The organism is Streptosporangium sp. 'caverna' (assembly GCF_003203775.1).
GTDB classification, from domain to species: domain Bacteria; phylum Actinomycetota; class Actinomycetes; order Streptosporangiales; family Streptosporangiaceae; genus Streptosporangium; species Streptosporangium subroseum.
Map to the genome: position 1 here is coordinate 5,652,066 of NZ_CP029711.1, position 113,362 is coordinate 5,765,427.

A 113,362-nucleotide genomic window follows, 5' to 3' on the forward strand; every position below is an offset into this window, starting at 1 on the left:
ACATGGAGGTCACGCCCCTGCGGTCCACTCTCAAAACACTGGTCCACCCGCAGGCCGGGCGGTTGGACGTGCAGTGCGATTTTGTGCTCAGTTCCACCACCGGGCACCGCTTGGTGATCTTCCGCCCCCAGCCCGGGTCGACCACCGCGGAGAATTTCGAGTTTCTGGACGTTCTCGGCCGGCAGTCCTTCGAAGGCTGACCGCCATCGCATCGGTGCTCGCCACGACCCGCGTGGCGCGGCCGGTCGTTGCCGCGCCACGTTCGACCGATCGCGTCCAGGTCGGCCGGGAAGGGTTCTCGTCGAGGACCCTCGGGTTCGGCCGGGCTCTCAGGTGAAGCGTTCTATCGTGACGGGAATCAGTCCCTGCTCGCGGATCGTCTGCCGGTGGTGGTGGAGCAGCGCCCCGATGGCGGAGATCGGGCCGGCGCCCAGGTGCACGGTCACGTCGAGGCACCAGGCGATGCCCGGCCCGATCCGGCGCAGCTCCCAGGTGAGGGTGTGGCCGGCGGTGGTCGCCGTCGCCGTGCCGATCACGCGCGCCTCCGGATCCGCCGGGTCGCCGACCGGTTCCAGCCTCAGGACCGGCCACAGGTTCGCCAGGCCGCGCTCGCCGAACTCCCCGGCGAACAGGATGCGGTAGAGGCGCGTCCCGCCACCTGGTTCGCCGGATATGGAGCCCAGGTCCAGCGGGGCGGCGGCGGGCAGCGGCTGGCGGTCGCGGAAGAAGGTGCGGATGGCCGCCTCATGCGGCAGTTCGCCCCCGCCGAGCATCGTGTAGGCGGTTCCGGCGTCGCGGCGGCTCACCGCGGCCACCCGCTCCCGCAGCGTCGCATCGGTGCGGATGGCTCGGCTCGACGCCGGAGAACCGCGCCAGGCGCCGGTGGCCGGCGTCCACTCGACACCGTCGATACCGGCCGCGGTGTAGTCGTCGCACAGGAGGAACTCCTCGACCAGGATTCCCGACGGCGGTGCTCCACGGCCCCGGTCCCCTGCGGTGGCGAAGATCAGGTAGTAGTCCAGCGGCGGATCGGCCCTCAGCAGGGCGTCCGGTCGCGTCACCCCTGCCGGTCCAGGCGAATCGCCCCGGTGGGACAGACGCTCGCGGCCTCCCGGACGGCCGCGTGCAGCGGCTCGGCCGGGGCCGGGTCCAGCAGCAGGACGATGCCGTCGTCCTCCCCCTGGTCGAACACCTGCGGGACGAGCAGTACGCACTGACCCGCTCCGCAGCACAGGTCGCGGTCAACGGCCACATCCATAGTCGTTCTTTCCTTTTCGAGGTCGTCGGGCCGGCGTGAGGCCGAGACCCGGTGTGATCAAGGTGTGGAGGTGACCGGGGCCAGCCACAGCCCGACGATCGCGTCGATCAACCCGACCGCCGTCGCCTCCCAGGTGGCCCGCCCCGGCGCGGTGCCCTCGTGCAGGGCGCGCTCCCGCTCGGCCAGCATGTGCACGATCAGCAGCCGGCTCATGTCACCGCGTTCGCGTCTGATCTCCTCGGGCAGGTCCGGCACCAGCCGGAACAGCCCCTCGAGGTTCTGCCGCATCGAAGGGGTGGCGATCACCTCGGCGATGACGATCTGGCGGAACGCGGGCTCGGTGTCCGCCTGCGCGACGAATCTGGCATGCCAGGTGGGGCTCCCCAGGGACGCCAGGTGGTCGATGGTCGGGCGCACCAGGCAGGAGACCCATTCGCGCAGGTCGGACGAGCCCTTGATCTCGGCCAGCAGTTCCATGCGCCGCCGTTCCTTCGCCGCCGTGTGGCGGTGCGCGATCTCCCGCACGAGGTCTGCCTTGGTGCCGAAGTGGTAGCCCACCGCGTAGTTGTTGGACTGTCCGGCCGCCTCGCCGATCTGACGGTTGGAGACCATCGCGATGCCGTGCTCGGCGAACAGCCGCTCGGCGGTGGTGAGAATCGCCTCGCGGGTCTCCCGCCCGCGCTCGGGCCTGGTCTGGGAAGCGGCCACGGTCACCAGCTCACGGGGAGCCGCTGAAGCCCGCCGACCAGAAGCCCTTCGCGGCGGGCGAGGGTGTCGGCGGGTACGGCCAGATCCAGGGTGGGCACCCTGCGCAGCAGCACCTTCAGCACCGCCTGCAGCTCGGTCCGGGCCAGTGCCTGGCCCAGGCAGGAGTGCGGGCCGACGCCGAAGGCCAGGTGGGCGTTGGGCGTGCGGTGCAGGTCCATGGCATCGGCGTGCTCGAACGCGCTCTCGTCGCGATTGGCCGCGGCCATGCTGCAGACCACCGTCGTGCCGCGTGGCAGCGTCCGTCCGGCCACCTCGACGTCCTCGGTCAGATAGCGCGGTATCCCGAACCCCGGGTTGGCGTCAAACCGCAGCACCTCCTCCACCGCCGGGCGAACCAGCGTGGGGTCGGCGCGCAGGCGGTCCCAGCGCGACCGGTCGGCCAGGAGCATCGCCGCCATCTTACCGATCATGTTCGCCGTCGTCTCGTGCCCGGCGACCAGCAGTCCCTGGCCGGTGCCCAGCACCACCGACTCCGTCAGGCGCCCGTCGGCGGCGTCGACGATCGTGATGAGCTCGCTGAGCAGGTCTTCACCGGGATCGGCGCGCCTGGCGGCGATGTGGGCGACGAAGTATTCGGCGAACTCGGCCTGCGCGGCGTCGATCTGCGCCTGGCTGAACTTCGTCATGCTGAGCATTGTGTCCGACCAGTACGCGAACCTGTCGCGATCGGCGTCCGGCACACCGAGCAGATCGCAGATCACCCACACCGGCAGCGGGAAGCCCAGGCCGCGCACCAGGTCGGCGGGAGAGCCCCGCTCCAGCATCTCCTCGACGAGCTGCTCGGCCATCGCCTCGATCCGTGGCTGCATGGCCAGGACTCGCTTGGCGGTGAAGGCCCTGCCGACCAGGCGCCGCCACTGCTGATGGCCCTCCCCGCTCCCGCTCGCCATGCTCGAGCGGCGGCTGCCGAACACCCCGCCGGACTCGTTGGCGGTGACCCTGGCGGCGCCTTCGGCGTCGAGCTGCCGGGTGAACCGAGGGTCCGACAGCACCTGCTTGACGTCCTCGTAGCGGGTCAGCAGCAGTGCCTCGTCGCCGCTGGCCAGACGGATCGGGGCCACCGGGCAGCCCTGGCGCAACGCCGCCCACTCCTCGGGCGGCTCCAGCGCCGTCGGGTTGCGGAAGGGGTACTCCTGCGTGCCGGACTCACTCATCAGCATCTCCTACGCCGGGGGCACCTCCATTTAAGCCACGTGACTTATTCAAGTCAATGACCGGCGGGCCCCCCATGACCGGCCGAGCACGGTCCGGAAGCGGGAGGGCGTCCCCCGCGTGCGGTGGTTCAGCCGGCGGCGGTGTCGCGGATCCGGCCGTGGGCGTCGTGCGGGAGATCGGCGTAGTGCCACTGGTGGTCGCGGGCGTGCTTGCAGGCCGTCTCCAGGTCGCCGAGCTCGATCGCCTCCAGCAGCGCGGCATGGTCGCGGGCGATGTCGCCCAGGTCCACGTTGGTCGCGAGCATCGTGACCGACGTGCGCGCCTCGATCTGCAGGCCCTCCCACGAGAGCCTGAGCAGCTCGTTTCTGGCGGCCTCGACGATGTGACGGTGGAAGGACACGCTTGCCCGCGCCGAGGCCTCGCCGTCACCCTCGGCGGCCGCGGCGACCATCGCCTCCACCTCCGACCGGAGCGCCTCCACCGGAACGGTCCCGGCGAGCAGGGCCAGGCGGACGGCCGTCTCCTCCAGTGCGGCCCGTACGACGTAGCTCTCCCGGAGCGTCTCGTGGACGAAGGGGCGCACGAAGGTGCCCCGGCGCGGCTGGGTCTCCACCAGCCGCATGACCTCCAGCTCGCGCAGCGCCTCGCGGACGGGCGCCTGGCTCGTGCCGTACGTCGCCGCGAGCCGCGTCTCCACCAGCCGCTCGCCGGGCCTGAACTGGCCGGAGACGATCCGGCCGACCAGTGAGTCGCGGATCTGCCGCGACAGCGTCAGCCGCGGCAGCATGGAGGGCTCTTCGGTCATGGGGCGCATCCTACCGAGTGTCGATCCACGTTTATCGATCTCCCCCTTGACGCCGGAACAGGGCCCGAAATACGGTGCCGATAATCAATTATCGATAGTTAACCCCGCTGTAACGGAATGAGCCAGGGAGTCCCTGACGTGATGATCCAGGCGGTCCACCTGCCCGAGTCCGCCGAGGCCGTGGCCGTCCACTCCGCGAGGGGCGGCTGGATCATGGGCGGCGGCACCGTCGTGATGCCGCTGGTCAACAGCGGGGCCGCGACCCGGAGCGAGCTGGTCAGCCTGCGCAGGGCGGGGCTGGCGGGCATCGAGGTCCGCGACGGCGTGGCCCGGATCGGCGCGGCGGCTCCCCTGTCCTCCGTCGAGGAACACCCCGAGCTCGCCTTCCTCCGCCCGGCGCTGCGCACGATCGCCTCCCCCACGATCCGCAACCTGGCGACCGTGGGCGGCAACCTGTTCGTCGCGCAGCCGTACGGTGACCTGGCCGTCTGCCTGCTCGCCCTCGACGCGACGTGCGAGATCGCCGGGCCGGACGGGCGGCGCGACGCCCCGGTGGCCGAGGTGCTCGCCTCGGGGATCGCCGAGGGCGAGTTCGTCACGGCGGTGGTGACGGCACTGCCCGAACCGGAAACCTGGTACTACCACAAGGCCATGCGCCGCAAGCTGAACTCGGCGTCCATCGTGACCGTCGCCTCCGTGACCCGCACCGCGGACGGCGTGGTGACCTCGACCAGGATCGCCCTCGGCGGCGTCGCCCCCCGCCCGGTACGCGCGGTCTCGGCCGAGCGGCTGCTGCGAGACCGCCCGCTGAGCCCCGAGGTCCTGACCGAGGCCGGGCAGGCCGCCCGCGCCGACACCGCGCCCTTCGACGACGCCTACGCCAGCGCGTGGTACCGGGCGCGCGTCCTGCCCGTGCACCTGCGCCGGGCCTTCGTCGGCCGGTGACCCCGCACCCGTCCCCGAAACCACCCGGTCAAGGCCCGGAGACATCCACCGGTCGTTCACCGCACGCGCCCATCCACCAGAAAGGGCCGGACCATGCCGTCACAGATCGTCTCGCTCGTCGTCAACGGCGAGCCCAGGGAGTTCATCGCCAGGCCGGGAGTCACGCTCCTGGCGGTCCTGCGTGAGGCGCTGGGGCTCACCGCGGCCAAGCGCGGCTGCGCGCAGGGAAGCTGCGGCACCTGCACCGTGCTGGTCGACGACCGGCCCGCGCCCGCGTGCCTGATCGCCGTGGAGACGGTCGCGGACTGCTCGGTCCGCACGCTGGAGGGAGTGGCCGTCGGCGGGAACCTCGACGAGGTGCAGAGCTCCTTCGTCGACAACTTCGCCACCCAGTGCGGGTTCTGCACGGCAGGCATGATCATGGTCGCGGAGGCCCTGCTGGATCGCGATCCCGATCCGAGCGAGGAGGACGTGGCCGAGGCGATCTCGGGCAACGTCTGCCGGTGCACCGGCTACCGGCCCATCATGATCGCCATTCTGGACGCGGCCAGGCGCAGGCGCGGAGAGGGCGCCGAGGGCACCGCGCCGGTGGAAGAGGCGGTGTCGCGATGACCTACCGGCTCGCCCCCATCGACAAGAGTCCCTTCGCCGCGGAACGCGAGGACGACTTCACCGTCATCGGCTCCGTCGTCCAGCGCTCCGACGCGCGCGGGCACGTCACCGGACGGACCGAGTTCTTCGAGGACGTCGCCCCGCCCGGGCTGCTGCACCTGAAGATGCACCGCTCGGCCCGCCACCACGCCAGGATCCGGGGCGTCGATCTGACCGAGGCCCTCGCGGTGCCCGGCGTCACACGGATCCTCACCCACGCCGACATCCCGAACAACCTCTACACCCCGCTCAAGCTGATCGGCGTCGAACCTGACGACGAGCCCATCCTGGCCGTGGACAAGGTCCGCTACCTCGGCGAGCCGATCTGCGCCGTGGTCGCCGAGTCCGAGGCGGCGGCCCTGGAGGGCGCGGCCCGGGTCAAAATCGACTACGAGGACCTGCCGGCGGTCTTCGACGTCGAGGAGGCCCTGGCGGAGGGAGCGCCACTGGTCAACGAGTACCACGGCCGGAACTTCTTCACGTACGAGGGACACCACTGCCGGCGGATCCGCTTCGGCGACGTGGAGAAGGCGTTCGAGCAGGCCGCCCACGTCTTCGAATGGCGCTACGAATCCGCGCCGATCGAACAGGCCCCCACGGAGACCACCGGCTGCGTGGTGATCCCGCAGGCGGACGGCCGGCTGCGCATCCACTCCGACACCCAGGCGTGCTTCTTCACCCTCGACAACACCGCGCTGATCCTGGGGGTCCCGTTCAACAAGCTGCGCATCGTCGGCGGGACGGTCGGCGGCGGCTTCGGCGGCAAGGTCGACGTCATCGTCGAACCGGTCGCCTGCGTGGCCGCCATGATGACCGATCGCCCGGTCAAGTTCGTCTACAACCGGTACGAGGAGATGCAGGTCTCCTCGCCGCGCGCGGCCGAGCGCATCTACATCAAGGACGCCGTGATGGACGACGGCCGGATCATCGGCCGCAAGGTCACCCTGTACGTCGACTCCGGCGCCTACGCCCGGCACACCCCGTACGGCACCACCAAGGCCGCCGCCCACATGCCCGGGCCGTACTCGATCCCGAACGTGTGGGCCGACTGCCACTGCGTGTTCACCAACCGCACGCCGTCCAGCGCCATGCGCGGGTTCGGCGTGACCATCGGCGACTTCGCGCTGGAGTCGCAGATGGACCGGGTCGCCAGGGCGCTGTCCATGGATCCGCTCCAGCTACGCCTCCTCAACGCCTACCGCGACGGGGACCTCAAGGCCCACCGCAAGGTCGCCGAGGGAACGGCCCTGGTCGAAGTGGTCCAGAAGGCCGCGGAGATGGTCGGGCACGAGCTGCCCGAGGCCTACCGCCGCATGTCCTCCACAACGCGAGAAGGGTTGTAGGCCATGGCCAAGCTGCGCGGGCGCGGGTACGCCTCGGTGAACTATCCGACCGGCATGAACCTCGGCGGCGACCCCTCACAGGCGCTGATCCACTCCACCACCACGGGCACGTTCGTGATCACGCTGTCCTCGGTGGACCTCGGTCAGGGAATCAAGACGATCGCCGCGCAGTGCGCGGCCGAGACGCTCGGCCTGCCGATCGAGAACGTCCTGGTCGACACCGCCGACACCGACACCGGCCCGCACTGCATGGGAACCTTCGCCAGCCGGGGCACCCACCGCGTCGGCAACGCCGTCATCATGGCGGCGGCCGAGGCGCGCGGCGTGATGCTGGAGGTCGCCGCCGAGGAGCTGGAGGTCGACGCCGCGGACCTGGAGACCGACGGCACCGGCTTCATCAAGCTGAAGGGCTCGGACGAGAAGAGCATCCACATCACCGACCTGGCGCTCGCCGCGCACTTCAAACACGGCCGCACGATCTCCGGGCGCGGCATCTTCCTCAAGGAGCCGAGCACTCCGGTGCCCGAGACGGGAGAGATGGACCCCGACTCGTGCCAGGCGCACGCGTGCACGGCCGCCTTCGTCGAGGTGGACGACGAGACCGGGGTGGTCGAGGTGCTGGAGCTGTACAACGTCTACGAGATCGGCCGGGCGCTCAACCCGGCCATGGCGACCCAGCAGGTCGAGGGCGGAGCCTGGATGGGCCTGTCGCACGCCCTGTTCGAGACCACCGAGCCCTACTATCCGCGGCGCGACCACGGCCCCCGGGACTTCGCCGAATATCTCATGCCCGGCCCTGCCGACATTCCCGTGCAGCACAGCCTGTTCCTGGAACGCCCGGCGGGCAACGGCCCCTACGGTGCCAAGGGCATCGGCGAGATGACCGCCAACGCGCCGATTCCGGCCATCGCCAACGCCGTCTTCGACGCCTGCGGCGTACGTCTCACGGCGATGCCCTTCACCCCCGAACGTGTCCTGCGCGGGCTGGACGCCCTGCGCGGGACCGCCTGAAAACCCGCTGAAGACAAAGGAATCGGATCACCATGTTGAAAGTCGTGTCACTGCTCAAGCGCGCGGAGAACATATCCCACGAGGAGTTCGCGAAGTGGGTCGTGGAGGAGCACATCGAGTTCGCCAAGAAGCTTCCCGGACTGCGTAAGTACACGGTGAGCGTCAGCAACGGCGAGGACGCGCCGTACGACTCGGTGAACGAGCTCTACTTCGACGACGAGGACGCCCGGGTCGCCGCCTTCGGCTCCGAGCACGGCAAGGCCGCCGCGGCCGACGCCGCCGCGCACACCGCCCAGCGGGTCCACCTGCTCACGACCGAGCACGCGCAACTGTGACACCCGGCAGGCCCTTCGCGGCACCCGGCGACTCCTCCATGGCGCCCGGTGAATCCTCCGTGGCGTCTGCCGGCCCCCCCGTGACGCCCGGCGGATCCTTCGCGGCACCCGGGGGCTCCTCCGTGGCGTCCAGCGGGTCCTCCGTGGCACCCGGGAGCTCCTCCGTGGCGCCCGGCGGGTCCTCCGTGGCGCCGGCTCTCCTGGACGAGCGCGAGCTCGCCGCGACGCTCGAACGGGAGGGGTACTTCGCCGACGAAGGGCTCTGCACGGCCATCCACCTGGCGCTGCGGCTGAACCGGCCGCTGCTGCTGGAGGGAGAACCGGGCGTCGGGAAGACCGAGGTCGCCTCGGTGCTCTCGCGCGTCGTCGGCCGTGACCTCATCCGGCTCCAGTGCTTCGAGGGGCTGGACGCCGGGCAGACGCTGTACGAGTGGGACTATCCCAAGCAGCTCCTGCAGGTCCGGGTGGCGGAGAGCCGCGGCCAGGAGGTCGGCGACCTCTACCGCGAGGAGTTCCTGCTGAGGCGGCCTCTGCTCCGCGCCCTCGAGGCCGCCCAGGGCGCGGTCCTGCTGATCGACGAGATCGACCGCGCCGACAGCGAGTTCGAGGCGTTCCTCCTGGAGTTCCTGGGCGACTTCCAGATCACCGTCCCGGAGCTGGGCACCGTCCGGGCGCGTACCCCGCCGATCGTGGTGCTGACCTCCAACCGGACCCGCGAACTGCACGACGCGCTCAAGCGGCGGTGCCTCTACCACTGGATCGCCTTCCCCGAGGTCGATCGCGAGCGGGCGATCCTGCGCGCGGCCGTACCCGGCCTGGAGGAGCGGGCGGCGGAGGGGCTGGTGCGCGCCGTTCAGCGGGTACGCGGATTGCCGCTGCTCAAGCGGCCCGGCATCGCCGAGTCGGTGGAGTGGGCCCGGGGCGCGACGGCCCTGGCCGAGGGCGGCAGCCCGTGGCCCGTGGCGCTGCGCCGCGCTCTCGGCCTGCTCATCAAGGACGAGGAGGACACCCGGCTGCTCCTCGGGCACGCGGAGGAGCTGTTCGGCGATGCCTGAACCTGTTCTTGCCGCAGGCCACGCGGCGGCGAGGGCGATGCCTGAGCCCGTCCTCGCCGCAGGCCACGCGGGGGTGTCCGGCGATGCCTGAACCCATCGCCCTCGCCGCCGGCCACGTGTGGGGGTTCCTGTCCGCGCTGCGCGCCGCGGGCGTAACCACCGCGCTGCCGAAACAGGCCGACCTGCTGCGGGTCATCGGCGCCTCGCCGCCTCGCGACCTGACCGCCCTGTACTGGTACGCCCGGATCACCCTGCTGCACGACGTCGACGAACTCGCCGCGTTCGACCGGGTCTTCGACGCGTGGTTCCGGCATGACGGCCTCCAGGACACCGTCCCGCCGCCGGCCGGGGAGAGCGACGTGCCCTCCCCTCAAGGTCCGGACGAGGACGACCCCGCCCCGCAGGAGGTGCTGCCCGGCGACGGCACCGAGGCCAGTTCGCTCAGCACGTACGGCAGGCGGGACTTCGGTCCGGCCGACGAGCGGCGGCGCTCGGTCATGCGGGCGCTGGAGGCAGCCTGGCCCGCCGTACTGCCCCAGGCGCCCTCGCGGCGGCGGCGCTCCGCGCGGTCCGGGGACCGGCTGGACATGCGGCACATCTGGCGGCGGGCGCACCGCCACGACGGGGAGATCATCGAGCTGCGCCGGCGTGCCCGGCCTCCGCGCCCGCGTCGCCTGCTCATCCTGGTCGACGTCTCGGGCTCGCTGCGGCAGCACACCCCGGACCTGCTCCGCCTGGCGCACACGGCGCTGCGCGCGGCACCGGCCCGCACCGAGGTCTTCACCTTCGGCACCCGGCTCACCAGGATCACCTCCGCGCTGTCGCATCCGAACACCGGCCGGGCACTGCGGGCGGTATCCGGGCAGGTGACGGATGCCGACGGCGGCACGGCGATCGGGGCGGCCCTGCACGAGTTCCTGAGCGTTCCGCGCTTCGTGGCGCTCGCGAGGGGCGCGCTCGTGATCGTGCTCTCCGACGGGCTCGAACGCGGCGACCATACGCCCATGGTCCGCGCGACCGCCCGTCTGTCCCGCCTGGGCCACCGGCTCGTCTGGTGGTCACCGCTGGCGTGCTCCCCCACCTACAGCCCGGCCACCCGCGCCATGGCCGCCCAGCTCCCCAGCCTCGACCACCTCGGCGGTGTACGCGACCTGTCCACCGGCCTCGCGGAGGTCCGCCGCCTTCCGGCGGTCCTGTCCGGCCCCCGGCGCGCGGCGGCGAGGCGCTGGCCCACTCCACGACCCACGGGAACCCGTTCATGACCGACACCACCGCCCTTCCGTCCGCCGCTCCGTCCGCCGCTCCGTCCGCCGCTCCGTCCGCCGCTCCGTCCGCCGCCGGGATTGTCGACGCCCACCACCACATCTGGCGCGCCGCCGACCTGCCCTGGCTCCAGGGGGAGATGGTCCCGCGCATCTTCGGCCCCTACGAACCGATCCGCCGCGACTACCCGGTGTCGGAGTACGTCGAGGAGGCCACCGCCTGCGGTATCACCTCGGCGGTCTACGTCCAGGCCAACTGGCCGCTCGACCGCTCCCTGGACGAGGTGCGATGGCTGCACGAGGTGCACACCGAGACCGGCTGGCCCACGGCCGTGATCGGCTCCGCGGACCTCTTCGACGAGGGCGCGGCGGACGTGATGCGCCGCCAGGCCGCGCTCACCCCGCTCATGCGGGGCACCCGGCTGCAGCTGCACTGGCACGAGCGGCCGGAGTTCCGGTTCGCCTCCGCCCCCGACCGCATGAAGGATCCCGTCTTCCGCCGTAACATCGCCTCCCTCGCCGACCTCGGCTGGCTGTTCGAACTCCAGGTGTTCGCCGGCCAGATGGCCGACGCCGCGAGCTTCGTTGAGGACTTCCCCGACGTCACGTTCGTACTGGTCCACGCGGGAATGCTCGACGGCTCCGAGGCGTCCCGGGTCGCGGAATGGACCCGCGGCCTGAAGCTCCTGGCCGAACGGCCCAACGTCGTGGTGAAACTCACCGGCCAGGGCACGTTCGTTCACCGCGTGGACCGGTCACTGATCGAGACGGTCGCGGGCACCTGCCTGGAGCTCTTCGGCTCCCGCCGCTGCATGTGGGGAAGCAACTTCCCGATCGAGAAACTCTGGACCGACCTGCCCACCCTGGTCTCCACCTGGCAGGAGGTCCTCGCCGGCCGGCCCGCCCAGGTCGCCCACGACGTGTTCACCGCGACCGCCCGCCGGGTCTACCGTCTCTGAGGACCCGTCTCGCCTGCCGCCACCCCTCTGTCAAAGGCGCGGTCAGTGCTGCTCCGGGGACCGGTACCCTTGACCGCTATGCCCAAGCTGATATTGAACGGACGGGTTTCCGGACTGCTCGCAGGGGTCGTGCTGACCGTTGCCGCCTGTGGCGGCAACGGCGAGACGGTGTCCGCGTCACCTCCCACCGCTGCTCCCCCGTCCACGCGCTCTCCCGCACCCCAGACGGCGACCCACGAGGTCACCCTGGAGGTGAACGGCAAGGGCAAGCTCTACCAGCCGATCGCCTACTACGCCGGCGCCGACGGCACCGAGCCGGACGCCACCCTCCCGTGGAAGAAGACCGTGACGGTCGAACTGACCGGGGCCGAGCAGAAGGTCGGCTCCCTGATCTTCCTCATCCCTGGCTCGGTCCGCGACTCCAACGGCATGTTGAAACCGCCCAAGTGCCGCATCCTCGTCGACGGCAAGGAGGTCGCCACCAACGACGGCGGCAAGAACATGTGCAAGCACACCCTGAAGTGAGACCCCGCGCCGAGCGGGCCGTTCCCCGTGTCAAGTCGGTCGAATCAGGTGTGCACCGCCGGACCATCACCCTCGACGAGGCGCCCGGAACGCTCGGGATCGGGCCCGGAGGCACCGTGCGGGCAAGGACCTGACCCACGTCCGCATCTGGTCGCGATGTTTTGTGCGGCAGCCCGCAGCTGTGTCGACCGGGTCCTGATCTGCGGATTCGTTCAGCTGTTTCCGAGCGGTTGTCCGGGAGCCGACGGAATCCTTGCCGCCCCGCCAGCGCGCGTCCTAGATCGGTATTGTCGCCGTATGCCCGAATTGATCGCGCCCACCGCCCGCCTGCACACCGCCTGGCTCGAAGCGCGTGACGAGTGGGGTCCCGGCGTCCACGAGGACGGTTTCGGACTGCATCCTTCCGACGAGGTCGACTCGTCGGAAGGGTTCGCGGCCTGGGTGGCTCGGCTGGCCGACGAGTCGGATCCGGCGAAGGCGGGAGAGACCGGCCGGATGCGTTGCACCTACCGGTGGATCGTCGAGGGTGACCGGGTGCTCGGCGGGATCGCACTGCGGCACGAGCTCAACGACTTCGTGCGGCTCGTCGGCCACATCGGCTACGGCATCCGTCCGTCCTCACGCCGGCGCGGGCTGGCCACCTGGGCGCTGGGCCGGATGCTCGACGAGGCGCGGGCGCTCGGCCTGGACCGGGTGCTGATCGCCTGCGAGGTCGGCAACATCGCCTCGGTGAAGACGATCGAGCGCCACGGCGGCGTCCTCGAAGACGTCCGGGACACCGAACTCGGCACCGTACGGCGTTACTGGATCAAGATCCAGTAACCTGCCGGCCTGCACTCCCGGGCCCAAGCAGCATGGGGAGTGGCTCATACCGTGCGCCCGTCCGCCGCGGTTCGCCGGCTGGTCAGACGTCGACGGCCAGGCGGACCTTCACCATGTCGCCCAGCTCAAGTCCTTCGTCCTTCCGCACCCACGCCTTCACCGGCACGACGTACCGTCCGTCTTTCGGGAACAGCGACGTCTTCCACGTGGTTCCCGCGATCTGCGCCGTGACCGGAATCATGCCCCAGCCATAGGTCACCAGCCTGGAAGCCGTTTCCAGCTCACCGCACTCCTCGTCCGGAACGGTGATGAAGTGCCACGGCGCCGGGCCTTTCCAGAACCACATCTCGCCACTGAATTCCAGGTTCATTCGATCAGGATAGGAGCCAACCGGTTCCAGCGGACGCGCTCACGCGTCCAGTTGACGGCTCGCGGCCTTTGACCCGGGACCCTGGCCCTGCGGAGACGGCACCTTCCAGGGCAACCCGTAATTCTCCTGTAGCCATCGCCAGTGCACTTATCCGCCGCTGAACGGTCTGTATCATCGCGTGACGCGAGGCTCGCTCTGTGGCTGCCAGTAGCGACCGCTAGCATCCGGGCCAATGTCGCATTTCGAAGGGGTTACTCGTGGGCGCCAAGGATTGGATGCTGGTCTATTCCGATGGCGAGATCCGATCGATTCTGCAGGCGGCGCCTTCCCTCGACCGGGCGGCTACGAGGGCCCTGGTCAGACGACTCTACCCCGAATACCAAATTGTCGAGATCCAAGACGGCACTCTGTCTGGGCAGGCCAACCCGCCGGACCGCCATGTCTACGCGGGCTGTTTTCCAGGGCTCACTGTGGTGTGCACCGGTGACGTCGCGCTGGACAGGCCTTCCGAACTCGACCGGAAGTTCCTCGATGAAGCGGGGGGCCGGACCGTCCATCTGCACGCGATGCACAACGTGGTGGATTGGTTCGCCTACGCGATCTGGAACGGTGACGGCAGCCTATGGCGCGCGCTTAGCCTGGCTCCAGACCACGGTGTCATGGAGAACGTCGGCGTGCCCCTGGCTTTCGAAGCGCCATACTGGGCCGGCGAGCGACCGGTCGAAACCGACGATGAGGATGAGGATGAGGCACCCTACCCTTTGTCGTTTCATCCGCTAGAACTCGCCGAGGACGCATTACGCGCCCTCTTCGGCTTCAATTACGAAGGCCTCTACCTCGACGACGACCCGGATCTGGAAGACATCGTGCTCGCCGGCTTCGTCATACACCCCATGCTCGACCGCTGAAGTCATGGGCCTGCCACGCCACTGGAGAACGATCAGACAACGTACTCTTCTACCGAAGAGCGCGAGTATCGCCTGGTTCGGAACAGTCAAGCATGCCCGGGACGCGACACATCATCCAATCCCTCTTTGCATATCGACTTCCTCGTCATCAAGAGGGTCGAGCAGACCACAAGCTCCTTCGATGAATCTGGAGGAAACGAGGTCACGGATCGCAGCCGCCATACCTTCGAACCCGGCGTCCCTGATAATGATCAAGTCTGAGCACCAGAAGCACTGGCCGCCGAGGGCCTCACCGATACGCCTGCCATCGGCCCGGGACAGGCCGAACAAATCAAGGCACCGGGTCCAGACCGTTTGTCCGGTTGGGCGCTCCCCCCGAGAGCGCTGCCCTCAACGTATATTGACACCACTTCAAATTGGCTCAAATGGCAGGAGCAGGCGTGTGATCGAAGTGCTGTATCAGCCCTTACCCTTGGTTCTTGGTGGGTTCATTTTCGTAGCGCTCTTCCTGGCCCTACGCCGTACTCGGCTGCGCTCAGAGCACCTGCTTGCGCCGGCCGTTTCTTGGTTCCTGGCCGCCCTTGACGAGTGGTACATGCTCACCTACGAACCTCAAATTAATATTCGCATCGACGCACTGCTCTTTATGGCAGCAATAGTGATCGTGATACCGGTCGGAATCCTGCTGACAGTCCTGCATCGTCGGCCGTCACCACTGCCCTCGTGATCGCCTGTAGGTGGCTGGTCTCCGTACGGAGCTGGGGGCGATCGGCGGTCCGGACTTCTTTCCTCGGCTCCGACTCACCGCGGGGGCGCTCGGCTCCGGGATGATCGCCAAGAGCAGGAACCCGGCTCGTAGGTGGCTGGGGTGGAATCCGGATCTTCCCGTCTGTCACGTCCCAGGCGAGCCCAACATCTCGACTCCTCCGGATCAAGGCCGTCTGTGACCGTTGGCATCCCATGGCCGAGGAACGTCTACCGGTTGACCTACACACGAAGACGGCCTTGATCCTCCGTCCCCGAGCTGTTTCCTCTCCGGGGTGGGACGAGGCAGACGGGAAGATCGGGCGAGAGGGGGCGTGCGTACGCATGGCCTATCCCTTTGCTGGCCTCACAACCAATGGGATGCTCAGCCCATGAGTGAACAAGAAGATCCTGCCGCACATCAGGGGAAGGCAACTGACGGCACCCAACCAGTGGACGGGTGGGGGAACGCAACTCTTGCCCTGAGCGCAGCGGTTCCCGTCCTCGGCTTCATCATCGAAAAAGAGCTCACCACTAACGCCCTCCTTGGAGCGCTCATCCTCGCGACCGTCGGAATTGGACTACGTATCGAAGCAGCGATCAAGAGTCGCAGGTGACGTACCACCCCCGTGCCAGTAAAGCCGGGGAACAAGGGGGACTTACGGGGCCTCACATGGAGGGCAAGACTGTCTCTGACCAGGGCCGCAGCAGGCCAGAGGGCGCGTACCGAAATCTTCCAAACTGGCTATGAGTTCTCGTCTGAATAGCTCCATGACCCGATCACCCACGGTGCAAACCGTGACGACCTGTAGGCGGCGTAGCCACAAGGCAAGCTTGCGGTCTCCTCCACGGTCGGATCCAGCTCGACGACATGGCGGACATGGCTGACGATCGACGCCGTCGGATCGCTCGCATCCGTGATGCCATCGCCGATCATCCAGTCGTTCCCCTCGTCGTGGATCACGATGAGTGCAGGAAGCTCACCACTTACAACCGCGCGCTGAACAACTGCCCCAGCCCTGGAGGGAACCTGTCATCAGGAAACGGGAATGGCGTATCTCTGATGGCCTCACTCATGCTGGAGAGTCTTCCAGTCGTGCCCGTTGCGTGCCCGTCAGGAGGGTGAACAAGGGGGACTCACGGGTACTCGGCCCTCTCCCCCGCAGGTCAGCACTTCGCCAGCTCAGGGCCAAGTGCGTTAGAGACTTCCCAAGCTGACAGCGCGGGTTCGATTCCCGTCACCCGCTCCAAACGAAAAGGCCAAGGTCACGGATAACCTCCGGACTCGGGCCTTATCCTTTTCAGGGCTCACTTCGATTTTCCGCGTCCGTTACGCGCCCGATCCCCCCTTGATCTTGGGCCTTTCTCAGCGCCTCGTCGGCCAGTCTGCCCATGCCGTCAGCGATCATCTGGTCCCGTCCGTTCTCGGTGTGCAGATAGATCAGCGCGGCCCGCGATCATCAGCAACTGCCTTTCAGTGGTCGACGTCGCTCGATGGGCGCAGCGCGGTCAGGAGGCTTTCGAGCTGGCCCCATGCCCGTGCGCTGGCAATGTGATCGATGTAATCGCGAGACTCGACGATGAGCCCGTCGCGAATACGGAGAACGAAGACACAGGGCACGGTGAACGCCTCTCCTGTCTCGTCCACATGCCCCTGGTAAGCGAACTCGGCGACGATCACCTCCGGATCAGCGGTGTCGTGGATGATGATGTTGACCGGCTTACGGTTCAGCGTCCGGGCAAACGGCGGCGGCGCGGTGAAGTGCTCGTGCAGTTCGCCACGGCTCAACAGCGGCGGTGGGTTGAGCGGGTGAAACGGGTGGGTGACATGGGTCTGTTCGGCATAGAGGTCGGCCAAATTTTCGTACGGCCCTTCGCAGACCCCATTCACCAGGCGGAGAAACACGTCACGCGGGCTACTGTGGCCATCGCCGCCGCCCGGATCGGCTCGGGAATCCATGGACCTCACCTTATCGATTTCCACCTCGACGGCTACCCGCACCGGCGCTTCTTGCCCGTGCCCGTCGCGTGCCCGTCAGCACGATGACTCACGGCAAGCCATGAAAAGCCGTGAGCGAAACGATTAGGCGCGTGACCAGCGTCGCAGCGGGCTAGACGAGCGCCTCTACGAGGCGTGATCCATACACTTCCCAAGCTGGTACCGAGCTGGACTGATACGGACAGGCGGCTCTTGTGCGACCTGCGTGGTGAACGCGTCTGAACGCCTTTGGATCTCGTTTGGGGACCCACGGGTCAGAAGGTTAGGGTTTCGAGCACCTCCGGCCGCACAGTGCGAAGGCCCAGGTCATCACCACGATGACCGGATCGATGGGAGGCCCTCCCCTCCCATGGTTCGGGTAAGTCCATTGGCGGGCGATCAGACGCCGATGCCAGCGCAACAGCGTCCCTGGGGTCACCAACCGGTGGGCACGCAGCACCGCCGGCAGTTCCCGGGCCGGCGCGGACAGGACCGCCCGATCCACCCACGACAGCCGCGGGCGGCCGACCTGGAGCCGCAGCACGGCTACCTCGTGCCGCAGCACGAGGATCTCCATGGCCTTGGACGCGTCACTACGAGCAGCGTCAGCCGGCCGACAATCCGGCAGAAGATCATATAGATGAGACGGAGCGCCACGATCCCCGAGCATGCCCGATCCCGGCCACTGTTTCGGCCAAGGCAGTCGGGTCATCTTCGCAGCTCACAACCGTGAACGGAGTATTGACACCCTTCAGATTCATTTCCCCCCATCAGCGGTAGCCGAGTACGAACTTCCACCGCTTCGTCCGGCTGGACTCGGCCCGCAGCCGTGTCCTGGCCGTTGAACTCCAGCCCGTACGGCGGGTCGGTCGCCACCGCGTCCGCGAGCGCAGCGCACTGCCGGGGGCGCGCTCCGCGTCACAGATCTTTCCGGCCAGCTAGGTAAGACACCGACGTCTGGCGTCACTAAATGGGCGAGCTGAAGTGCCGCGTAGGTGAGCGACCGATACAGAGAGGCGTCCAAATGAAGGCGATTGTGGTGACGGACGAGGCTGCGGGAACGGCCGGGATGACGCTGGCGGAACGGCCAGAGCCGGAGGCGACCGGGAACGATGTCCTCGTTGAGGTACATGCGTCGGGATTCACCCCCGGCGAACTGACGTGGCCCGGAACCTGGACCGATCGCCTCGGCCGCGACCGCACGCCGTCGATCCCCGGCCACGAGGTGGCCGGAGTGGTCACCGCGCTCGGCTATGGCACAAGGGGGCTGTCAGTGGGACAGCGGGTGTTCGGCCTCACGGACTGGACTCGCGACGGCACCCTGGCCGAGTACGTAGCCATCGAGGCGCGCAACCTCGCGCCGCTGCCGGGCGACGTCGACTTCACGGTTGGGGCAAGCCTGCCAATCTCGGGCCTGACCGCGTGGCAGGGACTGTTCGTGCACGGCCGCTTCCAGATGGGGCAGAGCGTCCTCGTGCACGGCGCGGCCGGCGGAGTCGGCTCGATGGTGACTCAACTCGCCAAAGAGTCCGGCGCCTACGTCATCGGCACCGGACGCGCCGCTGACCGACAGATCGCCCTCGACTTCGGCGCGCAGGAGTTCGTCGACCTCGACAAGGACACCCTGGAAGAAGTCGGCGGAGTCGATCTGGTCTTCGACGTGATCGGCGCCGACATCGGGAAGCGGTCCACGAGCCTCGTTCGAGCCGGCGGAATGCTGGTGACGATCGCCGGCCCGCCCGAAGCGCAGCCGGCGGAGGGTCTGGCGATCGACTTCGTCGTCGAGGCCGATCGCGCGCAGCTGGGTGAGATCGCCCAGCGGGTCCGGGACGGTCGGTTGCGGACGAACATCGGCACCGTCGCGGCCCTCGACGACGCCGTCGCCGCCTTCAACCCGACCGAGCGGACCAAGGGAAAGACCATAATCCGCGTTCGTCCATAAGGACGCGGAGGCCACACCCGATTTTCTAAGGCCATCTATTGGCTCCCCGACAGAAAGCGCGACAATGACGATCAATCTCGAGGCCGAGGCCGCCGCCCGCGCAGAGAACAACGCAGCACTCATCGCTGCTCTGGACCAGGCAGGCCCCAGCGAGGTGGAATCCAGTTGGGAACTCGACGTCATCAACGACACCGAGCACGGCCGATGGATCGCCGCCCTCGGCGCCGAAGCGATCGCCGAGCTCACATACCGGTTCGTCGGTGGCCGCGTTGTGCTGCTGTACACCTGGGTCGACCCCGCATACCGCCGCAATCGGGTGGCCACGGAGCTCGTCGCTCGGGTGCTGGATGAGATTCGCGAGAGCGGGAAGAAGATCACCATCATCTGCCCAGTCGTGGGTGAGTTCATTGCCCGCAACCCGGAATACCTCGATCTCATCGACAAGGTCCATCCCGGCGCCGGCGCCTACCCCCGGCACGAACCCGCTGGAGGGCAGGACGACGAGCGGCTCACCGCGTTCGAGCACGACCTGACGTAGCCGTCCGGCGTTCAGACGTGGTTCGAGTCGTCCAGCGAGTCCGGGATGGGCGGCTGCGGACGAACATCGACACCGTCGCGGCTCTCAACGATGCCGTCGTCGCCGTCAACCCGACCGAGCCGGTCTAGGGCAAGGGCATCATCGGCGTTCGCCGATAAGGACGCGGAGACAACACCCGCACTCGTTACGACGTGACGGGTGTCTCTGAGCACTGTTACAGAGAGGTATTCAATGAAAGCGATCGTGGTGACGAACCGGTCCGCGGGAACGGCCGGGATGAAGCTGGTGGAGCGGCCTGATCCGGATGCGGCAAGGCTCGCCAGTCTTGAGGGCGCGAACTACGGCGATGTCGTCGTTGAAGTTCATGCGTCGGGATTCACCGGGAATGAGCTGGAGTGGCCCTCGACCTGGATCGATCGCCTCGGCCGTGACCGCACGCCGTCGATCCCGGGACACGAGGTGGCCGGTGTGGTCACCGCCCTCAGCTATGGCGCAACCGGCCTGTCGGTGGGACAGCGGGTGTTCGGCCTCACGGACTGGACTCGCGACGGCACCCTCGCAGAGTACGCAGTCGTCGAGGCACGCAATCTCGCGCCGCTGCCGGGCGATGTTGACTTCACGGTAGGCGCAGGCGTCGCGATGACGGGTCTGACCGCGTGGCAAGGTCTGTTCGAGCACGGCCACCTTCAGGCCGGCCAGAACGTCCTCGTGCACGGCGCGTCCGGCGCGGTCGGCTCGATGGCAACCCAGTTCGCACGTGAGGCCGGCGCCCACGTCATCGGCACCGGACGCGCCACCGGCCGGCAGACCGCGCTCGACTTCGGCGCGCACGAGTTCGTCGACCTCGACAGCGACACTCTGGAAGATGTCGGCGGAATTGATCTGGTTTTCGATGTCCTTGGCGGCGACATCCAGAGGCGGTCTACAGGTCTGATTCGAGCCGGGGGAACGCTGGTGACCGTCACCGGACCACCGGAAGCACGGCCTGCGGACGGCCTGGCGATCGACTTCGTCGTCGTGTCCGACCGCTCTCAACTGAATGAGATCACCCAGCGGGTCCGGGACGGGCGAGTGCGAACGAACATCGGCACCGTCGCGGCCCTCGACGACGCCGTCGCCGCCTTCAACCCGACCGAGCGGGTCAGGGGCAAGACGATCATCCGCGTTCGCCCCTAAAGGACTCGGCACACCTAAGAACAAGAACAAGCGGCCCTGGCCGGCGAACGAACAATCAAGGAAGGAACGCCCCCAATGATCGACGCGACTGAGGCCTTCGAGTACCCCGACGAGGCCGGATACTCCGACAGGAAAGGCACCCTCAGTCAGGATCAGATCGTCCTCATCGACGAACTACTTGACGATCCCCACGCCCCCGCGTTCGACTTCGAAGTCGTCAACGACGAGAAAACCGGCATCTACGAAGCCATCGTTGGCGACCGCGAGATCGCCGGCCTGCCATACAACGTCGCCGGCGACGACCGACTCGTGTTGCTGGCAACCTCAGTGTTCCCCGAGTTCCGCAAACAGGGCGTCGCCACCGAGCTGATCCGACGCGTCCTCGACGACGTGCGCGCGCAAGGCAAGACGGTCACCATCATGTGCCCGATCGTGCGCACCTTCATCGAGAACAACCCCGAGTACGCCGACCTCGTCGATTCCAAGCACCCAGGAGTGACCAAAGGCCACCGATGACCTTGGTTGCTCCCGGCTCGTTGGTGGCCGGCGGGAAGGCGTCGAGGCGCGAGCGAGATTGCGACGTTGTCGGTAAGACCGCGCGACGGATCTGACACTAATCAGACGGGACAACCTTGCACGCCGGCACTGCGTACACGACACCGAAACGACAACCCACCTGCAGCGAACGCCGAAACACACAGAGAAGGAACAAGAAAATGAACGGCACCAAGCAGTCCACCGAAGATCTGGCGATCCTCGAGCAACTTAACCTTGACTACAACCATGCGGATCAGGCCAGCGATGCCAAGCGCTTCAGTGAGTTTCTCGCTGACGATTTCATCGCGCAGACACCGGGTGTCACCCGCAACCGCGACGAGTACCTCGAGTACATCGCTAAGCCGCGCCCTTTCAAGGATCTCGCACTGCGCGAATTCAAGATCCGCATCCTCGGCGATGTCGCGCTGATCCACGGCCGCGCCACATACACCATGATCGCCGATGGAGTGGAGCAAAAAGCGCTGTACACGGACGTGTACCAGAAGCGTGAGGGCGCCTGGGTCTGCGTCTCCGCCTGCGCGATCGCCCCGGGCGCCTGACCCGCCGCCGCCATGCCTGACATTGCAGCCCAGGCGCGCTACGAACAGTTCGTCGAACTCCACCGTGGCCCCGATACGTTCATCATGCCCAACGCATGGGACGGCCCGTCGGCCCTGCTCTTCAAGGAGGCCGGGTTCAAGTCCATCGCGACCTCTTCAGCGGCTTTCGCGGCGACGCCGGGTCGGATCGATGGCATCCACGCCGTCAGCCGTGACACGCATCTTGACCATGCCGCCCTACTGACGTCCGTGAGTGGCCTGCCGATCAACGGCGACTTTGGGGACGGTTGCGGCGAGGCTCCCGAGGATGTCCGGGCCACTGTCGCCGCTGCCATTGCCCGCGGTCTCACTGGATCGGAGTCGAGGACACCACTGGTGACCATTCCAACCCGATTCGTGACTTCGATGACGCGGTTCGCCGCATCGAGGCTGCCGGAGAACACATGATCGAAAACGAAGGGGCGACGCCGACACACCACGCACCGCGGGTGCGCGTGGTCACGGCATCGTCGTGCACCGCGGCCGTCCCGACTCAGCCTGCAGCCGCCACTGCTGCGGAGCCCGGTAGCATGCGGGGCTGGGCGTCCGTCGGTGCGGTCGCGCTCGGCGCGTTCGTCATCGTCATGACCGAGACGCTGCCAGTGGGGCTGCTGCCGCAGATCGCCGACGGACTGCACGTCTCGCTCGGCCTCGCAGGGCTGATGGTGCTCGTGCCGGGTTTCAGCGCCGCGGTGTCGGCGCCGCTGTTCTTCCTCGCCTCCGGCCGCTTCAACCGGCGCCCGGTTATCCTCGTCCTGGGTCTGACGGTGCTGGTGTCGAACGCGGTCGTCGCGGTGGCGCCGAACTTCGTCCTGGTGCTGATCGCCCGTACGCTCTTCGGCGCCACCCTCGGAGCCTTCTGGACCGTGGTCTCACCGGTCGGACCCAAGCTGGTGGGTCGGGCCGGCGGAACTCGCGCCATCACTATCATCGCGGCGGGTATTTCGGGTGGGACGGTGGTGGGGCTGCCGGCGGGACAGTTCCTCGGCAACCTCGTCGGCTGGCGTATCACTTTCGCCATTGCGGCGGCGGCGACACTGCTTGTCGTGGTTGTGCAGACGGGCGTGCTGCCGGGTATCCCGCCGGATGGGCGTACTCACCTGCGTGATCTCGTGGGAGTCGTGACGCGGCGGGCCGCCCGGTTTGGGATGGCAGCGGGCGCGATGGTGTTCATCGGACAGTTCACGGCATGGACGTACATCACCCCGTTCCTGATGGACCACACGCATCTGTCCAGCGGCGCAATCTCCCTGCTGTACGTCATCTACGGCTGCGGTGGCGTCGTCGGCTCACTCATCGCCGGATCGCTGTTCAAGCGCGGAGTGATCGGCAGCTTCGCCGGGGCGGCGACGGTAGTGGCCGCATTGCTCATCGGGCTGGCGATCACGGGCACCTTACCCTGGCCGGCTGGCCTGCTGCTCGTGCTGTGGGGCTTGTTCTGGGGAATCGTGAACCCGGGAACGCTGGTCTGGATACTTGACGCGGCCCCGGAAACCCCGGAGGCCGCGTCGGCGGTGAATGTGACGAACCTTCAGATAGCCCTGGCGGCAGGGTCCGGCCTCGGCGCGATCCTTGTTTCGTCGACAACCTTGCAGACGGTGTTCCTCACGGCGGGCTTCATCGTCCTTGCCTCCGCCGTGCTCGCCACGGTGGCGACGCGGTTCGTGACACTCGCCCGGAGGGAATGAGGAGACCGGAGCGAGGCATGGGGTGGCCGGACGCTCAGAGTCCCGGGTGCACTCGGCGCTCTTGGGAGCCACAGTGACGATGCCGGCCAGGACCGCGCATGCGGCATTCCTTCGCATCGAATAGCTACAGACTCGGTCTCGTGCGCCGTGTCGGCGTTGGGCTTTCGATGGAGCACTCCCTCTCGCGACGGTCTCGGGCCGACGGAACACCTCCCGAGGACTTCGCCGAGGAAGCTCGGCAGGCATGGCGTAACGCCCAGGACGCGCTCAAGCAAGCCGGAGTGGCCATGACCGACATCGTCTCAGTGCGGACCTGGCTCACCGACACCTCCACGGTGCGCAGCTACGTCGACGTGCGCAATCCGAAGCCTCCAGAAACTCCGGGCGGTTCAGAACAATAGAAAGGTACGGCTCGATGCAAAACGTGGCACCAGCGCTCAACCAGGCTCGTCGGGGCAGAACGCTCCGGCTGGCATTCTTGTCTGCGGTGGTATCCCTGGTGGCCGCGTTTGCCGCGGTGGGCTCGACGATCCCGCTTTTCAACATCTACCGGGCCGAGGACGGGTTCACCAACGCCGGTATCTCGATGACCGTCGTCGCCTACTCCGCTGCCACTCTTACCACGCTGTTGATGATGGGACGGCTGTCAAGTCATCTGGGCCGCCGGCCCACCTCGATCGCGAGCCTCGGCCTTCTTGTGCTGGGCTGTCTGCTGCTGCTGAACGTGCACAACATCGGCATCCTGATCGCCGGTCGGCTCCTGATGGGCCTCGGTGCCGGGCTGGCCAGCAGCAGCCTCACCTCCTACATCGTCGATGCCGCACCGGCCAGGCCGGCCTGGTTGGCCTCCGTCGCCTCCAGCCAGACGGTCATGCTCGGCCTCGCCGTCGGCGCCATCGCGTCCGGAGCCCTGGTCCAGTTCGGCCCCTGGCCACGCGAGCTCATCTACCTGGTCGCCGTCGGCTTCCTCCTCCTGTCTGCCGCACTCGTCGCTGTCAGCCCGGAGACGGCAACTCCGTCGCCGGGCGCTTGGTTGTCACTGCGTCCCCAGATCCGCGTATCGGCCCGGGTCAGGCATCTGCTCCCCGTCGCGGCAGCGGTGTTCCTGGCAACCTGGGCGACCGGGGCCTTCTACCAGGCCTTCGTTCCAGCGCTAGTCGAAGATCAACTCCACACGCGCAGCCCACTCGTCCTCGGGTTGGTGTTCGCCGCCTACATGGGTCCCAGTGCTCTCGGTGCTCCCCTCGGCGGCCGGTTCACATCCGCTGCCGCCCAACGCCTCGGCATGATCATCTTCCTGGCCGGGTGGATCGGCATCATCACAGCGATCGCCACCGGCACACTGGTGCTGTTCATCGCCGCAACCATCGTCGCGGGCGCCAGTCAGGGAATCGCCATCAGCGCCGCCATCCGCGGCCTGCTGTACGGCAGCACCCTGGCCGACCGGGCACCGATCTTCAGCGCGATCTACCTCCTCTGCTACAGCGGCGCTGCTATCCCCGCCCTGGTCTCCAGTCAACTTTCCAGCACCTTCCCACTGCCGCAGATCGCCCTCGGATACGGCGCACTTGCCCTCGTCGCCACCGTGTTCACTGTCATCGCTGCACGCAACCCGCACCCCGGCACGAGCGGGAACAGCCAGCACGGGAGCAATCATGACGAACCTCACCGTCATACAGGCCTCACTCGACCCTGAGCAGGGCGCGGCCGGCGCTCGTCGATCGCCGCGCGGATCGGCGCAATGGGCCAGAACCGGATCGGCGCCCTGCTCCTCCTCGTCGCGAGTTTCGCGAAGGCCATCGGTGGCCTTCGGTCACTCCCGTAAGTCTGCGTTCGCCGGTCGCGATAAGCCGGGAGTACGTCGGGCTCGCCCGCGTCGGCGAGCTGCGGCCCGCAAACGCTGCGTCTTTCGCAGGTGCACCCGCTCCCCACCCGTTCAGGTTCAGCCGCGCTCGAAGGAGGTCGGCGATGCCTGCACACGCACCGTCCACGACCTCACGCGCCGGTGCTCGCCTTCACCCTGGGTCCAGTGGCCCGCATGTCCCTTCGGGGATCTCAGATGCGTCCGACGGCCCGGCGGCTCAGACCGTGCTGCTGGCCACTGGCGCCGACTCCGGGTCGTGGAGCCGGGATGATCCACCTCAAAGGGTGGACCCCGTTCAACAGACTCCGGCTGCCGATGGTCGTCCGTCAGGCCGCGCGATGCCCATCAGGTTCGGCTCCAACGCATGTGCCGCCGAACCGGCGATCCGGGCCAACGGCACCACCCGTGGCCCTGCAACCACGTCATCGCTCGCGATGACTGCGCGCTTGACCCATCGGACAACGGTGTCGAGTTGCGTGCGGTCATCTGCGGCGTAGCGGACTGAGCAATTTATGGACTACAAAGTCCATAAACGTTGCCAATTTCAATCTAAATGCCCTTTCTTTTAAGTCTATTGGATTTGGTCATTGGACTAAATGGTCCAATTTTGTGGTAGAATCCGTGAGCGATGTCGACTGGCGGGAGGGATTGATGAGGACACACTTCGCGGAAGTCTTGGCCCGCGAAAGCGCTTGTCTGGCTGGAGCCACCGACGGGGCGATGCTGGCCGGCTGGCGTCGCCGGGTCGTCAAGGAGCTCATGACCCCGCGATCGCCGTACGTGTTGGCGCTGCGACAAACAGGTGATGTGCCTGAGCGAGCCGACTTCCTCGATCGCTGGCGCGAGCTCATCGCCGAGACGGTGGACCGGTTGCTGCAGTCCGGCAGCACGGGGGACATACCCTGGCCTCCCGCGCAGGCCCCGAAGGCCGATGTCGACCCCCAGAAGACTGCGGTGCTGATTCTTGCTGCGCTTCATGGAGGAAGCACCCTGAGTCAGATCGCACAGGACCCTTGGCCACTCAACGCCGCGCTCGACATCGCGCTCGCGCCTTTTGCGGCAACCGAGGACGACAGCCCTGCAAGGACGGGAACGAGTAGCCCGATCAGTAATATGAACCCGTGATGACGACCGCTGACTCGCACAATGGCAGACGCCTGACGGCGCGCGGTGCAAAGACGCGGGCAAGGATCGTCACCGCAGCAGCCGACCTGATGTACATCCAGGGAGTCGGGGGTACCACGCTCGACGACGTGCTCGCGGCGAGCGGAGTGAGCAAGTCGCAGTTGTACCACCACTTTGACGGCAAGGACGCACTCGTACGGGCTGTCATCGACCACGTAGGAGAACGCGTCATCGAGCGTGAGCGCGACGCCCTCGGCCATGTCTCGACGATCCCGGGGCTGCGACGCTGGCGGGATGCGTTGGTACAGAACAACGCCCTTCGGCATGGCGCCTACGGCTGTGCGCTCGGCTCGCTGGCCTCCGAGGTTTCCGATCATGACGCTCTCGCGCGCCAGGCCCTGTCCCACCTGTTCACCGAATGGCAGGGACTGCTGACAGGCGTGTTGCGCAGGCTTCGAGACGGTGGTGCGCTTGCGCCCGAGGCGTCGGTCGACCAACTCGCGACTGGGCTTATGGCCGCCCTCCAGGGCGGGTACATGCTGGCCCAGACTGCGCGCGATGTCACACCGATGGCAACCTCAATTGACATGGCACTCGCGCACATCGAGAGCCTGTCTGCTGGTTGAGCCCACGTCGGCGGCATGCAATCCCGGGGCGGGGCACCCATCTCCAAGAGGTCCAGCCCGGGCGCAGACAGCGGTCCCGAAAATAGGAAATTTCATGCCGAGTGGACCTCGTCTGCCTCGGGCAGGTGGCCACTCGCCACCAGCGCAGCGCGGAGCTTCTTCCGGGCGTCAAAGAGCACCTTGTACAGCGCGTTGTGGGTCGATCCCAGCTCGTCAGCCAGAACATCCATCGGCATGCCGTTGAGGACCGTCGCGACGAACACAATGCGCTGACGCTCCGACAGATTCTCTTCGACCGCGGTCGAGACTGCCGCCGCGAACTCCCGGACTTGCGCCTCGTCGTCGGGGCCCACGTTGAACCTCGAGGCGATCCTGGACCAATCCTCTTGATCGTAGGGGACCTCGTGGCGACGCCAGAAGTGACGATTCATCGTGGTGGCCACGTTAAAGATCACGAATTTGCTCGCCCACGTGGTGAACCTTGCCTCGCCCCGGAACCTATCCAGACGCTCGCCGATGGCCATCAACGCGTCAGCGGCGGCCTGGTGAGCAATGTCCTCGAGCTCCGGGCCGTCCAATTCTAGGACCGGTGCACGCCGACGTGCCTCAGACTTCGCGATGCGAAGCAGCAACGGATACAGCTCCCTGCACGCCGCCTCTCTGACGGGGCCGGCAGCAGCGAGATCACGCACCCATCGGCGGTTCTCCCGATCAGTTGCTGGGTTGTCCACTGCCCCCTCTTTCGCCCGAGCATCACAAGCCACGCACACGCTGATCAGGTCACTCCCCACGCGACACCTGAGCAACCGTAGAGTGGACTATTAGGTCCATACAAGAGTGTATCTTCCAGCGAATCAACCTGTTATCTGGACTCCAGAGACCAATATAGGACTCGAAGCGGCACGGTGACACATCTCGGTCGCGGAGCCGGCTGAGACTCAGATAGTCGGCTTACCTGGCGCGCTGCCAACCCGCCCTCGTAGGCGACCTGCTTGTGCGCTATGGCGGGCTGGGTCGCGAAGAGGCCTCGCCCGTGAGTGCCGTGAGCAGACCGTTCAAATCTTGGGCGCATGGGCCGCATGCCATGAAATGAACGTGTAGGCCTGGGAACCGCTCGCTCGGGTCGCTGCCCGCAGCAAGCAACTCCGCGTAGACGTCCAGCATCTCCATGGTTGCGTCACAGCCGGCGTCGCGCGGATCGGTCCGCAGAAAGGCGTCGAGCCGAGCCCAATGATCACCCGCCTCGTTCTGTGCGTTGTTAACCACTTCTCCTCCTTGGTTGATCCGTGCCTTGAACGCCCAGCCTCGATCTTTCGCGATCTTCGATTGGTCGGTTGAGCGGTCGCGCCGCTGGACTTTGAACCGATCCAGGTTCGCGGGCTCAGGGAGCCGCCTGAGCGGACCGGCCTGCCGAAGCGTCCGATGGGGTCCATGCCGATTGTAATGATCTTCGTACTCGGCCAGGATAAGCCGCAGGCATGACTGGGTCCGGTCGAGGATCTCCCGGCGACACGAGCTGATCCACCGCTCCATGATCGTGCGGGGCAGGGAATCAGACGGGCGGGGTCGCGGCCAGCGGGGCGCCGATCTGGATGTCGAAGTACGCCGCAAAATCGGCTTTGCCGACGGAGCCCCGGCTCGCGTCGATGATCACAATCGTTCCGGCCACGATGCCGGCGAAACCGGTGCCGGACCGCCGGACCTCTTCGATGCGTTCGGTGACCGGCCCGCGAACCGCCTCGGTCAGGAAGGTGAGCCCGTTCGGGAACTCCTCGCCGAGCGGATGCCGTTGCCGCCCCGACTCGATCTGGCTGCCGATGCCGAACCGGGCCGAGATGATCTGATCACCGTGGAGCGTGACACGGAAGTAGCCGTTCGACCGGGGGCGGTTGCAGTTCTCCTGGGGCGGATAGGCGCAGTCGTAACCGCCGGCCCGAAGATCGTCCACGGCGGAGCTCATCGTGGTCGCGTAGTGCTCGGCTCCGAACGGCCAGCGCCGCACGGAGCTGTCCCGGGCGGTGACGATCAGTCCGTTGATCCCGGAATAGCTGTAGTCCGCATGCTTGTCCCGCCACGCGGTCCGGGGGATCTCGTCGCTCCGCCGCACCATCCCGTCTCGGAGGTCACGATCGAAATCGTTGATCTCCTCCCGCACGCGATCACCGGCATCGGACCAGATCGTGGCAAGCGCCGGTGCCGCGGCGCCGGCGACCTGGCCACCTCCCCCCTGGTCCGCCGGCTGCTCGGCGGGCGGGAACCACGCCCAGGCGAGCCGGTCGTCGTGATCGAGCAGAAACTGCGCGACCTGCGGATGGACCGTGTCCGTCTGGTCACGGTGACCGATCCGGCACCACAGGACACGGCCGTCCGCATTGGCCCGGACCTGCGCGCAGAACCAGCCGGCCTCCGTCAACGGCCGGGTGACAGCCCCGGCCGTACCGTCGGTCGGAGCGGGTTCGGCCCGTGAGTTCTCACCCGCCGCGTCGTGGTCGTACACGCCGGCGGGCGGCAGCGACGGCGGCTCGGACGATCGGGTGCAGCCGGTCAACACGAGCGGCCCGATGATCATGATCATCGAGACGATCATGATCGTGCGAATGGCCGGCCAACGTCGGCGTGCGGTCATGGAGAACGGATGGGACACGGAGTTCATCGAAGCCGCTGGACCACGGGTTCGGCAACTTCGGTCATCAGGCGGCGGTGAAGGCCAGGGACGCGTTGTGGCCGCCGAAGCCGAAGGAGTTGGTCATCGCCGCCGCCCACCGGCCATGGCGCGGCCGCCCGGTGACGATGTCGAGCTTGACCTGAGGGTCCAGGTCCTCCAGGTTCCGGACGGCGGGAATCACCCCGTCACGGATGGCGAGGATCGCGGCGATCGCGCCCAGCGACCCGGCGGCCCCGCACAGGTGACCGGTCATCGACTTGGTGGCGGTGATCACGGGATGCGTTCCCAGCGCCTCGGTGATCGAAAGGGCCTCCGTCAGATCGCCGCTCGGGGTTGAAGTGGCGTGGGCGTTCACGTGCCCGACGTCGAGAGCGTCCAGTCCCGCCGAGGCCAGGGCCAGCCGCATCGCGCGTATCTGCCCGCCCGCGTCGGCGGAGGTGATGTGATGGGCGTCGGAGGTGGTGCCCGCGCCGGCCAGCGTGGCGTGCACCCGGGCTCCACGAGCCGCGGCGAACCCCTCGCGCTCCAGGACCACCACGGCGGCCCCCTCGCCGAGAACGAACCCGTCGCGCCCGGTGTCGAAGGGCCGGGAGGCCTCCTGCGGGGCGTCATTGCGCTTGGACACGGCCCTGGCCTGGGCAAACCCGGCGAGGGTAAGGGGGTGGATGCACGCCTCGGCGCCGCCGGCGATCACCACGTCGGCGCGGCCCAGACGGATGAGGTCCAGGCCCATCGCGATCGCCTCCGAGCCGGAGGCACAGGCGCTCACCGGAGTGTGAGCGCCACCCTGTGCGCCGAACTCGATGCTGACCACGGCCGCGGGCCCGTTGGGCATCAGCATCGGGACCGTGTACGGCGAGACCTTCCGCGCCCCGGACGCCTCAAGGAGGTCGTCCTGAGCGAGCATCGTCAGCACCCCGCCGACACCCGTGCCGATGACCACCGCCAGGCGCTCGGGCTCGACCTCGGGAGCCCCGGCGTCGGCCCAGGCCTCCCTTGCCGCGATGAGCGCGGCCTGCTGGCAGCGGTCCAGCCGCCGGGCCTTCACCCGGCCCAGCACCTCGGCAGGCTCCACCCTCAACCGTCCGGCGATCCGCACGGGCAGACCTTCCGCCCACTCCTCCTCTATCACGGTGATGCCGGACCGCCCTTCCAGCATGCCGGTCCAGGTGGAGGCCACGTCCCCGCCCAGTGGCGTGGTGGCACCAAGCCCGGTGACCGAGGCGCCCGCCTTCATTCCATCCCCCATCAACAACTCCTTCGTCCCGCCCCGTCAACGATTCCTTCGCCCCTGGGAAAGTCCCCGTGAGCGATGCCGCCGAGTGGCTCGGTTACAGACCCTGCCAGGGCGCGGCCGCTCGGGCAGGTGGCCTGATCAACGAAAATGTCGTGGGAGATTTGTCTGCGCTGTCACGATCGCGGCTGGGCCGTACCGGGCAGGACGCGAGCGCACGCGCGAGGCAGTCGGCGTTCCGCTACCGGCCTCCCCTCCCCTGATCGTCGTGCCGGATGATCCGGTTGCCTGATCATGGGCTGATCACCGCCGGTATTCTCAACACAACGTGTCAGGGTGCCGGGCCGGCGTCGAGGCGCTACCCGTACCGGTCGACGTCGTCTGACGCACCGGATGTCATGGAAAGGTTGCCCGTGATTCTCGAGGTCCGCACATACCGGTTGAAGCCAGGAACCGGTGAAGAGTTCGTCCGTGTCATGCGGGAGGAGTCGGTGCCGCTGCTGGAGGAGTCCGGTATTCGGGTGGTGGACTACGGCACGTCACTGGTAGCCGAGGACGGGCACGAGGAGGCCTACCTGATCCGCGCGTTCACGTCCCTTGAGACGCACCGCGAGCAGGAGGACAGGTTCTACGGCAGCGATGCCTGGCGGCTCGGCCCCCGTGAGGCGATCGTTTCCCGGATCGACAGCTATCACACGATTGTCTTCGAGGCTTCGGAGCAGATCGCGCAGGCATTCCAACGGCAATGACACCCGTCGCCGGAACGACCGCGAAGGACATCCGGGAGGACAGAGCCGTCGGGCGGCTCCGCCTCCGTCGCGGTGCGGTGTTCGTCAAGGGAAGGTCGTTCAACGTGCGTGAACGTGACGAACACCGCACCGCAACGGAGGCGAGGGGTCAAAAGGTGTCACCAGGCGCGACGTCGCATCCCCGCCAGATGCGCCGAGGTTGGCGAAACCTCGCATCTTCGGCCCGGGCTGACCACACTCGAGACCCCGGGTCTGTGCCGGGTCGCGGTTAGTTCGCGCTCGGGCAGCCTCGGGCGGCGAAGGCCAGGAACTGGGTGGTCTCCCGGGTGTCGAAGTTGTCATCGCTGCCGATCACGAGGGTGCATTCGCCGCTGTCCAGGCGCGGTCCCCAGGCGAGACCTTCGAGGTTCTGCACCGGTGACGGCGCCAGCTGCGTGTTGAGATCGGCGACCAGGCGCTTGGTGACCGGGCGGTAGCGTCGGCCGTTTGCCAGGCTGTCCCTGTCGAGCACGTTCGTGGCACGGTCCAGATTGATCTCGTACAGCTTGACCCGGTAGTTGACGCCCTCGATCCAGGAGCGCTCAAGGGCGAGATAACGGTTGTCGTCGATCGCCAGGATCTCGGAGACCCCGCTGTCGGAGTGGCCTCCTGCCGGGATCGGCGCCGCGGGCAGCGGGTCGATTTCGTAGGCGTACTGCCCGCGCACCCGGCCGTCGCGCTTCCACACGGTGAGACGGGCCGGCGCGCCGTGTTCCACGGTCGGCGGCTCGCCGTCCTCATACCGTGGGCCTTCGGCGATGGCGGTGATGGCGTCCTTGGTGGAGGTCAGACCCTCGAACCCGAAGTTGCGCCGCGGCCCCTTGTCGGTGTCGGTCATCTTCAGGTTGCCGGGAACGGGCAGCTCCCCCAGATGGAGGCCCGTGGGGTCGGTCCAGCGGACGAACAGGTCGGAGACCGGAATGTTAGGGTTCGCGGCTTCGGGCCGATCGCCCTCGTGACCCCAGAGCAGCCGGCGGGTTGTCCGGTCGAAGCGGATCGTCTCCGGGTCCGCGGACCCGGACAGGCCGTAGCCCGGGTAGGGCTTGTCGTCGGGGCCCAGCAGGGCGGTGACCCCGGTGAGGTTGACCCCGGTGAACGCTCCGGTGGCCGGGTTGATGTCGAGGCGGCCGGTGTAGAAGCGGGCCGGGTTGTAGCGATTCCGGTCATCGGAGATGAAGTACCAGGTGCCGGTGCGCGGGTCCTGATCCAGGCCGGACAGGCCACCGACGGTGGTGCCGCCGAACTGCATCTTGTGCTGCAGCGTCTGCTCACCGAGAAAACGGGTGATCTTAAAATCCGGTGACACCTCCGGCGGCGCCGCCACGGTTGACGCTCGCGCGTCGAAGGTCCCGAAGCTGACCGCCGTCGCGAGCGCGACGGCAATTGTCGTTATTCTTCGCGAATTGACCACACGATTCTCCTTATTCCAAAAGAGTCCTCGAAGGGACCGGCCGGAATATGAGATCGTAGATCACGGGCGATGTCCACGAAGTTAGGTGCTCAACGAGGTATTGGCTGCTTAATGCCGTGTCGAATCAGCAATTTATCGCGTATTTTCATCCTCGACGCAGCGAAGGAGGACAAGGCGCGGAAAGGGGATCCAGCGCGACGCCATATGGGCAGCAGGGGCTCTAGGACCCGCACAAGCAGGCGTCAGCGGCCTCTGCGGTGACCCGCGCGGAGTGCCGAATTTTATGAATACGGTCGAGGGGTGCAATCTGCACGTATATCGCGTGAACGAATCTTGCGGCACTACATTGCCCATCATCAAACATCATCCATCATCGGACTTTCCCTCATGTCGCGACATGAGGGAAAGTCCGATGATGGGTGAAACGCAGTCATGGCACACAATTATTAAACGGTGGTGCTACTTCCCCGTATCGATCTGTGCGGGAGGCTTGGGCCAGCCCTTGCCGACAACGGTGAACCCGCCCTTCTTAACGGTGGCGAACGTCGCGGGAGCCATGCAGGGCTGCACCTTGCCGGTTGGCACCGACCAGCTCCAGCCGATCTGATCGCGACTGTTGTCGAACCTGTCCGTTCCGCCGTCATATACGCTGACCGCGATCCTCTCACCGACCGGGAACGAGGTGGAGGTGGTGACGACAGCAGTCACCGTCGCGACCGGGCCACCCGCTACGAGGCAGTCCACTTCCGCCTCAAATCCCCCGCCGTTGCCGTCGGCACGGTAGTGGCCGACCTTGATGATGCCCTTCGCCTCTGTGAAGACGCCGCGCGCGGCGATGGTGAAGGTGATGTCGTCGGTAGCCGACGGCTCGAAGTGGATCTTCGCCGTGCCGGACACGCGCCACTGGGCGTCTTTGCTCGCCGGGAACGATGTGGCCGAGGCCGATGTACCGATCGTTGCGATTACGGCCGACGACAGGGCGACGGCGGTGACCCTTGACCAGATTGCTGTGGATCTCAAGTCGATAGCTCCTTGGGTTGTACAGGTGAGGCTTGCTCCAGCGATCCCGGAAAGGGTGCTGTGCTGTCGTGCCTCAACCTTGCCGCCGGGCTTCATCGGCTCCCATATGCCGTTCGGCGGATCGGTCCCCCGCTCGCCGAGCTGAGCATTCCGGACGGATATGGCCCACGGGGCCGGGATGTGCTACGCCTATCCGAAAGCCCGGTCGTGATTGTTTTCGAATGGCGATCTTGAAGCAGGGGTGCCGCCGGGCCGGCGGAGGGTTCCGGCAGGGAGCGGTCTGGGACCGTGGCCGCGAATGCGTCCTTGCGGCGGATCTGCCCCGGATGCGGGCAGGAACTGCCGAACCGGGCATGACGGGATGCGATCTATTGCAGCTCGGTCTGCCGAGCTGCGGCATTGGCGACAGGTGCGGTGCACGCGCCGGAATGTGACGGCTGCGGGGTCTTCCCCACGGCGCTCGTGGCGCTGTCAGGCATGGGAACTCCCGGGGCATGGAGCGTTTTTCATCCTGAGCGGCGGTCCTCTTTTCAGGGGGTCGCCCGACCGTCGTGGCCGGCGGCATCCGAGCCGCGGTGGGATTCAGGCGTGGCGTACTCCGCCGGCGACCGGGTCAGGTTCAGTGCCCGGCGCTCTGGCCGCCGTCGATGTGCAGGATCTCGCCGGTCACGAACGGGGCGGACTCCAGGTAGAGAATCCCGGTGACGATGTCGCTGATCTCGCCCATGCGGCCGACGGGATGGAGCTTCGCGAGGGCCTCGTACGTTTCGGCCGGGTGCATGGAGGTCTTGATGTTTCCCAGCGAGACGGCGTTCACGCGGATTCCACGCGTGGCGTACTCGATGGCGAGAGACTTCGTGGCGGCGTTCAGGCCGCCCTTGGTCAGCGAGGCGAGCACGGACGGCACCTCGGCGTTGGGCTGCTCCACCAGGGTCGTGGTGACATTGACGATGTGACCGCCGGCCTGCTTCACCATGACGTCGACGGCCCGCTGGGTGATGCGGTAGAAGCCGGCGACGTTCACGTTGATGATCGCGGTGAAGTCCTCTTCGGTGTAGTCGGTGAAGGGCTTCGCGATGAAGATCCCCGCGTTGTTGATCAACGTGTCCACCCGGCCGAACCGCGACACGGCCGCGGAGATCACATTGTCGGCGGTGGCGGGGTCGATGATGTCACCCGACACGGTCACCACATCCGGATCGGTCGCCGGCTCGATCGAACGCGCCGTCGCGACAATCTGATAACCACGGTCGCGAAGTGCGGCCACCAGGCCCGCACCGATCCCCTGTGACGCGCCGGTGACGACGGCGACCCTGCGCCCGTTGCCCACAAAATCTCCTTCGGATCAGTCCGTTCCATGACCGGTGCGCGGATCTGGCCGCACCGGCGATGCCCGACGCGCCGCGTCCGGCACCGGACCGGCCGGATCCGCGAGTCCGGCCCCGGTCGACCGGTGATCGAGGCGAGCGCCGAACCACTCCGGGACCGCGTGCACGGTGGCCTTCGCGGGTGCCGGATCCCGCCCGGTGACGAGGTCGCCGTCCTCCACGACGTGCGATCCCCGGGCCCGGCCCACGTCAAACGGTGTTCCGGAAGTACTGGTCAAAAAACAACGAACACGCCGTGGGCACTTGGAATCTGACAGTCGGCGAAACTGGGCCTACCGGCGACTGTCAGGGCGTGGTACATCCAGCAGGACAGATTAATCTTCTGGTGGAGGCGCCCGATGAGGTCACTTCGGCTCGGAGTCGCGATCCTGATGGTCGCGGCGTTCTCGGTCGTCTGGTCACCGCCCGCCGTGGCGGCGGCCTGCGCCCCACCCGCGCCCAGCGAGACCCAACCCGGATACGCCGTGGCCGACCCATGGTGTGAGTACCCCTCCGGCACGCCCTTCACCGCGCTGCCGGGCGCCACCGTCCACGCGGGCATCGAGCGGGGCGCCGCCTACCGGATCGAGGTTCCCGCGAACTGGAACGGCGAGCTGGTGCTGCACGCCCACGGCTACCGGGGCACCGACACCACCGTCTATGTCGACAACTCCCCCCTGCGGGCCCACCTCATCGCGCGGGGATACGCCTGGGCCGCCTCCAGCTACCAGACCAACGGCTACGACGTCGGACAGGGTGTCAAGGACTCGCACGCGTTGATCGCGCTGGTACGCGGAGTCACCGGCAGGTCCGCGCGCCGCGTCTACATGACCGGCTTCTCGATGGGCGGGCACGTCACCGCGGTCGCCGTCGAGCACTACCGCAGGACGTTCGCCGGGGCGCTTCCCGCATGTGGCGTCCTGGGCGACACCGAACTGTTCGACTACTTCACCGATGCCAACGTGACGGCCGCCGCGCTCACCGGAACCAGGACCGACTTCCCGCTCTCCCCCACGCCCGAATACCAGCAGACCTACGCCGATCGGGTGCTCGGCCTGCTGCCCGAACTCGGCAGCGGTTTCACCCGGGGCATCCCCCCGACGCTCACCAAGCTGGGCAGGACCTGGAGCGACGCCGTCGAGCAGCGCAGCGGCGGCGACCGTCCCGGATTCGACTCCGCCTTCGCCTACTGGAACGCGATCGGCCGCGCGCCGCTCACCCAGATCCCGTTCCTGTTCGGTCTCTACCCGGGCCTGACCGGGGGCACCTCGAACATCGCCGAGGGCAACGTCGTGGACAACCGGCGGACGGTCTACCAGCTTGACGACCGGCCCAGCCTGACGAGAGCCGAGCGCGAGCTCAACCGTGACGTGCTGAGGATCGCCGCCACCGACCGTCCGAGCCGCGACCTCGGCGGTGTCCCCGCGGTGCAGGGCGACCCCCGCATCCCCGTTCTCTCCCTGCACGACATCGGCGACCTCTTCGTCCCGTACTCGATGGAGCAGATCTACGCGGACCGTACGGCACGCAACCGGCAGGCCGGCAACTTCGTCTCCCGCGCGATCAGGGGGGTCGGTCACTGCGACTTCACCCAGGGCGAGTTGACCCGAGCCTTCGACGACCTGGTCACCTGGGTCGAGAAGGGCAGGCGCGCGGCGGGCGACCAGGTCCACCACACGTCGAGGCCGGATTTCGGCTGCCGCTTCACCGAGGTGACCCGCCCGGCCTTCGTCGCCCCTGCCTGCCTCTGAACCGTCTCGGGGAGGCAGGCCCCGAGCGTGAGCACGGGCTTCCACTCAGCTGAGGCCGTACAAGATCCCCGGCCGTGAGAGAGCAGGTCTCTCTCACGGCCTGGCGGTTTCGATCGGCGCCGAAGGGTTACGGGCCGCGATCCAGGATCGCGGCCCGTGACCCTTCGGCGCGGACAGAAGGCGAAGCCGGCCTGAACCGCCCCTTCAGGAAAGACCGACTGGTCGGTATGGTGGCGGCAGTCGACGGAAGGAAGTGTTCATGGCCGCGATCCAGGGTGACTGCGACAGCCGCTTCGACGGTGTCCGGCAGGCTTTCGAGAATAACTTCGTCGAGGGCGCCGAGCTCGGGGCCGCCGTGTCCGTGATCCTCGACGGCCGGACCGTCGTCGACCTGTGGGGCGGCCACACCGCCCCGGACCGGGCCCGGCTCTGGGAGCGCGACACCCTGGTCAACGTGTGGTCGACGACCAAGGGCGTCACCGCGCTCTGCGCCCACATGCTGGCCGACCGCGGACTGCTCGACCTCGACGCCCCGGTCAGTGCCTACTGGCCGGAGTTCGCCGCCGGCGGCAAGCAGGACATTCCGGTCCGCCACCTGCTCTCGCACCGGGCGGGGCTCGCGGGACCGCGGGAGCCGACCGGCGTGGAGGAGCTGTTCGACTGGAAGCTGATGACGTCGCGCCTGGCCGCGATGGAGCCGTGGTGGGAGCCGGGCACCGTGTCGGGGTACCACGCGATGAGCTACGGCTTCCTGGTCGGTGAGGTGATCAGACGGATCGACGGCCGTAGCGTCGGCGCCTTCCTGCGCGAGGAGGTCACCGGGCCGCTCGGCGTCGACTTCTTCATCGGACTGCCCGAGTCCGAGGATCACCGGGTGGCCGAGCTCGTGCACCCGCCCGCCTCCGGATCGAGCGAGCAGGCCGCGGTCTTCGCCAAGATGCACCCTGCCGCGGTCGCCGCGCTCGCCAACCCGCCCGTGGGCGCGGCCGAGGCCAACAGCCTGCCGTGGCGCCGCGCCGAGCTGCCCGCGGCGGGCGGTCACGGCACCGCCGGAGCGGTCGCGCAGCTGTACGGCATCGCGGCCTCGAAAGGTCGCTTCGGCGACCGGAAGGTGCTCGGCGAGTCGGCGGTCGAGCGAATCCGCGAGGGGCAGGGGGCATGCGTGGACCTCGTGCTCGGCGCGGGCTTCGGCGGGGAGACGGAGATCGGGCTGGGCTGCTGGCTGAGCGGTCCCCGCGGTTCCTACGGCCCGAATCCTCGCGCGTTCGGGCACGACGGCTACGGCGGTTCCTTCGGCCTGGCCGACCCCGAGGCCCGGCTGAGCATCGGGTACGTGATGAACCGGATGGGCTCGCAGATCGCCGACGACCCGCGCAAGATGGCGCTGATCGACGCGGTGTACGCCGCGCTCTGAGCCGTGTTGAGCGCACGGGCGAATGGCAATAACGTGCGAATCGGCGGTGGGTGGATGTCCGGGATGGGCCGGTGGCTCCGACGTCTCCGGTGAGAGGCGCCGAGAGGGCGCCGGTCAGGAGGAGAGACCGTGAAGTACATGATCTTGACCTACGGGTCGCAGCAGGACTACGACGGCATGGCGGGCAAGGCCACCGGCGAGCAGGCCTGGTCCGGGGAGGACTTCGCGGCGATGGGCGCGTTCATGGAGTCGCTCAACAAGGAGCTGGAGGAGTCCGGCGAGCTCGTCGAGACGCGAGCCCTGGTCGCCCCGGTCCACACCAGGAGGCTCGAGTCGCGCGACGGTGTCTCGGTCGTGACGGACGGGCCGTACGCCGAGACCCAGGAGGTCCTGGCCGGTTACTGGATCGTGGAGTGTGAGAGCTTCGACCGGGCGACCGAGATCGCCGCCCGGCTGGGCGACTGCCCGGCTCCGGCCCACGTCGCCGCCAGGGCCTACGCGGACGTACGGCCGATCGCGGAGTCCCGGGACGAGCTGGAGATCTGACCGCCTCCGTGCCCGAGAGCGAGGTTGAGGACCTGCTGCGCCGGCTGGCGCCGCAGGTCCTCGGCGCGGTGGTGCGACGTTACGGGAATTTCGACCTCGCCGAGGACGCGGTGCAGGAGGCGCTCCTCGCGGCCGCCGTGCAGTGGCCGAAAGAGGGGATCCCGGACAGTCCGCGAGGCTGGCTGATCACGGTCGCCGCGCGCAGGCTGACCGACCTGCTCCGTGGCGAGCAGGCACGCCGGCGCCGTGAGGACACCGTCGCCGGGTGGACGCCGCCCGGCGAATGGACCGCGCCCGCCGCCGACAGGCCGGTGACGGAGTCCGACGACACGCTCATCCTGCTGTTCATGTGCTGTCATCCCTCGCTGTCGCCGGCGTCGCAGATCGCGCTCACCCTGCGAGCGGTCGGCGGCCTGACCACCGCGGAGATCGCCCGGGCGTTTCTCGTACCGGAGGCGACCATGACCCGGCGCATCAGCCGGGCCAAGCAGCGCGTCAAGGACAGCGGTGTCCCCTTCGGCATGCCCCCGGCCGCCGCGCGCGCCCAGCGGCTCGGCGTGGTTCTCCACGTGCTCTACCTGATCTTCAACGAGGGCTACGTCAGCACGTCGGGACCGAGCCTGCACCGCGGCGAGCTGTCGGCCGAGGCGATCCGCCTGGTCCGCCTGGTCCACCGCCTGCTGCCCGACGACGGTGAGGTGGCGGGACTGCTCGCGCTCATGCTGCTGACCGACGCCCGCCGTCCGGCGCGTGCCGGGCCGGACGGCGGCCTGATCCCGATGGCCGAGCAGGACCGGAGCCTCTGGAACGCCGGCCACATCGCCGAGGGCGTGGCACTCATCACCGCCGCGCTCCCCCGGAGCGTGCCCGGCCCCTACCAGCTCCAGGCGGCGATCGCCGCGATCCACGACGAGGCGCCGGACGCCGACGCGACCGACTGGCCGCAGATCGTGGCGCTCTACGAGCTGCTGATGCGCATCTCCGACAATCCCATGGTGGCCCTGAACCACGCCGTCGCGGTGGCCATGGCCCGAGGCGCGCGCGCCGGTCTCGACCTGCTCGGAAAGCTTCAGGCCGACGCGCGGATCGCCGAGGACCACCGGCTCCACGCGGTCCGCGCGCACCTGCTGGAGATGGCCGGTGATCACGCGGCGGCACGCGACTCCTACCGGGAGGCGGCCCGGCGAACGACCAACCTTCCGCAGCAGCGCTACCTCCACACCCGGGCCGCCCGCCTCACCGGCGACCGGTAGCCCTTCGCCGCGAGGTGCCGGCGGGCGACGCGATGAATGGCAGAGGACGGCGGAGGACGGACCGACGGAACTCAGCGCGGACGGAGGGCGCCGGGAGACGAAACGACGGAGCGCCACAACTCAGCGCGGAGGGCTCAGCCTCCCAGGCGCCGGACCTTGAGCGTGTTGTCCGTACGGGTGCCCGGCTGCCCGTCGGGGCCGATCTGGATCCGCTCGTGTTCCTCGCTGATCAGCACCTCCCACCGCTCCTTCACGAGCTCCAGGGCTTCGAGAACCTCCTGCGGCTTGGGAAGGACCACGTTGGGATGGTGATCGTGTTCCCAGGAGGGGTGTCCCGAGTGCCCGACGATGAGGAGCACCCCACCGGGCGCGACGGCCGAGGCCGCGGTCCGCAGGATCTTCTCTCGCGGCATGTCGCCGAGGGAGTGCAGGAAATGGGCGGAGACGAGGTCGAAGACGCCGTCGGGGAAGGACGCTCCCAGGTCGTGCCGTTGCCAGTCGACGCGATCGGCGACGCCCGCCTCGGCCGCGTGCCGGGCCGCACGGTCGAGGGCGACCTGGGAGATGTCGGTGGCGGTGACGTGCCACCCCCTCTGTGCGAGCCAGATCGCGTCGGCTCCCTCGCCGCAGCCCAGGTCCAGGGCCCTGCCCGGCTCCAGGTCGGTGATCTCACGGACCAGGACGGTGTTGGGGTTCCCGCTCCAGACCTGGTCGCTCTGGCTGTAACGGGCGTCCCAGAACTCCGCGTCCGAGATGTTGTCATCGGTCATCGGCGTACCTCTTTCATGTCTTCGTGGTTCATATCTTCGTGCCGGGCGGGGTCAGACCGTGCCGGCGGTCGCCGGGCACACGCTCGCGGACTTACGGTTCCATCGCCGGGCACACCGCGGGCTCACGGTTCCATCGCCGGGCACACGCTCGCGGGCTCACGGTTCCATCCGCGCGGAGAAAGAAGTGCGGCGGGCCGTGACGGCCCGGCGGGTGTCCTCGGCGACCAGGTCGGCGTTGATCGCCGCGGCGGCACGCAGGCCCGCACCGGCGGCGCCGATGACCTGCTCCATCAGGTTGGCCACGTTTCCGGCCACCCACACCCCGGGCAGCTCCGTCGCTCCGGACGGGTCGGAGGCGACATAGCTGCCGATCACCTGCCCGGCCATCTCCTGCTCGGTCGTCCCCAGGCCCAGGCTGGTGAGAACGTCCGCGCGGGCGGTGAAGCGCGGGCTCACCACGAGAGCCCGGCAGGGGATCACCCGGCCGTCGTCCACGGTCACACCGGTGAGCCGGTCGTCCGTCACCGCCAGCGCCGTCACCCGCCCGTCCACCACGGCGATGTCGCGGGCGGCCAGCTGCTCGTACTCCTCGTCGCCGAGCTTGGGCTCGGTGTGCAGGAGGAGGGTCACCTCCGTGCTCCACTGGCGCCACAGCAGGGCCTGGTGCACCGCGTTCGGCCCGGTGGCCAGGATGCCGACCGGCTGGTCGCGGACCTCCCATCCGTGGCAGTACGGGCAGTGCAGCACCTCGCGTCCCCATCGCTCGGCCACCCCCCGTACCTGCGGCAGCTCGTCGACCAGACCGGTGGTCACCAGCAGCCGTCTCGCCACGACCGCGGACCCGTCTTCGAGTGTGACGCGGAAACCACCGTCCTGGCGGCGCTCGGCCGCCACGACGTTGCCCTCCACGATCTCGCCGCCGTAACCGGTCACCTCCTCGCGACCCGTGGCCAGCAGCTGCGAGGGCGCCGTCCCCTCGCGTCCCAGGTAGTTGTGGATATGGGACGCCGGAGCGTTGCGCGGCCGTCCCGCGTCGATCACCAGCACCGAGCGGCGTGCCCGCGCCAGGGTCAGCGCCCCGCTCAGCCCGGCGGCTCCACCGCCGACGACCACCACGTCATAACCCCGCTCCCCCTCTTCGGGGGCGGCGGTTTCTCTCTCTACGTTCATGCGAAGCACCTCCAGTCGGGGAGATACTCCGCCCGGAGTCCATCGTCTGACAAACTTCGTTGCCAATACAGCAAACAGAGGCCGGCAGACAATGACCTCTCGACCGTCATGACCGCCGTGGGCCCACGCCTGCGTGCCCTGTGCCACGAACACGGCACCATCCTGACCCAGCGGGCGAGGGGCGACCTGGATCTCCCTCAGCACCCTCTCGCGTGAGGTAGGCGGTGCGACCGACGGTGGCCTCGCCGTACTTCGAGCCGCTCGCGTTGACCCGAGGCGGGCGGTTCGGCCTGGTGCTCCCGTAGGTACCCTGGAGCGACAAATAACTCTCTGTAATCGCTGGAGTGGCAACTAAATCCAGAAATTGCGGCCAAACGACATGTAGCCCCCGTGCGAACGACGGCAGAACCCGGTTGCGAATCGTGAATCTCCATGGCTCTGGCAGCCTTCAAAGGACCCATTCGCCGGCCGTTCCGACCCGCGACAAGCCGCGTTATCACGGATCAAAAAGGTCAGTTTTAAAGTCAGGCATCGGCCGCATGCCGTACTGCAAATAGCCACTTGCCACTTGGCCGAAGCCTCGGGAGCGCTGGGCCTACCGGACTGAATTTCCTGGCGGCTCCTTTTTCGAGGCCAAGACTCGGGCGTGCGAACCCCGAAAATGAGGCGCGTGCCCATCTGCTCCTGGATAACCGAACTCTCCATACGCCTGCTATGCGGCGTTTCCGGGCGGGATGACGCGGCGAATGTTCCGACGTTGGCAAAGCCGCTCGCGCCGGAGTCCATCGCCGCGGTACGGCCCAAATTCAGGCGGCCCTGCAACCGTGATCGGCCAGGGGGAAAGCGGCTCGGCGCTGAGCGGCGGCACGGGTACCGGCGGTTCGCCGGAGTGGTGCGGGCCCGGGGTCGACGCGCTCTGCCTGCACGCCTAGCGGCTGTGCGGAGATCAGCTCGAACACGATCCGCAGACCTCCATCACGACGGCCCAGGGTCTCGCCCGCCCGAACTGTCGTGCCACGCGGACCTTCTATTTGAATCGCAGTCGACTTTGCAACGTCATGCACTCGATTAGAGAGTCCGCAGGGCGAAGTGCCCAGTTCTTGACTTGCCTGAGGGGTGTAGGGTCCCGCGAAGCGAACGACTTCCGCTCTGAGGTCAACGTCCCCCTTCGCAGAATCATGTGGTTGGCATTTCCCACTGCCTGAGAAGGAATTTGAAAAAATGAGCGCGAGACACCGAATCTCAATTACAGCTCGGATAACTCTGTTCACTGCTGTAACGGCGGTCCTGCTGTGCGGTCTGGTGGCCACGGTGCTGATGATTGCCATTCACCGTTATGCCATGGGGTTTCTCAATCAGGAGGTCCTCGCGGACGGTGGCCGCGTGGCCATGCAGGTAGAACGGGGCCAGGTGGTCTACCCCCTTGCACGACGCAAGTCTCGATACATACAAGTCGTCGATCCACGGGGCCGGGTCGTCGCCTCGACCCCACCGCTGCTGGGCAAGCCGCGCATGGCGACGTTCACCCCCGACGGCAGCAGAGCCGCCACCTCCGTCGTGTGCGGCGGAGTCTTTCCCGATGGCGAATGCGACATGGTGATCGCGCAGTGGGCTCACCGGGCGGGCGGCAACTCGATCGTCTACTGCTCCTCCCCCGTAATCCCCCCGTGGGTCGATCCCCGACTGGCCGCAGTGGTGGGCATGGGCGCGCTGCTGTCCGCCGCGGCCATCACCTACCTCGGCCGGCGGATCTCCGCCGCGTCGCTGCGGCCCGTGACCGCCATCCGGGCGGAACTCGACGAGATCAACGCGACATGCCTCGGCCGCCGGGTGCCTGTACCGCCCAGCGATGACGAGATCCACGATCTGGCCGTCAGCGTCAACCACACGCTGGGCCGCCTGCAGGTCGCGGTGGAACAGCAGCGCCAGTTCGCCTCGGACGCCTCCCACGACCTGCGCAGCCCGATCGCCGCCATGTGTGCCGAGGTGGAGGACGCCCTGCTCGCGCCTCAGGAAACCAGTGTGACCAAACTGGGTCGCACCATTCTGGGCGGTCTGGAGCGGCTTCAGGCGATCGTCCATGACCTGCTGACCATCGCCCGGCTGGACGCGGGGTGTCCGGGCGCTCGCGAGCCGATCGACCTGGCCGGACTCGCCACCGCGGAGTGCCGGACGCGCCACCACATGAGAAACAGGTGTGAATTCTCGCTTAAGCCCGGTGTCGTGGTGATCGGTGACCGGTTGCGGCTGGGGCGCCTGCTGACCAACCTCATCGACAACGCCGAACGGCACGCCGACAGCACGATCACCATAACCGTACGGCGTGCGCCGGGCGACGAGTGCGACGGTCAGCGCTTCCCGCACGGCATGGCGGTGCTGGAGGTGATCGACGACGGGCAGGGTATCGATCCGGACAAGCGCGAGCTGGTGTTCCAGCGCTTCGCCCGGCTGGACGCCGCCCGCAGCAGGGACGCCGGGGGCACCGGCCTGGGCCTGCCGATCGCCCGGCAGATCGCCGAGACGAGCGGCGGCAGCCTCCAGATAGAGGACAGCCCCCGCGGCGCGCGTTTTGTCCTGCGCCTCCCGCTCCACGAAGGTGATGCGGCTTCTCTCGCCTCGGGACCTGGCATCCTTCACCCGGACGTGTCCCCGACCACCAAGTAGCGGCATTGTCACAGGTCGGAATGTCGGATCCGGAGATGGGGCATCGACTGCAGGCCAACCACAGAAAGTTACTTGTCACGTGAAGACGGCTTCGGAAGTACTGGGCCGGGAAACCCCAGAGTTCCCACGAACCCAAGGATCGGCATCGGGCTGTTGGGGTGGTCTGGAAGGGTATACGCCTTTGGGTTCGCGGGAACCCGAGGCCCGCATACAGCCGGTAGGTCGGCCGCAGCGACGGACAGCCGCCAGAACGCAGCGACAGCAGCCGGGGCAGCCTGGCGAGCCGATCGCTATCTGGGATTCTCGGCCTCTTCGCGCAGGTCGGAGCGAGGCGATCTTTTCGGGTACCTAAGGCAAGTAGATCGGCCGCCGCTGCCTCGCCGGTGAATCGTCGAGAGGGCTCACAACACGTGTGAGGTCGCCTGCCAAGACGCCTTACCTGAACGATGAGTCGATATTTGGGCATTCGTGGTGACCTGGCCTGTGACATGCGAAAACCGCTTCCCGACGTTTGCGTGTATCGGGAAGCGATCACCTGTCTTGGGATGGCACGGAGTTGGGCGGGCGGCCTGCGCGGAGACCGCGCCGGGGCGTTGGAAGCCGATGAGGTTGGTGGCGTTGGGAGCCTGGATGGAGTCGATGAATGACCAGTTGCCGGTGTCGCGCTTGGTCATGTCCTGGTTGTTGAGCTGCCGGTTGTCGCCGGGGCCGGAGCCGGGCGGCAGCACCGCGGCGGTGGGGCCGGAGATGATGGAGTTCTGCTCGCTCTTGTGGGTGTCGGCGGACGCGGCGCTGGCGGGGAGTGCCGGCGGACCCGTTGAGACGAGACGCCAGAGCCAGGGCGGCGGTCCGGTCGTGGCGGATTCGGTCTCGGCCATACGAACGGCGATGGTCCGGCCCGCGCCGTAAGGGCCGCGACGATCCTGGTCCTCATGCCGATCACTCCCCTCCCGCGTAATACTCGTGCCGATGATCGGTGATGCTGTACCGGTCGCTCTGCCGGACGTCGCCGGAGAGCAAGCCGTCGCCAAGCGGGTCGATGTCGAGCTCCCGCACCACCAGGGGCGTCCCCTCCTTGCCCGACACCGTCAGCACCTGAAGCGTCCCGTCGGGGGCGTACCGGAGAAGGTTCGGCACCTCGTTGCCCCGCAACGGCAGGTCCACGGCCGGCGAGATGTCGCCGCTGTCCAGGTCATACAGGCGCACCCGCGAAGGCAGCTTCTCCTCGGGGTCGCCCCTCGTGACCCAGGCGAGCGTCTTGCCGTCCGGGGCCAGGGCCTCGGCGTAGGCGTCCGCGACGACCCGGGGCAGCGTGCCGCCCGTCGGGGCGCTGCCATCGAGCGGGTACGCATACAGGGTCGTGATGCGGTCGGTCTCCCAGCGGGTGGCCAGCACCTCGTCGCCGTCGCCGCTGAACTCGAGCACGTCGGCGGCCCCGGGCAGCTCGGTGACCTTGCCGGTCGCGACGGTGACGACCTTGGTGGGCAAGCGGTCGGGCCGGTCAAAGTAGTCGATGAGCAGCTTGTCACCGGTGGGTGACAGCTCAATTTGCAGGCTGAGGGTGCCGAAACCCTTGGGGCGCAGCCCGGCGGGCAGCACCGTGGCCGGGCCGCCGACGCGGCGCACGACCAGGCGGTGGTCGCGGGCGCGCCAGTACGCGACCACTCGCCCGTCGGCGCTGACCTCGAACGTGCTGGTGTAGTCGATCGTGCGACCGTCGTCGTCCGTGACGCTGGTGGCGGCGTCACCGACGGTCAGATACCTGCCGTCGCGTAGCAGCAGCCGCCAGTGACCGCAGGGACCGGAGACGTCTGGGGCCTTCTTGTAAGGACAGGACGGAAGATAGGCGGCGCGCACGGACGCCGGCCCGGTGCGTGCCTGAGCGGTGGCGACCGGGACGGGGAGGAGAGCCGCCGCGCTGATGACCGCGGTGGCCAGGAGAGCGGCAGTCGCTGAAGGGTGCCTCATGATGAGTGATCTTGTCGCTCACGCGCTCACTTGGACAAGAGCGAGCGGCCGGTGGTTGATCACGGGTCGGCTACGGCCGGTTGGCCTCATGGCGCTGACGTGACCGATTCGCATCGCGCGCACCAGCCAGCTGGACAGGAGCTCTCGACGGCCCAATGGCGTGGTGGCCGCGAGCGGGTCAGAGCTCCTACGAAGGCTTGTTGCGCGCAATCTCGGAAGTCAGACCTGAGAGTTTCCTTCCGAGCGCATCCCGGAAGGAAACTCATCTGCTGGCCGTGGAGGCTTACAGCGAGTCAGCTTCCCTGGAGTGGTTTCGGTGCCGCTGCACGCCGAGGAAACGGACCACCATCACGCCGATGGTCACGGCAGCTGTCGTCCACACAACCCATTGCCCGATGGTCGTGATCACCTCATTCCTGCCGGGTGGCATCACGGCCATCTGGACGGCCGCGCCGACCGGCACGGTCACTTTGGCGAGCACGCCGATTGCTCCCGGCCGCCTGGCACATGACCCTATGGCACCCAAAATCGGGCCGAGCGTAACACTCGCCGCCCACCAGAAGATCGTGTCAAGCCCATAGGAGCCAAGCGGGACATCGTGGACGACCGTATCCAGGGCGTAGTACGCCGCCGTGGCGGCGAGCAGGGCCACCACACCGGCAACAGCGCCCCGGGCCAGAGCCCGGGCCCCAAGGCCGCCCTGCTTGGCGCGGGTGGCCAGAAACCCCGCCAGCACCGCCAGCCCGGCCCATGCCCAGCCAGAGTCCAGCAGCACGCTCACGATCTCAATGATCGACCACCCGTTGGTCGTCGCTTCCCGGCTTTCCAGATCCACAGAAAGATGGGCTACGGCGTTGGCCAGGGAGGTCGCCGCGCCAAACACCGCGCCGGTCGCCAGGACGCCCACCAGGCTTTTCCAGCCAGGTCGCAGATTGTCGATCATGGACGGCATTCTGCCGAACCAGGTCGTAACGGGCAATCGAAAGGGACCGGAGCAGGTTCCCCTCGGGACATTAGCCAGAGCGATGCTTGGTGCCCGGTTGAGCCATCCTCGGTCGGGCCTGCACGCGACTCCTCGGCTTCGCCATCGCCACAAGAACATCAGCGACGAGGGAGAGGCTTCACCGATCCCGAGACTTCCTCAATCGCCGGATCGGCGTGCTCCGCACGAAGAACGCCCTGATCCTGGGACGGAACAATCTGGAGAAGCCTACAGAAACTCAGGGGTTATTTCTTATTCAACGTGTCGCCGTGAAGCGTCTCACGATCCACAAATATGACCGATCGTTCCAGATAAGCCTGGAGTCCTGCCACGGCACGCACCCGGGAGTTCGGCACCGAAGCGGCGATCGAGGCGGCGATGTCCGCCTTCCGCCGCAAAGGTTACGAGGGAACCTCCATCCAGGACCTGGTCGACGCGATCGGAATGGGGCGCGGATCCCTGTACGCGGCGTTCAGCAGCAAGGACAACCTGTGCCTCGCGGCGATCGACCTCTACCGGGAGCGGTACGCCCTTTCGCTGGTCGAGCTGCTGCGTGGCCGACCGACTGCGGGCGACCACCCGGTCGATCGAGGGCGCGCTCTTCGACGTGATCGTTCAGGCACAGGCATCCGGCCGGCTGTCCGACGGACGCGGGGCGGCCGACCTCGCGCGGTTCCTGGTGACGATCATGCAGGGACTGCGCGTCATGGGAGCCATCGATCCCGATCGGAAGGCCCTGATGGCTTCGGTCGAGGTGGCCCTGACCTGCTTTGACCGAGCCCGCGTCCGCGGGCCGCCATGCCACAAGATCACGAAGGTCAGGTCCGGCGTACTAGGGTCGTCGGCGTGAGTGAGGTTGGGCGGGCGCTCGAAGACGACGCACTCGACGCACCAGGGGCACGGCTCCTGGATGCCGCGCGGGCGGGCGACTCCGACGCCTTCGGGCAGCTGGTCGATCCGTTCCGCGGTGAGCTGCAGGCGCACTGCTATCGGATGCTCGGGTCGATCCACGACGCCGAGGACGCGATGCAGGAGTCGCTGGTGCGGGCCTGGCGGGGTCTGGAGCGGTTCGAGGACCGCGGCTCGATCCGGCCCTGGCTGTACAGGATCGCGACCAACAGGTGCCTGACGCTCATCGAGCGCAGGGGTCGCCGGGAGCTTCCCACCGATCTCAGCCCGGGTGCCGTGCCCCTCGCCGAGACCTCGTGGCTCGAACCGTACCCCGACGAGGGACTGGGCGGGGCGGGTCTGGGCCCCGAGGCTCGCTACGTGGCGCGCGAGGGTGTGGAGCTGGCCTTCGTCGCCGCGCTCCAGCATCTGCCGGCGCGCCAGCGAGCCGTCCTGGTTCTGCGTGAGGTTCTCGGATTCTCGGCGCGCGAGGTCGCGGACCTGCTGGAGACCACGGTCGCGTCGGTCAACAGCGCACTGCAGCGAGCCCGCAGGGTCCTCGGCGATCGGCTTCCCGCCGTCAGCCAGCAGACGGAGCTGCGGTCCCTGGGGGACGAGGACCTTCGGAGGCTGGCCGACCGGTACGCGACCGCGTGGGAGATCGGGGACGTCGAGGCCATCGTGGCCATGCTCACCGACGACGCCAAGTACGCGATGCCGCCGTTGACCGAATGGTACGAGGGCCACGAGGGCATCAGAGCCTTCCTGGTCGAGAAGCCGCTGAGGTGGCGATGGCGCTTCCTGCCCGCGAACGCGAACGGGCAGCTCGCGTTCGGCACCTACATGTGGGACGAGGGCCGGTCCGCCTACGTCGCGTCGGGGCTCGACCTGCTCGCGCTGCGCGGCACGAAGATCGCCGAGGTCGTCTCGTTCCTGACGCCGGAGATCTTCGCCCTGTTCGGCCTCCCCGACGAGATCACGGAGTAATCCGGCCTCGGGCGATGAGTTCGGAGCCTCCCGCGGGTTGTACGCGGTGACGGAACCCGATCGACACGCAGGAGGCAGACCATGTTGCTCAAGGGCAAGAACGCGATCATCTACGGCGGAGGCGGCTCGGTCGGAGGTGCCGTCGCCCGTGCGTTCGGCCGCGAGGGGGCGCGGGTCTTTCTCGCCGGGCGGACCCGCGCGACGTTGGAGAAGGTCGCCGACCAGATCCGCGGTGCGGGAGGCGCGGCGGAGACCGCCGAGGTCGACGCGCTGAACGAAAGATCGGTCGACGAGCACGCGGCCGCCGTCGTGGCCGAGGCGGGAAGCATCGACGTGTCCTTCAACGTGATCTCCGACAGTGACGTGCAGGGAACGCCGATGATCGATATGTCGCTGGAGGACTACCTGAGCCCGGTCGTGACCGCCGTGAGCTCCAAGTTCCTCACCGCGCGCGCCGCCGCCCGGCACATGGCCGGGCAGCGGTCGGGCGTGATCATGGCCTTCGGCGGGCCGGGCGACCGAGGCTCGATGCGCCACTACAACCTGGGAGGGTTGCTGGTCGCGTTCGACGCGGTCGAGTCCATGCGGCGCCAGCTGGCCTCGGAGCTCGCGCCGTACGGGATCCGCGTCGTCACCCTGCAGACCGGCGGCCTGCCCGAGACGATCCCGGCGGGCACGGACCAGCGCAGGGCCATCGAGGACGACCTCGTCGGGCGGACCCTGACCGGGCGGGCGGCCTCGCTGGAGGACGTCGGCAACGTGGCCGTCTTCGCCGCCTCGGACTGGGCTCGAACCATGACGGGGTCGGTGATCAACATGACCTGCGGCGCGGTCCTGGACTGAGACACGACCGACCAGCCGAACGGTGCCGGACCGCCCGGCTGGTCGGCCGTGCCGCGCCCGACCGCCCGGCGGAGGCGTGTGCCGAACCCGATGTTGTCGGGTTTCCGCCGTGACAGGATGTGCGGAACATTGCTGATCTTGATGGGGGAAAGCCGATGACAGAGGCCACACCGCAGCTGGTCGTGGACGGCGCCGTTCCCCTGCGGCCGGTGATCTCCCCGGACGGCCGCTGGGTCGCCTATACCGTCACCCCGATCGGAATGCGGGAGAAGCACCCGGTCAGCGCGCTCTGGGTCGCCGCCGCCGACGGGAGCTCACCCCCCAGGAAGCTGACCGCGGGCACGGCGAACGACTCCGCCCCGCGCTGGACACCGGATTCGAGCTCGCTCCTCTTCACCTCGGACCGGACGGAGCCGGGCACCTCCCAGCTGCACCGCATATCGCTCGACGGCGGCGAGGCCGAGGCCCTGACCACCTGGAAGAGCGGGATCTCCGATCATCTCCCGCTCGGCGACTCCCACCGGATCGCCGTGATCGCCGCGGACGAGCCGACCGCGGAGGACGAACGCCGGAGGATCGAGCGCGACGACGCGATGGTATGGGGAGAGCGGGTGGCCTACGACCGGCTGCGGCTGCTCGACCTCGGCACCGGAGAGCTCCGGGTGGTGGACGGGCTCGGCGACAGGCACGTCGTCGAAGTGGCCCAGCGACCGGACGGCGGCCCGCTCGCGGTCATCAGCTGGGCCGCCCCGGACGGCGACCCCGTCAGCTTCGCCTCCGCGTTGCACGTGGTCGACCCGGGGACCGGGAAGGTCCAGGATCTCGGCCGGACCGAGTTGCAGGCGTTCTCGCCGACCTGGTGGAACACCGACGGCGCCTGGCACCTGGCCTACCTGGCGGTGACCCCGCCCGGCCCGGTCGGAGGCCTGGCCGTCTTCGACGTCACCGTTCCCGAGACGGGTGCCGCGGGGGAACACCGCAACCTGACCATCGGCATGACGGTCTGCCCGTCCGGCCTCGCGCAGGTCGCGGACGGCCCGCCGCTGGCGCTGTTCGCCGACGGGCTCGACACCGCGATCCACCGGCTCGACCCCGAGGCACGGCGGTTCCAGCAGGTGTCCTCCATGGATGGTTTCGCCGACTCGCTCACCGTGAGTCGCTCGGGTGAGGTCGTCGCCGCACTGGCGAGCACGGCCTACGAGCCGAAGAACGTTCACGCCGGACCGCTCACCGGGCCTCTCATCCGGCTCAGCGACACCAGGCCGGAGCTGCGCCAGGTCAGGTGGGGAGCTCAGGAACGCCTCTCCTACAAGGCATCCGACGGGCTCGTCCTCGACGGGCTGCTGATCCTGCCGGTCGGGCGGAGCCGCGATGACGGCCCCTTCCCGCTCATCACGCTGGTGCACGGCGGCCCCTACAGCAGGTACGCCGACCAGTTCATGCTCGGCCCGAACCCGTCGGGGCAGTGGCTGGCGACCGCGGGATACGCGGTCTTCCTGCCCAACCCGCGCGGCGGCGAGGGTCACGGGCACGACTTCGCGGCGACCGTCGCGGGCAAGGTCGGCATGGAGGAATGGACCGACATCGTCAGCGGGATCGACCTGCTGATCGCCGAGGGCGTCGCGGACCCGGACCGGCTCGGGATCGGCGGAGGAAGCCACGGCGGGTTCATGGCCGCGTGGGCGGTCGGGCAGACCGACCGGTTCAGGGCCGCGCTGGTGGGCGCCGGCATCAGCGACTGGGGAATGCTCGTCGCGACCGGCGAGGGGGGCATCCTGGAGGCGGGGCTCGGCGGCAGTGTCGGCTGGGAGGGGCCCGGACCGCACCGCCACGACCGGCTCAGCCCGATCTCGTTCGCCTCGAAGATCAACACCCCGGTGCTGATCCTGCACGGCGAGAACGACACGAACGTGCCGCTCGCCCAGGCGACGTTCTTCCACCGCGCGCTGCGTCATTTCGGCGTCGAGCACGAGTTCGTCGTCTACCCGCGAGAGGGACATTCGTTCAGGGAACGCAACCACCAGCTCGACGTGCTCCGGCGCACCCGCGCCTGGTTCGACCGATGGCTCGGCGACCCGGCATCGGATCGTACAGCGTGATTGCGGTCAATTGATATCCTCTCTGGGCTTGCCTGGCCTGCCCCCCATGTCGATCACGCCGGCCGGGGAAGAGCACGGCACCGCCGCGGAGAGAGCGGCGCCGGGCGAGCGGTGCGGGCCGGGGCCAGGGCACGGAATCGAAAATCACGGCCCGGGTCGTCGAACTTTCCCGGCCGCCGCCGCATCTCGTTGAGAGCGCTCAGTGCGCCCGAAAGGAGAACGGTGTGCCATCGAACCCGGAGTCGGACGTGGAGCTGGTCTTCGCCGCCCAGTCCGGAGACGCGACGTGCCTGGGGCTGCTGATGTCGCGGCACCTGGCCGGCATGCAGGCGGTCGCGCTGAGCATGCTCGGGTACGGGCCCGACGCCGAGGACGCCGTCCAGGACGCCATGCTGGTGGCGGTGCGGCGGATCGGCGAGCTGCGTGATCCGGCGGCCGTGGGCCCGTGGCTGCGGGCGATCGTGCGGAACGGTTGCCGGATGCGGCTGCGGGCGTCGCGCGCCGTACTGCTGGGCGACGTGGAGGCGCTGGCGCTGCCCTCCGGCGAACCGACGCCGGAGGAGCTGCTGGAGAGCCGGTCGCTGCGGGACTGGGTCTGGCACGCGCTGAGCGAGCTATCCGAACCGGTGCGTCTGACGGCCTTGCTGCGGTATTTCAGCGAGGTCTCATCGTATGAGCAGATCGCCGCGCTGTGCGGGGTGCCGGTCGGCACCGTCCGCAGCCGGCTGAGCCAGGCCAGGACCAAGCTCGCCACCGCGCTGGTGGACACGGCCGACCTGCTGCACGACGACGCCGCGTCGTTGAACGACGTTCGACGGCGGGAGGCCGAGGAGATGCTGGCGGCATCGCGCCGGGGCGCGTTCGCCGACGCCGTGAAGGAACGCTGGCGGCCCGACGCCGAGTTCATCGGGCCCGACGGCCGGCGGCTGGGCGACCAGGACTTCATGATCCGGGGAATGGAGTCCGACCTGGCGCACGGCGTACGGCAGCGCATCGTCAACGTGGTGTCGAGCGGGGACCTGATGATCTGGGAGGCCGAGCTGATCAACCCGCCGGATAATCCGGATCACTGCCCGCCCGGCGTGGTCTGGCTGCACCTCCTGCGCGACGAACGGGTCCGGCGGCTGCGGCTGTTCCACCCGCGGCCGGCGAGGCCCACGCCCTGAGATCCGGCCGCCGCGAGCAGGAAGGACCGGGTGTCCGCCGTCTGCGGCCCCCTGGGAATCCCGCGACCCCCGGGAGGCGTCGAGATCTCCCCTGGTGTCGAACCTCGTCAGCCGACGAGCAGCGTGCCGAACACGAGGTCGAAGAAGGGGTCGAAGGCGTCCGCCGAACGGTCGGCGCGGGCTGCGATGAGCGTGCCCTCCCAGGCGTTGAGGACGAAGCGTGCCGTCGTCTCGGGGTTGAGATCGGCGCGCACCGTCCCGGCGCCCTGGGCCTCGGTGAGCGCCTTCGTGATCAGGGCGGCCCACTGCCGGAGGCCGTCCTGCGCGGCCTCGCGGATCACCTCGCTGTGGTCGGCGATCTCGGTGCAGAAGTTGCCGATGAGACACCCTCGCGTGATCCCCCGGTGCAGGTTCTCGTCGCGGAGGAACTCGAAGTGCTCCCGCAGGCGCGTCAGGGGGTCGACGCCGCCGTCGGCGAGCTCTCGCAGGCGGAGCCCGTCGCCGTAGCGCTGTATGGCCACGACGGCCAGGGCTTCCTTGCTGGCGAAGTGGTTGTAGAACGACCCCTTCGGCACGCCGGCCGCGTCGGTGATGTCCTTCACCCCGGCCGCGCTGTAGCCATAGGTGTGGAACTGCTCCAACCCCGCTTCGACGATCTCCTCGCGCATGCTCTGCCTGGCCATGGTCACCACCTCCCGCTCTAATATGGTCGGTCGTCTTAGCGGTGTCAAGCCTGACCCCGACGACCAGGCGAGGGTGACTCGCCGCCTTCACGGTCATTCGTGACCGATGACCGCGAGGGGGCCCACAGCCCCTCACAGCCCCCCACGGCACTCATGGCCGACAACTGCGAAGGCGACTCACAGCCTCACGGCCGCTCGTGGCCTGCGACCTCCGGGCCCTGGAGACCTGGCTCGTCACCGGCGGCGGCCGGCGGCCGAACTCCTGCCGGAGCGCGGCGGCCACATCACCCCCGAGCTCTGACCTGTGAAAACATGTGAAATACAATGATCGGGCGCACGTTTCAGGCCTTTCTTGCGTTGCGCGGCCCAACCACCCGGACGGAAAACCCTGACGTGGGGAGGAGCCAATGGCCAAGCTGCTGGCGGTCAACGTCGGTCTGCCGCAGGACGTCCCCTGGCAGGGCAGGAACGTGCACACCGGTGTGTGGAAGCAGGCCGTCACCGGTCCCCGGATGGTGCGCCGGCTCAACATCGACGGGGACGGTCAGGGAGACCTCGCCGGGCACGGCGGTGAGCACCGCGCGGTGCTGGTCTACCAGATCGACTCCTACCGCCACTGGCAGGAGCAGCTCGGACGCGACGACTTCGTCTACGGGCAGTTCGGGGAGAACTTCACCGTCGACGGGCTGCCGGACGACGAGGTGTGCATCGGAGACCGATACCGGATCGGCGAGGCGGTGTTCGAGGTCACCCAGCCGCGCGTCACCTGCTACCGGGTGGGCCTGCGGATGGAGGAGCCCCGGATGCCCTCCCTGCTGGTGTCCCACCGGCGTCCCGGGTTCTACCTCCGGGTCCTCACCGAGGGACGCGTGGAGGCGGGAGAAGAGATCGTCAAGGTCGCCTCCGGCCCGGAGGGCGTGACCGTCGCGGAGATCGACGCCCTGCTGTACCTGCCCGGCCACCCCCGCGACCAGCTCGCCCGGGCGCTGCGCGTTCCCGCCCTCAGCCCGGGGTGGAAGGGCTCCCTGCAGGCACTGCTCGACCAGGCCGAAGGCGTCCCGGGGAAACCGGCGGGCAACGCGGGACTGGCCTCCGCCGGTCCGCCGCCCGCCTGGGACGGGTTCCGGCCGTTGAAGGTCGCCCGCATCGACGCGGAGAGCAGAACCGTGTTCTCGCTGACGCTGGCCGCCGTCGACGGAGCGCCGCTGCCGGCGGCGCTGCCGGGGCAGTTCCTCACCTTCCGGTTGCGCCCGGAGACCGCCGGTCCCCCGGTCATCCGCAGTTACTCGATGTCCGGCCGCCCGGGGTCCACGTGTTATCGCATCAGCGTGAAGCAGGAACCGCGGGGCGTCGCCAGCGGCTATCTCCGCGCTCACCTGCGCGTCGGCGACATTCTCGACGTCGCGGCCCCCAGGGGGACCTTCACCCTGCGGGACGGCGACTCGCCGGTCCTGCTGGTGTCCGCCGGCATCGGAGCCACTCCCGTCCTGGCCATGCTGCACGCGCTGGCCGCCGCCCGCGACCCGCGTGAGGTGTGGTGGCTGTACGGGACACGCGACGGCGCCGAGCACCCCTTCGCGCAGGAGAGCCGTGACCTGCTGGCCCGGCTCCCGAACGCCCACGAGCACGTCTTCTACAGCCGTCCGGCACCCGATGACCGCCGGGGGGTCGACTACGAGACCGCGGGACGGATATCGGCCGACCTGCTCGACGGCCTCCGGGTTCCACGGGTGGCCGACGCCTATCTCTGCGGCCCTCCGGCGTTCATGCACGAGCTTCCCGCCGCCCTCGCCTCCGCCGGCCTCACTCCCTCCCGGATCCACACGGAGATCTTCGGTGCGGGGCCGGCCCTGACGCCCGGGCTTACCAATGTCGCCGCGCGGCCGGTGCATCCGCCCGCGGGTCCACCCGGCCAGGGACCGGCGATCTCGTTCGCGCGCAGCGGTCTCACCGTCGAATGGGATCCCTCGTACGCGAGCCTGCTCGAGTTGGCGGAGGCCTGTGACGTGCCGACCCGCTGGTCCTGCCGTACCGGCGTCTGCCACACCTGCGAGAGCGGTCTGCTGTCCGGAGCCGTCGGCTACTCCCCCGAACCGGTGGAGGCGCCGGCCGAGGGCGACGTGCTGATCTGCTGTTCCCAGCCCCGGGACGATCTCGTCCTGGACCTGTGATCTCTTTTCCACACAGGTCCAGGCGCTGGGCACGGCCGCTCAGCGGACGGCTCGGTAGCGGACCGGACCAGATCCGGTCGCGTTCACAGCCAGCCGGGCAGCACGAGCACCAGCCAGGTGACGAGCGGTGCCACCACCACGATCACCGCGCCGTAGGCGACCAGCTTGCGGAAGAAGGCGTCCCGGTCCACCCCCTGCGCATTGGCGAGGACCAGCGCGCCGTTGGTCGAGAAGGGGCTGCAGTCGACGATGGTCGAGGAGACCGCGAGCGCCGCGATCACTCCCACGGCGCCGACCTCGCCCATGAGCAGGAACGGCACCGCCAGGGGGATCGTCGAACCGAGCACCCCGACCGACGAGGCGAAGGCGGACACGATGGCTCCGATGTAGCAGAGCAGAAGGGCGGTGATCAGCGGTGCGCCGATGTGGGCGACACCCTCCCCGACCGACTTGATCGTGCCCATCTTCTCGAGCACTCCGACATAGGTGACCACACCGGTGATGAGCAGGACGGTGGACCAGCTGATCTTGTCCACCGCTCCCTTCTGGACCGTCGGAGAGATGATCGCGAGCAGCACCGCCACGGTGATCGAGACGAAGCCGACCTCGAGCTCGAACACGAGGGCGCCGACGCCCAGCACCAGCAGGCCCACGACGGTGAGGATCTGGTCGCGCGTCGGACGCAGGAGCGTCGCCTGCGCCGTACCGCGCTCGCCGCCCTGGACCTCGCCCTGAACGCCGTCCCGAACGCCTTCCTGAGCCGGCCGATCCACCGACTCCCTACGCCCCAGCAGTTCCCGCCCGCCGAACAGGACGAAGATGATCACCGCTACCAGGGTGTTGAAGGCCAGGCTGCTCAGGAAGATGGCGATCGTGCTGTCCGGCAGCCCGGCCCGCTCGACCACCTGGTTGACGATCCCGCCGTAGACGCTGATGGGAGAGAAGCCTCCCGCCTGGGCCCCGTGCACGACCATCAGACCCATGAGCAGGGGGTTGGTGCGGTGCTGCGCGGCGAATCCGAGGGCGATCGGGGCGATGATGGCCACGGCGGCCGGGCTCACCGCTCCGATCGCGGTCAGGACGGCCGCGACGCCGAACATGATCCAGGGGATCGCGATGATGCGCCCGCGGACGCCGCGCACGGCCAGCCGGACGAGCCAGTCCACCGTCCCGTTGTTCTGGGCGATGGCGAAGAGGTAGGTGATGCCGACCAGCGTCAGGAACAGATCACCGGGAAAGCCCGCGAAGATGTCGTCCGCGGACAGGTCCGCGACGTAGACGCCGACCAGGAACGCCGCCGCGAAGGCGATCGCCCCCATGTTCACCGGCAGCAGGGTGGCCACGACGAACATCGCCACCAGCACGAGGATCGAGATGATCTCTGGAGACATGCTCACTCCGAGGCTCAAAAGAGGGAGGGCGGCCCGGCGAGCCAGGCCGTATCCGACCGATCATGACGAGCGTAAGGTGATCACTGCTGGGATGGCCATGGTATGGGGGAAGATGTCACCGGGCCCGTCATCACACGCGGGTGTGCCCGGGCGGGTTGACGAGGCGGCCGGCCCACTCGTCAGGGATGTCTCTTCGCTCCCGGGTGCAACACGGCCACCATGTCGGCATAAATCCGACATACAGTTTCAAAATGGACAGCGATCAGCTTCTCGGTGCCGTGCGCTCACGCGGTGACGGGAGGGGCGTTCACCGAAGCGGATGCCTCTCTCACCCGTGGTCGTGTCAGGGGAATGACCCGTGACGCCGGCCGGCCCTGCGACGGTGAGGAGCGGTCATGCCCTGGTGATCGGTGCGAGCGTCGCCGGTCTGCTCGCGGCCCGCGCGCTCGGTGACACCTTCTCGCGGGTCACCGTGATCGACCGGGATGTCCTTCCGGACGGGCCTGTCCCCCGCAGGGGCGTCCCGCAGAGCCGTCAGCTCCACATCCTGCTCGCCCGCGGCGTGGAAGCCCTCGACGAGCTGTTCCCCGGGTTCTCGGAGGAGATGACCGCGGCCGGTATCCCGCGCGGGGACGCCCAGGTCGACCTTCGCACCTACCTCGACGGCCACCTCCTCCGCCCCGCGCCCTCCGGAATCATCGTGTTCAGCATGAGCCGTCCACTGATCGAACACATGATCCGGACCCGCGTGGCGGCCTTGAAAGGCATTGAGATCGTCGATTCGACCGACGTGCTCGGGCTCGTCACCGATACGGACCGGCGACGGGTCACGGGCGTTCGGGTCAGGCGGTGTGCGGATGACGCGGAGGAGCTGACGGTCGACGCGGACCTGGTCGTCGACGCCTCCGGACGCGGCTCACGCGCCCGGGTGTGGCTGCGGGAGCTGGGTTATCCGCAGCCCCCGACGTCGAATGTACGGCCTGATGTCGTCTATGTGACCCGCCACTACCGGCGCGAGCCACAGCACCTGAACGGACACAACGGCTCCGCGATGGTGCCTTTCCCCGGCCTGCCGCGCGGAGGAGGCGTCCTGCGGGAGGAAGGGGGCCGATTCGCGGTGGTGCTCTTCGGCCTGGTCGGCGAGGAACCGCCGCTCGACGACGGAGGCATGAAGGCCTATGCCGAGACCCTCAGCGGACCCGACGCGGCCGAGATCATCCGTTCGGCGAGGCCGTTGGACGAGCCCGTCAAGATGCGGTATCCGGCGAGCGTACGTCACCATCACGAAAAGCTCGACCGGCACCTGAACGGCTTTCTGATCACGGGCGACGCGCTGTGCAACTTCAACCCGACCTACGGCCAGGGCATGACGGTGGCCGCCCTGGAAGCGCTTCTGCTCCGTGGGCTTCTCGCCGACGGCACCGGCGACCTCGCCCACCGGTTTTTCCCGGCGGCGGCCAAGGTCGTCGACGGTGCCTGGTTCCTGGCGGCAGGCGGCGATCTGCGTTTCCCCCAGATCGAAGGAGAGCGGAAGGCGATCGACCGGCTGGTCGGCCGGTACCTTGACCACTACCGCGCCGCGGCCTCGGTCGACCCCGTGCTCGGGGCGTCGTTCATCCGGGTGGCCAACATGCTCGACCCGCCCACCCGGCTTCTGTCGCCCGGTCACGTGTTCCGCGTGTTCCGTTCGGCGAGAAAGGCCGTCAGGGCGTCGGCCTCGCGAGCGGAGGCCACCGGTGACATCACCCGTCCCGCCTCCCCGGCCTGAGGCCTCATGGTCACCGTCGGCCCCAGGCCTTCCGGTCGCCGTTCCCATCCCGGCGCGGGAACCGGCCGGGGCACGCCGGTCCCCCGCGGACTTGTCGTGGCCCTCGTCCTGCCGGTAGACCTGATGGTCCGGGTCACCCCGCGGTAAGGGCGTCCGTGATCTCCGTGAGGGCGGTCGGGGCGTTCGGCCGAGGGTGGTCCGGCGCGCCGTCAGCGCGGTGGTCCGGTGCGTCGCGCCGGGTGGACCAACCGAAGAGAGTCAGGCCAATGCCCCAGTCACCGACCTACGACGACGTCCAGAGCGCCGCCGCGCGCATCGCGTCACACGCTCACCGCACGCCGGTGCTGCGTTCGCGCCGTGTCAACGAAGACCTCGGCGCCGATGTGGTGTTCAAGTGCGAGAACTTCCAGCGCATGGGCGCCTTCAAGTTCCGCGGCGCGTTCAACGCCCTGTCGCGGTTCACCGCCGAGCAGCGACGCGCGGGCGTGGTCGCCTACTCCTCCGGCAACCACGCCCAGGCGATCGCCCTGGCCGCCCGGCTGCTGGACATCCCGGCCACGATCGTCATGCCCCACGACGCACCGGTCGCGAAGGTGGCCGCGACCAAGGGCTACGGCGGGCAGGTCGTCGCCTACGACCGCTACACCGAGGACCGGGAGGAGATCGGTCGCGCTCTTGCCGCCGACCGCGGCCTCACCCTGATCCCGCCGTACGACCACCACCATGTGATCGCCGGTCAGGGCACCGCGGCCAGGGAGCTGTTCGACGAGGTCGGCGACCTCGACGCGCTCTTCGTGCCTCTGGGCGGCGGCGGGCTGCTCTCCGGCACGGCGCTGTCGGCCAAGGCGCTGTCGCCCGGATGTGAGCTGTACGGCGTCGAGCCCGAAGCCGGCAACGACGGCCAGCAGTCCCTGCGCCAGGGCTCCATCGTCCACATCGACACCCCGAAGACCATCGCCGACGGCGCGCAGACCCAGCATCTCGGCACCCACACGTTCGACATCATCCGCCGCGACGTCAACGACATTCTCACCGTCACCGACGCCGAGCTCGTCGAATGCATGAGGATCTTCGGGTCCGTCATGAAGATCGTCGTCGAACCCACCGGCTGCCTCGGTTTCGCCGCCGTCCGCAAACTCGCCGCCCAGCTGCGCGGGCGGCGGATCGGAGTGATCGTCAGCGGCGGCAACATCGACCTCGACCGCTTCGCGTCGCTGACGGCCTCCTGAGCCCCCGGCCGCACGGCGACGCCGGGAGCGATCGGGGATGATGACGACCGGTCCGGCGGGGGCGCTGCGGTACGGGGAAACGGCCGGACACTGTCAGGAAACGGCCACGCCTTCTGGGTAGCGCCGTATACCCCGAATTGGGAAGATCCTGGAATGAACGCTGCGCGGTCGGACGTGTCGGTCACCGGCAGGCGGGCGGCGTTCGCGACCGCTCCCGTGGTCGCGGTGATGGTGGGGCTCGCCGGGCTGCTGACCGGGCTTTCCCAGCGTTACGGTTTTCACCGCGACGAGCTGTACTTCATGGTCGCCGGTGACCATCCCGCATGGGGCTACGTCGACCAGCCACCGCTGACCCCTCTCATCGTGCGGACGGTCACCGCGGTCTTCGGAGACGCCCCCGCCGGACTGCGGGTCGTCTCGACGCTCGCCTGCGTGGCGACCGTCCTCGTGGTCGCGCTGGTGGCCGGTGAGCTGGGCGGGGGGCGCCGCGCGCAGATGATCGCCGCGTTCTGCGCGGCGGCGTCGGCGTTTGTCCTGGCGGTCGGCCACATGGTCTCCACGGCCACGTTCGACATGCTCGCGTGGGTGGTGATCGCGTGGTTGGCGCTGCGCCTGCTGCGCACCGGGGACGGCCGCCTGTGGATCGCGATCGGCGCGGCCGTCGGCCTCGCCGTACAGAACAAGTATCTCGTCGGGCTGCTGGTCGTGGCCCTGCTCGCGGCCCTGCTCGCGGTGGGACCCCGCGACGTGCTGCGCAGCCGGTGGCTGGCCGTCGGGGTGGCCGTCGCGGCGGTTCTGGCCGGCCCCAGCCTGTGGTGGCAGGCCACGCACGGGTGGCCGCAGCTGACCGTCGCGGGCGGGATCAGCGCCGATGACGGGCTCGAGAACCGGCTGCTGTTCGTCCCCATGCAGATTGCCTACCTGTCCCCCCTGTTCGTACCGGTCTGGATCGCCGGATTCCTGCGCCTGTGGCGCGACCCCGAGCTCCGGTGGGCGCGCGCGGTGGCACTGGCCTACCCGGTGCTGTGCGCGCTGGTGCTGCTGACCGGCGGCAAGCCGTACTACGCGCTGCCCCTGCTCCTCGTTCTGACGGCGGCGGGCTGCGAGCCGGTGTCACGGTGGATGCGGGAGCGGTGGCGGATCTGGGTGGTCGTCGTCGCCGGAGTCGTGGCGGCCGCGATGTCCGCCGTGATCGCGCTGCCCCTGCTGCCGCCGAGCGCGCTGTCCGTGCCGAACGCGATCAACAGCGAGCAGGGCGAGCAGGTCGGGTGGCCGGAACTCACCGCCGCGGTGGCCGCCCAGTGGTCCGCCATCCCCGCCGAGCAGCGCGCCCGGGCTGTGATCTTCACGGCGAACTACGGCCAGGCGGGCGCGATCGCCCGGTACGGCCCGGAGTACGGCCTGCCCATGCCGTACTCCGGCCACATGAGCCACGCCGACTGGGGCCCGCCGCCCGACTCCGCCGACGGGCCGGTGCTGCTGGTGTACGGGGAAGGCGACCAGCCGTCGGAGCGGCTCCTCACCGGCTGCCGGCAGGTGGGCCACGTCGACAACGGCCAGGGCGTGGACAACGAGGAGCAGAACGCTCCGATCGCGCTCTGTTCCGGCACGGCCAAGCCCTGGTCTGCGCTGTGGCCCAGCCTGCGGCACTTCTACTGACGGCTTCTACCAACCGGTGGGCGCGGTATCCGACAGCGGACCCGGCTCCGCCCCGAGGCCGCCGAGCAGCTCTTCCGGGCGGCGCAGGATCCCGGCCACCATGTGGTGGTCGCGCGCCGGCTCATCGAGCACGGGGCGCGGCTCGGGAAACCGCTCGGCCAGGACGGGGAACGCCGGGTCGGTGGCAGGCCCTGGCCGAACGTGGTCCCATGGTTTCTCCGTGGGGCTCACGGCAGGGCGAGCTCCCGGCCACTCATCCGCAGGTGCCTGATCCCGAGGTCGATCGCGGCCTCCAGGTGAGTGGACCGTCCGGTGGACATCATGATCGACACTCCTCCCTGCACACCGGCGAGGAGAGCCGCGGCGGCCTCGTCGACGTCGTACGACGCCGGAAGGTGGCCGCCGTCCCGCATCGCCCGGATGCCGGCGGCCAGCTCGGCCTGCCATCTGTTCAGGAGTTCCACCACGACGGCCCGGGCGCCCGGCGTGGTGCGGCCGATCTGCAGGAACAGCGCGCTCAGGGGACAGGTGTCACCCTGCGACCGATATCGCTCGACGACGACGTCCCGCCATTGGTACCACGCGTCCCAGGAGGTGAGACAGCTGAGGTACGGCTGCTGGTCGTCCAGCACCCGGTCCGCCTCGTACTGGGCGACGGCGAGCAGCAGCTGGTCCTTGCCCTCCGGGAAGTAGTGGAACAGCTGGCTCTTGCTCGTGCCGGTCTGCTGCCGGATGTCGTCGAGCGTGGCGGAGACGACGTTGCTCTCCCGAAGCACCAGGGCGGCCCCTTCGATGATGCGCGCCCGCGTGGCCTCGCCCTTCGGTGTGAGGGACCGTTGCATGGTTCTCGCTCCTAAAATGGACTTCCCAGTTCATTTTATGCGCCAGGCTCTCCCTGACCGGTGAGGCCCCGACGACCGGCCTTCCGATCCCCGCGTGCCCGGACGTCCGGGTCGCGCGGGAGCCGTGGACCGCACGGCCTGGTCGCCGGAGAGATCGCTGGCACAATACGGGCATGCGATGCACTCAATGTGACAGCGTGGATCTGGAACCGGGCTTCATCGAGGACGGCGGTGAGCACTCCCACGGGTACGGCCGCTGGATCGAGGGCGCTCTGAAGCTCGGGCTGTTCGGCGGCGCCAGGCGGCTGGGAAAAGCGCGCTGGATCATTGACGCCTTCCGCTGCGTCCGGTGCTCCCATCTCGAACTGTTCGTCCGCCCGAACGACTGAGCCCGGTCCTCCCGTAGCCGAACTCCGGCAGACCCGGGTGATCCGGTGACGCGCCCGGTCGGGGGTCGTCACCACCGGACCGGATCGCTCTCCCTCCACCCGGCGGGCGTCCGGGTGTCGTCCGCGCGCAGGTGGACGACACCCGGACAGCTCGGCCGCGGCGATGGTAAAGCAGGGCCGGTCATCGCCCGCCGGTCTCCTCGACGGACTTGAGCACGGCGTCGGCGATCGAACGCGGGTCGACGCCGAAGTGCTCGCGTACGGACTCCCGGGTGCCGGAGAGGCCGAACCCGTCGGTGCCGAGGGAGATCCACGGCCGGTCGACCCACGGGCTGATCTGATCCGGCACGGCGCGCATCCAGTCGCTGACCGCGATCACCGGGCCCTCGGTCCCGGCCAGGGCCTGCTGGAGGTACGGCACTCCGGTGGAGGTCATCGCGTCGCGGCGCAGCTCGCTCCACGAGGTGACCGACCAGACGTCGACGCCCACGCCGTACTCCTCCTGGAGCATCCGCTGCGCGGCCAGCGCCCAGTGGATCGCGGTGCCGCTGGCGAGCAGGTGGGCCTGACCGCCGCCGGAGGAGTAACGGTAGATGCCCTTGAGGATGCCCTCACGCACGCCCTCGGGCATCGCGGGCTGGGGAAGCGCCTCGTTGTAGAGGGTGAGGTAGTAGAAGACGTCCTCGCCGTCGGGCCCGTACATGCGCCGGAGCCCTTCGCGCACGATCTCCGCGACCTCGTAGCCGAAGGCGGGGTCATAGGCGAGACACGCGGGGTTGGCGGAGGCGAGCAGCTGGGAGTGCCCGTCGGCGTGCTGCAGCCCTTCGCCGGTCATCGTGGTCCGTCCCGCGGTGGCGCCGATCAGGAATCCGCGGCCGAGCTGGTCGGCCAGCGCCCACATCTGGTCGCCGGTCCGCTGCCAGCCGAACATCGAGTAGAAGATGTAGAACGGGATCATGGCCTCGCCGTGGGTGGCGTAGCTGGAGGCGGCGGCCGTGAACGACGCCATCGATCCCGCCTCGGTGATGCCCTCGATCAGGAGCTGGCCGTCGACCGCCTCCTGGTAGGACAGCAGCAGGTCCCGGTCGACCGACTCGTAACGCTGCCCCAGCGGCGAGTAGATCTTGGCGGTGGGGAACATCGACTCCATGCCGAAGGTCCTGGCCTCGTCGGGCACGATGGGCACCCAGCGGCGCCCGGTCTCCGGCTCCTTCATGAGGTCCTTGACCAGGCGGACGAAGGCCATCGTGGTGGCCACCGGCTGCTTGGACCCCTTCTCCAGGGACTGGAACGGCCGCTCGGCCGGCGCCGGCAGCGGCTGGTGGGAGACGGTTCGGTTGGGGATGGGCCCGCCCAGGGCGCGGCGGCGCTCGGCCACGTAGCGGACCTCGGGTGAGTCGGCCCCGGGGTGCAGGTACGGCGGCAGGTCCGCGTCGAGTGCCTCGTCCGGCACCGGCAGCCCGAGCCGGTCGCGCAGCGCCCGGAACTCGTCCTGGGTGAGTTTTTTCATCTGGTGGTTGGCGTTGCGCGCCTCCACCCCGGCCCCGAGCGTCCATCCCTTGACGGTCTGCACGAGGATCACCGTCGGCGCGCCGTGGTGGTCGAGGGCCCGGCGGTAGGCGGCGTGCACCTTGCGCGGCTCGTGGCCGGCCCGCGAGCCGCCGACGATGCGCCGCAGGTCCTCATCGGAGTACGGCACGTCCAGCCCGTGGAACAGATGCTGCCTGATGTAGTCCCCGGTCGAGGTGGCGAAGGTCTGGAACTGCCCGTCCGGCATCTCGCTCAGCCGGGACACCAGCTCGTCCGAACCGAGCAGCCCGTCCCACTCGGCGCCCCACAGCGCCTTGACGACGTGCCAGCCCGCGCCCCTGAAGACGCCTTCGAGCTCCTGCACGATGCGGGTGTTGCCGCGCACCGGCCCGTCGAGCCGCTGCAGGTTGCAGTTGATCACGAAGGTCAGGTTGTCCAGCCCTTCGCGGGCGGCCAGGGTGATGGCCGCCGTGGACTCCGGCTCGTCCATCTCGCCGTCGCCGAGGAAGGCCCATACGTGGCTGAGCGAGGTGTCCTTGATTCCGCGGTTGTGCAGGTAGCGGTTGAACCTGGCCTGGTAGATCGCGTTGAGCGGCCCGAGGCCCATGGACACCGTGGGGAACTGCCAGAACTCACGCATGCTCCGCGGGTGCGGGTACGACGGCAGCCCGCCCTCGGGCTCGCGCCGGAACAGGTCCAGCTGGCCCTCGGTCAGCCGTCCCTCCAGGAACGCGCGGGCGTAGATGCCCGGGGACGCGTGGCCCTGGAAGTACACCTGGTCATGACCGCCGTGGAAGAAATGGTTGAACCCGACCTCGTACAGCCAGGCGGCCGAGGCATAGGTGGCCAGATGGCCGCCGAGCCCGAGCCGGCTGCCCCTGGTGATCATCGCCGCCGCGTTCCACCGGTCGTAGGCCGCGATCCGCTCCTCCAGTTCGAGGTCACCGGGGTAGCCGGGCTCCTCGGACGTCGGCACGGTGTTGATGTAGCGGCTGCTCGTGGCCAGCCGCTTCAGCAGGTACTCGGCCCGTTCAGGGCCTGCCGCCCGGCGGACCGCCTCCAGCGATTCCAGCCATTCCGCGGTCTCCTGCGGGTCAATATCCTTCTCCATATCACCATTAAACACCCAATGATCGATCATCGGTTGTTTGCGTCTGCCATTATTGGACTCGTGAAACCTGTCGTACGGCTCCCGCTTCGTGATCAGATCCGGCAGGCCGTACTCGACGGCCTGATCAGCGGCCGGTGGGGGCCCGGTGACCGCGTGGTGGAACGGCGTATGGCGGCGGAGCTGGGCGTCAGCCAGGCTCCGGTGCGCGAGGCGCTGCGCGAGCTGGAGGCGCTCCGGCTCGTCGAGTCGTCACCGCACAAGGGCGCGCGGATCCGCCGGCTCACCGCGACCGACCTGCGCGAGATCTACGAGGTGCGGGCGGGCCTGGAGGAGACGGCCGTGCGGCTGCGTCACCCGCCCGTCGAGGCGCTGCGGGTCCACCTCGCCGGCCTGCACCAGGCCGCGGCCGCCTCCTCCCTGGTCGACCAGGTACGCCACGGCGTCGCGTTCCACCGCGAGATCGTCGAGGCCTCGGGCAACGACGTGCTCCTGGCGGTGTGGGAGTCGCTCGGCATCGAGGTGTGGACGCACCTGTCGGTCCGGCTGTTCCGGATGCGGCCCTGCGAGAACGCCGCCGATCACGAGCCGCTCATGGCGGCGTTCGAACGCAGGGACCCCGACGCCGGGGCCCTGCTCCGCGACCACGTCCTCGACTACGCCCCGCTCAACTGATCACAGCCGGTCTCCGCTCCTCGGTCTCGACGACGTCGTCCCGGCGCCGCGCAGTGAGGCGGTAACGCACCCGGAGCCGCACACGCGGCGGATGGGAAGCTCCGTCCTTTGGGACGGGGTGGCTGTCAATGCGGCGCCCGCTCCGTCGCCGCCGCCAGCAGGCTCTCCAGGAACAGCAGGTACGCGGTGGCGCCGGGGTCCGGGTGGCCGGTGCCCCGTTCACCGACCCATGCCGCCCTCCCCTTGCGCGCGGGCTGGTCCGTCGTCGCCTCGACACCCTCGCGAGCCGCCGCGATCATCGCCGCCAGGCGTTCGCCCTCCCCCGCCTTCCGCAGCGCGTCCACGCTCGGAGCGAGTGCGTCGAGCACGGTCTTGTCACCCAGGCCGGCCTTTCCGCGCTCTGCGATGCGCCGCTGGGCGCTGTCCCCGATCCGTACCGCGACCTCCGGGCTCAGCTCGCGCTCACCGTCCACCTCCTTCGCCGCGGCGAGAAGGCCGGTGCCCACCAGCGCGGCCATCGTCGACGGGTTGCCTCCGGCGAACGCCGTACCGGCGGTTCGCAGCAGCGCGCCGAGCGTGTCGGGCGGCGTCTCGACCAGCGCGGCCCGGATCGCGCCGGCACCTCTGTCGACGGTGATGCCGAGGTCACCGTCCCCGACCGCCGCGTCGAGATCACGGAGATGGTCACGCTGCCCGGCCAGCGTCAGCAGTGCCCGGTCGAGGATGGCGCCGACTTCGGGCACGGTGAGAGTGGTCATGACGGCTGTCCCTTCACTGCTGGTCCTGCTGGAAGAACGGGGAGTCAGCCGGAGCGTCGAGCAGTTCGGTCAGCTCGTCGTCGAGACGCAGCACCGTGACCGACGCGCCGGCCATCTCGAGGCTCGTCGCGTATTCGCCGACATAGGGGCGATGCACGCCGATCCCCTTGCCCAGGAGGGTGTTGTGGACGCGCCGGTAGATCAGGTACAGCTCCTCCAGGGGAGTGGCGCCCAGGCCGTTGACGAGGACCGCGACCTGCTCGTCCGCCCCGAGCCGGAGGTCGTCCAGGACGACCGCGAGCAAGGTGTCGGCCACCTCGTCGGCCGTTTCGAGCGGGCCACGGCGTGATCCCGGCTCGCCGTGGATGCCGATCCCGATCTCCATCTCGCCGTCGGCGAGCTCGAAGGTGGCCCTGCCCGCCTCGGGCAGGATCGTCGGTGAGAGCCCGACGCCGGCCGAGCGGGTGTTGTCGACCGTACGCTGGGCCAGCTCGGACACCTTTTCGAGGGAGTCGCCGCGTTCGGCCGCGGCACCAGCGATCTTGAACGCGAAGACCATGCCGGCGACCCCGCGTCGTTCGGTGCCGCGTTCGGGCGGTGCGCTCAGCGCGTCGTCGGTGATCCGGACCGTGCGGGTCGGGATGTCGTCGAGGTCGGCCATGTCGGCGGCGAGGTCGAAGTTGAGCGAGTCACCGACGTAGTTGCCGTACAGGTAGAGAACGCCCGCGCCGCCGTTGACGGCCTTGGTCGCCTCATACATCTGCTCCGCCGACGGCGAGGAGAAGACGTTGCCCACCGCGACCCCGCTGCACAGCCCCTTTCCGACATAACCGAGGAAGGCCGGCAGGTGACCCGAGCCACCGCCGGTGACGATGCCGACCCGACCGGCGGCCGGCGCGTCGGCGCGCACCAGCGCCCTGCGGGTCTCGCTCGCGGCCCGCAGGCGGTCGGAATGGGCGAGCAGCAGGCCATCGACGACTTCGTCGACGAAGTCGTGCGGGTCGTTGATGAGCTTCTTCATACGAGGTCCTCCTCGGGCGTCGTCCTGTTCCACAGATCGTTCGGTGAGGGGTGCTCGGTTCTGCTCCGGGGCTCGTTCGGTGAGGGGTGCCCGGTCCTGTTCCGCGGATCGTTCGGTGAGCGGTGCCGGCCGTCGTCCCGGGGGCCGTTCCGGCTGTCGTTCCGGGGGTCGTTCAGCGAACGGTGCTCGGTGACGATGGCGGTCACCAGGGCCGAGGGAGTGATGTCGAAGGCCGGGTTCCAGCCCAGGCTGCCGGGTGCGGCCACTCGCCGGCCGTCGATCTCCAGCACCTCACGCTCGTCACGGATCTCGATCGGGATGTCGGATCCGGTCGGGGTGCCGAGGTCGATCGTGGACTCGGGGGCGGCGACGACAAAGGGAATTCCGGCGTGGCGCGCCGCGAGTGCGTGGCCGAGCGTCCCCACCTTGTTCGCGACGTCGCCGTTGGCCGCGACACGGTCCGCGCCGACCACCACGGCGTCGACGTCGCCGGCGAGGATCAGACCGGCGGCGGCGGAGTCCACGATCACCCGGTGCGCGATGCCGTGCCGGCCGAGTTCCCAGGCGGTGAGCCGGCTGCCCTGCAGCAGCGGACGCGTCTCGCAGACGTAGACCATGTCCAGGCCGGTGGTGGCGTGCAGCCGCCCGATGACGCCGAGCGCGGTACCGTACTCGACGCCCGCGAGCGCGCCCGCGTTGCAGTGGGTGAGGATGCGCCGCGCCCCGGCCAGCAGCCGTGCTCCACGCTCGCTGAGCGCGCTGTTGGCCTCCAGATCGGCGTCCCGGATGGCCAGCGCGGCCGCGACGATGCCGGCGGCGCCCGCTCCGGCGGCACGGACCTTCCGGATCTCACCGACGCCCCAGGCCAGGTTGACGGCGGTGGGACGGGCCTCGACGAGCAGTCGCGCCGCGGCGGCGAGCTCACCGTCCAGGTCAAGGTGATCGTGTTCGGCCCGGGTCGCCGCGAGCGCCATGCCCATCGCGCCCGCCACGCCCAGCGCCATCGCGCCACGCACCGCCAGTGACCGGATGTGAACGACGAGGTCTTCGACGTCGTGCACGTCGACGTGGATCTCGGTATGCGGCAGCCGCGTCTGGTCGATGATCCGTACGGAACCGTCCAGCCAATCTATGGTTCGCATAGTTGGTAGCGTTGTCTGACAACTGACATCTGTCAAGCATTCTGTTAGGGTCGGATGTGGACCCGCAAGCCGATCCGTTCGATGAGAGGTGCGCCATAACCGTCCTGCGCTCCCGGGCCTCTCTGCCCCAGCAACTGGCCGACGACCTGCGCGCGCGCATCAAGGCCAGGGAGTGGGCTCCCGGCGAGAGGCTGCCCACCGAGGCCGAGCTCGTCGCCGAGTACGGCCTCTCCCGCGCCACCGTGCGCCAGTCCATCAAGGACCTGGCCGGTCAGGGCCTGGTCGTCGTGCGGCGGGGACTGGGCACGTTCATGGCCCAGCACCGCGAGATCCACGCCGGCATGCAGGAGCTGACGTCCATCTCCGCGACGATCGCCGAGATGGGCTTCACGCCCTCCATGAGATACCGCCGGCGCACCATCCGTGACGCGACCGACGACGAGCTCGCCATGTTCAACCTGGATCCCGGCGCCAGAGTGCTCGACATCCAGCGCAAGATCCTGGCCGACGACACGGTCGTCGCCTACTCCTACGACATCCTGCCGCGCTGGGTCTTTCCCGACGACTTCCGGGCCGGCCATCTACGGGGGTCGGTGTTCGGCTACCTCGCCGACCACGACGGACCGCGGCCGACGCGGGCCGTGGCCACGGTGCACGCCGTCCGCTCCGACGTCGTCGGCTGGGACGACGACGCGGGTGAGGACAACCTCTACGTGCTCCTGGACCAGCTGCAGTTCGACGACAGGGGCCGGCCGTTCATGCACTCACGGAGTTTCTTTCTCGAGGGGGAGTTCAATTTCACCGTGATCCGTACCCACTGACCGCGGGCCGTGCGCCGCCCGCCGAACCCAAGGATGTGCGCGATGAAAGCTTTCGTCCTGGAATCACTGATGCCCATCGAGGCCGGGCCACTGCGCCTGCGCGAGGTGGACGAGCCGGTGGCCTCGACCGGGCAGGTGGTGGTCAAGGTGGCTTCGTGCGGGGTCTGCCGATCGAACCTGCACATGATCGAAGGCGACTGGGCCAAGGATGGCACGCCGTCGCACCTGCCGATCATCCCGGGACACGAGGTGGTGGGCACCATCTCGGCGGTGGGCCCAAACGTGGACCACCTGAAGGTCGGCGACCGGGTCGGGGTCCAACCGCTCTGGTCGACCTGCGGTCACTGCGACTACTGCGTCAGCGGCCTGGACCATCTGTGCCAGGCGAAGAACATCACCGGCGAGACGGTCGACGGCGGATACGCCGAATACATGCTCGCGACAGCCGCGCACACCTACCTGCTGCCGGACGAGCTGACCTTCGAGGACTCGGCACCCCTGTTCTGTCCCGGTATCACCGCCTACGGCAGCGTGGCGAAGGCCCGCCTCTCGCCGGGCAAGCGGGTGGCGGTGTTCGGGATCGGCGGGGTGGGCCACATGGTGCTGCAGCTGGCCGTGCTGTCGGGCGCCGACGTCTTCGCCGCCGCCCGCGGACGTGACCACCTCGAACTGGCCGAAGAGCTGGGCGCCCAGGGCATCGACGCCAACGAGGGGGACCCGGCCGAGGCACTGATCAACCGTGGCGGGGTCGACGCGGCGATCGTCTTCGCGCCGTCGGACACCGTGGTCGCCCAGGCCATCCGCGCCACTCGTCCGGGCGGCACCGTCGTCACCGGCGTCAACGCCACCGTCGGGGCGCTGCCGTTCGCCCAGGAGAAGGTCGTCGTGGGCTCCCTGCTCGGCACCCGGCGGCAGATGCGGGAGGTGCTCAAGCTTGCCGCGGCCGGAAAGATCACGTCGCGCTGCGAGCCGTTCCCGCTGTCCGAAGCCGCCGAGGCACTGACCCGGTTGAAGAACGGCAGGATCCGCGCACGCGCCGTCCTGATGATCTGAGCACGCGACGGCACTTCTTCGCCGAGCGGCTCCGGGGACCACAGCCGCATGCCGGAGCCGCAAGGCCCGGACAACAACACCCTGTCAACGAGGTCGCCGTGGAGCTCACGCATCCGCTTCCGCGACCGGCTCACCGCGGCATGAGATCCCTCCGCCGACGGGCCTCAGGGGGCCCGTTGCCGTGTGCGACACTGTCGCATGCTCGATCTGACCCTCGATCCGGCCGTCGAGACCAGGCTCATCGGCCGGTTCGGCCCTGGTTTCCGCGACTGGTTCGCCACACTTCCCGAGCTTCTGGGAAGGCTCGCCCGGCGCTGGGACCTGGAGGTCGTCGCCGCCGTCGCGGCGGGCAACACCTCGCGGACCTTTCACGTACGGCGGGCCGACGGCGTCCCCGCCTTTCTCAAGCTCACCCCCGAGCCGCAGATCGGCATCACCGAGGCGACCGCGCTCCGGGCGTGGGAGGACAGCCCTCACGTGGTCCGGTTGATCGACTCGGACGGAGAGTCGGGAGCGCTGCTGCTGGCCGCGGTGGAACCCGGCACCCGGGTCGAGCGGCTGCCGATCGAGGACGTCGCGGTGCTTCTCCGCTCGCTCCGCCCGGCCCGCTCCCCCGACGACGAACTGCCCACCCTCCGGCAGCGCGTCGACTTCCTCTTCGACCTGACCCTCGGCCGATGGCGGGGAAACCCGGCGGAGCAGTACATCGACCGCGACCTCCTCGATCGCCGCCGGGCCGCCGCGCTCACCCTGGCCGCCGGCGGCCCCGCCGGGCTGGTTCACGGAGACCTGCACCCCGGAAACGTCCTCGTCAGCCATGTCCACGGCTTCACCGTGATCGACCCGCGGCCCAGCATCGGCGATCCCACGTTCGACGGCATCGACTGGGTCCTCGCCCAGGCCACGGAACTTCACGATCTGGAGGCGAACATCACCCGCCTCGCCGAGCTGATCCCGGAGGTCGATCCCGACCGGCTCATGGACTGGTGCCGGACGACGGCCGCCGTCATCGCCGTCCCCCGGTTGAACCGCGACCCACATGACCGGGAGACCCGATTCCTCCTGCGACTGGCGATCAGTGACGGCTGACGCGCGTCGGCCGGGCGCCCGAACCGTGGTGGATCACCGGTAGTAGTCCTCGATCGGGACGCGCGCCTCGTCGAACAGAGCGGGGCCCTCCTGGGGCACGTGTGGCCAGCCGCCGCCCGGTTTGAGGTTCGCGAGCTGCTCGTTGGAGAGCGCGAACACGACCCGGCCGAGGCCGGAGCGCTCGATGGCGCCCGCGCACATGCCGCAGGGCTGGCAGCTCGTATACATGGTGGTGGCGGCCGCGGCTTCGGGATCAAGCTCGCGAGCCGCCCATCTGGCCAGCTTCAGCTCGGGGTGGGCGCTGATGTCGCCGTCGCTCAGGACCGTGTTGTGGTCTTCGGCGAGCACGGCGCCGTCCGGGCCCACCAGCAGAGATCCGAACGGTGCGTCTCCGGTCTCCCGCGCCTTGGCGGCGAGCTCGATGGCCCTGCGGAGGTGGTTTTCGTCATCGCGTGTCATGGTGTTTCCGTTCGTTTGCACCGTTTCAGGCTATCCAGCGATCACCCCCGCCTGGAAGGGAATCCTCCCGGCGTACGGGTCGATGAGTCGTGGATCTGCCGGTATCTTTGCCGAATGACCGAGAGTCTTGACGCGACCGACTGGTCGATCCTGGTCGAGGTTCAACGAGACGGCCGCATCCCGCTCACCGAGCTCGGACGGCGGGTGAGTCTCAGCGCCTCCGCGACGACCGAGCGGGTCAAGCGGCTGGAGGCGGCGGGCATCATCACCGGCTACCACGCCGCCGTCGACCTGACGAAGGTCGGTTACGCCGTGCTCGCCGTGGTGCGCCTCAAATACCCCGGCAGCCGGCACCAGCCGCTGCATCGGCTGCTCGAGGAGCGCTCCGAGATCCTGGAGTGCCTGCGGACCACCGGTGACGACTGCTACCTGCTGAAGGTGGCCGCGACCTCCATGGCCCACCTCGAACAGCTCATCGACGAGCTCGCCCAGTTCGGCAGCACGACCACCAACCTCGTCTACAGCCAGACCCTGTCCTACCGCGGCCCCCAGGGGCCTTAGGGCCTGTGTGGTGTTGTGATCTATCTTCGGGTTCCGCTCCCATATGAAAAGCCCGCCACTCTTTCCACATGGCGGGGGCGCAATATTTCGGCAGCGAGCATGATGGAATCGGTCAAAATTACCGAGTCGAGTTGCTGGCGGTAGATCTCGAAGCCGCTCGACGCGACCACGAATCCAGTGGCGCGACCAACGAGACGATGGTGAAGTCCGGAGTCCTGTTGGCCAGTGTGCGTGTACGTCGGGTCGCCGGTACGGTGCCGAACGCCTGTGTCGGCCCCGGGGGATAGCCGGCGGTCGAGTCTCTGTATGCCGCCGTCACATCAGCCGAGGTGTGAGGCCGGGGAAATCCTTCTGAGGATCCCGATGGACCGGCCACGCGCCGGACATGACCGAGTATCCCTGTCCGGTCATCGGACAGTGCAGCCCTGCACTGTTGGCTCGGCCGCCTGCGGCGTTTCATTGCGAGCGCAACACCACACCGATCTCAAGCCTAGAAGTCGGCATGAAGTATTCCCATTTCCGGCATTGTCTGGCAGCCGTGCCGGGTCGAGGTCCGGGAACGCGCGATTCCGCTCGCTGACAACGGCGGCCGTTCCTACCATGCCGTGCCGCTGCTGTGGCCGGAGCACGACACCGACTGCACCAACGCGGAGATCGACTTCGCAGAACGCGACGTGGCCTCGCCCACCGTCGATCTCTTCGCCCACCACGACGGCGCCCAGAGCAACTGTTCGATCAGCGTGGACTCGACGCAGTTCCACAACTACGCCGTCGATTGGCAGCCGAATTCGGTGAAGTGGTACGTCGACGGCAATCTGATCTGCACGGTCAACGCCTCGATCAATCACTACAGCTCCACCAACGGCGGCGCCCAGATGGACCTGTTCCCGTCTTCGGGGACCCTGATGCGCCCAGCCCGTCAGGACGTCGACTGGATCCGCACGTACTCAACCGCCTCCACCCAATACCGCTGACCTGGGCAGAGCATCAGCCATCCCTCTGAGAACGCGCGCCTGGCCCGACAACCGTCGGGCCAGGCGTTGCGCTGTCGGAATATCATGCCCGCGACGGTCAGGGGGTGAAGATTTCCTGGACCTTGACGATCTTGCCGCGATAGACGGTGATCAGTGAGGGCTGACCGCTGTGGGCATGCCGCTTGAGCAGGACGCTCCGCGAGCAGCGCTTGGCGCCGAGCGCGCTGTGCGGGATCAGGGTGACGTCGCCGTTGGACACCTTGCACCCGGACGCGGACAGGAAGACGACGTTCTTGGCGACGGGGGAGGAGTAGGCCATGGCGTCGTTCTTCGGCGGGCCGACGAACCAGCCTTCGGTCACGGCGCCCTTCTTCCACCTGGCGGGCGTGTACTCGGCGGTGGTGCCGTGGACGTAGGTGATCCTGCCGCGCAGGATGCCGTTGTGGCGGGGGCTGATGTGCTTGGTGAAGTCGTGCCCGGGATCGGCCTGCAGGGTCGCGCCGAAGACCTTCGGGGCCTTGTACTTCGGGTAGGTCGCGGCGTTGGCGGCCATCCCGGACGACAGAACGACGGCTGTGGCCACGCCACCGGCGAACAGGATGCGCAGGAAGGTTTTCACATCCCTGAGATCCACTCGGCCCGGAAAAGTTCGCCGCAAATTATGTGACCCAGGTCACATCAGCGCGGATGTCGCGTAACGATGCTTTCCGGAGACGATCAGGTGTTAGATGCCGTCCTCGCACGACCGGCTTTACCATGACCGACGGTGGTGCGTGCCCGGATCACGCCCACGTCTCAGATCCGTGCGGGGCCCGGCCTGGAATGGCCCAGAACCGGCGTTGGCCGGTTCGCCGAGGCGGTCTCGGATTCATCGTTTCGCACTGTTTCCCATGAAAATTAATCGATCAATCAATGCCGACTGATTGTGGATATGCTGGCCATGTCGGGAAGGTTGGCGTCCGACGGCACACGACAACTTCTCGCCGGCCACAAGGAGCAACTGATGACGCACTCGGTGGTTGCCCGCTGGACAGGAGCAGTTCTTGTGGCTTTCCTGTTGACCGGTTGCTCGCCGCCCCAATTGGGCGATCGTGGCGGAGAGGACGAATCGCCGGTTGACAAGATCAGCGACGTCGACTACATCGAGGTCTTTCGCAACGCCGATAATTTCCCCAATGTCGCTCGCATCTGTATCGAGGGCCTGGCCTTCGCCAGTACGGCGAGCACCGTCGCCAATCCGGTGCTGCTTCGCATGCCGGAGTGGGACGCCAAGTGCGTGAGTCATGCAAAGACTCCTCCGCCGCCCGGGTGAGCTCCTCGCCCACGCTGCCCGCCGTCACACCGTCCGGTTGACGCGTTCGGTTCGGCGGGCTCAGAAGGGCGGCAGGGCCAGAAGGGCGGCAGGATCGTGGATCTCATGGCTCGAACATGCGGCACCCGTCGGCCACACGGGCACGCCTGAAGTACGGCAGAGCGCCTGCCCCGTGCCGAGAGCAAGATGGCACGATGAAAGCATGCCTCCGGCGGGGGGCGCTCCGGCACCGAGGTGATCACCGCGCGAAAATCGACTGACCAGGTCATTGAGATTTCCTGTGACGAGTCCGGCTCGGAGGGCGAGAAACTCATCGGTGGAAATACCGACGTTTTTGCGCATGCCTGACCGGCCTTCCGGAGAAACCGCTGGCCATCAGCCTGGAGATCTGATGACCGCCGGCCCGGAGAACCACCGACCGCTTACCCGGAGTACGGCGTGTCCGTTGACAGGGGCCTTTGGGGCCGATTCACGGGAACGCGCATGTGCATCTAACCGACAAGACCTTTTTTGCCGTCGGCAAAATGATTGACCTGCTCGTCGGAGAGGTCATTTACGCGACAGGTATAGGAATGTATCGGGACCGGCAAGCTGAGAGCATGGCCGTCACCCTGTACCGCGAGGGCCGGCATACGTTCGGGCGCGAACGGTGGAATGCTTTTCTGGAGTCTTTCAACGACCTGATGCGCGCCAAGACGCCCGTCGACTCGCTCTTTCGCATGGTCGACGCTTTGAGTCTTGCCGGCGCGCAGGGCGAGGTTGGCGAAATCATGAGATTGCTGGGGCATGCCAGGCCGCACACAGACTCTTTTCGGGCGCGGCTTCTCGACAGCCCGAAGATGATTCTGGTGCTGGACCCTCTGATCCCGGCCATCGCCTGGGCCGTCGTCCACTGGGGTGAAGGCAGAAAGCCCGTTTCCATCGTTCATGACGAACACAACGGGTTGACGGAAGAGCGTGTCGCGCAACTCAGGGCGATGCTCGGCACGTCGCAGAATGCTGTCTCCCGCTGCTCGCCGTCAGATCGGTTGATCAGCCTGAGACTCGTCGACTCGCGCCTGGATCCACGGGTCCAGGTTGCCGACTTCCTCGCGGGTGTGGCACGGAAGATAGCGTCGGACGAGCTCAACGATCGAGGCGCGGAGGTGGAGCCCGGCGAGATAGCTCCCGGGCGTCTTGTCATAACGGGTGGCAATACCCCGCCAGGCCTTCAGCTTGTTGATCAGGTGCTCGACGGTGTTCCGCTCCTTATAAAGATCAGCGTCGTGGCTAACGGGCCGGCCGCCCCTGCTGCCCTTCTTCTTCCGGTTGGCGGCCTGGTCCTTCTTTTCCGAGATGACCGCCTTGATGTGGCGTTTCCGCAGGTAGGCGCGATTGGCGCGGGACGAGTAGGCCTTATCGCCGGCGACCGCACCGGGCCGGGTGCGGGGACGGCCGACGAGCAGGCGGACCCGCACCTTCTTAAGCACGGCGATGAACTGCGGGCTGTCGGCGGCCTGTCCCCGCGGTCAAGACGATCGGCAGCGGGCGGCACTTGCGGTCAGCGGCGAGGTGGACCTTGCTGGTCTGTCCGCCCCTCGATCGTCCGAGCAGGGCAGCTTTCAATCGAAGTTTGCGCCGGCGCCGAATGCGTCGTCGTTCTTCCCGCTCGGGGTCGTTTCCGGCGTCTTGGCCGCCCCCTTTTCCCGGGCCTGCTCTTGCTCTCGCGCGGCTTCCTCCAGGGCGTCCAGGACCTCCTTGTCGATGTGCATCCCGGCGGCGTCGTGGCGGGCGCGGGCTGTCGTGGAGTCCACGCTGACCAGGGAGAAGTCCGTCTCTTCCTGGCGGGCGGCCTCGGCGATCAGGCCTTTCACAGGGCGGTGAAGACGTCGGCGTCTCGCCAGATGCGGAAGCGGCCGCAGACGGTCGGCCAGGGACCGAATTCGGGAGGCATAGATCACAACACCACACAGGCCCTAGCCCCGGAGCACGAACGATCACCGTCGCCGCCGGGACCACCGATCCGGAACCGAGCCGCTCGTGGCCAGGCGACGAAACCGCACGGACAGAGCAGTGGGAAGGACAGGCTTATATCCTGTCTTCCATTATATGCTGGAACCCATGAGTCCTCGAACGATGACGGAACCCGCGTTCCTCGTCCTCACCGCGCTGGTCGACGAGCCGCGGCATGGCTACGGGATCGTGCAGGAGGTCGAGAAGCTGTCCGGCGGGCGGGTGGATCTGAAGATCGGCACCCTGTACGGCGTGCTGGACCGGCTGGCCGCGGACGAGCTGGTGGCGCTGGACCGCGAGGAGGCGCAGCAGGGGCGGCTTCGCCGTTACTACCGGCTCACCGAGTCCGGGGCACTCGCCCTGGAGGCGGAGGCCGTACGGCTGGCCGCGAACGTCAGAAGCGCCCGCGAACGGCTGCGCGCCCGGCACGCGGGAGGCATGGCGTGAGCCTTCTCGAAGACCGCTACCGCTACGTGCTGCGGCTGCTGCCCGCCTCCTACCGCGCCGAGCGCGAGGAGGAGATGGTCTGCGCCTTCCTGGAGGGATCGGGAGGTCTCTCCGACGCCGACAATCCCCGGCCGCGCTGGTCGGAGATCGCCAGCGTCGCCGCCCTGTCGCTGCGGGTACGCCTGGGAGGCGCAGGCGCGTCGCCGAGGTTCTTCGCCTGGGGTGAGGCCGTCCGCCTGGTGGCCGTCCTGGGACTGTTCTTCCACGCGATGATGAGCTGCGTCTGGCTCGGAGACTTCCTGAGGCCCCCCGGAGTCTTCGGCTCGCCGTCCGTCGACTACCGGGCGGCCCTGGGTCCCGCCGGTTCCGTTGAGCGGCTGTGGAACATCGTGCAAGGACTCGGCGGTCTCCTGTGGATCGCGGCCTTCGCCTCACTCGTCCGCGGTCGCCCGCGCGCCGCGAAGCCACCGGCGCTGCTCGCTCTCGCGCTGCACTACGGCATCGCCTTCCCCTCGGGTCTCGCGAACTGGGACTACGACAAGATCGTGGTTCTCCAGAGTCTTCTGTTCGTGGTGCCCGTGCTGGCGCTGGTGGCCGGATTCCATCGTGACGCGCCACGGATGCGCCGCTCCCCGTGGGTGGCCGCGGCGCCCGTCGGCGCCGGCGTCCTGCTCTACGTGATCCTGGGCGTGCTGGGCTCGACGATGCGGGCGACCCTCGACTGGCGGTTCTGGTCATGGGTGTGGCCGTGGCTGGGCGTGTCGGGACTGGCCTGCCTGGCCCTTCTGGTCGCGAGCGCGACCTGCGTCTGGACGCGTCTGCGGGTTCCGGCCGGGCGGACGCCCTCCCTGCCGCTGGCACTGGCGATCCTGATCGTGCCCGTGGTGCTCTCCTGCGCCTCTTTCCTGACCTTCGAAGCCGTCGATCCGATCAGCAGGACCATGGCCGCCGTGACCGTCGGCCAGCTTGTCGCGCTGCTGCTGTGCGGCCTGACACTCGTCGTCCTGGCCGCCAGGACGATGCCCGCGCTCCCCCGCGTGACTCCTTCGTCCCCGTGAATCCCCCGGCTGGGCGACAAGGCGAGTGTCGATAACCTGAGCTCACGGTCCACTCCCGCTGGGCCCTGGAAGGCGAGGCCACCCATGACCACACTTGACTCCTCCATCCCGCGGTTTCACCTGGCGATGCCCGTCGACGACCTCGCCGCCGCGCGCCGCTTCTACGGCGAGGTGCTCGGTCTGGAGCAGGGCCGCAGCTCGGACACCTGGGTCGACTGGAACCTGCACGGCCACCAGTTCGTGACGCACCTGGCGCCGGGCCGTTCCCAGGGAGTCAGCAACCCCGTCGACGGCCACGACGTCCCGGTGCCGCACTTCGGCCTGATCCTGGCGGTCCCCGAGTTCCACAAGCTCGCCGACCGGCTCCGCGCTGCCGGCACGGCGTTTGTCATCGAGCCCTACGTTCGCTTCGAGGGCCAGACGGGCGAGCAGTGGACGATGTTCCTGCTCGACCCGGCGGGCAACGCCCTGGAGTTCAAGGCATTCGCCGACGACTCCCAGGTCTTCGCCGCCTGACGTCACCCCGCCGGATCCCCCTTCGACCCGGAGCGATCGCCCCGCCGCCGAAGCTCGTTGACCAGGCCGAAGGCTTCCCGCGCTGTTCCGGCCTGCCGATGCGCTCACCTCACATGCGACATCAAGAGCGCACCGGCAGGCCACCCCCGCGGCGTCACCCCGCGTCCGAGGGCTCCAACCGGGCGATGGACATCCGGCTCCGGAATCATCAAGATCTCATTATGAGATTACCCTTCATGGTTTTAGTCATCGGGGCGTTGGGTGTGCTCACCGCCCCGGTCGCCGTCGCCGCGACCAGTTCATCGGCGTCGCTGAACGTGGTGGCGATGGGCGACTCCTACGGATCAGGCACCGGTGCCGGGAACTACCGGCCCGGCACCGAGGGAACGTGTTATCGCAGCGAGAACTCCTACTCCTCGGTCATCGTCGACACGCTCAGGCAGAGTGGCAAGCAGGTGCAGTTCACCAACGTCACCTGCAGCGGCGCGGCCATCAAGACCCTGGGACAGACGTTCAAGGACCAGCCCCCGCAGCTGGACGCGCTCCGTCGTGACACCGACGTGGTGATGCTGAGCATCGGCACCACCGACGTCGACTTCGCCGGATACGGCGGAGTGTGCATCCAGGCGGACTGCACGGGCGCGCCCACCAAGGCGATTCTCAGCCGCCTGCCCGGCATGGGTAAGGCCCTGAACTCCCTCCTGACCGACATCAAGGCCCGCAGCCCGCACGCCAAGATCGTGGTGACCGGATACGGCCAGCAGGTCACCCGGGGCGAGAACGCCGCCAATGTGCCGCTGGACCCGATCTGCGACAGCCAGGTGTTCAGCGACGAAGAACGCGTGCAGGGCAACAACGTCTCCAGTGCGCTGGATGTGACCCTGCGCCTGGCCACCCTGGCCGCCAAGGCGCAAAGGGTCGACGTCCAGTTCGTCAGCCCTTACACGAACTCGGTCAATCTCCAGCCCGAGTTCGCGGGTCATTCGCTCTGCGAGTCCGCGCCTCAGTTCTATCGGGGGTTCGACGCACTCGCGCCCGGGCAGGAGGGCCCGGACGCCGTACTGCACCTCAACCAGCAGGGACAGGCCGCCATGGCCGACCTCATCCAGCGCAAGGTGCCCGTCCTCGCCGGCTCGGCCCAGCCCTAACCCGAGTCCTCGTCGTCCAGAAGCCCCGCGTCGTGGGCCAGCAGCGCGATCTGGACGCGGTTGTTGAGGTCGAGTTTGGTGAGGATGCCGGAGACGTGGGTCTTGACCGTGGGGACGCTGAGGTGGAGCACGGCTCCGATCTGGGCGTTGGAACGGCCCTGACCGACCGCGACGGCGACCTCGCGCTGGCGGTCGTTCAACAGTGCCAGGCGGTTCCTGGCCTGAGCGCGGCGCCGGTCCTGTCCTCCGTCGGCGACTCGGGCGATGAGACGCCGGGTCACCGACGGGGACAGGACCGGGTGGCCCTGGGCCACCCGGCGTACGGCGGTCACGATCTCGTCGGGCGGAGTGTCCTTGAGGAGGAATCCGGCGGCTCCGGCGCGCAGGGCGCGCAGGACGTGTTCGTCGGCGTCGAAGGTGGTCAGGATGATGACCTCCGGCGCGTGGCGGCGGGCGCGCAAGGCCTCGGTGGCGGCCAGCCCGTCCATCACGGGCATCCGGATGTCCATCAGGACCACGTCGGGGGCGTGCCGGTCGACCAGGGGCAGCACCTCGGTGCCGTCTCCCGCCTCGGCGACCACGCGGATGTCGGTGGCACCCCCCAGCATCATCACCAGCCCGGCGCGCACCAGCGGGTCGTCGTCGACGATGAGCACGCCGACCGTCCGGGGTTCCGATGTGGTCATGGCGGCCAGGGTAGCCAGGCCGCCAGCCGCCAGCCACCCGCGGCGGTGGGTCCGTACTCAAGTCGTCCGCCGGCCAGGGCGACGCGTTCGGCCAGTCCGATCAGGCCCTGGCCGGCCCCCGCGTCGGGCATGGGCGCGGTGGTGGGTGCCGTGTTGCGCACCTCGACGGCCAGTCCCTGCTCCGGCTCCCCCGCCACGTGGACGCGCACCTCGGCTCCCGGGGCGTGCTTGCGTGCGTTGGTCAGGGCTTCCTGCACGATCCGGTAGGCGGTGCGGCCCGCTTGGTCGGGGACGGTTCCGGTGAGCTCATCCCGCAGGTCCACCCGCATCCCCGCGCTGCTCGACTCGGCGACGAGTTGCGGGACGTCGGCGAAGGTGGGCTGAGGCAGTTCGCCGACCGGGGCGCGCAGGACGCCGATGACCTCGCGCAGATCCTGCAATGCCTGGTGGGCGCTCTCCCGGATCACCTTCGCCGCGCGGGCGATGTCCCCGGAGGGGGCGTCGGGATTGTATTCCAGCGCTCCGGCGTGCACGCTCAGCAACGACAGCCGGTGACCGAGCACGTCATGCATCTCCCGGGCGATCTCCTCGCGGGCGCGATGCTGAGCCTGCTCGACGCGCAGGCGCGTCTCGGTCTCGGCGCGGGCCGCGCGATCAAGCAGCGACAGCACGAGCCGGCGCCGATAGTGGATGAACAGGCCCCAGCCGACCACGGCGCTCTGAATCGCGACGCCCAGCAGAAACAGCAGGAAGGGAGGCTCATCGGGGTCGGGACGCAGCACGACGAAGGCGACCCCGGCGAGCAGGCTCAGCACGAAGACGGCAGCCGTGGTTCTCGGCGTCCGGTGCACCGCGACCGTGAACAGCGCCACCAGCATCGCGCCGGCGACCATCTCGGAGAACGTCGAGAGGGCCACCAGCACCAGGGCGAGTTCGACCGGCCGGCGGCGGCGCAGCCACAGAGCGGCGCAGCCCAGCACGCCGGTGATCTGGTCGAGGTTGAACAGCCACTGCGGCCCGGCCAGGGAGGACGCGTCAAGTCGCTCGGCGGCCGTCAGGACCCCGAAGGCCGCCGCGAGCAGGAACAGGCCGGTGTCCACGAGCCGATCGCGGAGACCGTGCCGGGGGGTCGCAGATCTGTTCATCCTTCCGAAAGCCTACGGCGCGGCAGGGAGGCATCGCCCGCCGTGAGCGGCGGGCGATACCAAAGTCGCGGCGAGCGATGCTTTCGTCGACCGGAAAGCCCGGGAACGGCGACGTAGGTCGAGGTGGGAGATCCCCATGACCGATCCCCGCCGGAGCGGCGGTATCTAGCGTTGAACCATGCGCGAACTCATCCGATTACTGGGAATCGTCATGATCCTCCAAGGCCTCAGCGGAGCCGTCGACCACCTGGCCGTCCAGCCTCTCTTCGGCCTGTTCCTCAACTTCTTCAACCGTGTGATCCTCCCCCGCCTGGATTTCCTCACCGGCTACGAACTCTTCGCGAACCTGATCCTGGCGACGCTGGGGGGCGCCGTGGTCATCGCCTCGATCCAGAGACGGGCGACATGACGTTCAGCCCACCGGAACCGCGACCGGAGAAGCCGTGATCGCGATCCTGATCGGTATCGCGTTCGTGACGACTGGACGGGCGCATGTCCCCCATTGACGACTCGGGCATCGATTCTCGTGACGAGTCGGCTCCCTTTTACGAGACCGTCATCCTGACGGCGCTGGCGGCCGCGGCCGTCATGGCCGTAATTACCATCCTCGGCGGCAGCGGAGAAGGCAAGTACGTCAAATTGATGCTCCTGGGTCCGTTCGGCCTGATCTTCTTTGAGTTTGTCGTCCACGAGGTCTGGTGGAAGCGATGGTGGGGGTTCCTGCCCGGAGCCGTCGCCGGGCTGATCATCTACTTCGAAGGCCGGGCGGCTCTCGCCGGCGTCATCGACTCGGTGTGGGCCCAGTCCATCGCCTATGTCGTCGCCTGGACATCGTTCGCCGCCGTCTTCGCCATCGCCAGTCGCCGGCCCCGTACCGACTTCTCCGCCTCCGGCCGGCGGGAAGACCGCTGATCTTCAGGCAGGCCGGTGGCCAAGGGCCGCACCCCGTACGCGGAACGAACTCCCCCAGCCGATCTCAGGCGGAGAAGAGAACGGGTGATGAGAAGGTCACGGTCTGGAGGCGATCATTCCGGGTCTTTACAAAGGTCTTTACAGGGACCTTTACAGAGGACCGAAACAGGATAAAACTCATCGATCACCAGGAAAATCACGCACCTGCGAAGGTGGTCGCCGTGTACCAGCAGATTCTCGATCCCGTCGCCCATTCCCTCGCCTGGAGTGCCCTGGTCGCCGCGCTACCGCTGCTGGTGCTGTTCGTGCTGCTCGGCGTATTGCGGGTGACCGCCTGGGTCGCCTCGCTGGTCTCCCTCGCCCTCGCCATCGTGATCGCCGTCGCGGTGTACGGCATGCCGATCGGGCAGACGCTGCTGGCCGGATCCGAGGGGGCGGCGTTCGGCTTCTTCCCGATCCTCTGGATCGTGATCAACGCGATCTGGGTCTTCCAGATGACCGTCACGACCGGGCACTTCGACGTGCTGCGGCGCTCGTTCGCCCGGGTGAGCGACGACCAGCGCATCCAGGCGATCATCATCGCGTTCTCCTTCGGAGCCCTCATCGAGGCGCTCGCGGGATTCGGCACGCCGGTGGCGGTCACCTCGGTCATGCTGATCGCCCTCGGCTTCAACCCGCTGAAGGCCGCGGTGCTGGCGCTCACCGCCAACACCGCGCCCGTCGCCTTCGGGGCCATGGCCACCCCGATCATCACGCTCGGCAAGGTGACCGGCCTGTCGAGCGACACCCTCGGTGCGATGGTGGGCAGGCAGACTCCGCTCCTCGCGCTGTTCGTCCCGCTGGCGCTCGTCTTCATCGTGGACGGGCTGCGCGGGGTGCGGGAGACGTGGCCGGTGGCGCTGGTCTGCGGAGTCGTCTTCGCGATCGCGCAGTACGCGACCTCGAACTTCATCTCGGTGCCACTGGCCGACGTCGTCGCGGCCCTCCTGTCGGCCGCCGCCGTCGTCGCGATGGTCCGCGTCTGGCGCCCGCGCCATCCGTACACCAAGCCCGCCGTGATCGCGGGCGGCGCGGCCGACGAGCCGACCCCCGAGTTCGCCGAACGCGTCGCCCACCCCGACTCGCGCGCGGACGTCATCCGGGCGTACGCGCCCTACGGGATCATCATCGCGGTGTTCGTCATCTGCCAGATTCCCGCCGTCAAGAGCCTCCTCGACAGGGCGACGTTCACGGTGAAGTGGCCGGGGCTCCACCTGCTCAACGCGGAGGGCGAGGAGCTGTCGCTGGCCACGTTCACCCTCAACCTGCTCACCACGCCCGGCACCCAGATGCTCGTCGCGGGCATCATCACCATGATCGCGCTCAGGCTCTCCGCCCCGCGGGCGCTGCGGGCCTACGGGACGGCGCTCCATCAGCTCCGCTGGGCGATCGTCACCGTGATGACGGTCCTGGCGCTGGCCTTCGTGATGAACGCCTCCGGGCAGACGATCACACTGGGAACCTGGATGGCCGGAGCCGGAGCCGCGTTCGCGCTGCTGTCGCCGATCCTCGGCTGGCTGGGAGTGGCCGTCACCGGCTCCGACACCTCCTCCAACTCGCTCTTCGGCGCCCTGCAGGTCACCGCGGCGGGCCAGGCCGGGCTCTCCGAGATCCTCATGGCCGCCGGCAACAGCTCGGGCGGCGTGCTGGGCAAGATGATCTCGCCGCAGAACCTCGTCATCGCGGCGGCGGCGGTCGGCCTGAACGGCAAGGAGGGCGACATCTTCCGCCGGGTCATCGGCTGGAGTCTGGTCTTCCTCGTCTTCCTGTGCGTCCTGTCCGCCCTCCAGGCCTCGGTCCTGTCCTGGATGGTCTTCTAGGGATCCTTGGTCGCCCGTTCGGAAGAGCCGTCCGACGAAATTCAAGGACCGGCATCAACGACGGGTCGATTCAAGCCGGGGCGCCTCCGAGCCTGCCGAAGGCTTCGCGCTTGTCGTCGGGGGAGACCCGAATGGAGATGGCCGCGGTCACCTCGATATCGCGGACGGCCTGGAGCGGGGCCGGGACGTCGGGGCCGAGACGGAAGACCAGGCCGCATTTCTCCGAACCCACGAGGCCATTATCGATATCGGATCGCAATTCAATTGCTCTTTCCAAATTAAATTATTGATGATATCCTTGGAAAGTCAATTGTTTTGTGGTGTTAGCGTTTGTCACATGCTCAGCGACAAGCCAAGTTCTCCCCCGCGGCCCGCTTCTCGCGCGAAGATCGCGACTCGCGACGTGCCCTACAACGACCTCGATGTCCGGCTGACCGGACAGCTCCACTGGGATGAGGCGCAGGACAGCCCGAAACCCGGAATACTCCTCATCCACGGCGGCGCCGGCCTCGACGAACACGCACGGGAGCAGGCGCGTCGCTACGCGGAGCTCGGCTACACCGTCCTCGCCTGCGACATGTACGGCGACGGCGTCGCGGGCGACCGGGAGCGGGTGATGGCATGCGTCACCGCCCTGAGCGAGGACCCGGCGCTCCTCGTCCGCCGGGGCCAGGCCGGCCTGGCGGCCCTCTCCCTCTGCCCCGAGGCCGGCGAGGACGTGGCCGTCGTCGGTTTCTGCTTCGGCGGCATGGCCGCGCTGACGCTGGCGCGGTCGGGTGCGAACCTTGCCGGCGTCGTGAGCATCCACGGCAGCCTCGCAACCGGCAAGCCCGCGGAGCCCGGCGCCGTCGCGGCGAAAATACTCGTCTGCCACGGGGCATTGGACCCGCACGTTCCCATGGACGACGTCGCCGCGTTCACCGACGAGATGAATCGCGCCGAGGCCGACTGGCAGCTCGTCGTCTACGGCACCGCCATGCACGGCTTTACGCACAAGCACGCGGTAGCGGGCGCGATGCCCGGTGTCGCCTACGACCCGCTCACCGATGAGCGCTCCTTCGCCGCCACCGGCGCGTTCCTGGCCGAGGCGCTGGCCTCTTAAGAGTGCTCAGACTCGCCGAGCGCGGGCGGCGCGGGGCACGCGCGCTCGGCCGACGGCGCGGAAGGAGGCGGCGCGAGCCGCCGAAGGTGGCCGACCCGAGAGGGTTCTTTATGGTCATATGAGCGATTTATGCCTTAATGCCCACAGGGATAGCGTCCGGAAAATCGGTGGACGGCGTCGTTATGGTGCTCGTATGGCGATTGTGGATGTCGACCGTTTTGTTGCCGAAGGGTTCGTCAAGCTGGAGGCGGCCGTACCCCGGGAGGTCGGGGACGCGGCCAGGGCGCTGGTCTGGCAGCAGATCGGCCTGTCGCCCGACGACCCCTCCGGCTGGCGGCAGCCCGTGGTCTGGGCCGCCGACCTGACCGGCCACGGACCCTTCGGGGAGCTCATGGGCAGCCCGCGACTGCGTGAGGCGTTGGACGAGGTGGCCGGGCCCGGTGGGTGGGTGCCGCGTGGGGCCCTCGGCAACATGCCGATCCGCTTCCCCCGTGTGGCGCCGGCCGACGATCGGGGCTGGCACATCGACGCCTCCGTGGCCCGGCCCGACGGCTCGTGGGCCGTGTCGGGGCGGCCGGAGGCGATGTTGCTGCTGGTGCTGCTGTCGGACGTGGGGGACGACGACGCGCCGACCCGCATCAGGGTGGGCTCGCAGCGGGACGCCGTCGGGGTGCTGGGTGAGCAGGTGCTCGACCCGTTCAAGGCCGGGCCGCTGCTGGACGCGGCTTCTGAAAACCGGCCGACGGCGTACGCGACCGGGCAGCCGGGCGACATGTACCTGGTTCACCCGCTGACCGTGCACGCGGCCGACGAGCACCGGGGGACGCGACCGCGTTTCATGGCCCAGATGCCGGTGTTCCTGACCGCGCCGGTCACTCCGGGCGAGGGTAACGCCCTGGCACGCGCCGTACTGTAGGAAGCGCCCGCGTCTCCAGGGTGTGACTTTCGTCCGTCTGAGTCTGGCAGACGGCCTCGGAGAAGGATCCGAACGAATTTTGACGGCACCATGCCGAAGCCCGGGGGGCGAGGCGGGTCCGGCGAACACCGCCGTAGTAACTTGACTGGCATGAAGGTCGCGATCCTTGACGACTACCAGAACGTCGCGCTGAGCTTTGCCGACTGGGACTCCCTCGACGCCGAGATCGAGGTGTTCACCGAACCGTTCGCCGACGCCGACGAGGTCGTCAAGCGACTCGCCGGCTTCGACGTGCTCGTCGCGATGCGTGAGCGCACCAGGTTCCCGGCCGAACTGCTGGCCCGGTTGACCGCTCTCAAGCTGCTGGTGAGCACCGGGGCACGCAACGCCGCCATCGACGTCGACGCGGCACGGAAACTCGGCATCGTGGTGTCCACGACCGGATCCATCGGATATCCGACCGCCGAGCTCACCTGGGCGCTGATCCTCGCCGCCGCCAGAAACCTCCCCGCCGAGGTGAGGTCCATGCGCGACGGTGGCTGGCAGGTCGGCGTCGGAACCGGCCTGAACGGCAAGACCCTCGGGCTGCTCGGCCTCGGCAGACTCGGCGCGCAGGTCGCCAGGATCGGCCAGGCCTTCGGCATGGAGACCGTTGCCTGGAGCCAGAACCTGACGACCGAAAAAGCCGCCGAACACGGCGTGACGGCGGTGCCCAAGGAGGATCTGTTCGCCCTGGCCGACGTGCTCTCGATCCACCTCGTGCTCGGTGACCGCAGTCGCGGACTGGTCGGCGCCGCGGAACTCGCCGCGATGAAGCCGACGGCGATGCTGGTGAACACCTCCCGCGGGCCGATCGTCGACGAGGACGCCCTGCTGGACGCCCTGCGGCGCAAGAAGATCGCATGCGCGGCGCTCGACGTCTACGACACCGAACCTCTGCCGGCCGATCATCCTCTGCGCGCGCTGGGCAACACCGTGCTCACCCCGCACGTCGGGTACGTCACCCGCGAGGGCTACGAGATCTTCTACCGTGACGCCGTCGAGGACATCGCCGCGTTCCAGTCGGGGAACCCGATCCGCGTCATGGATTGACATCCTCCCTTGCCTGAAGGCAGGGGATTCCAACGGCGACCACCCCACAAGGAGGAGGTCACGTTGAGGTTCGCTGTTCACCGGCCCGCCCAACGGCAAGCCACCGCACTGCCCTGCGGCGTATCTCGAAGGTTCTTCGCCGCGTTGACGTCGGCGTGATCCCGATGCCGGCAGGCCACACCAGCCAGGTTTCCATCACCGCCTCGCCGCACCCTGGAGGATCGATGAGCAGCCGGCCGATCTACCTGGACTACCAGGCCACCACCCCGGTCGACCCCCGCGTGGTCGAGGCCATGTTGCCCTACCTGACCGGCGAGTTCGGCAATCCCTCCAGTGCCCACGCCTATGGCCGCACCGCCGCCGCCGCGGTCGAGACCGCCCGCGCGCAGGTGGCCGCGCTCATCGGCGCCCGCGAACCGCAGGAGATCGTCTTCACCTCCTGCGGCACCGAGAGCAATCACCTCGCCCTCACCGGCACCGCTCACGCCCTGCGCGCCGCCGGCCGGGGCGAGCACATCGTGACCACCGCCATCGAGCACCCCGCGACCCAGGCCACCTGTGACCGGCTGGCCGCCTCCGGGTTCCGTGTCACCCGCGTCCCCGTGGGCACCGACGGGCGCCTGGAGCCCGCCGACCTCGAACGCGCCCTCGAACCGGGCACGATCCTGGTGTCGGTGATGCACGCCAACAACGAGATCGGCACTCTGCAGCCACTGGCCGATCTCGCCGCCCTCACCCGCGAGCGCGGCATCCCGCTGCACACCGACGCCGCCCAGAGCCCGGCCACCGTCGATGTCGACGTCGCGGCCCTCGGCGTCGATCTGCTCACCGTCGTCGGCCACAAGATGTACGCGCCCAAGGGGGTCGCCGCCCTGTACGTCCGGAGCGGCGCCCCCGTTCCGCTGCCGCAGCTCATCGGCGGCGGGCAGGAGCACGGCCTGCGCGCCGGCACCGAGAACGTGGCCGGCATCGTCGCCCTCGGCGCCGCCGCCGCTCTGGCCCTGGCCGAGCACGACGCCGACGCCACCCGAATCCTGTCCCTGCGCCGGCTGCTCCTCGACGGGCTTACCGCCGCGTGGGCCGGATTGCGGATCAACGGTTCGCTCGTCCACCGTCTGCCGGGCAACCTCAGCCTCACCCTGCCTCACCTCACCGCCGCGCAACTGATGGCCGCCACCCCCGAACTGGCCTTCTCCGCCCAGGCCGCCTGCCACACCGGCCACAGCGCACCCTCGGCGGTGCTGACCGCCATCGGGCTCACCCCCGACCAGGCGGCCCGTACCATCCGCCTGGGCATCGGCCGCTTCAGCGACATCGGCGACATCGACCGCGCCGTGGACGTCCTGACCCGCGTGCCGGCCACCACCTGAGCCGCCTTCCGGGCGGCGTCAGGCCAGGAGCCGCGCGGCGAGTTCACGCCACTGGCGTATGGGCGGGGTCTGGGGTGTGGCCGTGAGCACGTAGAGGCTCACATGGTCGGCCCCGGCGTCGAGGTGCTCTTCGACGCGGTGGGCGATGTCGTCGGCGCTCCCGCGGACCACCAGCGCGTCGACAAGCCGGTCGTCCAGGGAGTCGACGTCCTCGAATCCCAGCTCGCGCAGCAGCGCGCGCCGGTTGGGCAGGAGTGCGGCGGCGTAGGAGCGGGCCAGGCCGGCGGAGTTCGAGCGGTCCGGGTCCAGGATGACGAGCTGGGCGACGGCCAGCAGCGCGTCCGGCCCGAGCACGGCCCTGGCGTTCCCGGTGTGCTCGACCGGCATGCCCAACGGGTGCGCGCCCCAGGCCCGCCTTTTTGCGAGTTCGAGCATGTCGGGGCCCAACGCCGCGAGCACCCGGCGCGGCGGGGCCGATGCCGGCGGCCCGAACGGGGCGGCGTCCATCGCGTCCAGGTAGGCGCGCATGGTCGTCGGCGGTGGGCCGAAGCGGTGGCCCCGGATGTCTTCGGCGAGGCTGGGATGGCTCTCCCAGAGTCCGAGCAGGAAACGTCCGGGAAACGCCTCGTCCAGGGTGCGTTGCCCGGCGGCGGTGGTCACCGCGTCGCGGGCGTAGATGTCGGCGGTGCCGGCGGCCACCGTGATTCGCCGGGTGGCCGACAGCAGGACGGCGGCCTGCGCCATGGCCTCCCGGCCGGTCGTCTCGGGAAACCACAGCGTTCCGTAGCCGGCGTCCTCGATCGCCGCCACGGCGTCGCGGACGCCGGCCATGGGATGGCTGTCGAGGTCGCCCGCCCAGATCCCGACGCGTCCGAGGTCGGGCCTGTGGTCGCTCACGCGTCCTGCCCTCCGGCGAGGAACGCCGTGATCCGGGCCGCGCCGGTCCTGCCGAGCCAGGTGTGGAAGTCCATCAGGCCGGGATGGAGCCGTCGCGCGGCGGTGATGTCGGCCCGGTAGCCACGCTCGTTGAGCCACTCGTAGGCGAACGCGAAATCCTCGCCGACCTGCCGGATCGCCTCGATCGGAATCCGCACGTACGGCAGGGGCCGCCCGATCGCCTCCCCGATGGCCTCGGCGATCCGCCGGGGGGTCAGCTCGTCCCCGGCCAGGTCGATCGCCCGGCCGATCCACTCGTCCGGCCGGGCGAAGGCCAGGGCGGCGAAGGCGCCGACGTCGTCGACGGCCATGATCTGCTGCGGCACGTCGGGCTCGAACGCGGTGGCCACGGTGCCGTCGTGCAGGTGGTAGCCGCCGGTGTAGTTCTCCATGAAGGAGGCCGGCCGCAGGATCGTCGCGGGCAGGCCGATCCCGGCGATGTGCCGCTCGATCCGCCACTTGTTCACCGTGTTCCGCGGCAGTCGCTCGCTGTCGTGGCGACCGGCGCCCGCGACGGAGGTGTAGACGAGGTGCCGGACGCCGGCGGCGCGCGCCGCTTCGGCCACGTTGACACCCCAGCGAACCTCGTCGTCGGCGGCGAAGCCCGGCGCGGTGCCGGGAGAGCCGACGGTGGGCTGGACGCTGAACACGCCGTAGGCGCCTTCGGCCGCCGCGGTCAGGGAGGCGAGGTCGTCCATCTCGCCGCGCACGATCCGCGCACCCGCCTCGGCCAGTGCCTTCGCCGGCGTGCCGTCCGGATCGCGGGTCAGCGCCCGCACCCGCCAGCCGCCGGCGAGCAGATGCGCCGTCACGACGCGGCCCTGCAGGCCGGTCGCTCCCACCACCACGATGGTCTTTCCCGTGTCCACGGTCTCTCCTGAGGTTCGGTCGCACCGGTAGGGCCACCCATAAGTGGGGTGGCCTTCCGTTTACATTCCGGTACGATATGGAGGACCACCCCGTTTTGCAAGTCCACCGGAGGTCCCGTGACCCAGGGCAGCGCCGCACCGGTTCCGGCCGGGCGATCGATGCGCGCCGACGCGCGCCGTAACCGTGACCGGATCCTCGCCGCGGCCGGAACGGCCATCGCCGAGCACGGGGCCGAGGCCTCCCTGGAGGAGATCGCCCGGCACGCCGGAGTCGGCTCGGCCACCCTGCACCGGCACTTCCCCTCCCGCCAGGCGCTGCTGGAGGCCGTCTTCCGCGACCGGGTGGAGATCCTCTGCGCGAAGGCGCGCGACCTGGCCGCCTCCCCCGATCCCGGGTCCGCGCTGGTCACCTGGCTCCGCGCCGTCGGCGCACACGCCGCCTCCAACCGCGGCCTGGCGGCGTCGCTGATGCGCGGCGCCCGCGACGGCGACCCGACGCTGGGCACCACCTGCCACACGATGATCATTGATGCCGGCGGCGAGCTCCTGACGCGCGCTCGTCAGGCGCACGCCGTACGTCCCGAGGTCGCCATCGCCGATCTGCTCAAACTCGTCAGCGCCATCTCGCTGGCCGCCGAGCGGGAAACCGCCGGCGCGGCCGAGACCGACCGGCTGCTCACCCTCGCCCTCGACGGAGTGCGCCCCCACGGAGTCCCGGTGACCGGCCCCGCCCGCACCCGAGGCGGGGGCTCGCGGAACACGTGACACGGAATTTCGCCTTCCGTGCCGCCTGCCCCTGCCATACGGTTTGACGGACAGGTTTACCGAATCGCCTGGCTCACCCCTGGTTGCAGCCTTTATGATCTTTTATCTGGTATGCGCCCATGGAAACCCAGAGGGAGCACGCGATAATGCGTCGTCGATGGCTCATCGCGCTGATCGCCTCGACGGTCGCGATCATCGCTTTCGGCGTGTACGGGGTGACGACCTCCCCGGGTGCCGTGGTGGCCGCGCCGTCGCCGTCGCCCACGATCTCCGCCGAGGTGGCCGAGGCGCCGGCGTCCACTCCGGTGCCCGTGCCCACGCCCACTTCGTCGCCCCCGCAGGAGAGCCCCGAGCTGACCGCGACGAGGTATTTCGCCGCCTGGCAGGCCCATGACATCTCCTCCATGACCGCCCTGGTCGCCGATCCCCCGGCGGACTTCGCCGAGCGGCACCGATCGTTCGACGCCGACCTGCGGGTCTCGTCGCTGTCCCTCACCCCGGGCCGGCTGCGCCGCCAGAGCGAGGAGGCGGCCGAGATGTCCTTCCAGGGAGTGCGGGAGGTCGCGGGGCTCGGCCGGTGGACGTTCTCCTCAGCCCTGCGCCTGGGGCTGCGGGCCGGCGCCTGGAAGGTGCTCTGGTCTCCCGAGACGCTGCACCCCTCGCTCAAGGACGGCGAGAGCCTGCGGCTCAAAGAGGCCCAGGTCCGCAGGCCGGCCACGCTGACCCGCGAGGGCCTGCTGTTCCCCCGCGACAGCAGGGCGGGCGACTACGTCACCGGGCTGGGCGGCACCGCGGTCGTTCTGTCCCTGGAGGAGACGAACTCGGGCCGGGTGATGCTGGCCTCCCCGCCCCTTCCTCCCATAAAAACCCGGAGCACGATCTCGCGGTCCGTGCAGGCCGCCGCCGCCCGGGCTCTGGACGGTACGGAACGGCCCGCCGCGATCGTGGCCGTGGACGTCCAGACCGGCCAGGTCCGCGCGGTGGCGGACACACTGGGCGGCAGGGGTGCGTTCAACGGCCTCTACCCGCCCGGCTCGGGGTTCAAGGTGGTGACCGCGGCCGCACTGCTCCGCAGCGGTCTGAGCCCGGAGTCACCGGTCGCGTGCCCGGCGACCTACACCATCCCGAACGCCAGGACCTTCACCGACTCCGATGGCACCGACCACGGCACCGTGACCCTCACCACGGCCTTCGCGCTCTCCTGCAACACCACCTTCGTCCAGCAGACCTACGAGCGGCTCCGCGACGACCGGCTGCGCGCCGAGGCCGCCGACCGGTTCGGGTTCCGGGAGAAGCCCGGCCTGAGCTCCTGCCGGATACAGCCGTACGGGAGCCCGGACGAGCTGGGCTCCGACTCCATCGGCCAGAACTCGGCGCAGGCCAGCCCGCTCTGCATGGCCGAGGTCGCCGCCGCGGTGGCGAGCGGCGTCTGGAGGCCCGCGATCATGACCGCCGAGCCCCCCGCCGGCTCGCCGCCGCCGGTGCCGCTGGACGAGGGTGTGGCCGTCGGTCTGCGGACGATGATGAGCGCCGTGGTCACCCAGGGCACGGCCGCCCAGGCCGGCCTCCCGCCGGAGACCTTCGGCAAGACCGGCACCGCCGAGGTCGCGGGCGCGGAGGACCACGCCTGGTTCATCGGCTACCGCGGCTCCCTGGCCTTCGCGGTGTTCGTCCAGAACGGCGGCGCCGGCGGCAAGGTGGCCGCGCCGATCGCCGCGAGGTTCCTGAACGCCCTGTAGCACGGCTCGGCACCCCGGCCACGGTACGGCCCGCTGTCCCGATCACGATTCCGGCGGTAGTACGGCTCAGTACTTCGGTCACGGCCCCGGTCGCCCTGTGGCTCGCACCTCGATCACGGCCCCGCTCGATACGGGTTCGCGACCCTGCTCGATGCGGGTTCGTGGCACGACGAGGCCGGATGCCTCAGAGTCTTCCGGCCTCGACGAGGACGAGGAGGTCGGCCGCGGCGTCACGGGCCTGCCGGTCGATCTCCCCTCCGTCCGGGACGGGACCGCCGTGCAGGACCGTCTCGAAGATGTCGTCGCGGAGCAACGCCCCGAACCGGTGCGCGGCGCGGCCGGGATCGCCGATCTTCTCACGCAGGGCGGCCGGCCAGCGCTCGAGGTAGCGGGTCAGCAGCGTGAGGCTGTGTCCCGCGACGTCCCGCCGGTAGCGCCGTCCCAGCTCGGGGAAGCGTTGCGACTCCCGGGTCACCACCCGGTAGAGCGCCAGCTGGTCGTCGGCCAGGAAATATCGCAGATGCTCGCCTCCTGCCTCCGCCAGCCCCTCCAGCGGCGGCTGGTCGAACCAGGGCGGGTCCGTCGCACTCGCGACCATGGCGCACGCGTCCTGGATCACCGCGACGAACAGGTCGTCCTTGTCGTCGAAGTGCCGGTACAGGGTCTTGATGGACACGCCCGCGCTCGCCGCGATCCGGTTGACCGAGCTTCCGGCATATCCCTCATCGAGGAACGCCCGCAACGCGGCATCGATGATCACGCCGCGCTTGCGCCCCATCAACCCCGCCTTCGGGTCGTCCGCGGCCCATGTTCGCAAGCGTCCTCCTTCGTTTGACAGACCTTACGACAGCGATGACTATCGTAACATTCGACAGCAACCACTGTCGTAAGGCGAGAAGGAGACGGACATGAAGGACCGGAGCGGCACGCGAGTGCTGGTGCTCGGCGCGAGCGGGCTCACCGGAGGGGGGACCGCGGCCGCGCTGGACGCGTCCTCCGCCCCGGTGGAGGTGGTCCGCGCCTCACGCGACCAGGCGACGGTCGAGCGATGGCGCAAGGAGGGACGGGCGGCGGTGCACCTCGACCTCGACGACGCGCGCACCTTCCCGGCCGCGCTGGAGGGCGTCGACCGGCTGTTCCTCATGGCCGGCTACACGGGCGCCATGACACACCAGACCAAGACCGTCGTCGACGCCGCCGTCGACGCCGGCGTCGGGTTCGTCGTCCACCTCGGCGTCTTCGGGGACGGGCGCTCGACCGACCCGCACTTCGCCTGGCACGAGCTGGTGGAGCGTTACATCGAGGGAAGCGGCCTCGCCTGGACCCATCTGCATCCGCACATGTTCATGGAGAACCTCCTGACCAGCCTCCGGGTGCGCGACAGACGTCTGCCCTGGCCGATGGGCGACAAGCCGACGGGCTGGATCGCCGGCGACGACCTCGCGGCGGTCGCGGCGAAGGTCCTCGCCGAGGGCCCGGAGATCCACGCCGGCAAGGGCTACTGGATGTCCACCGACGTCCTCAACGGCGTCCAGGCGGCGGACGTCCTCAGCCGGGCCCTCGATGAGACCATCACGGCCCAGGTCATGACCCCGGACGACCTGCGGCGCGCGACGCTCTCGGGTGACCGCGCCGTGCCGTCGTTCATGGAGGCGACGTACGCGGCCAGCGTCCTCGAGTGGGTGCAGCAGACCTACGACGGCCGGTTGGACTACGGCGCGGTGACGACCTCGACGATCGAGGATCTCCTCGGCCGGCCGCCGGTGCACCTCGCGGACTGGGCGATCCGCAACCGAGACGCCCTCCTCGCCCCCTGACGTGCCGGGAGCGTCACCGCGACGGCGAAACGGCCGCCGCCCCAGAGGGCGCAAAAGTCACCCCCCGTAGTGAGTCGCCACGGAGCGTAATATAGATTTGCCGTCATGATCGTATCGATGCGGCGGCTGGCACAGCGCGGAGGCGTTCTCTCCGCGGTGTGCCTGGCCGTGCTCGGCATCGTCGTGTTGCTGCATCTCGGGTCGTGCGTCCTCACGACCGCCCATCCGGCGCCCCTCCCCGAGCACGGCACGGAACAGCCCGCGGCCGACTGCGGCACGGCCGCCGAACTCCATGCCGCAGTCGTCACGGCGGTGTTCCGGGGCGGCGCACCGTGCCCCCAGCTTCCCGCCGGCGATGATCACAGCCTGTGCGGCGCGGCGGCCGGGTCGCCGATCGTCAACGTGCGCGTCCCGCTTCCCAGCGGGCACGCCATCGGCGATCTGATCGCCGGCGAGACAGCCGCGACGGCGTCGTCGGCACCGGCACGGCGCTCCTCGCGACCGGCCTGTCTGCCTCCCGGAGCAGAGCTGCTGCTCCTCAAATCCGTTTCCCGTATATAGCCGCCCCGCGGGCAGGCTCGCGAACGACTCACCGCTCGACCCGATCGGCATGAGCCGTCGCCTCCGCATGCCCAGAAGTGCGTCGACCACCTCGCAACCCATGGGAAACGGATCATGACATACACACTTAACGCACCACAGATCGATACTCCTCCGCTCAGCCAGATGATCACCGGAAACACGTGCCACACCCCCGAGCACGTGGTCGGCAACACACCGGTCCTCTGGGTCCCGGAGATCGCCTCGGGGCAGAGACGCGGCTTCTGGGCGAAGCTGGAAGGCAGCAACCCCGGGGGGATCAAGGACCGCCCCGCGCTCTACATCGTCGACAGGGCGCGCGATCGCGGCGAGCTGCGGCCGGGCGCGCCCATCGTGGAGTCCACCAGCGGGACCTTCGGCCTGGGCCTGGCGCTGGCCGGCATCGTGCACGGCCACCCGGTGACGCTGGTGACCGATCCGGGGATGGAACCGCTGATGCGCCGCCTGCTGTCGGCCTACGGAGCCCGCGTCGTGGTCGTCACCGAGCCGCACCCGGTGGGCGGCTGGCAGCAGGCGCGCCGGGAGCGGGTGCGCGAACTGCTGGGTGAGCATCCGGACGCCTACTGCCCGGACCAGTACAACAACCCCGACAACGTCACGGCCTATGCGGGGCTGGCGACGGAGCTGGCCGGCCAGCTCGGGCGGATCGACGTCCTGGTGTGCAGCGTGGGCACCGGCGGCCACAGCGCCGGAGTCTTCCGCGCGCTGCGGCGGTTCTATCCCGACCTGCGGCTCGTCGGCGTCGACACGATCGGTTCGACCATCTTCGGGCAGCCCGCGCGCTCCCGGCTCATGCGCGGCCTGGGCAGCAGCATCCATCCGCGCAACGTGGCGTACGAGCTGTTCAGCGAGGTCCACTGGGTCGCGCCGCCGGAAGCGGTCTGGGCCTGCCGGCGCCTGGCGGCGCTGCGGTACGCCACCGGCGGCTGGAGCGTCGGGGCGGTGGCCCTGGTCTCCTCGTGGCTGGCTCGCACGCTGCCCAGCCACACGCGGATAGCGGCGATCTTTCCCGACGGCCCCCACCGCTACTTCGACACGGTGTTCAACGACGACTACTGCGTCGCGCATGATCTTCTCGGCTCGCCCGCGGCGACGGCCCCGGAGGAGATCGATCATCCGGCGGAGCGCGAGCTGACCCGCTGGACGCGCTGTACGACCGTGATCGACCCGGTCGCAGGCCTGCGGCCTCCCCTCGTCTCCGAAGGGACACCGCGGTGAGAAGCACGCTGGCTCTGGCGCTGTCCTTCGACCGGCCGGTGAAACTGCTGCTGGTCAACCAGCTCACCATCAACGTCGGCTTCTACATGCTGATGCCCTACCTGGCGGGTCACCTGTCCGGCACCCTGGCGCTGCCGGCGGCACTGGTCGGTCTCATCCTCGGCATCCGCAACCTCAGCCAGCAGGGCATGTTCCTGGTCGGGGGGACCCTCGCCGACCGGCTCGGCTGCAAACCAATGATCATCGCCGGGTGCGGGCTGCGCACCGTCGCGTTCCTCCTTCTCGCCGTGGCCGACTCCATCGCCATGCTGGTGGTCGCCTCGGCGTTGACCGGATTCGCCGGGGCCCTGTTCAACCCCGCCGTACGGGCCTATCTCGCCCACGAGGCGGGGGCCCGCAAGGTCGAGGCCTTCGCGGCGTTCAACGTCTTCGCCCAGCTCGGCGTCCTGATCGGGCCCCTCATCGGCCTGGTGCTCAACGGCCTGGCGTTCAAACTCGTCTGCCTCACCGCAGGGCTGTTGTTCGCCGGCCTGACGATCGCCCAGACGCGCGCCCTGCCGTCACGGGAGCATCCCCGGGCGCGGGAGAAACGCGGAGTGCTGCTCGACTGGCGCGAGGTGATCGCCAACCGCCCCTTCCTGCTGTTCTCCCTGGCCATGATCGGCTCGTACGTGCTGAGCTTCCAGGTCTATCTCGGCCTGCCGCTGGAGGTTCGCCGGGTGACGGGCAGCGAACTCGGGGTCACCCTCATCTTTGTGGTCTCCGGCCTGCTGACCATCTCCGGCCAGGCCCGGGTGACGGCCTGGGCGGCCCGGCGGTGGCGCCCGCCCGAGGCCATCGGCAGGGGGCTCGTCCTGATGGGACTGGCCTTCGTCCCGCTCGCGCTGGCCGCGCCCCTGGTGGGCGATGCCGCCGTCCCGGCCGGCGGCATCGCCCACGCGCTCCTGCTTCTGCCGGTCCTCGGTACGGCGGTGCTGCTCAGCCTGGCCATCATGATCATCTATCCGTTCGAGATGGCGACCATCGTCACCGTCGGCGGCCCGCACATGGTGGCCACCTACTACGGGCTCTACAGCACCCTGGCCGGCATCGGTGTGGCCGCGGGCAACCTGCTGTCGGGCTGGGCGCTGGACCTCGGCGGCTCGACAGGCCTGCCGAGCCTGCCGTGGCTGGTCATGGCGTTGATCGGCATGGGATGCGCGGCGGCCGTGCGCGCCCTGGACCGGTCGGGACGCCTGGCGGCCTCACCCGAGGCGCCGGTGGCTGTATAGACGCCATAGACCTCATTGACCTCGCACGCGCTCCCGGCCGGCATGCGCACGGCCACCGGCCGGGAACCCGTGCGCGCCGGGCCCTCCGTCCGGGCCTGCGCGCTCCGGACCGCCCGACCCTTCGGCCGCGCATCCGGTTCCGGGCCGCCCGCCGCTTCAGCCGCGCATCCGCGACGCGATGCCGCGTAACGCCGTGGCGAGCAGGTCGACGTCATCTCGGGAGGTGAACAGCGCGGGCGTCACCCGTACGCAGTCACCCTTGACCGGTCCGCCGCGGCGCACCGTGAAGATCCGGTGCCGGTCGAACAGCTCCTTGGCGATGGCGACGTTGTCGGCTTCCGAGATGTGCCCGGCCACCCGGAACGCGGTGATCGTGCCATACATGGCGGGGTCCTCGGGGGTGAGGATCTCCAGGTTCGGGAGGTCGCGCACCTGGTGGACCCAGCGGTCACGCAGGAAGCGCAGGCGCGACTGCTTGACCGCGCCGCCGAGGGCGTCGTGGAAGTCCAGGGCCGCGCCCACCGTGAGGACGGGGGCGACGTCCAGGGTGCCGGAGTGGACCCGCGAGCGGATGTCGTCGCCGGGATAGGTCTCATCGGCGAAGGCGAGGTCGATGTCGGGCAGACGGCCCTTCTTGATGTAGAGAAAACCCGCTCCCAGCGGAACCCCCATCCACTTGTGCAGGGAGAATCCGGCGAAGTCCGCCCCGAAGTCGTCCATCGTGAAGTCAAGGTGTCCCCAGGAGTGCGCGGCGTCGACGATCACGTCCACTCCCCTGTCACGGGCCATCGCGACGATCTCCCGTACCGGCAGCACCAGACCGGTGACGTTGTTCATGTGACTGAGCAGGAGCAGCTTCACCCGAGGGCGGTCGCGCAGCGCCTTGGCGTAGGCGTCCAGCACGGCCTGGCGGGTCGCCGGTTCGGGGACGACCATCCGCTCCACCCGCACGCCCCGCCGATCGCGCAGCCAGTTCATGGCGTACCGCGCGCTGTGATAGTCGAGGTCGGTGTACATCACCGCGTCGCCCGGGCGCAGCCGCCGGTAGCCGGCGATCAGGTTCTGCAGGGCCTCGGTGCCACCGCGGGTGAGGGCGATCTCCCCCATGGAGACGCCGAGGAGGGTCGCGATGCGCTGCCTGACCTCATCGGCCTGGTCCTTGTAGGTGGTGCGCAGCAGGCGGGAGTTCACCTCGTTGAGGTGGTCGACGTTGCGGTGGTAGGTGAGGCGCACCGGCTCGGGCATGATCCCGTAGTAGCCGTTCTCCAGATTGACGAAGTCCGGGCTGACCCGGTACTGCCGGGCCACGGCGGACCAGAAGCCCTCGTCCCGGGCGAGCTGGTCGGGCGTCCGCCCGGCGGGAACGGCCGGCGGTCCGGGAGCCACCGGCCGCGGGGCCGGCGGCGGCGGCACGAAGGGGGCGGCCAGCGCGCCGAGCCCAGCGACCATCGCACGTCTCGACAGGGTCATCGAACCTCTCCCCCATGGATCGGTGAGAGCCCACGACACGGCGGAGCCCCCGGACCTTTTGCAGTGATTGAGTCCCAGTGTGGGTGAGGTGACCACCTGGGGATGCGCATTCGGGCTGCTCGGGCGTGGCGCGGCGAGCGCCGGACGCGATGGGCATCGGGCGTGACCACTGGCCGGGATGCCCGCCGACAGTGAGGACCGCTCCTGGGTGTAATACGACCTCCCTGCCGGCAGGCTTCCCTCCTACCGTAAGAAAAATGGACAGCGAGAATCTCCTTGGTGAGTTCCGGCGCCCACGGCGTGAGGCCACCACTCCCGCGCGAGCAGGACTGCCGCATTCCGGCCCCCGGCCGACGACGAGTTCCGCCCGCTCCACACCGGCGAGCGTTCCGGCTCCGGCAAGGACACCATCGCCCGCTGCCGCATCGGCGAGCGTTCCGCCCGTACCTGGTCGTGTCGCACGAGGCCCTCGGCCAGACCGGCGCGAAGAACTACGGCGGTTCATGGACCGGATACGGCTCGCCTGCCGGCGTGCGCCTCGAATCGGGGGAGGCCCGTTGATGTCCGCTCAGGGTCGCACCGCACGGGAGCAGACCGTCGCGCTTCCGCCGGAGATGGATCTGACGGCCCAGGCGGTCATCCAGGGGGTCGTGATATGCGCGGGCAGGTCCTATGCCCGTCTGCTGGATCACTCCGGTGAGTTCACCGGTGAGCTGGTGGTGTCCGATGACGGCACCTTCCGGTTCTTCGCCTCACCTGGATCCTGGATCGTCCGCGTCATCGCGGGTGGTGGCGTCCACAAGGACGTCTCGGTGGAGGCTCGCCCCGGTGAGATCTCCCATGTCCAGGTCATCCTCTGACCATCGCCTGATAGCCGGGCCGTTTCCGGCCGGACGGCATCAGCGGAGGACCGGAGTCCCCGCTGCGGGGCGCCGGCCTTCCACACACCGGTTTCGACATCGCGTGAGAGGAGCAAGAACAGTCCGATCGGGACGGCTACCTGGTCATTCCGGGTGCGCTCGGATCGTGGTGGCAGCGTTGGAAGCCATGCCCGGTCCTGCGCGACGCCTCCGAGAGCGGTACGTCGCGGCGCCGGATGTGGCGGGATCGCCATACCCGGACGACAGCGAAAGGACACACTCATGGAAGCATCGAACGGCCGGGTCGCCGTCGTCACCGACACGGCCTGGAGGGTCCGGGACTTCGCCTCCGAGGAATCAGGCGGATACCGGAAGCTTTTCGACTCTTTCAAGAAGGACGCCCGGGGTCACATCTCCCGCATCGAGATGATCGCCCGGCTCCAGCAGGCGGGCATCACACCCGACGATCCGCGCATGGTGGACGCCTTCGACTCGCTGGAGGAGGCGGATACGGGCGGGCAACTGGACTATGCCCGGTTCGCGAAGCTGTGTCAGCAAAGTGGAGGGCTGCCGGCTCGTGCGATCACCGGCGACCTCGCCATTCCGGACTTCTCCTCCTTCACCGCGGACATCACCGGAATCTACGAGAGCCTGCTGCCGGAGAGACGTGGCGAGGTGGCCAACTACATTCCCCAGCTGAAACGGGTGCCGCCCGAGCAGTTCGCCATCGTGGTGTGCACGGTGGACGGCCAGCGGTTCAGCATCGGGGATTCAAGCGTGGGTTTCTGCGTGCAGTCAGTCTGCAAACCGGTCAACTACTCGCTCACGCTCGAGGAACACGGGGCCGAGACGGTCCACCGGCATGTGGGGCGGGAACCGAGCGGGCGCGGATTCAACGAGCTGTCACTCAACGGAGACGGGCTCCCGCACAACCCAATGATCAACTCCGGTGCCATCATGAGTTGCTCGCTCATCAAACCGGACCTCGACATCGCGGACCGCTTCGACTACGTCGCGGCCACCTGGCAGAGACTGTCGGGTGGCAGGCCCGTCGGATTCAACAACGCCGTCTACCTCTCCGAGAGACAGACCGCCGACCGCAATTTCGCATTGGGCTATTTCATGCGGGAGCACAAGGCGTTCCCGCAGGACACCGACCTGGTCGAGACCCTCGAGTTCTACTTCCAGTGCTGCTCCATAGAGCTCCACGCCGACGCTCTGGCGTCGGCCGCCGCGACGCTGGCCAACGGCGGGGTTGTGCCCCTGTCCAACGACCGGGTGTTCTCGACCGGCTCCGTCCAGAAGTGCCTGTCCCTCATGTCCTCCTGCGGGATGTACGACTATTCCGGCGAGTTCGCCTTCACCATCGGCCTGCCGGCGAAGAGCGGGGTCTCCGGTGCGCTCATGGTGGTCATCCCCAAGGTGATGGGGATCGCCATCTGGTCGCCACGGCTGGACGGGCACGGGAACTCCGTGCGTGGCATCGAGTTCTGCCGGCAACTGGTCGAAAAGTACAACTTCCACACGTACGACTCGCTCGTACAGAGCGACAGGGAAGGCAAGCGCGACCCCCGCCTGAAGAAGAACCAGGCCGCGGTGGACGGCACGATCAGGCTCCTCTGGTCGGCCAGCACCGGCGACCTCGAAGGCGTGCGTGCTCTGCTGGCGTCCGGGGTATCCCCCCGGTCCGCCGACTATGACGGCCGTACGGCGCTCCACCTGGCGGCGGCCGAGGGACACCTCGATCTCGTCACCTATCTGCTGGAGCGAGGTGCCGATCATGAGGCCAGGGATCGTTGGGGCGGGATCCCGCTCACCGATGCCGAGCGGGGAGGTCACGCCGAGGTCATGGAGGCTTTGAAGCAGTGGATCGATCCCGTCGTGGCGTCTCCTTCCACCGAGAGGCGGACCGCCTGAGGCGGCACCTCCGAACCACCTTGGCCCGCCTTCTGAAGGCGAGATCAGCCGCAGGCCCGTCCTCGGCCACTCGGCTTCCGGGGAAGGCCTAACGGGCCATCGCGAGGAGCACTCCCATCGTGATCGCCACGGTGGTGGCGATCACCAGCTGTCCTCTCGACAGCCGGCCGTTCTCCTGCCTGCCCGCGGCCAGTTTCAGGCCGACTATCGCCGTGCGCAGCAGCACGCCGGTCACCATCCCGAGCAGCACCGGAACCACCTGGCCGGGCAGGGGACTGAAGGTGGCGACGACGACGCCGACCGCCGGACTCACGCACGCGACGACAAGCCAGGGCGCGAGGCGCTGGCCGGCCAGGTCCAGCAGTGCGGCGAGTGCCAGCCCTTCGCTGGCGGAGTGCGCCATCAGGGCGATGACCACGACGGTCGAAGCGGTCAGCGCCAGAGTCGCGCCCTCGAGGGCCCGATGGGTGGTCAGCGCGGCGGCGGTTCCCATTCCTCCGAACAGTGCCGCGCTGACCGTCTCCTTCAGGCGGCGGTGACCGCCGGGAGCGTACAGGCCGACGGGGCTCCTGCCGGAGTCGGACGGGCACGCGCATCCTTTACGGGTGAAGTAGGTGATGACCAGGAAGCCGAATGCCACCGCGATCCCGACCACCCAGAGGGGCACCCCGGTCTCGACCGCGTCCTGCCAGGCGTCGGGAAGCATGTCCGTGAGGGCGATGATCATCATCATCGCGGAGGCGATCGCCAGCCGGACCGCCAGTCGCGTGGACTCGCGCCGCGCGAGCCACGCCCCCGCGAGCGTCGACACCGAGATCAGTATCACGGCGATCCAGGCCCCGGTTCCAGGAGAATCTCCTGCCTCCAGCATCGGCCGCGTGGCCTGCGTCCAACATGCCGGCAGCATTTTCAGCACCCCTTATCAAGCTGACAGCGGAAGACCGAGGATGGAGCTCGGCGGGTTGCGTTCACCGCCGGAGATGCCGTCATTCTTTACCGTCCCAGCCGGCCGGATACTTCCCGAACGACATCACTCAACCCGGGCGATGTCGTGTGAGGCCTTTTAGTTGTTCCGCGCCAGCCGCCGGAGAGCCCTCCTCGCAGTGCCGTCCGCCCTGCCGCCCGAACTCGTCGAGCGCTCTGGTCACGCAGTCTTCCGATGGAATCGTGATCTTTTCATGAGAAAAATCCGCATAGTGACGTGCGCGAGGGGAAGCGTCGCTGGGAATCCGCTCCATGGGCGACCTCCGGTCAACCTTTCCATTATCCGAGATCTCTGCGTTTTCTCGATTCCCCAAAAAGCGAGCCGAAAACGCGTTCCCATGCATAACGCAACGCGATGGCAGGGGTCTTTATATTGATATTTCGGGCTTAAATGGGGTGTCAATTCCGAATTACCATGGCGCGTCGGCCACTCTCGCCGGAAGGACAGGTGAGACCGGGCCCTTCGGAGAGTCAGCCCGTATTCTCCGGTCCCTGCGCGGCCGGCTCGCTTCCTCCGACGTGGCCGCCCTCATCACCTCGACTTCCTTTCGCATCGCGGGGAGAAGCGGGTCGCCCGCCGCGCGGGGACAGGTAGTGGGGGCCGTGCGGATCGGTGCAGTGACCGGCATCGACACACTCGCTTCCGCCCACCGCGTCCTCTGGCGCGGGATCGACCTGGAGGGTGGTGTGGGTGATTCCGTAACAGCGGGCGAGCAGGCCCTGAAGGCGGCGCCGGACCGCGTTGCAGTCGCCTTCGGGGCGGACGAACACATGCGCCGACAGCGAGGAGTAGCCGGAGGTGAGCTCCCACACGTGCAGGTCGTGGACCTCGGCGACCTCGGGCTGGCTCGCCAGCCGGGCGCCGATCTCCGCCGGGACCAGCCCGGACGGCGCGGCCTGCAGAAAGATCCGTCCGGTCTCGCGGATGAGGCCGTAGCCGGCCTTGAGCATGAGCGCGGCCACGATCAGGGTGGCGATGGCGTCGGCCTGGACGAAGCCGGTCAGGGCGACGACCAGCCCGGAAAGGGCGGTGGCGATGAACGCGTACAGGTCGTTGACGATGTGCTGGAAGGCGCCTTCGACGTTGAGGCTCGAGCGGTCGGCTCTGCTGAGCAGCCAGGTGGCGGCGAGGTTGACGACGATGCCGATCAGGGCGGTGATCAGTACCAGGGTGCCGTCGACCTCGGCCGGGGTCAGGAGGCGCCGGATCGCCTCATAGAGGAAGAATCCGGCCAGCAGCAGGAGGGTGGCGCCGTTGAGCTGGGCCGAGAGGATCTCGGCGCGTTTGAGTCCGTAGGTGAAGCCGCCGTGTGGCGGGCGGGTGGCCAGGCGCATCGCCACCAGGGCGAACACGATCGAGGCGGAGTCGGTGAGCAGGTGCCCGGCATCGGAGATCAGGGCCAGGGATTGCGCGGCGAGTCCGACGGCGACCTCGCCCGCCATGAAGACGATCAGCAGGGCCAGGGCGGCGGTCAGGTAGCGGCGATCGGCGTCGGCCGAGACGGCGTGCCCATGCCCATGCCCGTGCCCGTGCCTGCGATGTGACCCGGACTCGTGGTGCCGCGTTTCCGCGGGTGTGACGGGCCCGTGTCCATGCCCGTCATGGTCGCTCATATGACGGAGCGTAGAGAAAGCATTTACTTATTGCCAGATCTCGCCACGGGTAAATTCCTCGTCGGCGCACATTCAGCCAATCCATAAAGTATGGATTACGGCATTTTCCATGAGTTTCCACGCGAGCGATCTCGCGCGACATGCTCGATGCGTCGGCCCCGTCCACCCGGCGACGGCGGTGGCCCGGCAGGAATTTTGCGTGGCACTCAACGTCCGACCCTCGAACTCCTCCCTCACGGTGCGATGCGAACATCCTTCGCATCAACCCGTTTCGGGAGATATATCTGAAATACAAATAGCATGGCTATTAAACCATAAATCCAATATATCAAGAGAAAAGTCCGACAAGTTTCACATTGTGCGAAATGTAAGGCAATTTCATGTACAATCGGCCAAACTTGCGATCGCAATTCAGGGACAATCAGTCATCAAATACAACCTTTCCCCATCCTCATTCAGTCGCCTATGATTGGGCACTCAAACCTTCCATTGGTAAAAGATACTTGAGCGGGTGTTCAGGTGTTTATGCGACAAGTAATCGGAGATCTACTTTGCGTAAGCATCACAGGTCAGGCACCGGGGCTTGACCGTTCAAGGGATTTATCCCCTGAACGCGATGCGGACCGAAAGGAGACATCGTGCTCGAAAAACAAATCCCAACCACATTGACCCTATTTGTCCTTACGGCCTGGTTCGTAGCCTTCACCCCGCCGGCCAAAGCCGCCCCCCTCCCCCAGCCCTCCGGAACAGAGAGCCGCCCTGCCCTCGCATGTTCCTACCGGCTCTCGCACGTGCGAGCGGTCAGCTTCCTCAACGTCCGCTCGGCCGCCAAAATACGCTCGCACCGCGTCGGCAAGCTCAAGGTCGCCGACGGGCGATTCGCCGGAGCGTGCCAGCCCACCAAGGGCTGGGTGGCGGTCAACTCCTCCCGAGGCAAACCCGGCTGGGCCTCCGCCAAATACCTGAGGAAGACGAAGACCTCCCAATCCTCCAGCACGGGGATCCGTCCCGCCCTCGCGTGCACCTACCGGGTCTCGCACGTGCACGCGAACGGCTTCCTCAACGTCCGCTCGGCCGCCACATCACACTCGCACCGCGTCGGCAAGCTCAAGGTCGCCGACGGGCGATTCGCCGGAGCGTGCCAGCCCACCAAGGGCTGGGTGGCGGTCAACTCCTCCCAAGGCAAACCCGGCTGGGCCTCCGCCAAATACCTGCGGAAGATAACCGGGAAGTAGGCGTGGGGTGGCCCGCTCCCGGCCCTCGGCCAGTTCCCTCGGCCGGGGGCGGGAAATCTCAGGCAAGCGATACGCGGAGACCGGACGCCGGCCGTCGTGGTCGGACTCCGGCGCACCGGCCCGGAAAGGCCAGGCCCTTACGGCCCCTGGCCCGGTGGGCGCGAGAGGCAGCGAAGATCTCACTGTTGTCGGCCCTGACACTGGGCGGGGTGGGAGAAGCGCATGGTCTCGCCCTGCCGGCCCCGGCCCCGGCCACGTGTTCGACGCCCGACGTCGTGTCTCATCGGGGGTACCGAGCCGGAGGGGTGGAGAACACCATCAAGGCGTTCGATCGGGCGCTCGACGCCGGCTCCGAGCAGATCGAGTTCGACGTCCATTTCACCAAGGACCACCACCCGGTGCTGATGCACGACGCGCTGGTCGACAGGACCACCACGGGCACGGGCCGCGTCTCCGACATGACGCTGGCGCGGTTTCGCGAGCTCCGTACCACGGACGCCCAACGTCCGCCGACCCTGTCCGCGGCCCTCGAACTCGCCCGGGGCCGAGCCGAGGAAGTGCTGGTCGAGCTCAAGGAGGTCCCGGATGCTCAGGACCTGCGCTCCCTGAAACGAGACTACCGACGGTTCGACGCCTACACGTGGGCGAGCCTGATGTCGTTCTCCCGGCCGGCTCTGGAAGCCGTCGCCTCCATCCCCGCCCGCAAAGGCCTGCTGGCCACAACCGCGCCGCCGCTCACGCTCGCCAGGAAGTTCGGCTTCGTCGTGGTGAGGTACGACAGGCTGACCGAGGCGCTGACCCGTGAATACCTCGACGACGACGTGGCCGTCTACGCCTGGACCCCCAACGACAGAAGCGCGTGGGAACGCCTGGCGGATTACGGGGTGGATCGCGTCATCACCAACGAGACATCCGCCTACCTGGCATGGGCCCGGGAAAGATGCGATCCGTGAAGGCGCGAAGAACCGTCTTCCTCCTAGCGTCGGCGACCGTGTCATCGCCGGTCACCGACGTTCCCGGTCCGCCACACCACTGTCCCGCCGTCCCGCGGGGGAAGGCACGGGGCGTCCCGCCGGGGAGGGCACAGGGGGTCGGCCCGGCTTCGCCGGCTGCTAACCTTGCACTTCCATATGTGAACCGGTGTTCGAGTGTCGTGGTTCGGGTGGTTCTCGCTGCCTGCCCGAAGCAGGCCACGGACACCGAGCCGGACCGGTCCGGAGCGCGGTTCGGACGCGGCGCCCCGGTCGAGCGCGGAGGGGATCGCGGCATGAGCAAGGCGACCACGGGAATGCTGCACCACGTCGAGCTCTGGGTTCCCGACCTTCCACGAGCCGTCGCCGGTTGGAGCTGGCTGCTGGGCGAGCTCGGCTACGTCCCCTTCCAGAACTGGAGCGATGGGCGTAGCTGGCGGCTGGGCTCCACCTATCTGGTCTTCGAGCAGTCGCCCGCCCTCAGCGCCGACGAGCACGACCGGTGCCGTCCCGGGCTGAACCATCTCGCCTTCCATGTCGAAAGCCGGGCCATGGTCGACACCCTGGCCGAGGGGGCGCCGCGACACGGCTGGACCCTGCTGTTTCCCGAGCGTCACCCCCACGCCGGCGGCGAGCACCACTACGCCGCCTATCTGGAGGACGCCGACGGGTTCGAGGTCGAGCTCATCGCCCCCGAGACGCCGGATGAAAGCCACCGCTCCGAATGAGAGCGGGTCGGCATGTCACCGACCGTGCCCAAGCGCTCGCCGGTGAGTGACCATCCGACCATCGGCGTTTTCACCCCGTGGATCCCACTCTCGTAAGGCTCACTGCCCGCGTGCCCTGGCGGTCGCCATCCGTTCGCCGAGGTAACCGTTCAATTGAGACATCTACATATGTGAATTAGGTCTTGACGAATATTCCTCTTCTGATCAAGACTGCACCGTCTGCGTGTTTCATGCCGGAATGCCCCCGCTCCGGCCCAAGCACGCCAACTGGAGGAATCTTTTGAGGAGTTCTCACAGTGGCAGGAGGGTCGGCCGTGTTGCGGCCGCACTCGTTCTACCCATTGTCCTCACGTTCAACGTACTACCGGTTCTCGCTGACCCCTCTCCCTCATCCAGCGAGGTCGTGCCCGACCGACAGTCCAGCACCACCCAGAACGGTGTCGCCCTGCTGCGCATCGTCGTTCCCGACCAGACCCGCCTGGATGTTCTCAACTCCATGGGTGTCGACCTGGCGGAGTACAAGAAGGACGTCGACGGCGGCATCGAGGTGCACGCCGTACTCAGTCCCCAGGAGGCGCAGGATCTGCGCAACCTGGGATTCGACGTGCGCGGCGCCATCTCCGACCAGACGGATCTCGCCGAGAACAAGGCCCAGCGACAGGCCGCGCAGTCACTGGCCGCCGCGGTGGCGGGTGAGGCCGACAAGCTGACCCCGCTGCGCGCCGAGTGGTTCGACAGCACCGACAACCAGCGCTTCCTGTCGGTGGAGGTCAAGTCGAGCGCGACCGACGCGGAGACCGTGCTCACCGCCAGCTGGGACAGCGGCCGCAAGACCGCCCCGGACTCCGGTGGCACCGCGACGATGTCGCGGTTCACCGACGCCGGCCAGTACATGTACCACCGGTTCAACTCGCCGCTGACCGTTGCCGAGACCCCCACCACGGTCACGATCACGAGCAACCACGGCACCTCGATCACGGTTCCGGTGACCAAGTGGCTGGGTGACAAGCGCAAGGCCCCGAACAAGCACTACGTCTCGGACTTCGTCGACCACTACATGGACCCGACCGAGCTCACCGGCCGGATCACCTCCCTCGCCAGGCAGTTCCCGCAGATCTCGGAGATCGTCGATCTGCCCAACAAGACGAACGGCTACCGCCGGGCGGCTCAGGCGCAGTTCGGCACCGCCGCGGCGAGCACGCTCTACGTGTCCTCCAAGGCGTTCGGCTCCGAGGGCGGCAACGACCTCAGCGTGGCGCTGGTGAAGCCGGACGTCGCCTCCAGCCCGCTCTCCGTGAAGGTCACCGGCAAGGACGTCGTGGTCAGCCTGGCCACGGACGAGTCCGCCGCGATCAGCAGCACCTCCCGCCAGGTGGTGGACGCGCTCAGCGCGGACGCCTCGGCCTCGGCACTGCTGACCGCCTCCACCTACCGCGGCAACGCGGGTGCGGGCGTGGTCGCCGCGGCGACGGCGACGAAGCTGAGCGACAACCTGAAGGCACCGGCGACCATCTCGCGCGCGCCGTTCCAGCAGAAGGTGCTGCGCATCGGCAAGAAGCGCGACGGCTCGAAGGTCGGTGTGTTCCTCTACTGCCAGGAGCACGCCCGCGAGTGGGTCACCCCGCTGGTCTGCACGGAGACCGCCGAGCGGCTCCTGCGCAACTACTCCCGCGACGCGCAGACCCGGAAGCTGGTCGACAACCTCGACATCTTCATCATGCCGGTGGTCAACCCCGACGGCGCGCACTACAGCTTCTACGACTACAACATGCAGCGCAAGAACATGACCAACCACTGCGCCGCCACCTCCGGTGACCCGGGATCGCGCAACTCCTGGGGCGTGGACCTGAACCGCAACTTCACCGTCGGCTCCGCCTTCGACGGATACGACGGCGCCTCGACGACGAGCTGCACCAGCGGCACGTTCGCCGGCCCGGCCGAGCTGTCCGAGCCGGAGGCGAAGAACGAGGTCTGGCTCACCGAGAAGTACCCGAACATCAAGTTCGCGATGAACACGCACTCCTACGGCGGCTACTTCATGTGGCCTCCGGGTGCGTACAAGGCCGCCGGCCGCGAGCTGCTGCCGCGGGTCGACTTCGGTACGGAGAACTTCTTCTGGGACGCCTCCGGTCACATCCTCTCCGCGGTGCAGTCCTACCGCGGTACGGCGATCTGGCCCGGGCGCACCGGTCCGGTTCCGGATGTTCTGTACTCGGCCGCCGGTAACAGCGCCGACGAGCACTGGTTCAACCGCGGCATCATGGGCTGGGACTTCGAGGTCGGCGCCGACCTCTACAACCCGACGACCAAGCAGTTCCAGGCCGTCGGCTTCCAGCCGGAGTTCTCCGAGGGTCACGAGGAGGCCATGGAGTTCGCCTCCGGCCAGATCGGCATTCTCGAAACCGCCCTGGCCTTCTCCAAGGACGACAAGGCACCCAAGTCGAAGCTGGACGTGACCGGCCGGACCGACACCTCGACCACGTTCACCTTCTCGATCAACGAGCCGGCGAACGTCTACTACACGCTGGACGGCAGCCGGCCGACGCTGAGCTCCCCCAAGCTCGTCTCCTCGGGGATGCGTGAGGGAACGCAGCAGATCACGGTCAACAAGACCACCCAGGTGCGCTGGTTCTCGGTCGACATCGCCAGCAACGTGGAGAACGGCTACAAGCCCGCCGGTAACAACAACAACTACAAGCAGGAAAAGGTAGAGGTTCGCAAGGTGCGATAGTCCGCATCGGAGTCGAACAGGCGGCCGCCGGTCTTCGGACCGGCGGCCGCCGCGTCTTCTCACCGGCTTTTCCACCTGGATCGAGCCGATACGGGCTCAGGGGCGTTCCGCCCACGGGGAATGCACGCCGCGTTCTACCGATGAAGCGAACCGATCCGGGCCCGGGGACGTTCCGCCTACCCGTCCCTGCGGCAGATGACGAAGTCGGCGAAGACGTGCCGGCCGGGCCGGTCACCGACCTCGTCGATCGCCTTGCGTACGTCCCGCAACTGATCCACGGTCATCTGCAGCGGCGGCTCGTCCGGCTGGTAGGTGGTGAAGATGGGATAGTCCACGCCCGGCCGGTTGGTCATCTCGATATGGCAGCCGAGGACGTGGGTGACCGGCCGGGCACCGGCGAACGCGATCAGGCGATCGATGGTGCGGCCGAAGGCGGGCCAGTCCTGGACGTACAGCCGGCCGGGATAGACCGTGTCGCCGGTGAGCAGGAATCCGGTGTGCGGATCGTAGAACGTGACGGCCGCCTCATGGTGCCCCGGGCTGGCCAGGCACTCCAGCACCCGGCCTCCGAGATCGACCCGGACCACCTGGTCGAGGTCGTCGCCGAACCCGAAATACTCCCAGGCGCCGCTCCGCTCCGCGTCCACGACGACGGTGCCGGGGCGGTCGGCGAACTGGGCGTCGCCCGCGACGTGGTCGCCGTGGGCATGCGTGTGGAGGACGAGCAGTTCGTAGCCGTCCCGCGGGTGTTCGCCGAGCCGGCGTTCGATCAGCTCGTCGACGA

112 protein-coding genes and 2 pseudogenes (2 of these 114 only partly in view) are annotated in these 113,362 nt (G+C 68.5%); 72 read left to right on the forward strand and 42 right to left on the reverse strand.

Annotated elements, in window-relative coordinates; all coding sequences use genetic code 11:
• Positions 1-200: the end of a helix-turn-helix domain-containing protein gene (locus DKM19_RS25065; RefSeq protein ID WP_110698859.1), read on the forward strand. The gene continues 640 nt to the left of window position 1, outside the view; only the last 200 of its 840 coding nucleotides appear in the window; its start codon lies off the left edge, out of view; its stop codon occupies positions 198-200.
• Positions 201-329: 129 nt separating this feature from the next.
• On the opposite strand, the gene DKM19_RS25070 is transcribed toward DKM19_RS25065, so the two are convergent.
• The 5 genes from DKM19_RS25070 to DKM19_RS25090 all read right to left on the reverse strand — a co-directional run bounded on the left by DKM19_RS25070 (position 330) and on the right by DKM19_RS25090 (position 3,986).
• Positions 330-1,061 carry a hypothetical protein gene (locus DKM19_RS25070; protein ID WP_110698860.1) on the reverse strand — a complete coding sequence of 244 codons (732 nt, stop codon included), beginning with the start codon at positions 1,059-1,061 and terminating at the stop codon, positions 330-332.
• Complete coding sequence (locus DKM19_RS25075) at positions 1,058-1,258, reverse strand: ferredoxin (protein WP_110698861.1); 201 nt, start codon at positions 1,256-1,258, stop codon at positions 1,058-1,060. The genes DKM19_RS25070 and DKM19_RS25075 overlap by 4 nt, the downstream gene beginning before the upstream one ends.
• A gap of 57 nt (positions 1,259-1,315) precedes the next feature.
• Positions 1,316-1,966, reverse strand: a complete 651-nt coding sequence (locus DKM19_RS25080) for a TetR/AcrR family transcriptional regulator (RefSeq protein ID WP_369990400.1) — start codon at positions 1,964-1,966, stop codon at positions 1,316-1,318.
• Positions 1,967-1,968: 2 nt separating this feature from the next.
• On the reverse strand, positions 1,969-3,180 hold the full coding sequence (locus DKM19_RS25085; RefSeq protein ID WP_204359002.1) for a cytochrome P450: 1,212 nt from the start codon (positions 3,178-3,180) through the stop codon (positions 1,969-1,971).
• A gap of 128 nt (positions 3,181-3,308) precedes the next feature.
• Positions 3,309-3,986 carry a GntR family transcriptional regulator gene (locus tag DKM19_RS25090; RefSeq protein ID WP_162641729.1) on the reverse strand — a complete coding sequence of 226 codons (678 nt, stop codon included), beginning with the start codon at positions 3,984-3,986 and terminating at the stop codon, positions 3,309-3,311.
• Positions 3,987-4,127: 141 nt separating this feature from the next.
• On the opposite strand from DKM19_RS25090, the gene DKM19_RS25095 reads away from it, so the two are divergent.
• The 10 genes from DKM19_RS25095 (at position 4,128) to DKM19_RS25140 (ending at position 12,894) form a co-directional block, all read left to right on the forward strand.
• Positions 4,128-4,931: a xanthine dehydrogenase family protein subunit M gene (locus tag DKM19_RS25095; RefSeq protein ID WP_239514475.1), complete on the forward strand. Its 804-nt coding sequence runs from the start codon at positions 4,128-4,130 to the stop codon at positions 4,929-4,931.
• 93 nt (positions 4,932-5,024) lie between these two features.
• Positions 5,025-5,543, forward strand: a complete 519-nt coding sequence (locus tag DKM19_RS25100) for a (2Fe-2S)-binding protein (RefSeq protein ID WP_110698866.1) — start codon at positions 5,025-5,027, stop codon at positions 5,541-5,543.
• On the forward strand, positions 5,540-6,925 hold the full coding sequence (locus DKM19_RS53065) for a xanthine dehydrogenase family protein molybdopterin-binding subunit (protein ID WP_110698867.1): 1,386 nt from the start codon (positions 5,540-5,542) through the stop codon (positions 6,923-6,925). The genes DKM19_RS25100 and DKM19_RS53065 overlap by 4 nt, the downstream gene beginning before the upstream one ends.
• Before the next feature lie 3 nt (positions 6,926-6,928).
• Positions 6,929-7,936, forward strand: a complete 1,008-nt coding sequence (locus DKM19_RS53070) for a xanthine dehydrogenase family protein molybdopterin-binding subunit (RefSeq protein WP_110698868.1) — start codon at positions 6,929-6,931, stop codon at positions 7,934-7,936.
• Positions 7,937-7,968: 32 nt separating this feature from the next.
• The gene (locus DKM19_RS25115) at positions 7,969-8,271 is read left to right on the forward strand and encodes an EthD family reductase (protein ID WP_110698869.1); all 303 of its coding nucleotides are present in this window, start codon (positions 7,969-7,971) and stop codon (positions 8,269-8,271) included.
• A 185-nt stretch (positions 8,272-8,456) separates the two neighbouring features.
• Positions 8,457-9,326 carry a MoxR family ATPase gene (locus DKM19_RS25120; protein WP_239514411.1) on the forward strand — a complete coding sequence of 290 codons (870 nt, stop codon included), beginning with the start codon at positions 8,457-8,459 and terminating at the stop codon, positions 9,324-9,326.
• An 83-nt stretch (positions 9,327-9,409) separates the two neighbouring features.
• Positions 9,410-10,588, forward strand: a complete 1,179-nt coding sequence (locus DKM19_RS25125; protein ID WP_110698870.1) for a VWA domain-containing protein — start codon at positions 9,410-9,412, stop codon at positions 10,586-10,588.
• Positions 10,585-11,547, forward strand: a complete 963-nt coding sequence (locus DKM19_RS25130; RefSeq protein WP_110698871.1) for an amidohydrolase — start codon at positions 10,585-10,587, stop codon at positions 11,545-11,547. Before DKM19_RS25125 ends, DKM19_RS25130 begins: the two co-directional genes overlap by 4 nt.
• Before the next feature lie 78 nt (positions 11,548-11,625).
• The gene (locus DKM19_RS25135) at positions 11,626-12,072 is read left to right on the forward strand and encodes a hypothetical protein (RefSeq protein WP_162641734.1); all 447 of its coding nucleotides are present in this window, start codon (positions 11,626-11,628) and stop codon (positions 12,070-12,072) included.
• Between the two features lie 297 nt (positions 12,073-12,369).
• Positions 12,370-12,894: a GNAT family N-acetyltransferase gene (locus DKM19_RS25140; protein ID WP_110698873.1), complete on the forward strand. Its 525-nt coding sequence runs from the start codon at positions 12,370-12,372 to the stop codon at positions 12,892-12,894.
• An 82-nt stretch (positions 12,895-12,976) separates the two neighbouring features.
• Here DKM19_RS25140 and DKM19_RS25145 read toward each other — a convergent pair whose 3' ends face one another.
• Positions 12,977-13,264: a DUF1905 domain-containing protein gene (locus DKM19_RS25145; protein ID WP_110698874.1), complete on the reverse strand. Its 288-nt coding sequence runs from the start codon at positions 13,262-13,264 to the stop codon at positions 12,977-12,979.
• A gap of 257 nt (positions 13,265-13,521) precedes the next feature.
• Between DKM19_RS25145 and DKM19_RS25150 the strand changes: the two genes are divergently transcribed.
• The 3 genes from DKM19_RS25150 (at position 13,522) to DKM19_RS49720 (ending at position 15,533) form a co-directional block, all read left to right on the forward strand.
• A complete protein-coding gene (locus DKM19_RS25150) occupies positions 13,522-14,172 on the forward strand; it encodes a hypothetical protein (RefSeq protein ID WP_110698875.1) in 651 nt (216 codons plus the stop codon).
• A 442-nt stretch (positions 14,173-14,614) separates the two neighbouring features.
• On the forward strand, positions 14,615-14,899 hold the full coding sequence (locus DKM19_RS25160; RefSeq protein WP_110698877.1) for a hypothetical protein: 285 nt from the start codon (positions 14,615-14,617) through the stop codon (positions 14,897-14,899).
• 409 nt (positions 14,900-15,308) lie between these two features.
• Positions 15,309-15,533, forward strand: coding sequence for a hypothetical protein (locus DKM19_RS49720; protein WP_162641735.1), 225 nt, complete (start codon positions 15,309-15,311; stop codon positions 15,531-15,533).
• Positions 15,534-15,661: 128 nt separating this feature from the next.
• Here the strand turns inward: DKM19_RS49720 and DKM19_RS25165 are convergent, their stop codons facing one another.
• From DKM19_RS25165 to DKM19_RS25175, 3 genes are all read right to left on the reverse strand, one after another.
• The gene (locus DKM19_RS25165; RefSeq protein ID WP_110698878.1) at positions 15,662-15,880 is read right to left on the reverse strand and encodes a hypothetical protein; all 219 of its coding nucleotides are present in this window, start codon (positions 15,878-15,880) and stop codon (positions 15,662-15,664) included.
• A 510-nt stretch (positions 15,881-16,390) separates the two neighbouring features.
• Positions 16,391-16,876 carry a nuclear transport factor 2 family protein gene (locus DKM19_RS25170; protein WP_110705961.1) on the reverse strand — a complete coding sequence of 162 codons (486 nt, stop codon included), beginning with the start codon at positions 16,874-16,876 and terminating at the stop codon, positions 16,391-16,393.
• A 301-nt stretch (positions 16,877-17,177) separates the two neighbouring features.
• Complete coding sequence (locus tag DKM19_RS25175; RefSeq protein ID WP_204359003.1) at positions 17,178-17,459, reverse strand: hypothetical protein; 282 nt, start codon at positions 17,457-17,459, stop codon at positions 17,178-17,180.
• Positions 17,460-17,918: 459 nt separating this feature from the next.
• On the opposite strand from DKM19_RS25175, the gene DKM19_RS25180 reads away from it, so the two are divergent.
• The 11 genes from DKM19_RS25180 to DKM19_RS25230 all read left to right on the forward strand — a co-directional run bounded on the left by DKM19_RS25180 (position 17,919) and on the right by DKM19_RS25230 (position 26,989).
• Positions 17,919-18,836 (forward strand): NADP-dependent oxidoreductase, encoded by a 918-nt coding sequence (locus tag DKM19_RS25180; protein WP_110698879.1) that lies wholly within the window; start codon positions 17,919-17,921, stop codon positions 18,834-18,836.
• A 64-nt stretch (positions 18,837-18,900) separates the two neighbouring features.
• Positions 18,901-19,374 (forward strand): GNAT family N-acetyltransferase, encoded by a 474-nt coding sequence (locus DKM19_RS25185; protein WP_110698880.1) that lies wholly within the window; start codon positions 18,901-18,903, stop codon positions 19,372-19,374.
• 231 nt (positions 19,375-19,605) lie between these two features.
• Positions 19,606-20,550 carry an NADP-dependent oxidoreductase gene (locus DKM19_RS25190; RefSeq protein WP_110698881.1) on the forward strand — a complete coding sequence of 315 codons (945 nt, stop codon included), beginning with the start codon at positions 19,606-19,608 and terminating at the stop codon, positions 20,548-20,550.
• A 75-nt stretch (positions 20,551-20,625) separates the two neighbouring features.
• On the forward strand, positions 20,626-21,066 hold the full coding sequence (locus tag DKM19_RS25195) for a GNAT family N-acetyltransferase (protein ID WP_110698882.1): 441 nt from the start codon (positions 20,626-20,628) through the stop codon (positions 21,064-21,066).
• 200 nt (positions 21,067-21,266) lie between these two features.
• On the forward strand, positions 21,267-21,647 hold the full coding sequence (locus DKM19_RS25200) for a nuclear transport factor 2 family protein (RefSeq protein WP_110698883.1): 381 nt from the start codon (positions 21,267-21,269) through the stop codon (positions 21,645-21,647).
• A gap of 12 nt (positions 21,648-21,659) precedes the next feature.
• Positions 21,660-22,094, forward strand: coding sequence for an isocitrate lyase/phosphoenolpyruvate mutase family protein (locus DKM19_RS25205; protein ID WP_204358213.1), 435 nt, complete (start codon positions 21,660-21,662; stop codon positions 22,092-22,094).
• Positions 22,091-23,374, forward strand: a complete 1,284-nt coding sequence (locus tag DKM19_RS25210) for an MFS transporter (protein WP_110705962.1) — start codon at positions 22,091-22,093, stop codon at positions 23,372-23,374. Before DKM19_RS25205 ends, DKM19_RS25210 begins: the two co-directional genes overlap by 4 nt.
• 167 nt (positions 23,375-23,541) lie before the next feature.
• A complete protein-coding gene (locus DKM19_RS25215; protein WP_239514476.1) occupies positions 23,542-23,775 on the forward strand; it encodes a RidA family protein in 234 nt (77 codons plus the stop codon).
• A gap of 14 nt (positions 23,776-23,789) precedes the next feature.
• On the forward strand, positions 23,790-25,070 hold the full coding sequence (locus DKM19_RS25220; protein WP_110698885.1) for an MFS transporter: 1,281 nt from the start codon (positions 23,790-23,792) through the stop codon (positions 25,068-25,070).
• A gap of 789 nt (positions 25,071-25,859) precedes the next feature.
• The gene (locus DKM19_RS25225; RefSeq protein WP_162641736.1) at positions 25,860-26,363 is read left to right on the forward strand and encodes a hypothetical protein; all 504 of its coding nucleotides are present in this window, start codon (positions 25,860-25,862) and stop codon (positions 26,361-26,363) included.
• Positions 26,363-26,989, forward strand: coding sequence for a TetR/AcrR family transcriptional regulator (locus DKM19_RS25230; RefSeq protein WP_110698887.1), 627 nt, complete (start codon positions 26,363-26,365; stop codon positions 26,987-26,989). Before DKM19_RS25225 ends, DKM19_RS25230 begins: the two co-directional genes overlap by 1 nt.
• Positions 26,990-27,081: 92 nt before the next feature.
• Here the strand turns inward: DKM19_RS25230 and DKM19_RS25235 are convergent, their stop codons facing one another.
• From DKM19_RS25235 to DKM19_RS25255, 3 genes are all read right to left on the reverse strand, one after another.
• On the reverse strand, positions 27,082-27,720 hold the full coding sequence (locus tag DKM19_RS25235; protein WP_110698888.1) for a sigma-70 family RNA polymerase sigma factor: 639 nt from the start codon (positions 27,718-27,720) through the stop codon (positions 27,082-27,084).
• Positions 27,721-28,541: 821 nt separating this feature from the next.
• The gene (locus tag DKM19_RS25250; RefSeq protein ID WP_239513576.1) at positions 28,542-29,564 is read right to left on the reverse strand and encodes a hypothetical protein; all 1,023 of its coding nucleotides are present in this window, start codon (positions 29,562-29,564) and stop codon (positions 28,542-28,544) included.
• A gap of 115 nt (positions 29,565-29,679) precedes the next feature.
• On the reverse strand, positions 29,680-30,903 hold the full coding sequence (locus DKM19_RS25255) for a beta-ketoacyl synthase (RefSeq protein ID WP_110698889.1): 1,224 nt from the start codon (positions 30,901-30,903) through the stop codon (positions 29,680-29,682).
• Between the two features lie 398 nt (positions 30,904-31,301).
• On the opposite strand from DKM19_RS25255, the gene DKM19_RS25260 reads away from it, so the two are divergent.
• Entirely contained in the window at positions 31,302-31,637 is a 336-nt protein-coding gene (locus tag DKM19_RS25260) for an NIPSNAP family protein (protein WP_089208710.1), read from the forward strand.
• Between the two features lie 268 nt (positions 31,638-31,905).
• On the opposite strand, the gene DKM19_RS25265 is transcribed toward DKM19_RS25260, so the two are convergent.
• The 3 genes from DKM19_RS25265 to DKM19_RS25275 all read right to left on the reverse strand — a co-directional run bounded on the left by DKM19_RS25265 (position 31,906) and on the right by DKM19_RS25275 (position 35,437).
• A complete protein-coding gene (locus tag DKM19_RS25265) occupies positions 31,906-33,087 on the reverse strand; it encodes an esterase-like activity of phytase family protein (RefSeq protein WP_239513577.1) in 1,182 nt (393 codons plus the stop codon).
• A 459-nt stretch (positions 33,088-33,546) separates the two neighbouring features.
• Positions 33,547-34,203 carry a hypothetical protein gene (locus DKM19_RS25270; RefSeq protein ID WP_162641737.1) on the reverse strand — a complete coding sequence of 219 codons (657 nt, stop codon included), beginning with the start codon at positions 34,201-34,203 and terminating at the stop codon, positions 33,547-33,549.
• 523 nt (positions 34,204-34,726) lie between these two features.
• A complete protein-coding gene (locus DKM19_RS25275) occupies positions 34,727-35,437 on the reverse strand; it encodes an SDR family NAD(P)-dependent oxidoreductase (RefSeq protein WP_110698891.1) in 711 nt (236 codons plus the stop codon).
• A gap of 396 nt (positions 35,438-35,833) precedes the next feature.
• Here DKM19_RS25275 and DKM19_RS25285 point away from each other — a divergent pair, with 396 nt between their 5' ends.
• The 4 genes from DKM19_RS25285 (at position 35,834) to DKM19_RS25300 (ending at position 40,438) form a co-directional block, all read left to right on the forward strand.
• Positions 35,834-37,225 carry a phthalyl amidase gene (locus tag DKM19_RS25285; protein ID WP_110698893.1) on the forward strand — a complete coding sequence of 464 codons (1,392 nt, stop codon included), beginning with the start codon at positions 35,834-35,836 and terminating at the stop codon, positions 37,223-37,225.
• 259 nt (positions 37,226-37,484) lie between these two features.
• Positions 37,485-38,639: a serine hydrolase domain-containing protein gene (locus tag DKM19_RS25290; protein ID WP_110698894.1), complete on the forward strand. Its 1,155-nt coding sequence runs from the start codon at positions 37,485-37,487 to the stop codon at positions 38,637-38,639.
• Between the two features lie 138 nt (positions 38,640-38,777).
• The gene (locus tag DKM19_RS25295) at positions 38,778-39,185 is read left to right on the forward strand and encodes a YciI family protein (protein WP_239514477.1); all 408 of its coding nucleotides are present in this window, start codon (positions 38,778-38,780) and stop codon (positions 39,183-39,185) included.
• An 8-nt stretch (positions 39,186-39,193) separates the two neighbouring features.
• Complete coding sequence (locus DKM19_RS25300; protein ID WP_110698896.1) at positions 39,194-40,438, forward strand: RNA polymerase sigma factor; 1,245 nt, start codon at positions 39,194-39,196, stop codon at positions 40,436-40,438.
• A gap of 134 nt (positions 40,439-40,572) precedes the next feature.
• Here the strand turns inward: DKM19_RS25300 and DKM19_RS25305 are convergent, their stop codons facing one another.
• Positions 40,573-41,208: a cyclopropane-fatty-acyl-phospholipid synthase family protein gene (locus DKM19_RS25305; RefSeq protein WP_110698897.1), complete on the reverse strand. Its 636-nt coding sequence runs from the start codon at positions 41,206-41,208 to the stop codon at positions 40,573-40,575.
• A gap of 156 nt (positions 41,209-41,364) precedes the next feature.
• Positions 41,365-42,378, reverse strand: a complete 1,014-nt coding sequence (locus DKM19_RS25310) for an NAD(P)/FAD-dependent oxidoreductase (protein ID WP_110698898.1) — start codon at positions 42,376-42,378, stop codon at positions 41,365-41,367.
• A 1,389-nt stretch (positions 42,379-43,767) separates the two neighbouring features.
• Between DKM19_RS25310 and DKM19_RS25315 the strand changes: the two genes are divergently transcribed.
• A complete protein-coding gene (locus DKM19_RS25315; protein WP_239514478.1) occupies positions 43,768-45,042 on the forward strand; it encodes a cell wall metabolism sensor histidine kinase WalK in 1,275 nt (424 codons plus the stop codon).
• A 401-nt stretch (positions 45,043-45,443) separates the two neighbouring features.
• Here the strand turns inward: DKM19_RS25315 and DKM19_RS49725 are convergent, their stop codons facing one another.
• The 3 genes from DKM19_RS49725 to DKM19_RS25330 form a co-directional block, all read right to left on the reverse strand.
• Positions 45,444-45,920: a hypothetical protein gene (locus tag DKM19_RS49725; protein ID WP_162641739.1), complete on the reverse strand. Its 477-nt coding sequence runs from the start codon at positions 45,918-45,920 to the stop codon at positions 45,444-45,446.
• Positions 45,921-45,981: 61 nt separating this feature from the next.
• Positions 45,982-47,010, reverse strand: coding sequence for a hypothetical protein (locus DKM19_RS25325; RefSeq protein WP_110698900.1), 1,029 nt, complete (start codon positions 47,008-47,010; stop codon positions 45,982-45,984).
• Positions 47,011-47,293: 283 nt separating this feature from the next.
• Complete coding sequence (locus DKM19_RS25330) at positions 47,294-47,953, reverse strand: hypothetical protein (protein WP_162641740.1); 660 nt, start codon at positions 47,951-47,953, stop codon at positions 47,294-47,296.
• Positions 47,954-48,370: 417 nt separating this feature from the next.
• Between DKM19_RS25330 and DKM19_RS53075 the strand changes: the two are divergent.
• From DKM19_RS53075 to DKM19_RS25355, 6 genes and pseudogenes are all read left to right on the forward strand, one after another.
• A pseudogene (locus tag DKM19_RS53075) lies at positions 48,371-48,481 on the forward strand (TetR/AcrR family transcriptional regulator); the annotation flags it as partial.
• A 64-nt stretch (positions 48,482-48,545) separates the two neighbouring features.
• Positions 48,546-48,842 (forward strand): hypothetical protein, encoded by a 297-nt coding sequence (locus DKM19_RS51945; RefSeq protein ID WP_239513578.1) that lies wholly within the window; start codon positions 48,546-48,548, stop codon positions 48,840-48,842.
• Complete coding sequence (locus DKM19_RS25340; protein WP_239513579.1) at positions 48,839-49,867, forward strand: sigma-70 family RNA polymerase sigma factor; 1,029 nt, start codon at positions 48,839-48,841, stop codon at positions 49,865-49,867. The genes DKM19_RS51945 and DKM19_RS25340 overlap by 4 nt, the downstream gene beginning before the upstream one ends.
• Positions 49,868-49,948: 81 nt before the next feature.
• Positions 49,949-50,710 carry an SDR family NAD(P)-dependent oxidoreductase gene (locus DKM19_RS25345; protein ID WP_110698903.1) on the forward strand — a complete coding sequence of 254 codons (762 nt, stop codon included), beginning with the start codon at positions 49,949-49,951 and terminating at the stop codon, positions 50,708-50,710.
• 155 nt (positions 50,711-50,865) lie between these two features.
• Positions 50,866-52,809 carry a S9 family peptidase gene (locus DKM19_RS25350; RefSeq protein WP_110698904.1) on the forward strand — a complete coding sequence of 648 codons (1,944 nt, stop codon included), beginning with the start codon at positions 50,866-50,868 and terminating at the stop codon, positions 52,807-52,809.
• A gap of 224 nt (positions 52,810-53,033) precedes the next feature.
• The gene (locus tag DKM19_RS25355; protein WP_204358215.1) at positions 53,034-53,975 is read left to right on the forward strand and encodes an RNA polymerase sigma factor; all 942 of its coding nucleotides are present in this window, start codon (positions 53,034-53,036) and stop codon (positions 53,973-53,975) included.
• 107 nt (positions 53,976-54,082) lie between these two features.
• On the opposite strand, the gene DKM19_RS25360 is transcribed toward DKM19_RS25355, so the two are convergent.
• Positions 54,083-54,658, reverse strand: a complete 576-nt coding sequence (locus DKM19_RS25360) for a TetR/AcrR family transcriptional regulator (protein ID WP_110698905.1) — start codon at positions 54,656-54,658, stop codon at positions 54,083-54,085.
• Between the two features lie 407 nt (positions 54,659-55,065).
• On the opposite strand from DKM19_RS25360, the gene DKM19_RS25365 reads away from it, so the two are divergent.
• A complete protein-coding gene (locus DKM19_RS25365) occupies positions 55,066-56,829 on the forward strand; it encodes an MOSC and FAD-binding oxidoreductase domain-containing protein (protein WP_110698906.1) in 1,764 nt (587 codons plus the stop codon).
• 83 nt (positions 56,830-56,912) lie between these two features.
• On the opposite strand, the gene DKM19_RS25370 is transcribed toward DKM19_RS25365, so the two are convergent.
• Positions 56,913-58,220: an SLC13 family permease gene (locus DKM19_RS25370; RefSeq protein ID WP_110698907.1), complete on the reverse strand. Its 1,308-nt coding sequence runs from the start codon at positions 58,218-58,220 to the stop codon at positions 56,913-56,915.
• Positions 58,221-58,623: 403 nt separating this feature from the next.
• Between DKM19_RS25370 and DKM19_RS25375 the strand changes: the two genes are divergently transcribed.
• The 3 genes from DKM19_RS25375 (at position 58,624) to DKM19_RS25385 (ending at position 62,876) form a co-directional block, all read left to right on the forward strand.
• The gene (locus DKM19_RS25375) at positions 58,624-59,988 is read left to right on the forward strand and encodes an NAD(P)/FAD-dependent oxidoreductase (RefSeq protein ID WP_204358216.1); all 1,365 of its coding nucleotides are present in this window, start codon (positions 58,624-58,626) and stop codon (positions 59,986-59,988) included.
• A gap of 266 nt (positions 59,989-60,254) precedes the next feature.
• Positions 60,255-61,217 (forward strand): threo-3-hydroxy-L-aspartate ammonia-lyase, encoded by a 963-nt coding sequence (locus DKM19_RS25380; protein ID WP_110698908.1) that lies wholly within the window; start codon positions 60,255-60,257, stop codon positions 61,215-61,217.
• A gap of 153 nt (positions 61,218-61,370) precedes the next feature.
• Positions 61,371-62,876, forward strand: a complete 1,506-nt coding sequence (locus DKM19_RS25385; RefSeq protein WP_110698909.1) for a glycosyltransferase family 39 protein — start codon at positions 61,371-61,373, stop codon at positions 62,874-62,876.
• A 6-nt stretch (positions 62,877-62,882) separates the two neighbouring features.
• On the opposite strand, the gene DKM19_RS25390 is transcribed toward DKM19_RS25385, so the two are convergent.
• Together DKM19_RS25390 and DKM19_RS25395 are read right to left on the reverse strand one after the other, a co-directional pair.
• The gene (locus DKM19_RS25390) at positions 62,883-63,107 is read right to left on the reverse strand and encodes a hypothetical protein (protein WP_110698910.1); all 225 of its coding nucleotides are present in this window, start codon (positions 63,105-63,107) and stop codon (positions 62,883-62,885) included.
• A complete protein-coding gene (locus tag DKM19_RS25395; protein WP_110698911.1) occupies positions 63,104-63,718 on the reverse strand; it encodes a TetR/AcrR family transcriptional regulator in 615 nt (204 codons plus the stop codon). The genes DKM19_RS25390 and DKM19_RS25395 overlap by 4 nt, the downstream gene beginning before the upstream one ends.
• Positions 63,719-63,915: 197 nt before the next feature.
• Here DKM19_RS25395 and DKM19_RS25400 point away from each other — a divergent pair, with 197 nt between their 5' ends.
• Positions 63,916-64,107 carry a hypothetical protein gene (locus tag DKM19_RS25400; RefSeq protein ID WP_239513580.1) on the forward strand — a complete coding sequence of 64 codons (192 nt, stop codon included), beginning with the start codon at positions 63,916-63,918 and terminating at the stop codon, positions 64,105-64,107.
• A gap of 181 nt (positions 64,108-64,288) precedes the next feature.
• Here the strand turns inward: DKM19_RS25400 and aceE are convergent, their stop codons facing one another.
• On the reverse strand, positions 64,289-66,748 hold the full coding sequence (gene aceE, locus DKM19_RS25405) for a pyruvate dehydrogenase (acetyl-transferring), homodimeric type (RefSeq protein ID WP_239513581.1): 2,460 nt from the start codon (positions 66,746-66,748) through the stop codon (positions 64,289-64,291).
• 60 nt (positions 66,749-66,808) lie between these two features.
• On the opposite strand from aceE, the gene DKM19_RS25410 reads away from it, so the two are divergent.
• Positions 66,809-67,420 (forward strand): GntR family transcriptional regulator, encoded by a 612-nt coding sequence (locus tag DKM19_RS25410; protein ID WP_239513582.1) that lies wholly within the window; start codon positions 66,809-66,811, stop codon positions 67,418-67,420.
• A gap of 125 nt (positions 67,421-67,545) precedes the next feature.
• Here the strand turns inward: DKM19_RS25410 and DKM19_RS25415 are convergent, their stop codons facing one another.
• From DKM19_RS25415 to mtnA, 3 genes are read right to left on the reverse strand one after another with little or no spacing between them, the layout of a single operon-like run.
• A complete protein-coding gene (locus DKM19_RS25415) occupies positions 67,546-68,178 on the reverse strand; it encodes a DAK2 domain-containing protein (protein ID WP_110698915.1) in 633 nt (210 codons plus the stop codon).
• A gap of 13 nt (positions 68,179-68,191) precedes the next feature.
• A complete protein-coding gene (locus tag DKM19_RS25420; protein ID WP_110698916.1) occupies positions 68,192-69,199 on the reverse strand; it encodes a dihydroxyacetone kinase subunit DhaK in 1,008 nt (335 codons plus the stop codon).
• Complete coding sequence (mtnA, locus tag DKM19_RS25425) at positions 69,196-70,341, reverse strand: S-methyl-5-thioribose-1-phosphate isomerase (RefSeq protein ID WP_110698917.1); 1,146 nt, start codon at positions 70,339-70,341, stop codon at positions 69,196-69,198. The genes DKM19_RS25420 and mtnA overlap by 4 nt, the downstream gene beginning before the upstream one ends.
• A 56-nt stretch (positions 70,342-70,397) precedes the next feature.
• Between mtnA and DKM19_RS25430 the strand changes: the two genes are divergently transcribed.
• The 3 genes from DKM19_RS25430 (at position 70,398) to DKM19_RS25440 (ending at position 73,304) form a co-directional block, all read left to right on the forward strand.
• Entirely contained in the window at positions 70,398-71,162 is a 765-nt protein-coding gene (locus DKM19_RS25430) for a GntR family transcriptional regulator (protein ID WP_110698918.1), read from the forward strand.
• A 42-nt stretch (positions 71,163-71,204) separates the two neighbouring features.
• A complete protein-coding gene (locus tag DKM19_RS25435; protein ID WP_110698919.1) occupies positions 71,205-72,215 on the forward strand; it encodes an alcohol dehydrogenase catalytic domain-containing protein in 1,011 nt (336 codons plus the stop codon).
• A gap of 198 nt (positions 72,216-72,413) precedes the next feature.
• Positions 72,414-73,304, forward strand: coding sequence for an aminoglycoside phosphotransferase family protein (locus tag DKM19_RS25440; RefSeq protein ID WP_110698920.1), 891 nt, complete (start codon positions 72,414-72,416; stop codon positions 73,302-73,304).
• Positions 73,305-73,337: 33 nt separating this feature from the next.
• Here DKM19_RS25440 and DKM19_RS25445 read toward each other — a convergent pair whose 3' ends face one another.
• Positions 73,338-73,763 carry a nucleoside deaminase gene (locus tag DKM19_RS25445; protein ID WP_110698921.1) on the reverse strand — a complete coding sequence of 142 codons (426 nt, stop codon included), beginning with the start codon at positions 73,761-73,763 and terminating at the stop codon, positions 73,338-73,340.
• Between the two features lie 114 nt (positions 73,764-73,877).
• Here DKM19_RS25445 and DKM19_RS25450 point away from each other — a divergent pair, with 114 nt between their 5' ends.
• Together DKM19_RS25450 and DKM19_RS25455 are read left to right on the forward strand one after the other, a co-directional pair.
• The gene (locus DKM19_RS25450; protein WP_110698922.1) at positions 73,878-74,324 is read left to right on the forward strand and encodes an Lrp/AsnC family transcriptional regulator; all 447 of its coding nucleotides are present in this window, start codon (positions 73,878-73,880) and stop codon (positions 74,322-74,324) included.
• 605 nt (positions 74,325-74,929) lie between these two features.
• A complete protein-coding gene (locus DKM19_RS25455) occupies positions 74,930-75,298 on the forward strand; it encodes a glycoside hydrolase family 16 protein (RefSeq protein WP_162641741.1) in 369 nt (122 codons plus the stop codon).
• Between the two features lie 97 nt (positions 75,299-75,395).
• Here the strand turns inward: DKM19_RS25455 and DKM19_RS25460 are convergent, their stop codons facing one another.
• Entirely contained in the window at positions 75,396-75,917 is a 522-nt protein-coding gene (locus tag DKM19_RS25460) for a hypothetical protein (protein ID WP_239513583.1), read from the reverse strand.
• A gap of 384 nt (positions 75,918-76,301) precedes the next feature.
• Here DKM19_RS25460 and DKM19_RS25465 point away from each other — a divergent pair, with 384 nt between their 5' ends.
• Entirely contained in the window at positions 76,302-76,610 is a 309-nt protein-coding gene (locus tag DKM19_RS25465; RefSeq protein ID WP_110705970.1) for a hypothetical protein, read from the forward strand.
• Between the two features lie 491 nt (positions 76,611-77,101).
• Here DKM19_RS25465 and DKM19_RS49730 read toward each other — a convergent pair whose 3' ends face one another.
• Positions 77,102-77,578, reverse strand: coding sequence for a hypothetical protein (locus tag DKM19_RS49730; RefSeq protein WP_162641742.1), 477 nt, complete (start codon positions 77,576-77,578; stop codon positions 77,102-77,104).
• A gap of 159 nt (positions 77,579-77,737) precedes the next feature.
• Positions 77,738-78,543: pseudogene (locus DKM19_RS25480) on the reverse strand (IS5 family transposase); the annotation flags it as partial.
• Positions 78,544-78,725: 182 nt separating this feature from the next.
• On the opposite strand from DKM19_RS25480, the gene DKM19_RS25485 reads away from it, so the two are divergent.
• From DKM19_RS25485 to DKM19_RS25500, 4 genes are all read left to right on the forward strand, one after another.
• Complete coding sequence (locus tag DKM19_RS25485) at positions 78,726-79,049, forward strand: PadR family transcriptional regulator (RefSeq protein WP_110698924.1); 324 nt, start codon at positions 78,726-78,728, stop codon at positions 79,047-79,049.
• Complete coding sequence (locus DKM19_RS25490; RefSeq protein ID WP_110698925.1) at positions 79,046-80,107, forward strand: hypothetical protein; 1,062 nt, start codon at positions 79,046-79,048, stop codon at positions 80,105-80,107. Before DKM19_RS25485 ends, DKM19_RS25490 begins: the two co-directional genes overlap by 4 nt.
• 84 nt (positions 80,108-80,191) lie before the next feature.
• On the forward strand, positions 80,192-80,623 hold the full coding sequence (locus tag DKM19_RS25495; RefSeq protein ID WP_110698926.1) for a VOC family protein: 432 nt from the start codon (positions 80,192-80,194) through the stop codon (positions 80,621-80,623).
• 236 nt (positions 80,624-80,859) lie between these two features.
• A complete protein-coding gene (locus DKM19_RS25500) occupies positions 80,860-81,771 on the forward strand; it encodes an SGNH/GDSL hydrolase family protein (RefSeq protein WP_162641743.1) in 912 nt (303 codons plus the stop codon).
• On the opposite strand, the gene DKM19_RS25505 is transcribed toward DKM19_RS25500, so the two are convergent.
• Complete coding sequence (locus tag DKM19_RS25505; protein WP_110698928.1) at positions 81,768-82,457, reverse strand: response regulator transcription factor; 690 nt, start codon at positions 82,455-82,457, stop codon at positions 81,768-81,770. The genes DKM19_RS25500 and DKM19_RS25505 overlap by 4 nt on opposite strands.
• A complete protein-coding gene (locus DKM19_RS25510) occupies positions 82,454-83,602 on the reverse strand; it encodes a sensor histidine kinase (protein WP_110698929.1) in 1,149 nt (382 codons plus the stop codon). Before DKM19_RS25510 ends, DKM19_RS25505 begins: the two co-directional genes overlap by 4 nt.
• 178 nt (positions 83,603-83,780) lie before the next feature.
• On the opposite strand from DKM19_RS25510, the gene DKM19_RS25515 reads away from it, so the two are divergent.
• From DKM19_RS25515 to DKM19_RS25525, 3 genes are all read left to right on the forward strand, one after another.
• Positions 83,781-84,011: a hypothetical protein gene (locus tag DKM19_RS25515; protein ID WP_110698930.1), complete on the forward strand. Its 231-nt coding sequence runs from the start codon at positions 83,781-83,783 to the stop codon at positions 84,009-84,011.
• 83 nt (positions 84,012-84,094) lie between these two features.
• Positions 84,095-84,514, forward strand: coding sequence for a hypothetical protein (locus tag DKM19_RS25520; RefSeq protein WP_110698931.1), 420 nt, complete (start codon positions 84,095-84,097; stop codon positions 84,512-84,514).
• A 221-nt stretch (positions 84,515-84,735) separates the two neighbouring features.
• Positions 84,736-86,373: an L-lactate permease gene (locus DKM19_RS25525; protein ID WP_110705971.1), complete on the forward strand. Its 1,638-nt coding sequence runs from the start codon at positions 84,736-84,738 to the stop codon at positions 86,371-86,373.
• Positions 86,374-86,443: 70 nt separating this feature from the next.
• Here the strand turns inward: DKM19_RS25525 and DKM19_RS49735 are convergent, their stop codons facing one another.
• A complete protein-coding gene (locus DKM19_RS49735) occupies positions 86,444-86,605 on the reverse strand; it encodes a hypothetical protein (RefSeq protein ID WP_162641745.1) in 162 nt (53 codons plus the stop codon).
• Between the two features lie 171 nt (positions 86,606-86,776).
• On the opposite strand from DKM19_RS49735, the gene DKM19_RS25530 reads away from it, so the two are divergent.
• The 4 genes from DKM19_RS25530 to DKM19_RS25545 all read left to right on the forward strand — a co-directional run bounded on the left by DKM19_RS25530 (position 86,777) and on the right by DKM19_RS25545 (position 90,853).
• Positions 86,777-87,475 carry a dienelactone hydrolase family protein gene (locus DKM19_RS25530; protein WP_162641746.1) on the forward strand — a complete coding sequence of 233 codons (699 nt, stop codon included), beginning with the start codon at positions 86,777-86,779 and terminating at the stop codon, positions 87,473-87,475.
• A gap of 193 nt (positions 87,476-87,668) precedes the next feature.
• Positions 87,669-88,391 carry a phytanoyl-CoA dioxygenase family protein gene (locus DKM19_RS25535; RefSeq protein ID WP_110698933.1) on the forward strand — a complete coding sequence of 241 codons (723 nt, stop codon included), beginning with the start codon at positions 87,669-87,671 and terminating at the stop codon, positions 88,389-88,391.
• Between the two features lie 150 nt (positions 88,392-88,541).
• Positions 88,542-89,483, forward strand: a complete 942-nt coding sequence (locus tag DKM19_RS25540) for a D-2-hydroxyacid dehydrogenase family protein (RefSeq protein WP_110698934.1) — start codon at positions 88,542-88,544, stop codon at positions 89,481-89,483.
• A gap of 224 nt (positions 89,484-89,707) precedes the next feature.
• Positions 89,708-90,853 carry a cysteine desulfurase family protein gene (locus DKM19_RS25545; protein WP_110698935.1) on the forward strand — a complete coding sequence of 382 codons (1,146 nt, stop codon included), beginning with the start codon at positions 89,708-89,710 and terminating at the stop codon, positions 90,851-90,853.
• 18 nt (positions 90,854-90,871) lie between these two features.
• Here DKM19_RS25545 and DKM19_RS25550 read toward each other — a convergent pair whose 3' ends face one another.
• Both DKM19_RS25550 and DKM19_RS25555 read right to left on the reverse strand, forming a co-directional pair.
• On the reverse strand, positions 90,872-91,750 hold the full coding sequence (locus DKM19_RS25550; RefSeq protein ID WP_239513584.1) for a TIGR03620 family F420-dependent LLM class oxidoreductase: 879 nt from the start codon (positions 91,748-91,750) through the stop codon (positions 90,872-90,874).
• Complete coding sequence (locus DKM19_RS25555; protein WP_110698936.1) at positions 91,747-92,658, reverse strand: NmrA/HSCARG family protein; 912 nt, start codon at positions 92,656-92,658, stop codon at positions 91,747-91,749. The genes DKM19_RS25550 and DKM19_RS25555 overlap by 4 nt, the downstream gene beginning before the upstream one ends.
• A 117-nt stretch (positions 92,659-92,775) precedes the next feature.
• Between DKM19_RS25555 and DKM19_RS25560 the strand changes: the two genes are divergently transcribed.
• Both DKM19_RS25560 and DKM19_RS25565 read left to right on the forward strand, forming a co-directional pair.
• Positions 92,776-93,423 (forward strand): TetR/AcrR family transcriptional regulator, encoded by a 648-nt coding sequence (locus DKM19_RS25560; protein ID WP_239513585.1) that lies wholly within the window; start codon positions 92,776-92,778, stop codon positions 93,421-93,423.
• 146 nt (positions 93,424-93,569) lie between these two features.
• Positions 93,570-95,162 carry a penicillin-binding transpeptidase domain-containing protein gene (locus DKM19_RS25565; RefSeq protein WP_162641747.1) on the forward strand — a complete coding sequence of 531 codons (1,593 nt, stop codon included), beginning with the start codon at positions 93,570-93,572 and terminating at the stop codon, positions 95,160-95,162.
• Positions 95,163-95,346: 184 nt separating this feature from the next.
• Here DKM19_RS25565 and DKM19_RS25570 read toward each other — a convergent pair whose 3' ends face one another.
• Positions 95,347-95,979, reverse strand: a complete 633-nt coding sequence (locus tag DKM19_RS25570) for a TetR/AcrR family transcriptional regulator (RefSeq protein WP_162641748.1) — start codon at positions 95,977-95,979, stop codon at positions 95,347-95,349.
• A gap of 91 nt (positions 95,980-96,070) precedes the next feature.
• Here DKM19_RS25570 and DKM19_RS25575 point away from each other — a divergent pair, with 91 nt between their 5' ends.
• The 4 genes from DKM19_RS25575 to DKM19_RS25590 all read left to right on the forward strand — a co-directional run bounded on the left by DKM19_RS25575 (position 96,071) and on the right by DKM19_RS25590 (position 100,068).
• Positions 96,071-96,979 (forward strand): NmrA family NAD(P)-binding protein, encoded by a 909-nt coding sequence (locus DKM19_RS25575; protein WP_110698939.1) that lies wholly within the window; start codon positions 96,071-96,073, stop codon positions 96,977-96,979.
• Positions 96,980-97,084: 105 nt separating this feature from the next.
• Positions 97,085-97,540 carry a hypothetical protein gene (locus DKM19_RS25580; protein ID WP_110698940.1) on the forward strand — a complete coding sequence of 152 codons (456 nt, stop codon included), beginning with the start codon at positions 97,085-97,087 and terminating at the stop codon, positions 97,538-97,540.
• A gap of 114 nt (positions 97,541-97,654) precedes the next feature.
• A complete protein-coding gene (locus tag DKM19_RS25585) occupies positions 97,655-98,797 on the forward strand; it encodes a PLP-dependent cysteine synthase family protein (protein ID WP_110698941.1) in 1,143 nt (380 codons plus the stop codon).
• Positions 98,794-100,068, forward strand: coding sequence for an MFS transporter (locus DKM19_RS25590; protein WP_110698942.1), 1,275 nt, complete (start codon positions 98,794-98,796; stop codon positions 100,066-100,068). Before DKM19_RS25585 ends, DKM19_RS25590 begins: the two co-directional genes overlap by 4 nt.
• Positions 100,069-100,224: 156 nt before the next feature.
• On the opposite strand, the gene DKM19_RS25595 is transcribed toward DKM19_RS25590, so the two are convergent.
• Positions 100,225-101,538 (reverse strand): aminotransferase class V-fold PLP-dependent enzyme, encoded by a 1,314-nt coding sequence (locus tag DKM19_RS25595; protein ID WP_110698943.1) that lies wholly within the window; start codon positions 101,536-101,538, stop codon positions 100,225-100,227.
• A gap of 560 nt (positions 101,539-102,098) precedes the next feature.
• Here DKM19_RS25595 and DKM19_RS25605 point away from each other — a divergent pair.
• Positions 102,099-102,398, forward strand: coding sequence for a DUF1416 domain-containing protein (locus DKM19_RS25605; RefSeq protein WP_110698944.1), 300 nt, complete (start codon positions 102,099-102,101; stop codon positions 102,396-102,398).
• Between the two features lie 282 nt (positions 102,399-102,680).
• Positions 102,681-104,315, forward strand: a complete 1,635-nt coding sequence (gene glsA, locus DKM19_RS25610) for a glutaminase A (protein ID WP_110698945.1) — start codon at positions 102,681-102,683, stop codon at positions 104,313-104,315.
• An 88-nt stretch (positions 104,316-104,403) separates the two neighbouring features.
• Here glsA and DKM19_RS25615 read toward each other — a convergent pair whose 3' ends face one another.
• Complete coding sequence (locus DKM19_RS25615; protein ID WP_162641750.1) at positions 104,404-105,222, reverse strand: hypothetical protein; 819 nt, start codon at positions 105,220-105,222, stop codon at positions 104,404-104,406.
• Between the two features lie 548 nt (positions 105,223-105,770).
• Positions 105,771-106,913, reverse strand: coding sequence for a cation diffusion facilitator family transporter (locus tag DKM19_RS25620; protein ID WP_110698947.1), 1,143 nt, complete (start codon positions 106,911-106,913; stop codon positions 105,771-105,773).
• A 791-nt stretch (positions 106,914-107,704) separates the two neighbouring features.
• Here DKM19_RS25620 and DKM19_RS49740 point away from each other — a divergent pair.
• The 4 genes from DKM19_RS49740 to DKM19_RS25635 all read left to right on the forward strand — a co-directional run bounded on the left by DKM19_RS49740 (position 107,705) and on the right by DKM19_RS25635 (position 112,578).
• Positions 107,705-108,148: an SH3 domain-containing protein gene (locus tag DKM19_RS49740; RefSeq protein WP_162641751.1), complete on the forward strand. Its 444-nt coding sequence runs from the start codon at positions 107,705-107,707 to the stop codon at positions 108,146-108,148.
• Positions 108,149-108,423: 275 nt separating this feature from the next.
• Positions 108,424-109,101 (forward strand): glycerophosphodiester phosphodiesterase, encoded by a 678-nt coding sequence (locus DKM19_RS49745; RefSeq protein WP_369990623.1) that lies wholly within the window; start codon positions 108,424-108,426, stop codon positions 109,099-109,101.
• Positions 109,102-109,415: 314 nt separating this feature from the next.
• Entirely contained in the window at positions 109,416-109,847 is a 432-nt protein-coding gene (locus DKM19_RS25630; RefSeq protein WP_110705974.1) for a VOC family protein, read from the forward strand.
• 403 nt (positions 109,848-110,250) lie between these two features.
• Positions 110,251-112,578: a M14 family zinc carboxypeptidase gene (locus tag DKM19_RS25635; RefSeq protein WP_162641754.1), complete on the forward strand. Its 2,328-nt coding sequence runs from the start codon at positions 110,251-110,253 to the stop codon at positions 112,576-112,578.
• 176 nt (positions 112,579-112,754) lie between these two features.
• Here DKM19_RS25635 and DKM19_RS25640 read toward each other — a convergent pair whose 3' ends face one another.
• On the reverse strand, positions 112,755-113,362 hold the 3' portion of the coding sequence (locus DKM19_RS25640; protein ID WP_110698950.1) for an MBL fold metallo-hydrolase. The gene runs 274 nt beyond the window's last position; the window shows 608 of its 882 coding nt (coding positions 275-882); its start codon lies beyond the right edge, outside the window; its stop codon occupies positions 112,755-112,757.

Coding starts and splice junctions, on each gene's coding strand:
- DKM19_RS25395 (WP_110698911.1), bottom strand. CDS start 63,718: ATGCAACGGTCCCTCACACCGAAGGGCGAGGCCACGCGGGCGCGCATC.
- DKM19_RS25230 (WP_110698887.1), top strand. CDS start 26,363: ATGACGACCGCTGACTCGCACAATGGCAGACGCCTGACGGCGCGCGGT.
- DKM19_RS25540 (WP_110698934.1), top strand. CDS start 88,542: ATGAAGGTCGCGATCCTTGACGACTACCAGAACGTCGCGCTGAGCTTT.
- DKM19_RS25580 (WP_110698940.1), top strand. CDS start 97,085: ATGATCGTATCGATGCGGCGGCTGGCACAGCGCGGAGGCGTTCTCTCC.
- DKM19_RS25295 (WP_239514477.1), top strand. CDS start 38,778: ATGATCTTGACCTACGGGTCGCAGCAGGACTACGACGGCATGGCGGGC.
- DKM19_RS25145 (WP_110698874.1), bottom strand. CDS start 13,264: ATGAACCTGGAATTCAGTGGCGAGATGTGGTTCTGGAAAGGCCCGGCG.
- DKM19_RS25205 (WP_204358213.1), top strand. CDS start 21,660: ATGCCTGACATTGCAGCCCAGGCGCGCTACGAACAGTTCGTCGAACTC.
- DKM19_RS25435 (WP_110698919.1), top strand. CDS start 71,205: ATGAAAGCTTTCGTCCTGGAATCACTGATGCCCATCGAGGCCGGGCCA.
- DKM19_RS25605 (WP_110698944.1), top strand. CDS start 102,099: ATGTCCGCTCAGGGTCGCACCGCACGGGAGCAGACCGTCGCGCTTCCG.
- glsA (WP_110698945.1), top strand. CDS start 102,681: ATGGAAGCATCGAACGGCCGGGTCGCCGTCGTCACCGACACGGCCTGG.
- DKM19_RS25565 (WP_162641747.1), top strand. CDS start 93,570: ATGCGTCGTCGATGGCTCATCGCGCTGATCGCCTCGACGGTCGCGATC.
- DKM19_RS25415 (WP_110698915.1), bottom strand. CDS start 68,178: ATGACCACTCTCACCGTGCCCGAAGTCGGCGCCATCCTCGACCGGGCA.
- DKM19_RS25325 (WP_110698900.1), bottom strand. CDS start 47,010: ATGAGGCACCCTTCAGCGACTGCCGCTCTCCTGGCCACCGCGGTCATC.
- DKM19_RS25140 (WP_110698873.1), top strand. CDS start 12,370: ATGCCCGAATTGATCGCGCCCACCGCCCGCCTGCACACCGCCTGGCTC.
- DKM19_RS25495 (WP_110698926.1), top strand. CDS start 80,192: ATGACCACACTTGACTCCTCCATCCCGCGGTTTCACCTGGCGATGCCC.
- DKM19_RS25290 (WP_110698894.1), top strand. CDS start 37,485: ATGGCCGCGATCCAGGGTGACTGCGACAGCCGCTTCGACGGTGTCCGG.
- DKM19_RS25345 (WP_110698903.1), top strand. CDS start 49,949: ATGTTGCTCAAGGGCAAGAACGCGATCATCTACGGCGGAGGCGGCTCG.
- DKM19_RS25095 (WP_239514475.1), top strand. CDS start 4,128: ATGATCCAGGCGGTCCACCTGCCCGAGTCCGCCGAGGCCGTGGCCGTC.
- DKM19_RS49720 (WP_162641735.1), top strand. CDS start 15,309: ATGAGTGAACAAGAAGATCCTGCCGCACATCAGGGGAAGGCAACTGAC.
- DKM19_RS53070 (WP_110698868.1), top strand. CDS start 6,929: ATGGCCAAGCTGCGCGGGCGCGGGTACGCCTCGGTGAACTATCCGACC.
- DKM19_RS25370 (WP_110698907.1), bottom strand. CDS start 58,220: ATGTCTCCAGAGATCATCTCGATCCTCGTGCTGGTGGCGATGTTCGTC.
- DKM19_RS25285 (WP_110698893.1), top strand. CDS start 35,834: ATGAGGTCACTTCGGCTCGGAGTCGCGATCCTGATGGTCGCGGCGTTC.
- DKM19_RS25270 (WP_162641737.1), bottom strand. CDS start 34,203: ATGAAGCCCGGCGGCAAGGTTGAGGCACGACAGCACAGCACCCTTTCC.
- DKM19_RS25315 (WP_239514478.1), top strand. CDS start 43,768: ATGCAGGTAGAACGGGGCCAGGTGGTCTACCCCCTTGCACGACGCAAG.
- DKM19_RS53065 (WP_110698867.1), top strand. CDS start 5,540: ATGACCTACCGGCTCGCCCCCATCGACAAGAGTCCCTTCGCCGCGGAA.
- DKM19_RS25445 (WP_110698921.1), bottom strand. CDS start 73,763: ATGACACGCGATGACGAAAACCACCTCCGCAGGGCCATCGAGCTCGCC.
- DKM19_RS25465 (WP_110705970.1), top strand. CDS start 76,302: ATGACGCACTCGGTGGTTGCCCGCTGGACAGGAGCAGTTCTTGTGGCT.
- DKM19_RS25535 (WP_110698933.1), top strand. CDS start 87,669: ATGGCGATTGTGGATGTCGACCGTTTTGTTGCCGAAGGGTTCGTCAAG.
- DKM19_RS25210 (WP_110705962.1), top strand. CDS start 22,091: ATGATCGAAAACGAAGGGGCGACGCCGACACACCACGCACCGCGGGTG.
- DKM19_RS49725 (WP_162641739.1), bottom strand. CDS start 45,920: ATGGCCGAGACCGAATCCGCCACGACCGGACCGCCGCCCTGGCTCTGG.
- DKM19_RS25185 (WP_110698880.1), top strand. CDS start 18,901: ATGACGATCAATCTCGAGGCCGAGGCCGCCGCCCGCGCAGAGAACAAC.
- DKM19_RS25125 (WP_110698870.1), top strand. CDS start 9,410: ATGCCTGAACCCATCGCCCTCGCCGCCGGCCACGTGTGGGGGTTCCTG.
- DKM19_RS25575 (WP_110698939.1), top strand. CDS start 96,071: ATGAAGGACCGGAGCGGCACGCGAGTGCTGGTGCTCGGCGCGAGCGGG.
- DKM19_RS25170 (WP_110705961.1), bottom strand. CDS start 16,876: ATGGATTCCCGAGCCGATCCGGGCGGCGGCGATGGCCACAGTAGCCCG.
- DKM19_RS25380 (WP_110698908.1), top strand. CDS start 60,255: ATGCCCCAGTCACCGACCTACGACGACGTCCAGAGCGCCGCCGCGCGC.
- DKM19_RS25630 (WP_110705974.1), top strand. CDS start 109,416: ATGAGCAAGGCGACCACGGGAATGCTGCACCACGTCGAGCTCTGGGTT.
- DKM19_RS25385 (WP_110698909.1), top strand. CDS start 61,371: ATGAACGCTGCGCGGTCGGACGTGTCGGTCACCGGCAGGCGGGCGGCG.
- DKM19_RS25190 (WP_110698881.1), top strand. CDS start 19,606: ATGAAAGCGATCGTGGTGACGAACCGGTCCGCGGGAACGGCCGGGATG.
- DKM19_RS25500 (WP_162641743.1), top strand. CDS start 80,860: ATGGTTTTAGTCATCGGGGCGTTGGGTGTGCTCACCGCCCCGGTCGCC.
- DKM19_RS25545 (WP_110698935.1), top strand. CDS start 89,708: ATGAGCAGCCGGCCGATCTACCTGGACTACCAGGCCACCACCCCGGTC.
- DKM19_RS25615 (WP_162641750.1), bottom strand. CDS start 105,222: ATGCTGCCGGCATGTTGGACGCAGGCCACGCGGCCGATGCTGGAGGCA.
- DKM19_RS25330 (WP_162641740.1), bottom strand. CDS start 47,953: ATGATCGACAATCTGCGACCTGGCTGGAAAAGCCTGGTGGGCGTCCTG.
- DKM19_RS25220 (WP_110698885.1), top strand. CDS start 23,790: ATGCAAAACGTGGCACCAGCGCTCAACCAGGCTCGTCGGGGCAGAACG.
- DKM19_RS25115 (WP_110698869.1), top strand. CDS start 7,969: ATGTTGAAAGTCGTGTCACTGCTCAAGCGCGCGGAGAACATATCCCAC.
- DKM19_RS25505 (WP_110698928.1), bottom strand. CDS start 82,457: ATGACCACATCGGAACCCCGGACGGTCGGCGTGCTCATCGTCGACGAC.
- DKM19_RS25350 (WP_110698904.1), top strand. CDS start 50,866: ATGACAGAGGCCACACCGCAGCTGGTCGTGGACGGCGCCGTTCCCCTG.
- DKM19_RS25085 (WP_204359002.1), bottom strand. CDS start 3,180: ATGAGTGAGTCCGGCACGCAGGAGTACCCCTTCCGCAACCCGACGGCG.
- DKM19_RS25250 (WP_239513576.1), bottom strand. CDS start 29,564: ATGATCATGATCATCGGGCCGCTCGTGTTGACCGGCTGCACCCGATCG.
- DKM19_RS25440 (WP_110698920.1), top strand. CDS start 72,414: ATGCTCGATCTGACCCTCGATCCGGCCGTCGAGACCAGGCTCATCGGC.
- DKM19_RS25195 (WP_110698882.1), top strand. CDS start 20,626: ATGATCGACGCGACTGAGGCCTTCGAGTACCCCGACGAGGCCGGATAC.
- DKM19_RS25310 (WP_110698898.1), bottom strand. CDS start 42,378: ATGAACGTAGAGAGAGAAACCGCCGCCCCCGAAGAGGGGGAGCGGGGT.
- DKM19_RS25360 (WP_110698905.1), bottom strand. CDS start 54,658: ATGGCCAGGCAGAGCATGCGCGAGGAGATCGTCGAAGCGGGGTTGGAG.
- DKM19_RS25075 (WP_110698861.1), bottom strand. CDS start 1,258: ATGGATGTGGCCGTTGACCGCGACCTGTGCTGCGGAGCGGGTCAGTGC.
- DKM19_RS25520 (WP_110698931.1), top strand. CDS start 84,095: ATGTCCCCCATTGACGACTCGGGCATCGATTCTCGTGACGAGTCGGCT.
- DKM19_RS25130 (WP_110698871.1), top strand. CDS start 10,585: ATGACCGACACCACCGCCCTTCCGTCCGCCGCTCCGTCCGCCGCTCCG.
- DKM19_RS25100 (WP_110698866.1), top strand. CDS start 5,025: ATGCCGTCACAGATCGTCTCGCTCGTCGTCAACGGCGAGCCCAGGGAG.
- DKM19_RS25450 (WP_110698922.1), top strand. CDS start 73,878: ATGACCGAGAGTCTTGACGCGACCGACTGGTCGATCCTGGTCGAGGTT.
- DKM19_RS25215 (WP_239514476.1), top strand. CDS start 23,542: ATGGAGCACTCCCTCTCGCGACGGTCTCGGGCCGACGGAACACCTCCC.
- aceE (WP_239513581.1), bottom strand. CDS start 66,748: ATGGAGAAGGATATTGACCCGCAGGAGACCGCGGAATGGCTGGAATCG.
- DKM19_RS25200 (WP_110698883.1), top strand. CDS start 21,267: ATGAACGGCACCAAGCAGTCCACCGAAGATCTGGCGATCCTCGAGCAA.
- DKM19_RS25595 (WP_110698943.1), bottom strand. CDS start 101,538: ATGACCCTGTCGAGACGTGCGATGGTCGCTGGGCTCGGCGCGCTGGCC.
- DKM19_RS25420 (WP_110698916.1), bottom strand. CDS start 69,199: ATGAAGAAGCTCATCAACGACCCGCACGACTTCGTCGACGAAGTCGTC.
- mtnA (WP_110698917.1), bottom strand. CDS start 70,341: ATGCGAACCATAGATTGGCTGGACGGTTCCGTACGGATCATCGACCAG.
- DKM19_RS25620 (WP_110698947.1), bottom strand. CDS start 106,913: ATGAGCGACCATGACGGGCATGGACACGGGCCCGTCACACCCGCGGAA.
- DKM19_RS25090 (WP_162641729.1), bottom strand. CDS start 3,986: ATGACCGAAGAGCCCTCCATGCTGCCGCGGCTGACGCTGTCGCGGCAG.
- DKM19_RS25515 (WP_110698930.1), top strand. CDS start 83,781: ATGCGCGAACTCATCCGATTACTGGGAATCGTCATGATCCTCCAAGGC.
- DKM19_RS25180 (WP_110698879.1), top strand. CDS start 17,919: ATGAAGGCGATTGTGGTGACGGACGAGGCTGCGGGAACGGCCGGGATG.
- DKM19_RS25485 (WP_110698924.1), top strand. CDS start 78,726: ATGACGGAACCCGCGTTCCTCGTCCTCACCGCGCTGGTCGACGAGCCG.
- DKM19_RS25510 (WP_110698929.1), bottom strand. CDS start 83,602: ATGAACAGATCTGCGACCCCCCGGCACGGTCTCCGCGATCGGCTCGTG.
- DKM19_RS25585 (WP_110698941.1), top strand. CDS start 97,655: ATGACATACACACTTAACGCACCACAGATCGATACTCCTCCGCTCAGC.
- DKM19_RS25255 (WP_110698889.1), bottom strand. CDS start 30,903: ATGGGGGATGGAATGAAGGCGGGCGCCTCGGTCACCGGGCTTGGTGCC.
- DKM19_RS25365 (WP_110698906.1), top strand. CDS start 55,066: ATGGCCAAGCTGCTGGCGGTCAACGTCGGTCTGCCGCAGGACGTCCCC.
- DKM19_RS25305 (WP_110698897.1), bottom strand. CDS start 41,208: ATGACCGATGACAACATCTCGGACGCGGAGTTCTGGGACGCCCGTTAC.
- DKM19_RS25135 (WP_162641734.1), top strand. CDS start 11,626: ATGCCCAAGCTGATATTGAACGGACGGGTTTCCGGACTGCTCGCAGGG.